This is a genomic window from Falsiruegeria sp. JB4-1 (genome assembly GCF_055693495.1).
The window spans coordinates 2,731,142-2,844,914 of record NZ_JBVFTZ010000001.1; the positions used below are offsets into that span (position 1 = coordinate 2,731,142).

At 57.2% G+C, this 113,773-nt stretch carries 100 protein-coding genes, 3 tRNA genes and 19 pseudogenes (1 of these 122 only partly in view); 54 read left to right on the forward strand and 68 right to left on the reverse strand.

Features of this window, described 5'->3' with window-relative positions; all coding sequences use genetic code 11:
• Positions 1-745: 745 nt before the first annotated feature.
• Positions 746-2,146 (forward strand): hypothetical protein, encoded by a 1,401-nt coding sequence (locus ACZ1HE_RS13915; RefSeq protein WP_472621685.1) that lies wholly within the window; start codon positions 746-748, stop codon positions 2,144-2,146.
• A gap of 250 nt (positions 2,147-2,396) precedes the next feature.
• On the opposite strand, the gene hppD is transcribed toward ACZ1HE_RS13915, so the two are convergent.
• The gene (gene hppD / locus ACZ1HE_RS13920; protein WP_472621687.1) at positions 2,397-3,494 is read right to left on the reverse strand and encodes a 4-hydroxyphenylpyruvate dioxygenase; all 1,098 of its coding nucleotides are present in this window, start codon (positions 3,492-3,494) and stop codon (positions 2,397-2,399) included.
• Positions 3,495-3,635: 141 nt separating this feature from the next.
• On the opposite strand from hppD, the gene ACZ1HE_RS13925 reads away from it, so the two are divergent.
• On the forward strand, positions 3,636-4,091 hold the full coding sequence (locus ACZ1HE_RS13925; protein ID WP_472624483.1) for an Lrp/AsnC family transcriptional regulator: 456 nt from the start codon (positions 3,636-3,638) through the stop codon (positions 4,089-4,091).
• A gap of 46 nt (positions 4,092-4,137) precedes the next feature.
• Positions 4,138-6,018, forward strand: coding sequence for a monovalent cation:proton antiporter-2 (CPA2) family protein (locus ACZ1HE_RS13930; protein ID WP_472621689.1), 1,881 nt, complete (start codon positions 4,138-4,140; stop codon positions 6,016-6,018).
• 4 nt (positions 6,019-6,022) lie between these two features.
• Here ACZ1HE_RS13930 and cobT read toward each other — a convergent pair whose 3' ends face one another.
• On the reverse strand, positions 6,023-7,033 hold the full coding sequence (gene cobT, locus ACZ1HE_RS13935) for a nicotinate-nucleotide--dimethylbenzimidazole phosphoribosyltransferase (RefSeq protein WP_472621691.1): 1,011 nt from the start codon (positions 7,031-7,033) through the stop codon (positions 6,023-6,025).
• A gap of 79 nt (positions 7,034-7,112) precedes the next feature.
• On the opposite strand from cobT, the gene cobS reads away from it, so the two are divergent.
• Positions 7,113-7,877 carry an adenosylcobinamide-GDP ribazoletransferase gene (gene cobS, locus ACZ1HE_RS13940; RefSeq protein ID WP_472621693.1) on the forward strand — a complete coding sequence of 255 codons (765 nt, stop codon included), beginning with the start codon at positions 7,113-7,115 and terminating at the stop codon, positions 7,875-7,877.
• A gap of 239 nt (positions 7,878-8,116) precedes the next feature.
• Here cobS and ACZ1HE_RS13945 read toward each other — a convergent pair.
• The 8 genes and pseudogenes from ACZ1HE_RS13945 to ACZ1HE_RS13980 all read right to left on the reverse strand — a co-directional run bounded on the left by ACZ1HE_RS13945 (position 8,117) and on the right by ACZ1HE_RS13980 (position 15,444).
• Positions 8,117-8,889: pseudogene (locus tag ACZ1HE_RS13945) on the reverse strand (potassium channel family protein).
• Positions 8,890-8,959: 70 nt separating this feature from the next.
• Positions 8,960-9,649, reverse strand: a complete 690-nt coding sequence (locus ACZ1HE_RS13950; protein ID WP_472621695.1) for a glutathione S-transferase family protein — start codon at positions 9,647-9,649, stop codon at positions 8,960-8,962.
• A 73-nt stretch (positions 9,650-9,722) separates the two neighbouring features.
• The gene (gene sigZ, locus ACZ1HE_RS13955; RefSeq protein ID WP_472621697.1) at positions 9,723-10,271 is read right to left on the reverse strand and encodes an RNA polymerase sigma factor SigZ; all 549 of its coding nucleotides are present in this window, start codon (positions 10,269-10,271) and stop codon (positions 9,723-9,725) included.
• Between the two features lie 68 nt (positions 10,272-10,339).
• Positions 10,340-10,854 (reverse strand): annotated as a pseudogene (locus ACZ1HE_RS13960) (CarD family transcriptional regulator).
• Positions 10,855-11,146: 292 nt separating this feature from the next.
• Positions 11,147-11,485, reverse strand: coding sequence for a ferredoxin FdxA (gene fdxA / locus ACZ1HE_RS13965; protein ID WP_472621699.1), 339 nt, complete (start codon positions 11,483-11,485; stop codon positions 11,147-11,149).
• Positions 11,486-11,550: 65 nt separating this feature from the next.
• On the reverse strand, positions 11,551-11,928 hold the full coding sequence (locus ACZ1HE_RS13970) for an RNA-binding S4 domain-containing protein (RefSeq protein WP_472621701.1): 378 nt from the start codon (positions 11,926-11,928) through the stop codon (positions 11,551-11,553).
• Between the two features lie 3 nt (positions 11,929-11,931).
• Positions 11,932-14,795, reverse strand: a pseudogene (locus ACZ1HE_RS13975) (helicase-related protein).
• 40 nt (positions 14,796-14,835) lie between these two features.
• The gene (locus ACZ1HE_RS13980) at positions 14,836-15,444 is read right to left on the reverse strand and encodes a tetratricopeptide repeat protein (protein WP_472621703.1); all 609 of its coding nucleotides are present in this window, start codon (positions 15,442-15,444) and stop codon (positions 14,836-14,838) included.
• Positions 15,445-15,486: 42 nt separating this feature from the next.
• Between ACZ1HE_RS13980 and ACZ1HE_RS13985 the strand changes: the two genes are divergently transcribed.
• The 6 genes and pseudogenes from ACZ1HE_RS13985 to ACZ1HE_RS14010 all read left to right on the forward strand — a co-directional run bounded on the left by ACZ1HE_RS13985 (position 15,487) and on the right by ACZ1HE_RS14010 (position 20,676).
• Positions 15,487-15,777, forward strand: a complete 291-nt coding sequence (locus ACZ1HE_RS13985; RefSeq protein ID WP_108791568.1) for an SCP2 sterol-binding domain-containing protein — start codon at positions 15,487-15,489, stop codon at positions 15,775-15,777.
• 33 nt (positions 15,778-15,810) lie between these two features.
• Positions 15,811-16,743, forward strand: a complete 933-nt coding sequence (locus tag ACZ1HE_RS13990; RefSeq protein WP_472621705.1) for an alpha/beta hydrolase — start codon at positions 15,811-15,813, stop codon at positions 16,741-16,743.
• 62 nt (positions 16,744-16,805) lie between these two features.
• Positions 16,806-18,627, forward strand: a pseudogene (locus ACZ1HE_RS13995) (M3 family oligoendopeptidase).
• A 152-nt stretch (positions 18,628-18,779) separates the two neighbouring features.
• Positions 18,780-19,487: a GNAT family N-acetyltransferase gene (locus ACZ1HE_RS14000; RefSeq protein WP_472621707.1), complete on the forward strand. Its 708-nt coding sequence runs from the start codon at positions 18,780-18,782 to the stop codon at positions 19,485-19,487.
• A 4-nt stretch (positions 19,488-19,491) separates the two neighbouring features.
• Positions 19,492-19,989, forward strand: a complete 498-nt coding sequence (locus ACZ1HE_RS14005; protein WP_472621709.1) for a hypothetical protein — start codon at positions 19,492-19,494, stop codon at positions 19,987-19,989.
• A gap of 60 nt (positions 19,990-20,049) precedes the next feature.
• Positions 20,050-20,676 (forward strand): cation efflux transmembrane domain-containing protein, encoded by a 627-nt coding sequence (locus ACZ1HE_RS14010; protein WP_472621711.1) that lies wholly within the window; start codon positions 20,050-20,052, stop codon positions 20,674-20,676.
• Here ACZ1HE_RS14010 and ACZ1HE_RS14015 read toward each other — a convergent pair.
• Positions 20,669-20,938, reverse strand: a complete 270-nt coding sequence (locus tag ACZ1HE_RS14015) for a DksA/TraR family C4-type zinc finger protein (protein ID WP_461405762.1) — start codon at positions 20,936-20,938, stop codon at positions 20,669-20,671. The genes ACZ1HE_RS14010 and ACZ1HE_RS14015 overlap by 8 nt on opposite strands.
• 129 nt (positions 20,939-21,067) lie before the next feature.
• Between ACZ1HE_RS14015 and ACZ1HE_RS14020 the strand changes: the two genes are divergently transcribed.
• From ACZ1HE_RS14020 to ACZ1HE_RS14030, 3 genes are read left to right on the forward strand one after another with little or no spacing between them, the layout of a single operon-like run.
• On the forward strand, positions 21,068-21,691 hold the full coding sequence (locus ACZ1HE_RS14020; protein WP_472621713.1) for a membrane dipeptidase: 624 nt from the start codon (positions 21,068-21,070) through the stop codon (positions 21,689-21,691).
• Complete coding sequence (locus ACZ1HE_RS14025; protein ID WP_472621715.1) at positions 21,681-22,247, forward strand: dipeptidase; 567 nt, start codon at positions 21,681-21,683, stop codon at positions 22,245-22,247. Before ACZ1HE_RS14020 ends, ACZ1HE_RS14025 begins: the two co-directional genes overlap by 11 nt.
• A 39-nt stretch (positions 22,248-22,286) precedes the next feature.
• Positions 22,287-23,414, forward strand: coding sequence for a THUMP domain-containing class I SAM-dependent RNA methyltransferase (locus ACZ1HE_RS14030; RefSeq protein WP_472621717.1), 1,128 nt, complete (start codon positions 22,287-22,289; stop codon positions 23,412-23,414).
• A 164-nt stretch (positions 23,415-23,578) separates the two neighbouring features.
• Here ACZ1HE_RS14030 and rpoH read toward each other — a convergent pair whose 3' ends face one another.
• Positions 23,579-24,475 carry an RNA polymerase sigma factor RpoH gene (rpoH, locus tag ACZ1HE_RS14035; RefSeq protein WP_472621719.1) on the reverse strand — a complete coding sequence of 299 codons (897 nt, stop codon included), beginning with the start codon at positions 24,473-24,475 and terminating at the stop codon, positions 23,579-23,581.
• Between the two features lie 291 nt (positions 24,476-24,766).
• Between rpoH and ACZ1HE_RS14040 the strand changes: the two genes are divergently transcribed.
• Positions 24,767-25,513, forward strand: a complete 747-nt coding sequence (locus ACZ1HE_RS14040) for a gamma-glutamylcyclotransferase (protein ID WP_472621721.1) — start codon at positions 24,767-24,769, stop codon at positions 25,511-25,513.
• On the opposite strand, the gene ACZ1HE_RS14045 is transcribed toward ACZ1HE_RS14040, so the two are convergent.
• Entirely contained in the window at positions 25,494-26,528 is a 1,035-nt protein-coding gene (locus tag ACZ1HE_RS14045; protein WP_472621723.1) for an RluA family pseudouridine synthase, read from the reverse strand. The genes ACZ1HE_RS14040 and ACZ1HE_RS14045 overlap by 20 nt on opposite strands.
• On the opposite strand from ACZ1HE_RS14045, the gene ACZ1HE_RS14050 reads away from it, so the two are divergent.
• The gene (locus ACZ1HE_RS14050) at positions 26,527-26,832 is read left to right on the forward strand and encodes a DUF6476 family protein (protein ID WP_472621725.1); all 306 of its coding nucleotides are present in this window, start codon (positions 26,527-26,529) and stop codon (positions 26,830-26,832) included. The two genes, ACZ1HE_RS14045 and ACZ1HE_RS14050, sit on opposite strands and share 2 nt — an antisense overlap.
• 415 nt (positions 26,833-27,247) lie before the next feature.
• On the opposite strand, the gene ACZ1HE_RS14055 is transcribed toward ACZ1HE_RS14050, so the two are convergent.
• Both ACZ1HE_RS14055 and ACZ1HE_RS14060 read right to left on the reverse strand, forming a co-directional pair.
• Positions 27,248-27,324 (reverse strand) — tRNA-His (locus tag ACZ1HE_RS14055).
• A 42-nt stretch (positions 27,325-27,366) separates the two neighbouring features.
• Positions 27,367-27,885: a GNAT family N-acetyltransferase gene (locus ACZ1HE_RS14060; protein ID WP_472621727.1), complete on the reverse strand. Its 519-nt coding sequence runs from the start codon at positions 27,883-27,885 to the stop codon at positions 27,367-27,369.
• A gap of 243 nt (positions 27,886-28,128) precedes the next feature.
• Between ACZ1HE_RS14060 and ACZ1HE_RS14065 the strand changes: the two genes are divergently transcribed.
• From ACZ1HE_RS14065 to ACZ1HE_RS14080, 4 genes are all read left to right on the forward strand, one after another.
• The gene (locus ACZ1HE_RS14065) at positions 28,129-28,779 is read left to right on the forward strand and encodes an outer membrane protein (protein WP_472621729.1); all 651 of its coding nucleotides are present in this window, start codon (positions 28,129-28,131) and stop codon (positions 28,777-28,779) included.
• 105 nt (positions 28,780-28,884) lie between these two features.
• Entirely contained in the window at positions 28,885-29,538 is a 654-nt protein-coding gene (locus tag ACZ1HE_RS14070) for a sulfotransferase family 2 domain-containing protein (protein WP_472621731.1), read from the forward strand.
• 197 nt (positions 29,539-29,735) lie between these two features.
• Positions 29,736-30,455 carry a YrbL family protein gene (locus ACZ1HE_RS14075; RefSeq protein ID WP_472621733.1) on the forward strand — a complete coding sequence of 240 codons (720 nt, stop codon included), beginning with the start codon at positions 29,736-29,738 and terminating at the stop codon, positions 30,453-30,455.
• Positions 30,456-30,576: 121 nt separating this feature from the next.
• The gene (locus ACZ1HE_RS14080; RefSeq protein ID WP_461405758.1) at positions 30,577-30,765 is read left to right on the forward strand and encodes a DUF6324 family protein; all 189 of its coding nucleotides are present in this window, start codon (positions 30,577-30,579) and stop codon (positions 30,763-30,765) included.
• Here the strand turns inward: ACZ1HE_RS14080 and ACZ1HE_RS14085 are convergent.
• Positions 30,757-31,206: an MmcB family DNA repair protein gene (locus ACZ1HE_RS14085; RefSeq protein WP_472621735.1), complete on the reverse strand. Its 450-nt coding sequence runs from the start codon at positions 31,204-31,206 to the stop codon at positions 30,757-30,759. The two genes, ACZ1HE_RS14080 and ACZ1HE_RS14085, sit on opposite strands and share 9 nt — an antisense overlap.
• Before the next feature lie 118 nt (positions 31,207-31,324).
• Between ACZ1HE_RS14085 and ACZ1HE_RS14090 the strand changes: the two genes are divergently transcribed.
• Together ACZ1HE_RS14090 and ACZ1HE_RS14095 are read left to right on the forward strand one after the other, a co-directional pair.
• Complete coding sequence (locus tag ACZ1HE_RS14090) at positions 31,325-31,648, forward strand: ArsR/SmtB family transcription factor (protein WP_472621737.1); 324 nt, start codon at positions 31,325-31,327, stop codon at positions 31,646-31,648.
• The gene (locus tag ACZ1HE_RS14095; RefSeq protein WP_472621739.1) at positions 31,641-32,066 is read left to right on the forward strand and encodes an SRPBCC family protein; all 426 of its coding nucleotides are present in this window, start codon (positions 31,641-31,643) and stop codon (positions 32,064-32,066) included. Before ACZ1HE_RS14090 ends, ACZ1HE_RS14095 begins: the two co-directional genes overlap by 8 nt.
• A gap of 221 nt (positions 32,067-32,287) precedes the next feature.
• On the opposite strand, the gene ACZ1HE_RS14100 is transcribed toward ACZ1HE_RS14095, so the two are convergent.
• Complete coding sequence (locus tag ACZ1HE_RS14100; protein ID WP_472621741.1) at positions 32,288-32,593, reverse strand: hypothetical protein; 306 nt, start codon at positions 32,591-32,593, stop codon at positions 32,288-32,290.
• A gap of 103 nt (positions 32,594-32,696) precedes the next feature.
• Here ACZ1HE_RS14100 and ACZ1HE_RS14105 point away from each other — a divergent pair, with 103 nt between their 5' ends.
• A complete protein-coding gene (locus ACZ1HE_RS14105; protein ID WP_472621743.1) occupies positions 32,697-33,473 on the forward strand; it encodes a helix-turn-helix transcriptional regulator in 777 nt (258 codons plus the stop codon).
• 159 nt (positions 33,474-33,632) lie between these two features.
• Here the strand turns inward: ACZ1HE_RS14105 and nusB are convergent, their stop codons facing one another.
• Genes nusB through ribB form a run of 3 tightly spaced genes read right to left on the reverse strand, consistent with a single transcriptional unit; the run spans position 33,633 to position 35,803 of the window.
• On the reverse strand, positions 33,633-34,115 hold the full coding sequence (gene nusB / locus ACZ1HE_RS14110; protein WP_472621745.1) for a transcription antitermination factor NusB: 483 nt from the start codon (positions 34,113-34,115) through the stop codon (positions 33,633-33,635).
• Positions 34,112-34,663 carry a 6,7-dimethyl-8-ribityllumazine synthase gene (locus tag ACZ1HE_RS14115; protein WP_472621747.1) on the reverse strand — a complete coding sequence of 184 codons (552 nt, stop codon included), beginning with the start codon at positions 34,661-34,663 and terminating at the stop codon, positions 34,112-34,114. Before ACZ1HE_RS14115 ends, nusB begins: the two co-directional genes overlap by 4 nt.
• Before the next feature lie 6 nt (positions 34,664-34,669).
• Positions 34,670-35,803 (reverse strand): 3,4-dihydroxy-2-butanone-4-phosphate synthase, encoded by a 1,134-nt coding sequence (gene ribB / locus ACZ1HE_RS14120; RefSeq protein WP_472621749.1) that lies wholly within the window; start codon positions 35,801-35,803, stop codon positions 34,670-34,672.
• Positions 35,804-36,071: 268 nt separating this feature from the next.
• Between ribB and ACZ1HE_RS14125 the strand changes: the two genes are divergently transcribed.
• The 3 genes from ACZ1HE_RS14125 (at position 36,072) to ACZ1HE_RS14135 (ending at position 38,318) form a co-directional block, all read left to right on the forward strand.
• Positions 36,072-36,581 carry a hypothetical protein gene (locus ACZ1HE_RS14125; RefSeq protein WP_472621751.1) on the forward strand — a complete coding sequence of 170 codons (510 nt, stop codon included), beginning with the start codon at positions 36,072-36,074 and terminating at the stop codon, positions 36,579-36,581.
• Positions 36,578-37,156, forward strand: a complete 579-nt coding sequence (locus tag ACZ1HE_RS14130) for a phosphatase PAP2 family protein (RefSeq protein ID WP_472621753.1) — start codon at positions 36,578-36,580, stop codon at positions 37,154-37,156. The genes ACZ1HE_RS14125 and ACZ1HE_RS14130 overlap by 4 nt, the downstream gene beginning before the upstream one ends.
• Before the next feature lie 106 nt (positions 37,157-37,262).
• A complete protein-coding gene (locus tag ACZ1HE_RS14135) occupies positions 37,263-38,318 on the forward strand; it encodes a proline racemase family protein (RefSeq protein ID WP_472621755.1) in 1,056 nt (351 codons plus the stop codon).
• A gap of 270 nt (positions 38,319-38,588) precedes the next feature.
• On the opposite strand, the gene ACZ1HE_RS14140 is transcribed toward ACZ1HE_RS14135, so the two are convergent.
• Entirely contained in the window at positions 38,589-39,176 is a 588-nt protein-coding gene (locus tag ACZ1HE_RS14140; protein WP_472621757.1) for a riboflavin synthase, read from the reverse strand.
• A 160-nt stretch (positions 39,177-39,336) separates the two neighbouring features.
• Between ACZ1HE_RS14140 and ACZ1HE_RS14145 the strand changes: the two are divergent.
• From ACZ1HE_RS14145 to ACZ1HE_RS14155, 3 genes and pseudogenes are all read left to right on the forward strand, one after another.
• A pseudogene (locus ACZ1HE_RS14145) lies at positions 39,337-40,630 on the forward strand (capsule biosynthesis protein).
• A gap of 103 nt (positions 40,631-40,733) precedes the next feature.
• Positions 40,734-41,858 carry a polysaccharide biosynthesis/export family protein gene (locus tag ACZ1HE_RS14150; RefSeq protein ID WP_472624485.1) on the forward strand — a complete coding sequence of 375 codons (1,125 nt, stop codon included), beginning with the start codon at positions 40,734-40,736 and terminating at the stop codon, positions 41,856-41,858.
• A gap of 4 nt (positions 41,859-41,862) precedes the next feature.
• The gene (locus ACZ1HE_RS14155) at positions 41,863-43,866 is read left to right on the forward strand and encodes a capsular polysaccharide biosynthesis protein (RefSeq protein ID WP_472621759.1); all 2,004 of its coding nucleotides are present in this window, start codon (positions 41,863-41,865) and stop codon (positions 43,864-43,866) included.
• Positions 43,867-43,869: 3 nt separating this feature from the next.
• Here the strand turns inward: ACZ1HE_RS14155 and ACZ1HE_RS14160 are convergent, their stop codons facing one another.
• From ACZ1HE_RS14160 to ACZ1HE_RS14235, 16 genes and pseudogenes are all read right to left on the reverse strand, one after another.
• Positions 43,870-44,946 (reverse strand): amidohydrolase, encoded by a 1,077-nt coding sequence (locus tag ACZ1HE_RS14160; protein ID WP_472621761.1) that lies wholly within the window; start codon positions 44,944-44,946, stop codon positions 43,870-43,872.
• 14 nt (positions 44,947-44,960) lie between these two features.
• Complete coding sequence (locus tag ACZ1HE_RS14165; RefSeq protein WP_472621763.1) at positions 44,961-45,590, reverse strand: amidohydrolase family protein; 630 nt, start codon at positions 45,588-45,590, stop codon at positions 44,961-44,963.
• A gap of 70 nt (positions 45,591-45,660) precedes the next feature.
• Positions 45,661-46,737, reverse strand: coding sequence for a bifunctional diaminohydroxyphosphoribosylaminopyrimidine deaminase/5-amino-6-(5-phosphoribosylamino)uracil reductase RibD (gene ribD / locus ACZ1HE_RS14170; RefSeq protein WP_472621765.1), 1,077 nt, complete (start codon positions 46,735-46,737; stop codon positions 45,661-45,663).
• Positions 46,738-46,757: 20 nt separating this feature from the next.
• Entirely contained in the window at positions 46,758-47,228 is a 471-nt protein-coding gene (gene nrdR, locus ACZ1HE_RS14175) for a transcriptional regulator NrdR (protein WP_085796091.1), read from the reverse strand.
• Positions 47,229-47,353: 125 nt separating this feature from the next.
• Positions 47,354-47,766: pseudogene (locus tag ACZ1HE_RS14180) on the reverse strand (secondary thiamine-phosphate synthase enzyme YjbQ).
• A gap of 39 nt (positions 47,767-47,805) precedes the next feature.
• A complete protein-coding gene (locus tag ACZ1HE_RS14185) occupies positions 47,806-48,222 on the reverse strand; it encodes a hypothetical protein (RefSeq protein WP_472621767.1) in 417 nt (138 codons plus the stop codon).
• A 125-nt stretch (positions 48,223-48,347) separates the two neighbouring features.
• On the reverse strand, positions 48,348-48,827 hold the full coding sequence (locus ACZ1HE_RS14190) for a hypothetical protein (RefSeq protein ID WP_472621769.1): 480 nt from the start codon (positions 48,825-48,827) through the stop codon (positions 48,348-48,350).
• Between the two features lie 78 nt (positions 48,828-48,905).
• On the reverse strand, positions 48,906-50,888 hold the full coding sequence (gene rpoD, locus ACZ1HE_RS14195) for an RNA polymerase sigma factor RpoD (protein WP_472621771.1): 1,983 nt from the start codon (positions 50,886-50,888) through the stop codon (positions 48,906-48,908).
• Between the two features lie 112 nt (positions 50,889-51,000).
• Positions 51,001-52,955, reverse strand: a pseudogene (dnaG, locus tag ACZ1HE_RS14200) (DNA primase).
• A 61-nt stretch (positions 52,956-53,016) separates the two neighbouring features.
• Entirely contained in the window at positions 53,017-53,325 is a 309-nt protein-coding gene (locus tag ACZ1HE_RS14205; RefSeq protein WP_472621773.1) for a hypothetical protein, read from the reverse strand.
• A 39-nt stretch (positions 53,326-53,364) separates the two neighbouring features.
• The gene (locus ACZ1HE_RS14210) at positions 53,365-53,910 is read right to left on the reverse strand and encodes a sarcosine oxidase subunit gamma (protein WP_472621775.1); all 546 of its coding nucleotides are present in this window, start codon (positions 53,908-53,910) and stop codon (positions 53,365-53,367) included.
• Entirely contained in the window at positions 53,903-56,836 is a 2,934-nt protein-coding gene (locus ACZ1HE_RS14215) for a sarcosine oxidase subunit alpha family protein (protein ID WP_472621777.1), read from the reverse strand. Before ACZ1HE_RS14215 ends, ACZ1HE_RS14210 begins: the two co-directional genes overlap by 8 nt.
• Complete coding sequence (locus tag ACZ1HE_RS14220) at positions 56,833-57,096, reverse strand: sarcosine oxidase subunit delta (RefSeq protein WP_472621779.1); 264 nt, start codon at positions 57,094-57,096, stop codon at positions 56,833-56,835. Before ACZ1HE_RS14220 ends, ACZ1HE_RS14215 begins: the two co-directional genes overlap by 4 nt.
• Before the next feature lie 59 nt (positions 57,097-57,155).
• Positions 57,156-58,409 (reverse strand): sarcosine oxidase subunit beta family protein, encoded by a 1,254-nt coding sequence (locus tag ACZ1HE_RS14225; protein WP_472621781.1) that lies wholly within the window; start codon positions 58,407-58,409, stop codon positions 57,156-57,158.
• A gap of 141 nt (positions 58,410-58,550) precedes the next feature.
• Positions 58,551-59,450, reverse strand: coding sequence for a hypothetical protein (locus tag ACZ1HE_RS14230; protein ID WP_472621783.1), 900 nt, complete (start codon positions 59,448-59,450; stop codon positions 58,551-58,553).
• A gap of 159 nt (positions 59,451-59,609) precedes the next feature.
• Positions 59,610-61,040 carry a Glu/Leu/Phe/Val family dehydrogenase gene (locus tag ACZ1HE_RS14235; RefSeq protein ID WP_472621785.1) on the reverse strand — a complete coding sequence of 477 codons (1,431 nt, stop codon included), beginning with the start codon at positions 61,038-61,040 and terminating at the stop codon, positions 59,610-59,612.
• A 437-nt stretch (positions 61,041-61,477) separates the two neighbouring features.
• On the opposite strand from ACZ1HE_RS14235, the gene ACZ1HE_RS14240 reads away from it, so the two are divergent.
• From ACZ1HE_RS14240 to ACZ1HE_RS14250, 3 genes are read left to right on the forward strand one after another with little or no spacing between them, the layout of a single operon-like run.
• Complete coding sequence (locus ACZ1HE_RS14240; protein WP_472621787.1) at positions 61,478-63,076, forward strand: Tad domain-containing protein; 1,599 nt, start codon at positions 61,478-61,480, stop codon at positions 63,074-63,076.
• Entirely contained in the window at positions 63,073-63,609 is a 537-nt protein-coding gene (locus tag ACZ1HE_RS14245) for a TadE/TadG family type IV pilus assembly protein (RefSeq protein ID WP_472621789.1), read from the forward strand. The genes ACZ1HE_RS14240 and ACZ1HE_RS14245 overlap by 4 nt, the downstream gene beginning before the upstream one ends.
• 3 nt (positions 63,610-63,612) lie before the next feature.
• Positions 63,613-64,164, forward strand: a complete 552-nt coding sequence (locus tag ACZ1HE_RS14250) for a TadE/TadG family type IV pilus assembly protein (RefSeq protein WP_472621791.1) — start codon at positions 63,613-63,615, stop codon at positions 64,162-64,164.
• 629 nt (positions 64,165-64,793) lie between these two features.
• Here the strand turns inward: ACZ1HE_RS14250 and ACZ1HE_RS14255 are convergent.
• Both ACZ1HE_RS14255 and ACZ1HE_RS14260 read right to left on the reverse strand, forming a co-directional pair.
• Positions 64,794-65,102 carry a hypothetical protein gene (locus ACZ1HE_RS14255; RefSeq protein WP_472621793.1) on the reverse strand — a complete coding sequence of 103 codons (309 nt, stop codon included), beginning with the start codon at positions 65,100-65,102 and terminating at the stop codon, positions 64,794-64,796.
• Entirely contained in the window at positions 65,051-65,263 is a 213-nt protein-coding gene (locus ACZ1HE_RS14260; protein ID WP_472621795.1) for a hypothetical protein, read from the reverse strand. The genes ACZ1HE_RS14255 and ACZ1HE_RS14260 overlap by 52 nt, the downstream gene beginning before the upstream one ends.
• A 98-nt stretch (positions 65,264-65,361) precedes the next feature.
• Between ACZ1HE_RS14260 and ACZ1HE_RS14265 the strand changes: the two genes are divergently transcribed.
• Positions 65,362-66,543, forward strand: a complete 1,182-nt coding sequence (locus ACZ1HE_RS14265; protein ID WP_472621797.1) for a 4Fe-4S double cluster binding domain-containing protein — start codon at positions 65,362-65,364, stop codon at positions 66,541-66,543.
• A gap of 128 nt (positions 66,544-66,671) precedes the next feature.
• Here the strand turns inward: ACZ1HE_RS14265 and ACZ1HE_RS14270 are convergent, their stop codons facing one another.
• The gene (locus tag ACZ1HE_RS14270) at positions 66,672-67,862 is read right to left on the reverse strand and encodes an adenylate/guanylate cyclase domain-containing protein (protein ID WP_472621799.1); all 1,191 of its coding nucleotides are present in this window, start codon (positions 67,860-67,862) and stop codon (positions 66,672-66,674) included.
• A gap of 144 nt (positions 67,863-68,006) precedes the next feature.
• Between ACZ1HE_RS14270 and ACZ1HE_RS14275 the strand changes: the two are divergent.
• A pseudogene (locus tag ACZ1HE_RS14275) lies at positions 68,007-68,919 on the forward strand (pirin family protein).
• A gap of 38 nt (positions 68,920-68,957) precedes the next feature.
• Positions 68,958-69,257, forward strand: a complete 300-nt coding sequence (locus tag ACZ1HE_RS14280) for an antibiotic biosynthesis monooxygenase family protein (protein WP_472621801.1) — start codon at positions 68,958-68,960, stop codon at positions 69,255-69,257.
• Here the strand turns inward: ACZ1HE_RS14280 and ACZ1HE_RS14285 are convergent, their stop codons facing one another.
• Complete coding sequence (locus tag ACZ1HE_RS14285) at positions 69,258-69,845, reverse strand: TetR/AcrR family transcriptional regulator (protein ID WP_472621803.1); 588 nt, start codon at positions 69,843-69,845, stop codon at positions 69,258-69,260.
• 100 nt (positions 69,846-69,945) lie between these two features.
• On the opposite strand from ACZ1HE_RS14285, the gene ACZ1HE_RS14290 reads away from it, so the two are divergent.
• From ACZ1HE_RS14290 to ACZ1HE_RS14315, 6 genes and pseudogenes are all read left to right on the forward strand, one after another.
• Positions 69,946-70,245, forward strand: a complete 300-nt coding sequence (locus ACZ1HE_RS14290) for a hypothetical protein (RefSeq protein WP_472621805.1) — start codon at positions 69,946-69,948, stop codon at positions 70,243-70,245.
• A gap of 87 nt (positions 70,246-70,332) precedes the next feature.
• Positions 70,333-71,618, forward strand: a pseudogene (locus tag ACZ1HE_RS14295) (homoserine dehydrogenase).
• Between the two features lie 77 nt (positions 71,619-71,695).
• Positions 71,696-72,682 carry a class II fructose-bisphosphatase gene (gene glpX, locus ACZ1HE_RS14300; RefSeq protein ID WP_472621807.1) on the forward strand — a complete coding sequence of 329 codons (987 nt, stop codon included), beginning with the start codon at positions 71,696-71,698 and terminating at the stop codon, positions 72,680-72,682.
• A gap of 93 nt (positions 72,683-72,775) precedes the next feature.
• Complete coding sequence (recJ, locus tag ACZ1HE_RS14305; protein WP_472621809.1) at positions 72,776-74,515, forward strand: single-stranded-DNA-specific exonuclease RecJ; 1,740 nt, start codon at positions 72,776-72,778, stop codon at positions 74,513-74,515.
• A gap of 93 nt (positions 74,516-74,608) precedes the next feature.
• Positions 74,609-74,683 (forward strand) — tRNA-Glu (locus ACZ1HE_RS14310).
• Positions 74,684-74,885: 202 nt separating this feature from the next.
• Positions 74,886-74,960, forward strand: a tRNA-Glu gene (locus ACZ1HE_RS14315).
• Positions 74,961-75,020: 60 nt separating this feature from the next.
• On the opposite strand, the gene ACZ1HE_RS14320 is transcribed toward ACZ1HE_RS14315, so the two are convergent.
• The 7 genes and pseudogenes from ACZ1HE_RS14320 to ACZ1HE_RS14350 all read right to left on the reverse strand — a co-directional run bounded on the left by ACZ1HE_RS14320 (position 75,021) and on the right by ACZ1HE_RS14350 (position 81,308).
• Complete coding sequence (locus ACZ1HE_RS14320; RefSeq protein WP_472621811.1) at positions 75,021-75,545, reverse strand: DUF2478 domain-containing protein; 525 nt, start codon at positions 75,543-75,545, stop codon at positions 75,021-75,023.
• An 83-nt stretch (positions 75,546-75,628) separates the two neighbouring features.
• Positions 75,629-76,294, reverse strand: a complete 666-nt coding sequence (locus ACZ1HE_RS14325) for an NnrU family protein (protein ID WP_472621813.1) — start codon at positions 76,292-76,294, stop codon at positions 75,629-75,631.
• A gap of 40 nt (positions 76,295-76,334) precedes the next feature.
• Entirely contained in the window at positions 76,335-76,886 is a 552-nt protein-coding gene (locus ACZ1HE_RS14330) for an EamA family transporter (protein ID WP_472621815.1), read from the reverse strand.
• The gene (locus ACZ1HE_RS14335; protein WP_472621817.1) at positions 76,813-77,229 is read right to left on the reverse strand and encodes a hypothetical protein; all 417 of its coding nucleotides are present in this window, start codon (positions 77,227-77,229) and stop codon (positions 76,813-76,815) included. The genes ACZ1HE_RS14330 and ACZ1HE_RS14335 overlap by 74 nt, the downstream gene beginning before the upstream one ends.
• A 3-nt stretch (positions 77,230-77,232) precedes the next feature.
• Positions 77,233-79,295 (reverse strand): annotated as a pseudogene (locus ACZ1HE_RS14340) (ABC transporter permease).
• The gene (locus ACZ1HE_RS14345) at positions 79,292-80,296 is read right to left on the reverse strand and encodes a quaternary amine ABC transporter ATP-binding protein (RefSeq protein ID WP_472621819.1); all 1,005 of its coding nucleotides are present in this window, start codon (positions 80,294-80,296) and stop codon (positions 79,292-79,294) included. The pseudogene ACZ1HE_RS14340 and the gene ACZ1HE_RS14345 overlap by 4 nt, the downstream one beginning before the upstream one ends.
• Before the next feature lie 59 nt (positions 80,297-80,355).
• A pseudogene (locus ACZ1HE_RS14350) lies at positions 80,356-81,308 on the reverse strand (ABC transporter substrate-binding protein).
• A 238-nt stretch (positions 81,309-81,546) separates the two neighbouring features.
• On the opposite strand from ACZ1HE_RS14350, the gene ACZ1HE_RS14355 reads away from it, so the two are divergent.
• The 4 genes and pseudogenes from ACZ1HE_RS14355 to ACZ1HE_RS14370 all read left to right on the forward strand — a co-directional run bounded on the left by ACZ1HE_RS14355 (position 81,547) and on the right by ACZ1HE_RS14370 (position 84,091).
• Positions 81,547-82,128: a hypothetical protein gene (locus ACZ1HE_RS14355; protein ID WP_472621821.1), complete on the forward strand. Its 582-nt coding sequence runs from the start codon at positions 81,547-81,549 to the stop codon at positions 82,126-82,128.
• 39 nt (positions 82,129-82,167) lie between these two features.
• Positions 82,168-82,593 carry a PaaI family thioesterase gene (locus ACZ1HE_RS14360; RefSeq protein WP_472621823.1) on the forward strand — a complete coding sequence of 142 codons (426 nt, stop codon included), beginning with the start codon at positions 82,168-82,170 and terminating at the stop codon, positions 82,591-82,593.
• A gap of 65 nt (positions 82,594-82,658) precedes the next feature.
• A pseudogene (locus ACZ1HE_RS14365) lies at positions 82,659-83,322 on the forward strand (DNA-3-methyladenine glycosylase I).
• Between the two features lie 88 nt (positions 83,323-83,410).
• Positions 83,411-84,091 (forward strand): annotated as a pseudogene (locus tag ACZ1HE_RS14370) (hypothetical protein).
• On the opposite strand, the gene ACZ1HE_RS14375 reads toward ACZ1HE_RS14370, so the two are convergent.
• Positions 84,092-84,499 carry a c-type cytochrome gene (locus ACZ1HE_RS14375; RefSeq protein WP_472621825.1) on the reverse strand — a complete coding sequence of 136 codons (408 nt, stop codon included), beginning with the start codon at positions 84,497-84,499 and terminating at the stop codon, positions 84,092-84,094.
• Positions 84,500-84,695: 196 nt separating this feature from the next.
• Between ACZ1HE_RS14375 and ACZ1HE_RS14380 the strand changes: the two genes are divergently transcribed.
• Positions 84,696-85,133 carry a DMT family transporter gene (locus ACZ1HE_RS14380; protein ID WP_472621827.1) on the forward strand — a complete coding sequence of 146 codons (438 nt, stop codon included), beginning with the start codon at positions 84,696-84,698 and terminating at the stop codon, positions 85,131-85,133.
• Here ACZ1HE_RS14380 and ACZ1HE_RS14385 read toward each other — a convergent pair.
• On the reverse strand, positions 85,117-85,803 hold the full coding sequence (locus ACZ1HE_RS14385; protein WP_472621829.1) for an ABC transporter ATP-binding protein: 687 nt from the start codon (positions 85,801-85,803) through the stop codon (positions 85,117-85,119). The two genes, ACZ1HE_RS14380 and ACZ1HE_RS14385, sit on opposite strands and share 17 nt — an antisense overlap.
• The gene (locus ACZ1HE_RS14390; protein ID WP_472621831.1) at positions 85,796-87,082 is read right to left on the reverse strand and encodes an ABC transporter permease; all 1,287 of its coding nucleotides are present in this window, start codon (positions 87,080-87,082) and stop codon (positions 85,796-85,798) included. Before ACZ1HE_RS14390 ends, ACZ1HE_RS14385 begins: the two co-directional genes overlap by 8 nt.
• A gap of 338 nt (positions 87,083-87,420) precedes the next feature.
• Here ACZ1HE_RS14390 and ACZ1HE_RS14395 point away from each other — a divergent pair, with 338 nt between their 5' ends.
• Complete coding sequence (locus ACZ1HE_RS14395) at positions 87,421-87,744, forward strand: hypothetical protein (protein WP_472621833.1); 324 nt, start codon at positions 87,421-87,423, stop codon at positions 87,742-87,744.
• A gap of 75 nt (positions 87,745-87,819) precedes the next feature.
• Here the strand turns inward: ACZ1HE_RS14395 and proS are convergent, their stop codons facing one another.
• Positions 87,820-89,178 carry a proline--tRNA ligase gene (gene proS, locus ACZ1HE_RS14400; RefSeq protein ID WP_472621835.1) on the reverse strand — a complete coding sequence of 453 codons (1,359 nt, stop codon included), beginning with the start codon at positions 89,176-89,178 and terminating at the stop codon, positions 87,820-87,822.
• Between the two features lie 160 nt (positions 89,179-89,338).
• Here proS and ACZ1HE_RS14405 point away from each other — a divergent pair, with 160 nt between their 5' ends.
• The 5 genes and pseudogenes from ACZ1HE_RS14405 (at position 89,339) to ACZ1HE_RS14425 (ending at position 95,859) form a co-directional block, all read left to right on the forward strand.
• Entirely contained in the window at positions 89,339-90,496 is a 1,158-nt protein-coding gene (locus ACZ1HE_RS14405) for an isopenicillin N synthase family dioxygenase (RefSeq protein WP_472621837.1), read from the forward strand.
• 70 nt (positions 90,497-90,566) lie between these two features.
• Positions 90,567-92,422, forward strand: a pseudogene (locus ACZ1HE_RS14410) (SLC13 family permease).
• Positions 92,423-92,495: 73 nt separating this feature from the next.
• Positions 92,496-93,563, forward strand: a complete 1,068-nt coding sequence (locus tag ACZ1HE_RS14415; protein ID WP_472621839.1) for an AI-2E family transporter — start codon at positions 92,496-92,498, stop codon at positions 93,561-93,563.
• Positions 93,564-94,236: pseudogene (locus ACZ1HE_RS14420) on the forward strand (P-loop NTPase family protein).
• A 79-nt stretch (positions 94,237-94,315) separates the two neighbouring features.
• Positions 94,316-95,859 (forward strand): annotated as a pseudogene (locus ACZ1HE_RS14425) (Ppx/GppA family phosphatase).
• Between the two features lie 124 nt (positions 95,860-95,983).
• Here the strand turns inward: ACZ1HE_RS14425 and ACZ1HE_RS14430 are convergent.
• The 7 genes and pseudogenes from ACZ1HE_RS14430 to ACZ1HE_RS14460 all read right to left on the reverse strand — a co-directional run bounded on the left by ACZ1HE_RS14430 (position 95,984) and on the right by ACZ1HE_RS14460 (position 102,414).
• On the reverse strand, positions 95,984-96,367 hold the full coding sequence (locus ACZ1HE_RS14430) for a hypothetical protein (protein ID WP_472621841.1): 384 nt from the start codon (positions 96,365-96,367) through the stop codon (positions 95,984-95,986).
• A gap of 37 nt (positions 96,368-96,404) precedes the next feature.
• Positions 96,405-97,409: an endonuclease/exonuclease/phosphatase family protein gene (locus ACZ1HE_RS14435; RefSeq protein ID WP_472621843.1), complete on the reverse strand. Its 1,005-nt coding sequence runs from the start codon at positions 97,407-97,409 to the stop codon at positions 96,405-96,407.
• Between the two features lie 3 nt (positions 97,410-97,412).
• Positions 97,413-98,093 (reverse strand): TerB family tellurite resistance protein, encoded by a 681-nt coding sequence (locus tag ACZ1HE_RS14440; RefSeq protein WP_472621845.1) that lies wholly within the window; start codon positions 98,091-98,093, stop codon positions 97,413-97,415.
• Positions 98,094-98,158: 65 nt separating this feature from the next.
• Positions 98,159-98,640, reverse strand: a pseudogene (locus tag ACZ1HE_RS14445) (GNAT family N-acetyltransferase).
• On the reverse strand, positions 98,637-99,245 hold the full coding sequence (locus tag ACZ1HE_RS14450; RefSeq protein WP_472621847.1) for a VOC family protein: 609 nt from the start codon (positions 99,243-99,245) through the stop codon (positions 98,637-98,639). Before ACZ1HE_RS14450 ends, ACZ1HE_RS14445 begins: the two are co-directional and overlap by 4 nt.
• Positions 99,246-99,389: 144 nt before the next feature.
• Positions 99,390-101,516 (reverse strand): methylmalonyl-CoA mutase, encoded by a 2,127-nt coding sequence (gene scpA / locus ACZ1HE_RS14455; RefSeq protein WP_108787187.1) that lies wholly within the window; start codon positions 101,514-101,516, stop codon positions 99,390-99,392.
• Positions 101,482-102,414, reverse strand: a complete 933-nt coding sequence (locus ACZ1HE_RS14460) for a hypothetical protein (protein WP_472621849.1) — start codon at positions 102,412-102,414, stop codon at positions 101,482-101,484. The genes scpA and ACZ1HE_RS14460 overlap by 35 nt, the downstream gene beginning before the upstream one ends.
• A gap of 170 nt (positions 102,415-102,584) precedes the next feature.
• Between ACZ1HE_RS14460 and ACZ1HE_RS14465 the strand changes: the two genes are divergently transcribed.
• Positions 102,585-103,031 (forward strand): DUF4174 domain-containing protein, encoded by a 447-nt coding sequence (locus tag ACZ1HE_RS14465; protein WP_472621851.1) that lies wholly within the window; start codon positions 102,585-102,587, stop codon positions 103,029-103,031.
• 160 nt (positions 103,032-103,191) lie between these two features.
• Here the strand turns inward: ACZ1HE_RS14465 and ACZ1HE_RS14470 are convergent, their stop codons facing one another.
• From ACZ1HE_RS14470 to ACZ1HE_RS14480, 3 genes are all read right to left on the reverse strand, one after another.
• A complete protein-coding gene (locus ACZ1HE_RS14470; protein ID WP_472621853.1) occupies positions 103,192-104,025 on the reverse strand; it encodes a hypothetical protein in 834 nt (277 codons plus the stop codon).
• A gap of 8 nt (positions 104,026-104,033) precedes the next feature.
• Positions 104,034-106,079, reverse strand: a complete 2,046-nt coding sequence (locus tag ACZ1HE_RS14475; protein WP_472621855.1) for an acetyl-CoA carboxylase biotin carboxylase subunit — start codon at positions 106,077-106,079, stop codon at positions 104,034-104,036.
• 126 nt (positions 106,080-106,205) lie between these two features.
• The gene (locus ACZ1HE_RS14480) at positions 106,206-106,409 is read right to left on the reverse strand and encodes a hypothetical protein (protein WP_472621857.1); all 204 of its coding nucleotides are present in this window, start codon (positions 106,407-106,409) and stop codon (positions 106,206-106,208) included.
• A 679-nt stretch (positions 106,410-107,088) separates the two neighbouring features.
• Between ACZ1HE_RS14480 and ACZ1HE_RS14485 the strand changes: the two genes are divergently transcribed.
• Positions 107,089-108,231, forward strand: a complete 1,143-nt coding sequence (locus tag ACZ1HE_RS14485; RefSeq protein ID WP_472621859.1) for a DcaP family trimeric outer membrane transporter — start codon at positions 107,089-107,091, stop codon at positions 108,229-108,231.
• A gap of 80 nt (positions 108,232-108,311) precedes the next feature.
• Here the strand turns inward: ACZ1HE_RS14485 and ACZ1HE_RS14490 are convergent.
• The 5 genes and pseudogenes from ACZ1HE_RS14490 to ACZ1HE_RS14510 form a co-directional block, all read right to left on the reverse strand.
• Positions 108,312-108,663, reverse strand: a pseudogene (locus ACZ1HE_RS14490) (hypothetical protein).
• Between the two features lie 69 nt (positions 108,664-108,732).
• Positions 108,733-108,870, reverse strand: coding sequence for a hypothetical protein (locus tag ACZ1HE_RS14495; protein WP_472621861.1), 138 nt, complete (start codon positions 108,868-108,870; stop codon positions 108,733-108,735).
• Positions 108,871-109,084: 214 nt separating this feature from the next.
• A complete protein-coding gene (locus ACZ1HE_RS14500) occupies positions 109,085-109,561 on the reverse strand; it encodes a DUF6497 family protein (protein ID WP_472621863.1) in 477 nt (158 codons plus the stop codon).
• Positions 109,558-109,956 (reverse strand): cupin domain-containing protein, encoded by a 399-nt coding sequence (locus ACZ1HE_RS14505; RefSeq protein WP_472621865.1) that lies wholly within the window; start codon positions 109,954-109,956, stop codon positions 109,558-109,560. The genes ACZ1HE_RS14500 and ACZ1HE_RS14505 overlap by 4 nt, the downstream gene beginning before the upstream one ends.
• A gap of 350 nt (positions 109,957-110,306) precedes the next feature.
• A pseudogene (locus ACZ1HE_RS14510) lies at positions 110,307-111,840 on the reverse strand (acyl-CoA carboxylase subunit beta).
• Positions 111,841-112,034: 194 nt separating this feature from the next.
• On the opposite strand from ACZ1HE_RS14510, the gene ACZ1HE_RS14515 reads away from it, so the two are divergent.
• Positions 112,035-113,255, forward strand: a complete 1,221-nt coding sequence (locus tag ACZ1HE_RS14515; RefSeq protein ID WP_472621867.1) for a multidrug effflux MFS transporter — start codon at positions 112,035-112,037, stop codon at positions 113,253-113,255.
• Here ACZ1HE_RS14515 and ACZ1HE_RS14520 read toward each other — a convergent pair.
• Positions 113,250-113,773 carry the 3' portion of a LysR family transcriptional regulator gene (locus ACZ1HE_RS14520; protein ID WP_472621869.1) on the reverse strand. The gene runs 313 nt beyond the window's last position, so the window shows 524 of its 837 coding nt (coding positions 314-837); its start codon lies beyond the right edge, outside the window; it ends in the stop codon at positions 113,250-113,252. The genes ACZ1HE_RS14515 and ACZ1HE_RS14520 overlap by 6 nt on opposite strands.

Here is a 113,773-nt window from a genome sequence, read left to right on the forward strand (position 1 = left end):
GGCTCGTTCGAGGGTGAAACACGCGACGGCATCATTCAAAGCGCGGTGGCTGAAGCGACCCCTTACCAGCTTGCTGATCTGGCATTTGATACCTCTCCAGAAAGTCATCTAACGCATATCGCGGTCGTTGCTCGTGAGACTTTGTCCGAAGCTGAAGAGTTTGCCGCTGGAAACGGCTTCGACCCGGTTAGCTTCGTGGCAATTCCCGGCGAAAACGACTTTTTGGGTGAACCGTTTTTCGGATCTACACGGGCTTACAGCGGATCAACCGGAGCAGACGCCGTCGAACCGGACGGAATTGCAGTGGTTATTATCGGCCCGGCAGAATTCCCCGAAGTCGAAGATGTTTCCGAACCCGTTCCTGATGACCCCGAAGCTGAAGCGTCGACCGCGCCCGATGGGTCACCATCGACAGGCAAGGGCGCCGCGGAGACGGATTCGGCCCCGACCGTCGGTTTTGCCAGCCGACGCGCCAACAAAACACCCGCGACAGACCAATCGACCACCCAAGTGCACGCGGCAGAGCTCGTTGAATCTTCAACACATGAGAGCCCGGCATTCAGCACGTCGCGCGTTGTACCCTTGGCGCCTTCCAAAACACAGGCACGGATTCCACCTGCCCCCAAAGCGGCAGAGCCGACCACAGCCGAACCACCCGCCGTTGCGATTGCTGAGACAGAGCCAGTAGCGGCGTTTACTGCCCCGCGCCTTCCTGGACAAGACAGCGAGATCCGAAAAACAACGGATGACGATATTTGGGGCGCGCGATGCCGCAATCGGCGGCAAACCGCGTTTTCTTGGTCTGCTGCTGACTGTAGCACTAGTTCTGGTTTTGGCCGCCGTCGCAACTTGGGCCAGTTGGACTTCTGGTTTTGGATTGTTTGACCCTGAAACAGACAATGCACCTTCCACTTCGTCTCCACCACAGGTTCCATTGGATCCGGTGCAGCCTTTGGCTCCAGATGATGAGCCACAGGCAGTTCCGGCAGAAAATGCTCCGCAATCACCGGGAACGGTCCAAGACAATACAAACACTGAAGAGCAACTGGCGAACCTGCCACCCGGTGTTTCCGACACCGGACTAACCGGTACGGACAGCGCAATTTTGGACGCACTGCGTGTTGACCCGGAAACCGTCGAAACGATCACCCCGGAAGAGCCTGCTGAATCAACGGGCGCATCGGACGCTCTTTCGCAGATCAGCCCTGAAACCCGTTATGCCGTTACCGGCATCTGGGACAGCGCGCCGGTAGAGCCAACGACGCCTTCGATCATTGATCTGGATGACCTTTACGTAGCATCAATTGATCGCACCGATTTGTCTCAGGATGCGGTCGCATTGCCGTCGCCGATCTCGTTCGATACGGATCTGGGCGTTTCGCTGACCAGTTCCCCCGTCGCACCCGGGTCGAACTTTGCCCTCAATGAGCGGGGCCTTGTAGAGCCAACCGTCGAGGGCACCCTAAACCCAGGGGGTGTTGTGGTTTATCTCGGGCGCCCTGCCCGTGTTCCACCAGCCGTCCCTGTCCGGTTTGAAACCGCCCCTGAAACGGATGAGGCCCAAGAGCGTCTGGCTAGTAAACGCCCACGTTTGCGACCAGGTAACCTGGTTGAACAGGCAGAGCGCAGCCAACTGGGCGGGCGCAGCCGCGAGGAACTGGCTGGCGTCAGACCGAAACTACGACCGTTTACAGAAAAAGAAGAAGCAGAAGAAGATCAAACCCCAACAGCGCTTGCCGTTGTTCAAACGAAACGGCCCAAACTGCGGCCACAAAATATCGCGGCCACTGCAACACGCCGCACGGCCAATCTTGGGTCAGCTGCTAATATCGATCGAAACGGTTCGCGGTCTGAACAGGTTGGAAGCATTGCCCCACGCACCGTCAAGCCCAAGGCTCCTTCACCAGCGTCAGTGGCGCGGCAAGCAACAATGAACAATGCCATAAACCTTCGCAGGGTGAATCTGATTGGCGTCTATGGCACCCCTTCCAATCGCCGCGCGTTGGTGCGCCTGCCCAGCGGGCGTTACAAAAAAGTTAAAGTCGGTGACAGAGTGGACGGCGGGCGTGTCGTTGCGATTGGTGACAGCGAGTTACGCTACCAAAAAGGCGGTCGTAACATGACGCTGAAGATCCCAAGCGGTTGATGGCGTATCCAAACGAACGTTTACTGCTCACCTAGCTCGGAGAACTCCCGCACCCGAGCGATCCACCACCAACCGCCGAGCGTAGCGAGGCACTGGCTCAACGGGAGGAGACGTCCCGACAGGGGCGTCAACGACGGGCGGGAGTTTCCCCGACAAGTTCCCCCTTCATGCACAAAAAAACCGCCACCCGCTGCGAAACAGGTGACGGCCAGTCTGGAAGGGCCGGATCGCCCGACCACATCCGATCCAATTATTCTGCGGCAGTGATCTCGCCGCTTTCGATCTGCTCACGCTCGATCGATTCAAACAGGGCTTTGAAGTTGCCCTCGCCAAAGCCGTCATCCCCCTTGCGCTGGATGAACTCGAAGAAGATCGGCCCAATTACGGTTTTCGAAAAAATTTGCAGCAGGATCTTGGTCTCTCCACCATCGACGACACCTTCACCGTCAATCAGGATCCCGTGTTTCATCATCTGGTCCTTGGGCTCGTCATGGCCTGCAACACGGTCGTAAGACATGTCATAGTAGGCTTCGTTGGGGCCTGGCATGAATTTTAGCCCCTTGTCTGCAATCGCGTCAGTGCTGGCATAGATATCGTCCGATCCTACGGCGATATGCTGAATGCCCTCGCCTTTGTATTTCTTCAGGTACGACACAATCTGACCGGATTCACCGCGATCTTCGTTGATTGGGATACGGATGCGCCCACAAGGTGAGGTCAGCGCGCGGCTCAACAGACCGGTGAACTTGCCCTGAATGTCAAAGAAGCGGATTTCCTTGAAGTTGAACAGATCACCATAAAACCCGAACCACTTGTCCATGTTGCCCTTGAACACATTGTGAGTCAGGTGATCGAGGTAATAAAACCCGTCGCCGCGCGGCTTGGACTGGGTCTCCCAGTCGAATTCCTCGTTATAGGGCGACGTGTCATAGTACTGGTCGATGAAGTAGATCAGTGAACCGCCAATGCCTTTGATCGCAGGCACATCAATGGTCTTGTCGTCGGTGTCATAGGGCTCGGCCCCTTTAGAAACCGCATGCTCGTACGCCTTCTGCGCATCTACAACGCGCCAACCCATGGCCGGGGCACAGGGGCCGTGCTCTTCGACAAAGCGTGCAGCAAAGCTGTTTGGTTCGGCGTTCAGTATGTAAGTGACATCCCCCTGCTGCCACAGTTCGACGTTCTTTGTCTTGTGGCGGCCTGTCAGAGCATACCCCATGCGCGCGAACAGATCGCGCAGTTCTTGAGGTTCGGGATGGGCAAACTCGACAAACTCGAAACCGTCGGTCCCAGCTGGGTTTTCTTCGCTGATCACGGACTTGGGGGCATTGTGCGGGAACGGACCCATGGCGCATCTCCTGGCAAAAATGAGGTGTTGATACCAAAATAACCCATGCACGGCACGGCGTTTGCGCGTATTATACCAAGAATTTACAAAAACATGCGTGCTTCCCGCATTCATGTCAAACAACACAGGAATACTCCGCACGTGCTGGACGAAACCGACAATCGACTGCTGGCAGCCCTGCAGAAGGATGCGCACCTGACCGCGCAACAATTGGGCGAGATGTTGAACCTGTCTCCAAGCCAGGCGGGACGCCGTCGCCAACGGCTCGAGGCCGAAGGATTCATCACCAACTACGCCGCCAAACTGGACCCCGCCCGCCTGGGCCTTCACGTTCAGGGGTTTGTCCAGGTTCACCTCGGCACACATGGACCAGATCAGTCCCAGGCCTTTGCTCGCATGGTGGACACCCGCCCTGAAATTACCAGCGCTTGGACCATGACGGGCGACGCCGATTACCTGCTACACGTGTATTGTGCGGATTTGCCCGCGCTCAACAGCTTGATTCATCAGGTGATCTTGCCGCATCCTGCAGTGGCACGGGTGCAAAGCCAAATAGTCATGGACCAATTGAAACGAGACGCCCCGTTGCCCACTTGAACCGGACCAATTTCCGAAGCAAGTCTAACACAGGATTGACCCACGCATGGAAAGCTTCCTCTACCAAGCCTCGATCTATCTCGCCGCGGCGGTGATTGCGGTACCACTTTCGGCCAGGTTGGGATTGGGATCAGTTTTGGGTTATTTGGCGGCGGGTATCGTCATTGGCCCGGTTTTGGGCCTTGTCGGCGCAGAAACCGAGAATTTACAACACGTTGCCGAGTTCGGCGTGGTCATGATGTTGTTTCTGATCGGTCTGGAACTTGAGCCGCGCGCCCTTTGGGATATGCGAGACAAACTTCTGGGTTTAGGGGGGTTGCAGGTCGGCGTTTCCACCTTGGCGCTGATGGTTGCTGCAATGCTGGCAGGTCATCCTTGGTCAGTATCACTTGCTGTTGGGCTGACGCTGTCTCTGTCGTCTACGGCGATCGTTTTGCAAACTCTTTCTGAAAAGGGTCTTATTCAGACAAACGGTGGGCGAGCAACATTTTCAGTTCTGTTGACGCAGGATATTGCGGTCATCCCAATTCTAGCATTGCTGCCTTTGCTCGCCTTGCCGCAGGTCGCACACATCGAATCCGATGGCTCGATTGAGCGCGCTACAGGTCACGGAGCAGAGGCCGCCCATCACTCGTTGTCATTGGTAGAAGGTCTGCCAGGCTGGGCCGTAACCCTTGTAACCATAGGCGCGGTTGTTTTTGTCATTCTGGCAGGTGTCTACCTGACACGCCCTCTATTCAAGTTTATCCACGCCACCCGCTTGCGTGAGATGTACACCGCATTGGCCTTGATGATCGTGGTGGGAATTTCCTTTCTCATGACGCTGGTTGGGCTCTCGCCCGCATTGGGTGCTTTCCTGGCCGGTGTCGTTCTGGCCAGCTCCGAATTCCGCCACGAACTAGAAAGCGACCTGGAACCGTTCAAAGGCCTGTTTCTTGGGCTGTTCTTCATCACAGTCGGCGCAGGTATCGATTTTGGCTTTTTCTTTCAGGAGCCCTTGGATCTAATCGGGCTGGCATTGCTGGTCATCGCCGCCAAAGGTGCAATTCTCTATGCGGTTGGACGAGCATTCAAACTCAAAGGCCGCGATCATTGGCTGTTTACCCTGGGCCTTGCTCAGGCCGGAGAATTTGGATTCGTCTTGCTGGCGTTTTCGGTTCAGCAAAATGTCATCCCCACGGATCTGTCGCAAAAGCTGTTGCTGATTATCGCTCTGTCGATGCTGATCACGCCCCTGTTGTTCATTGTCTATGACATTCTAAGTCGCAACATGAAGGACAGCACGCCAGAACATGAACCGGACAAGATCGACGAGAAGGGCCCGGTGATCATCGCGGGCATCGGACGCTTTGGACAGATTGTGAACCGCCTTGTTCTGGCTTCAGGGTTCAAAACCATCGTTCTGGATCATGACATCGACACGATCCAGTTGATGCGACGGTTCGGGGTCAAGGGCTTTTTGGGGGACCCCACCCGCCCCGAGCTGCTCAAAGCTGCTGGCGTGGACAAAGCACAGGTGTTGGTCGCCGCCATGGATCAGCGCGATCAGGTGACCAAACTGGTGGCTTATACCCGACGTGTGCGCCCCGACATCCACATCATTGCCCGAGCAGCAGACCGCAATCATGTCTATGAGCTTTATCAGGCCGGTGCAGACGATATTGTACGCGAAACCTTCGACGCCTCGTTGCGAGCCGGGCGTTACGTTCTCGAGAATATCGGTTTGAGCGAATACGAGGCTGCCGCAGCTGAAAAGACGTTTTACCACCATGATCGGGACACTGTCCGCGAATTGGCAGAACTGTGGATACCCGGCACACCGACAGCCGAAAACAAAGCCTATATCGAACGGGCACAGGAACTGGAGAAAGATCTGGAAACCGCACTCCTCGAACTGGCCGAGGAGCACGCCAAGAGATCCGCCTGAGCGGTTAGCCGTCGGAAACTCCCGCTTCAGCAAATGTTGCCATGCCTGAGTGGCAGGCCACTGCGCTTTTGATGATGTTGATCGCCAAGGCGCCTCCAGACGCCTCACCCAGGCGCAGACCCAGTGACAACAGCGGGTCCTTACCCAGGTGCTCCAGCAAGGTTCCATGTGCACCTTCGGCGCTTTGGTGCCCTGCAACAGCGTGATCCAAAGCGCCGCCTGCGATCTTGGCCAGACAGGCCGCTGCCGCGCAACAAATGAACCCGTCCAAAACAACTGGAATGCGCAGCACGCGCGCTGCAGCAATCGCGCCAGCCATTGCCGCTATCTCACGCCCACCCAGCCGTTGCAGCACCTCCAGCCCATCATCCGAGCCGTGCAGCGCCACGCCTTCAGCCACAACGCGGGTCTTGTTGGCAAGACCCGCATCATCCACACCGGTACCGCGCCCGGTCCAGTCACCAGCCTCGCCACCAAAGAGCGCGCAGCTGATGGCTGCTGCCGGGGTGGTGTTGCCTATTCCCATTTCGCCTACTACCAGCAAGTCAGAGTTGGGATCGACCGCATTCCAGCCGGTCTGCAAAGCGGAAAGCAGTTCGTCCACGCTCATCGCGGGACCTTGGGTGAAATCCACGGTTGGATTATCCAAGTCGAGCGCATGGACATCCATCTTGGCACCCGCCGCTTTGGCCAGTTGATTGATCGCTGCCCCTCCGTGTTGGAAGTTCGCAACCATCTGCACGGTCACTTCCGGCGGGAAGGCTGAAACGCCCTGCGCCGTTACCCCATGATTGCCTGCGAACACGATGACCTGAGGCGCCTGGATGCTGGGCCGCGCATCCCCGCGCCAGCCGCCATACCAGATCGCCAGGTCCTCGAGCCGTCCCAAGGCGCCCGGGGGTTTGGTCAATTGACCGTTGCGCTCTTGCGCTCCTGCCGTCGCGACCGCGTCCGGGCCGGGGGCCGCCGCCAATTGCGAGCGAAAAGTCGAGAGGTCGGTGAGTTGGGGCAGCATATAAAGCCTCGTTGCATCTGAGTGGTCACATGTGTTTAACCAATGCACCCCGTGTCACAAGACCCCGAAAGGACAGGACGTGCACAAAAACGACACTTCTGCCTCTTGGGTCTGGGATATTCCTCTTGCTGTGGTCCTACTGACGCGCCTTCCGCTGCCGCGCCTGCCCGAACATGTCTTTGCGCGTCAGGCTGCAAGTGCCTGGGCATTTCCTGTAGTTGGCCTGATCGTTGGCGGGTTGGCGTGCTGTGTTGGCTCAACTCTGCTGTACCTTGGCCTGCCACCGACCGCCGTAGCCGGTGTCATGCTGGCGGTACTGATCATGACCACTGGTGCCATGCATGAAGACGGGCTGGCGGACACAGCAGACGGGCTTTGGGGCGGGTTCACGCGTGAGCGGCGGTTGGAAATCATGAAGGACAGCCACATCGGCACCTACGGCGTGCTGGCATTGATTGTGGTGCAACTGCTGAGGTTTACGGCCCTTACAGGGCTGATCGCCAGCGGCGCGCTTTGGGCGGCTCTCTTTGCGCCGATCTGGTCTCGGGCCTTGATGCCAGTACTGATGACCACCCTGCCCAATGCCCGTGGGTCGGGGTTGAGCCAAAGTGTTGGTGCCCCATCCGCAGTGACAAGCATGATCGGCGTTTTGGTGCCTCTGGTGATTGGTTTACTCGGACTCGGCTGGCTAATACTGATGCCGGCGATCGTCGCAGCAGTGAGTGTCTTTATCCTGGCACTGGTTGCCCGCACGAAGATCGGCGGCCAGACCGGCGATATACTGGGCGCCAGTCAACAAATCGCTGAGGTTTCAGTGCTATTGGCCCTACTTGCCATAGTGTGACTATCCGATCAGTTCTGTTTGCTGAGGCATCACTCCAAAAGCTCTCCCGCTCGTCGTCAATTTTTCTAATGAAAAACCTCCTCCCGTTGGGCCGTGCCTCGCTGCGCTCGGCGGTTGGCGCATTTGATGAAACAGGTGCCCCAAGCGGGACCGCGTCGGGCTTTGCCCGGCGCCCGGCCCAAAGCCGCCAGCGGTGCTGGCGAAGCCAGGATCGCTCGGGTGCGGGAGCGCCCCCGGCCCTAGCTCACACCACCGGTTTCGATGTTGAGCAAACCGCCGCAATGCTTGCAATGCACAGCATCCGGGTCATGACGAAACAGGCCACACTTACGGCATTTGTGACGCACTTTCTGCGGCATGAAGATCGCTTGAGCCAGCCGGACAAACAATGCCACACCGACAACCATGATGAAGACAGAAAAGAGCTTTCCCCCGGCGTTTGAAACGTGATGTCGCCAAACCCGGTCGTCGTCAGTGTCGCCATCGTGAAATACAGCGCGTCGATATAGGGCGTCTGACTTGCCTCTTGATCGATAAAAAACACAAAAACGGCCGTGGACGTCGCAAAAACAAATACCATCAGATTGATCGCCGCGATCACCGCATCCTCATGCGTTCGAAAAAAGTCGCTGTCCCGTCGCAAATCTCGCAGCAGGTGATACGAGTGGATCAAACGAAGTCCACGCAAAATACGCAAAAAGGCAAGGCTCTCGGTCAAATATGGATCAAGGATCAGTGAGAGGATCACCACAATGTCCGCCAGCGTGTAAATCTGCAGGAGAAACTTTTTTCGGTCTCTGGAAATCCAAAGCCGAGCGCTGAAATCCAAAAGAATGATCAACCCTACGAATTGGCTGATTGAGGTCAGCATCGGCCCATGGGTCTTATGCGCTGTTCCGACAAAGAAGACGATCGTGGCGAGATCGAACACGATGAGGCAATAGCGAAACCATCGCGGCACCGTGCCGGAGCCCAAGTACAGCCCACGAACCTGCTTTTTCAATGCCCTCATGCGTCGCTCTCCCCTGCAGATTATCTAAGCGCAAAGGGGGCTTGGGGCGCAAGACGCGCCCCCGATTTTGTTAACAACATGTGCCACACTTCCCTAGCGAGGGTTGGCTTTGGCCAGTCCCAAGATAGGTCTGGTCCGACAAGTAGAAGTCAGTGAAAGCCTGTTCAAAATCCTCGGCCACGGTTTTGGCGGGCAATCCGGTGTGATCCAACGCCTGCTGCCAAGCTTTCACCTTCGGCAACCCACTCAGGAAGTCATGTCCCGTGTGTTTTGTGATAATCCGCGCCCGATCCAGCAAGGGCAGCCAAGCTAGGTCGACGTTCCCGAGAGTTGCGCCGTTAAAGAATGGCCCATCACCCAGTTCCCTCTCGGCTCGGGCAAAAGCCTTGGACAGGTTGGCGCTGCGGTCCACAAATGTATCCTTATCCGCGCTGCGCATCGCCCCACATTGCACTAGGTAATGTTTCGAAGCCTGATAACTCCACGCGCGGTTTCTCGCGCGTGTCACTGCGGTCAGATCAGCCTCTAGTGGCGGCGCGATCTCGTCGATGTATTCCGAAATTGCATCAGATTCGAAGATCGGTTCACCCTGTTCCGTGATCAAAACCGGTACCTGCCCATTGGGCGAGATGTCCAGAAACCACTGCGGTTTGTCGCTGAGCGAGATGTAGTCGACCTTATAAGGGATGTTTCGCGCCTCAAGCATGGCGGTCACACGTTGCACAAAGGGGCAGATCTTGAAGCTTACGATTTTGATCATTGGAGGTGTCCTTATCTTTCCAACTTCGTTCATTCCTGAAGACGAAGCAGATCGAAAAAAGACGACATTTAGATCAACATTTCTTGCAACTGCCTGATTTTAATTCATAATCTGACACCCCACCCCGCGAGTCAAAGCTCAAACGGCAGCAATCTTCGAACAGTGTACGCAGATGTCTGCGCCCTGTTTGCACTTTCGACTTGAGAGTCGAATAGGGGACGGCTCGGGCGGTGGCATAGTCTTTTTGTGACTGACCGTGAAGGTCAACAGCGGTCAGGACTTCGGCATATTCACTGGGCAATGCACGAACCATTGGCGCGATACAATCGGCCAGATCATCCCGCGCCGTGGCCGGATCCGGGTTCTGGTACCACAGGTCGCCAACCTGCAATTCCGCATCTCGCCCAGCCTTGCGATAATAATCAATAACCACATTGCGAGCGATCTGATAAATCCAGGCCCGCAACTTGGTGTCTTCGCGCAATTCGAACAAGTGCCTGTGGGTTCGGATCATGATCTCTTGCAACAGATCCTCGACATCATCCGGGTCGTTGATACGTGCGCGTAGAAAACCACGCAACGCTTGCCCATATTCACGCCAAATCTGATCGAGATCAGACATCATCGCCTCCTCAAACAAAGAGAGCCGCCCCTAAGGTGGGACGGCTCTTTTCGTTGTTCAATACCAAATCAGGCGGCGCGCGACATCAGCACTTCGTCAACCTGCTTTGCGGCCTGAATCTCGTCGCCGCTGCGGCAACAGCTGCCACTTCGCGGGTCAGACGTTCCAGAGCGGCCTCATAAAGCTGACGCTCTGAGTAGCTTTGCTCGCGTTGATCGTCGGTGCGATGCAGGTCGCGCACCACTTCGGCGATGGCGATCAGATCGCCCGAGTTGATTTTCTGTTCGTATTCCTGCGCGCGGCGCGACCACATGGCGCGTTTGACCTTGGCCTTGCCCTTGAGCGTCCTCATCGCCTGATTGATGACATCAGGCGAGCTGAGGCCCCGCATGCCGATTTCGGTTGCTTTGTTGGTGGGCACCCGCAGGGTCATCTTGTCCTTCTCAAAGGACACCACAAACAGTTCAAGCGCGTAGCCAGCGACTTCCTGCTCTTCGATTGAGATGATCTGGCCGACACCATGCGCCGGATAGACCACATAGTCGTTGGGGCGGAAATCGAGCTTTTCGACTTGGTCATACAGGTCTTTCCTTGCTGCGAACGGGACATTGGGCGACAAAAAAACCACAAGCGGGGAATGCGTTTCCCCGACAGGCGGTTAAATGTTCGTAAACTCTATAGCTCCAACACGAGCATCTGAGTGGAGCACATCCCGATCGTTGACATCATTTGAACAGAGAACGTAACACAAAAAACAGGAAACTGGAAGCCGACGGTGGGTCAACTTCCACTTTATTTCTTGTTTTCAGCGCCTTACCTACACTCATTCGACATACAGAATGTCAAAAAGGTGCGAATCGCTTACCCAATTAAGGTTAACCACCTTCACCGGGTGTTTCAGAGAAGTACTTCTCCATCTTGTCCGTCTCTCCGTCGCGTTCTTCGGCTTCGGGAAGCTGGTCCTTCTTCGTGACGATCACAGGCCACAATTCGGCGTATTTGCGGTTCATCTCGACCCATTTGTCCATATCAGGTTCAGTGTCCGGGCGAATGGCGTCGGCGGGGCATTCGGGTTCACACACACCACAGTCGATGCATTCATCGGGATGGATGACCAGCATATTCTCGCCCTCGTAGAAACAATCCACGGGGCAGACCTCGACGCAGTCGGTGTATTTGCAAGCGATGCAATTGTCGGTGACGATGTAGGTCATGTGCAGCTTTCCGGTTTCGTCTGTTGCGGGTCTAGCTAAATCAGAGCGCGCCCATCTTCAAGGGATCATTCGGGGTCGAACGGGTTGGAAAGGTCAAGCGCCCTGCGATCCCGCTTGGATGGACGACCTTTTCCCTCATATTTGGGATTGGCAGGAGGTTTTTCCTGTTTCGGCGTCAAATCCGCATACAGCGTTTGCGCTTCAGGTGCTGGGCCACGGCGCTCGCCAAGTCCTTCGATGCGAACCACGCGCACGATTTTGGCCTGAGGAAAGGTCAGAACGTCGCCGGGGCTCACACCAAAAGACGGTTTGAGTACCCGGTTTCCGTTCACACGCACGTGCCCACCGCTGACCTGTTTGGCCGACAGAGAGCGGGTCTTGAAGAACCGCGCCTGCCAGAGCCATTTATCGATCCGCAGTTTTGCGGCGGGTGTGTCGTTCAAGGCTTACTTGCCCTCTTTCAGCCCCATCAGCGCCGCTGCAAAGGGGTTGTCGGGGTCGATCTGTTTTTCACGGCGCGGGGGACGCGACGAGAAGGTCTTGGCGCCTTGCGGCTTGCCACCCTTCTTACCCGGGTTACCGCGGCCACCGTCCTGCGGCTTGCCACGGGGTTTGCCTTTGCCCTGACCACGACCTTCGCCACGGCCTTGTGCGTTTTGACCATCCCGGCGCGGACCACGCCCACCCTGACGGGCACGGCCACCCCAAGTGAAGGTGTAGAACACTTCGACCTCAGGTTCTGCGGGGTCCGCAGGTGTCTCAGTGGCGGGAGCCTCGGCTACCGCCTCGGCGATCTCGGCGGCCTCGGCTGGCGCCTCGGCGGTTGCGACTTCTACCTCGGTCTCGGGTGCAGCTTCCGTAGGTGCCTCTACCTCTGCTGGTACTTCAGCACTTTGATCCTCAGTCGGAGCGGGGTCCGCAGGTACCTTGACCTTGGGTCGTTCACCCTTTTCGGCCTTGTAACCCAGACCACCCATGAGATCAGCAAACTGATCCAGCGTCATGCCGGTGATCGAAAGCATGTCGGCCTTGGCCTCGAACCCTCCCCGGCTGTCCTCGGACCGCAGCATATCAGCCAGGCGTTCCAGCATATCGATGCGGATCGCCCGTTCACCTGCATTGCGGTATCCGCACATTGTGTCATAGCCCTGCGGCGCATCCGCGACCGTCGGCACAGTGACCAGACCTGGCGGGGGCGATTCGGGAAATTCTTGCAGACCTTGGGTCAACGACCACAGAACCAGACGCAGGCGCGTCGGCGCCGAGCTTCAACAGCAAAGGCATGAAGATGGTGAACTGACCGAAGCGGATGCCGTGCTTGCGCAACCCGCCACGGGCGTCCTGATCCAGTTCCTTGACGTCCTGCGCCACATCTGCACGTGGCAGAACGCCAAGCGCCTCGACCATGCGGAAAGCAAATCCACGGGCCAGGCCATTCAACTCTTCGTCGCGCGACAGGTTCAGCAGCGGCTCAAACAGCGCGGCAACCTTGCGGTCGATGAAATGCTGCAGACGGCGCTGCACCTTCTGTTCCACGTCCGGGCCTGCGGCCTCGTCTACAAACACCTCGACCATGGGCTTGAGCGGCTCCGCACCGGCAACCAGTTTGCCGACAGCGTGCTCGCCCCACATGAGGCCACCCTGTTCGGTAAAATCAATCTCGGTATCGGGCGCGTTATAAAAGCGATCCGCCCGCAGATGGAATTGCGGGGCAAGCGCCTGGAGCGATGCGGATTTCAACGCCTTCGCTTCGGCACCTTGTGCGCTTTTGTCCGGGGAAAACCGGAACCCTTCCAAACGACCGACAAATTCGCCTTCGACGGTCACTTCACCCTTGTCATTCACTTCGGCCAAAAGGGCCTCCTTCTGTTTGAGCTAAGCGCAGCAATACGGAGGTGCGCCGATCCACAAATCTCTGGGTCAGACGCTCGTGCAGAGCGTCAGATACACGGTCTTCTACAGCGCGGGTTTCGTCGCGCCAATGGTTTTCGTCACGCACCCATCCGTTCCGCTGCGCAACATATGTCCAGGTGCGAATATACGCCAGTCGTTTCGACAGCGCATCAATATCACCATGCGTCTTGTCAATTCGGCGGATTTGCCGCGCCATGAAGTCGTCGGGGATATGCCCGCGCTCGTGCAGATGGCCAAAAATAACCTCGAGCAGGCTGGCATGCTCTGCGTGGCTGATGCCGCGAAAGTCGGGGATCTGACAGACATCCCACAAAAGCCGCACACTGTCGCCGCTGCTGGCGCGCGCGGTGACTTCGGCCACCTGGCTCAGCGATTTTAGCGCCTGTAGGTCATCCGCTTCGCGTGCTTTGAGCAGATTTTCACCCTTGGGGCTCTCCTCAAGCGATCGGATCAACGCCTCGATCGAGCCGAACTGTAGCGCCGCATTGCGCCAATTGAGTTTTTTGAGCGGTGTGAATCGGTGATCCATAATCGCCTGCGCCATGCCATCATCCAGCGGGCGCGCCTCGCCTGTCACACCAAAGGTGCCGTCCGACATCCCCCGCCCGGCCCGCCCTGCGATCTGGGCCAGCTCATTGGGGGCCAAGGGACGCATGCGACGGCCGTCGAACTTGGACAGCGCGGAAAAGGCCACGTGATCGACGTCCAAGTTCAGGCCCATGCCAATGGCATCGGTGGCGACCAGATAATCGACCTCGCCATTCTGGTAGAGGTCAACTTGCGCATTCCGGGTGCGCGGGCTGAGCGCGCCCATGACCACAGCCGCCCCACCCTTTTGGCGGCGCAGCAGTTCGGCAATGGCGTACACATTGTCGACGGAAAACCCGACGATGGCACTGCGCGCGGGCATGCGGCTTATTTTCTTGGAACCTGAATAGACCAGCTGTGACATCCGTTCGCGCTGAACAAACTGCGCCTCGGGCACCAGCTCGCGAATGGGCCCGCGCATGGTGTCCGAGCCCATGAACAGCGTCTCGTTTGTGCCGCGCGCACGCAGCAATCGGTCGGTAAAGACATGACCTCGCTCAGGATCGGCGCAAAGCTGGATTTCATCGATGGCCAGAAAATCGGTACCCATGCCTTCGGGCATCGCCTCGACCGTGCAGACCCAATACTGCGTTCGGGGTGGAACGATTCGCTCTTCACCAGTGACCAGTGCCACGACGGACGGCCCGCGAATGGCGACGATCTTGTCATAGACCTCGCGCGCGAGCAGGCGCAGCGGCAGACCGATGATGCCGGTGCGATAGCCCAGCATACGTTCGATCGCATAGTGTGTTTTGCCAGTGTTGGTCGGGCCCAAGACAGCCACGATCCGGGATGACCCGCTCACCATTTGCCCCCTGCCCGACTGCTTCGGGCTTTAGTTTGCCGTCTCAGATGGACTTACCCTTAACGTGGGCCGCCAACCGTGAGACGGCTTTGGATACGTCTTCGTGATGCGGATGTATAGACTGCGCCCGAACATAGGCGTCATAGGCCAATTCGGGCTGATTGATCTGCTCTAGAATATGCCCAAGCCCCAGCATTGCGGTGTAATTGTTGGGGTTCAGCATCAGCGCGCGTTCCAGATCAGTGATCGCAGGGCCAAAGAGGTTGGCATTGTAAAAAGCAGACGCACGCAAATGCCAGCCTTCGGCAAAATCAGGCGCATGATCCGTCAGCGCAGTGAAGTGTTCGATGGCCACGCGATAGTTTTCAGCCTCCATTGCCTCGCGTCCGCGTTTCAGCAGCAGATCAGCCGAGGCAGAGCCTGATTTCGACCACAGCGCCTGCAACTGTCGTTCCAACCGTTTCGCTTCGGTCGGGTCGGCCTGAAGTAACGCTGCCAGTAGCTCGGATTCGTCGTTCAAATCCGCTTCTTGTGCCCATGCCGCAGCGGAAAACATCACGAATGTGACGGTTGCCGCAACGATAGCTTTGAGATTGATGCTTGCAATGCCCATAACAATCATCAGTGTAGCGTGGCGTGCGTGGATGTCCATTCACAGCGCCGTTGTCACAACGATGTTAAATGGAGAGAAACCATGAGCGAACTTCTTGACCAGGCTCTGGCCGGATTGAACGAAAAACTGGGCGGCGGCGGCTTTGACGGGTCGGCCAAATTTGCCATCGCGGATGTGGGCGCAATTGTCCTGGACAGCGACGGCGCGCGCATCAGCGATGATGAGGCGGACGTGACCATGACTGCAGACGCGGACACATTCACTCAGATCTTCTCGGGTGAGCTGAACCCCACTGGTGCGTTCATGTCCGGCAAGCTGACCATCGACGGTGACATGGGCATCGCGATGAAACTGGCCTCGGTGCTAGCCTGATGAGTTTGACGCCTAGCCCCGTTCTTTGATGATGTGGTAAGCGGACCTGCCGGTGGCGCCGCCTGGTGGGTGCACACCTCGGACGATGTGCGCATTCGCGTGGCTGTCTGGCGCACCGAGGGAAGTGCAAAGGGAACCGTTTTGATGTTCCCCGGACGTACCGAATACATAGAAAAATATGGTGAAACAGCGAGCCAGCTGGTGTCGCGCGGCTATACCGTTCTGTCGGTGGACTGGCGTGGTCAGGGATTGGCCGATCGCCTGCTGGATGACCCGCGTGTGGGTCACGTGGGCCACTTCACCGACTACCAGAAAGACATCGCCGCTGTTTTGCGGGTGGCGCGAGAGCAAGAGCTGCCCAAGCCCTGGCACGTCATCGGCCATTCCATGGGCGGCGCGATCACCCTACGCGCGGTGATGGAGGGGATGCCGGTGCAAACCTGCGCCTTTACCGGGCCAATGTGGGGCATCTATTTCTCGCCACTTATGAAGCCGCTGAGCAAGATGACCATGGCGCTGGCGCCCTTGTTCGGGGCCGCGCACAAGAACCCGCCCAGCACGTCGCTGGGCAGCTATGTTCTAGAACAGGAATTCGACGGCAACACTCTGACCCGTGACCCTGCTATGTATCAGATGATGCGTGATCAGTTGAACGCCCACCCCGAGTTGTCATTGGGGGCGCCCTCGATCCATTGGCTCAAGGAATCTGTGACCGAATGCGCCAATCTGGCCGAGCGCGCCTCGCCCGATCTGCCGTGCCTGACCTATCTGGGCACGCATGAGCAGATCGTTGACCGCGACGCCATCCGCGCCCGCATGCCGAACTGGCCACGCGGCCATCTGGTCGAAGTACCCGATGGCGAGCATGAGGTGCTGATGGAGGCACCCGACGTGCGCGGCCCGGTGTTTGACCAGCTTGATCACCTCTTTACCACGGGCGATGCCCGCGCGGCGGCCAAAGCGTAACTTGTGGTCGCCCCACCCCCGCCTTAGATACGGGGGTAAGACAGATTTTCATGAGGTCCCACATGCTCCACCTTCCTTTTCCCGTGCGCGATGCCAATGCTGGCGGCGGATCCGATCCCTTGGGCAACCTGCCCGAATGGGACCTGAGCGATCTTTACACCGGTGATGACGCGCCCGAACTGAAGCGGGATCTGGAGTGGCTGGAAAAAGCCTGTGCCGAGTTTGCCGCCGACTATGAGGGCAAGCTGGCTGATCTGGACGCTGCAGGTCTGCTGGACTGTGTGCTGCGCAACGAAAAGATCAACGCCATCGCCGGGCGCATCATGTCCTATGCGGGCCTGCGCTATTACCAGCTGACCACAGATGCCGAACGCGCCAAGTTCATGTCGGATGCGCAAGAAGCGATCACCAACTACACCACACCACTGGTGTTCTTCACGCTGGAACTGAACCGCATCGACGATGATGTTCTGGCGGCGCATTTTGCAGAAAATGCCGATCTCGCTCGCTATGAACCCGTCTTCCGTCGCATTCGTGCAATGAAACCCTATCAGCTGAGCGACGAGTTGGAACGCTTCATGCACGATCTGGGTATGGTCGGCGACGCGTGGGAGCGGCTCTTTGACGAGACCATCGCAGGCCTCACCTTTGACGTCGACGGTGAAGAGCTGAACATCGAAGGCACGTTGAACCTGTTGACCGAACAGGATCGCTCCAAACGCGAGGCCGCCTCGCGCGAATTGGCCCGCGTCTTTGCTGACAACATCAAGACCTTTGCCCGCGTCCACAACACGCAAGCGAAGGAAAAGGAAATCATCGACCGCTGGCGCGGCATGCCCAGCCCGCAGACCGGCCGTCACCTGTCCAACGACGTGGAACCCGAGGTGGTCGAGGCGCTGCGCGAGGCCGTCGTGGCCGCCTACCCCAAGCTATCGCACCGCTATTATGAGCTGAAACGCAAGTGGCTGGGTCTGGACGTGATGCAGGTCTGGGACCGCAACGCGCCCCTGCCGATGGAAGACACCCGCACCGTTGCCTGGCCCGAGGCCGAAAAGATGGTAATGGACGCCTATTCCGCCTTTGACCCGCGCATGGGGGATCTGGCCGCACCCTTCTTCTCCAAAGGTTGGATCGACGCCGAGGTGAAACCCGGAAAAGCGCCCGGCGCTTTTGCCCACCCTACCGTGACAGACGTGCACCCCTATGTGATGCTGAACTACCTGGGCAAACCGCGTGATGTAATGACCCTGGCGCACGAGCTGGGTCACGGCGTGCATCAGGTGCTGGCTGCCGAACAGGGAGAGATGCTGTCGTCGACCCCACTGACACTGGCCGAGACCGCGTCTGTCTTTGGCGAGATGCTGACCTTCCGCAAGATGCTGGACAAAGCCGAGACCAAGGAACAACGCAAGGTGCTGCTGGCCTAGCAAGGTCGAGGACATGATCAACACGGTCGTCCGCCAGATCGCCTTTTATGACTTCGAATGCAAACTGCACGCTGCACGGGCTGAGGGCGAGCTGACCCCGGATGACATCAATGCCCTGTGGATGAGCGTACAAGCCGAGAGCCTTGGCCCGGCGTTTGAGTTCATGGAAGGGTATGAAACCTTCTGGGCCTACATCCCGCACTTCGTCCACTCGCCATTTTACGTCTATGCCTATGCCTTTGGCGACGGCCTCGTAAATGCGCTCTATTCGGTCTATGCCGACGGCAAGGAAGGCTTCGAAGATCTCTACTTCGACATGCTCCGCGCCGGTGGATCGAAACACCACAAAGAGCTGCTCGCCCCCTTTGGCCTCGACGCCAGCGACCCCACCTTCTGGGACAAGGGCCTGTCGATGATCTCGGGCTTCATCGACGAGCTAGAGGCCATGGAGGACTAACCTCTCGCCAAGTTACAGCACTTAGTTCGCGCCTAATCTTTTACTTGGGCGCGAACCAGTTCACGGGCCCTTGAGAACCCAAAATGACTGGCGTTTCTAAGGCATCTGCCTAAGAGTGTGCCAAATCCATTTTCGGTCCAATTCCTATGTCCATGCCCGCCCTCTCTCTCAGCCCAATCACCGACGCCAACCAGGCAAAGTTCCTGTCCGTCTCGGTTTCCTCTGAACAGATCAAATTCTCAGGCACCGTAGCCGAGGCCTATGGCTCGGCCGAAGAAGGCATCGACTTTCATGGCATCTGGCTGGGCGATCAGCCGGTTGGGTTCTTCAAGATCGACCGCCTTTACTACACGCGCTATCCCTTTGTTGCCAAAGGCGATCTGGGTCTGCGCGCCTTCATGATTGATGCGGGCAGACAGGGTCAGGGACTGGCAACGCGCGCGGTTGAGGCGCTCAAGGCGTACATCCCTCAGCAATATTCCGAGGCAAAAGCCGTGGTCCTGACTGTCAACATGGCAAACCCGGCTGCGATCCGCTGCTATCTAAAAGGCGGGTTCGCGGACACCGGAGAGACCTGGCCACATGGCGAAGCCGGTCCGCAGCATATCATGCGACTGGATTTGGCGACCGAGCCCGCCAAGCCCACCCTGCGAGAACGATTCAAGCCCTTCTTCGCATGGGTCCGCCGCAATGTGCCAAGGGGTATGCGCCTGTTTCTGGGCATCCTGCTGATCATCGGCGGTATCTTCGGCTTTCTGCCCATTCTCGGCTTCTGGATGGTCCCCTTGGGCGTGATGGTGGCTGCCATGGACGTTCGCCTTTACCGCCGTTGGCGCAGCCGCAGGAACAATCGGAAATAGTGCAATGTATCGCATGAAACCCGGCGTCAAAAAGAACCCTGAGCGTCGATGGGTGCTGCCGGATCGGGTGTTCTTTGGCAACGGCGCTTGCCACATTTTGGCCGGTGTCTACCTGTGCGAGCCACCCTTACCCGGATTTTATGCCGAGCGGATCATTCCCGGTGACGACTTTGCCGGGAACCACATCTATGTCACCGACGGCACCGTGGCCTTTGACTATCACGGGTACACCATCCGCAATCGGTTGCTGCGCTATTACACGAACAACTGGGCGGGAGAATATGCCCAAGGCTGGCATTGCAGGTTGGAGTCGGTGGACTTTGACCTGCTGAACACTCAGGCCCTCAACGCCCGCAAAATGCTTGGCCCGGATCAATACCTGTTCGATCCGATCCTCAGGGCACAGCGCTACTTGCGGAATATCGACCATTCTGCGGCCCGCAACAAAGCTTTGCAGCGGGCAAAAAATAAATCTCTGCCGAACCTACAAATTCACTCTTGAACCTACAGCGGCTAGAGCAATTACCTTGTGTGTCGAACCAAGGATCAAAGGAGTCGGCATATGGCCGGATGCTGTAACAACGACGCCAAGTTCGACGGGCTGTCGTCAGATTATAAACGCAGGCTTTGGATTGTGATCGCCATCAACGCCATCATGTTCGCAGTCGAGATGGGTGCGGGTCACATGGCACGATCGCAGGCCTTGCAAGCGGATGCGCTCGACTTTCTGGGCGACGCGCTGACCTATGGTCTCTCGCTCGCCGTCATCGGCGCATCTGTCCGGGTCCGGACCAATGCAGCGTTGTTCAAGGCCGTCAGCCTGCTGGTCATGGCGATTTGGGTGATGGGCTCGACCCTGTATCGCGTGTTCTATGTGGGTGTCCCAGAGGCACAAATCATGGGAGTGATCGGATTCATGGCGCTGGTTGCGAACCTGGCCAGCGTCGCGCTTTTGGTGCGTTACAAAGACGGGGACGCAAACGTCCGCTCGGTCTGGCTGTGTTCCCGCAATGACGCGATTGGCAACGTCGCCGTCATGGCGGCTGCCGCAGGGGTCTGGGGCACTACGTCAGGTTGGCCCGATCTGATCGTTGCTGGCATCATGGGCGGGCTATTCCTGACGTCAGCCACCCAGATTTTCCGTCAAGCCGTGGACGAGCGTCGCGCCCTTGTCCAACCGGTCACTTGAGTTGACTGTCTTTCGATCCGCGCCGGTTGATCCCGGCGCGTGCCTGAAACGCCCCGTCGCGGTCCTGCTGACAGTCGATGCATAGCTTTACCCCCGGCAGCGCCAAGCGGCGTTTTTCTGGGATCGGCTCTTCACACTCGGCACAGTGGGTCAGGCTCTCGCCCTGAGGCCCCCGGCGCTGCTTCATCCGCGCCAACTCGTCCGAGATCGAGGCCTCGATCTGTTCACTCACCGCCCCGTCGCGGGCCCATCCTCCGGCCATGTGACGCTCTCCTCTACGCTCTGTTCTGCGAGTATTCCACACAGACGCAAGCGACGCAAAGTCAGCCTTTGCTGCGTGACCAACCCACCCTAACCTGACGCCACAACGCATCGGTGAGGGAGAGACTACATGCGCAGAGTTTTGAAATGGTTGGGCGGGATCGTCGCTTTGGCCATCATCGCCGGGGCCATCGTCTTCTTCGGTTTCCTGCCCGCCTATGTTGAAGACACCAGCAACAATGTGATTGAACACGACGCCCACTCGGTCTCGGAAGAGGCCGCCGCACTGCACAAGACGCTAATCGTGGGCGACCTGCACGCCGATCCATTGCTGTGGAGCCGGGACTTGAACGAACGCGGCACGCGCGGCCAAGTGGACGTGCCCCGGCTGATCGACGGCAATGTAGCTTTGCAGGTGTTTACGGCTGTGACCAAATCCCCGCTTAGCCAAAACTATGACAACAACTCAGCAGAGGCCTTTGACAACATTACCCTATTAGCGATTGGTCAACTTTGGCCACTGCGCACTTGGGGGAGCTTGTTTGAACGTGCGCTCTATCAGGCGGAAAAACTGCACGAGTTCGAGGCCAAGTCAGGTGGCCGCCTGAAGATCATCAAGACCAAGGCCGATCTGGAAGCCGTTCTGACAGCCAAGGCAGACGGTCAGGACATTGTCGGCGGCATCTTGGGCATCGAGGGTGCACATCCGCTAGAAGGGGATCTGTCCAAGATCGACCCGATCTTTGACGCCTAGCCATCGAGTTTTTGGCCTGCACCACTTCTTTGACAACGAATTAGGTGGCTCGCTGCATGGGCAAGGCAACCAGGGTCTAAGCGATTTTGGCCGCGCCGTTGTCGAAGAATTAGAAGGTCTTCCCGTCGTGGTCGATCTGGCCCATTCCAGCCCTCAGGTCGCGTTGGAGGTGATGGAAATGACGGACATGCCGTTGATTGTCAGTCACACGGGCTTGCACGGCTTTTGTCCGGTAAAACGCAACTACCCGGATGAACTGATGAAGGCGATCGCCGCAACCGGCGGAGTGATTGGCATGGGCTATTGGGCCGACGTGTCCTGTGGCGACATCACTCCGCGCGGCATCGCCAAGATGATCAAGGCCGCTGTAGACACGGTGGGTGAGGATCATGTCTCACTTGGGTCGGACTATGATGGGTCGGTCGAAACCGCGTTTGACACCTCAGAGTTGGCCGCCCTCACATCAGGCCTGATGGCCGAAGGACTCAGCGAGGCGCAAATTCGCAAGGTCATGGGTGAAAATATGGTGCGCGTGTTTCGCGAGCGACTTCAATAAGGGGTCGAACTCATGGCGCCTTGCAGATAGAGAGGCGCCATGAACACCTCTATCCACTCTGGCGCGAAATTCGAAATCTTTGCGGTCGTCGCCCCCGGCCTGGAGCTTGCCCTGCGCGACGAGGCGCTGGAACGCGGCTTTCGCAAGGCCAAGGCCACAACTGGCGGCGTGCGATTTCGCGGCAATTGGGCCGATGTCTGGCGCGCCAATCTGGAGCTGCGCGGAGCGGCCAAGATTTTGGCCCGTATCGGTCAGTTTCGGGTGACCCACCTGGCACAGCTCGACAAGCTGGCGCGCGAGTTTGAGTGGAACCGCGTTTTACGTACCGATGTGCCGGTGAAGGTTGAGGTCACCTGCAAACGCTCAAAAATCTACCACGAGGGGGCAGCCGCCGAACGTATTGAACGCGCAATCGTCGAGGAACTGGGCGCACAGATTGATCCCGATGCACAGGTGATTGTGAAAGCTCGGATCGAGGACGACACCTGCACGCTCAGCGTGGATACTTCGGGTGAACTGCTACACAAACGCGGCTACAAGGTGGCGGTCGGCAAAGCACCCATGCGCGAGAATATGGCCGCGCTGTTCCTGCGCCAATGTGGTTATGACGGACAAGAACCGGTGCTCGACCCGATGTGCGGTTCGGGAACATTTGTAATCGAAGCTGCCGAAATGGCGCTTGGCCTGCAAGCCGGTCGATCCCGCAGTTTTGCCTTCGAACGCATGGTAACATTTGATACAGATGCATTTGACCTCTTGAAGATCACTTCAGAACAAACTGACATTGCTTGGAAATTCCATGGCTCAGACAGAAACGCTGGGGCCGTTGAGATGAGCACGACCAACGCCGAGCGCGCTGGCATCTCGCACATCTCCAAGTTCCGTCACTGCGGCGTCAGCGAGATTGAGCGCCCCGACGGACCGCCAGGATTGGTCATCATCAATCCACCTTACGGCGGCCGTATCGGCGACAAGAAATCCCTCTTCGCTCTCTACGATGCACTTGGTCGCACGCTTAAGCAACGCTTCAAGGGCTGGCGCGTGGGCATCGTCACCAATGAGGCAAGCCTGGCCAAAGCCACCGGACTTCCCTTCAAACCGACAATGGCCCCGGTTGCGCATGGCGGGATCAAGGTCACGCTCTACCAAACCGACCCCATAGCATAGTTCGGCCATAGTAGAGCGCCAACCGCCGAGCGAAGCGAGGCCCCGCCCAACCAGAGAAGGGCATCTTTGATGCACGTAGGATGGGCGGGAGCATCCCGCTCCTCCAAACGCAACAAGCCCCGATCATGTGACCGGGGCTTGCGCACGAGGGGCGTCTAGAAAGGTCAGCTGGTGCCCAGCATCCCCTTTTCACGCGCCAGTTCGCGCATCTTCTTTTGCAGCTTTTCAAACGCGCGCACTTCGATCTGTCGAATGCGCTCGCGGCTGACGTTGTACTGCGTGCTCAGATCCTCAAGCGTCACGGTCTGTTCGGCCAGACGGCGTTGGGTCAGGATGTCCTTTTCCCGATCGTTCAGCACATCTAGTGCCTGCGCCAGCAATTCACGTCGCGCTTCCATTTCGTCGCGCGCTTCATAATCGCCGGCCTGATCGGCGTCTTCATCCTCCAGCCAGTCCTGCCATTGCATGGTCCCCTCGCCCTCGGAGCCGACGGTCGCGTTCAACGACGCGTCGCCACCCGACATGCGGCGGTTCATGCTGATGACCTCATCCTCGGTCACACCCAGATCATTGGCGATCTGTTTGACGTTCTCAGGGCGCAGGTCGCCTTCTTCCAATGCGCCAATACGGGCCTTGGCCTTGCGCAGGTTGAAAAACAGCTTCTTCTGCGCCGAAGTCGTACCCAGTTTCACCATCGACCACGAGCGCAGGACATATTCCTGGATCGAGGCACGAATCCACCACATCGCATAGGTCGCAAGGCGGAATCCCTTTTCAGGGTCAAACTTTTTGACTGCCTGCATCAGGCCAACATTGGCCTCGGAAATCACCTCGGCCTGCGGCAAACCATAGCCGCGATAGCCCATGGCGATCTTGGCCGCCAAACGCAGGTGCGAGGTGACCATTTTATGCGCAGCTTCAGTGTCTTGCTTTTCAACCCACCGTTTGGCGAGCATGTATTCTTCTTCCGGTTCCAGCAGCGGGAACTTGCGGATTTCCTGCATATAGCGGTTCAGACCACCCTCAGGCGTCGGTGCGGGGAGATTTGCGTAATTTGCCATGTATGATGTCCCTCCCTTAAATGTTTAAGGACTTAACATAGGATATGGGTCATGTATGTTTCCCTTTCAAGAGCCAGTCCTACACTTTCCAGATTAAGCTTTGATTAAGGAAACCTTACCATGTGTGGCCCACACGTGCGCCTCATATTCTCATGATGATTTGTTACAACTGATATCATTCCTATCCCGATGTAAATGGGGGGACCTGAGTGTGGCATCCGGATATCACTTGTTCAGGTTGATTGAGGCACACCTCTAGTCTGACGCGTAGAAAGCGGGCTAGATCACGTCATGCCCTTTCCTGATCACGTTTTCCGTCACACCCCGGCCCTGCAGGGTCGGATCACGTCACCAGACCAATCCGAAATGCGCTTCGGGATGGAGCGTTTTGCCGAACTGGACGCCCAAGCCCTCGCCGAGGGTTGGCCGCCCGGTTGGCGGATGGACCATGACGCCCGTGAAGCCAATCGGCAGGCGGTACTGAACGGGCGCTTTGACCACGATCTTTGGGTCTTTGCCTATGGCTCGCTGATCTGGGATCCAGCAGTTCAGGTCGAGGAGTACCGGTTTGGCATGCTGGATGGCTGGCATCGCAGCTTTTGCATGCGCCTTGAGGGCGGGCGCGGCACACCGGACTGCCCCGGTCTAATGGCTGCATTGGACGAGGGTGGCATGTGTCAGGGGGTCGTGATCCGCATCGCCGCAGATCTTGTCGCTCAGGAAAGCGAATTCATGTGGCGGCGCGAGATGTTCGGTGGCGCATATCGCCCGATTTTCCAGCCCGTGGAAACACCGCAAGGCTGTGTCGACGCACTGGTGTTTGTGATGGATCGCGACAACCATCGTTACACGCCGGACCTCAGCGAGGACGTCTCTGCCCGCATGATTGCCGAAGCCAGCGGCACGATTGGTCCAAACTTTGACTATCTGGACGCAATGGTTCGCCATCTGGACGAACTGGGTATTCCCGACAACACCATGCACCGGCTCCACAGTCGCGCGCAGGCGTTGCAAAAGGCTAACTCACCCGCAGCCTGAGCGCCTCGATCAGATCGGCCATGTCCCGAGGCAGCGCCGCCTCAAACCGCATGTCCTGCCCCGAGACCGGGTGCACAAAGCCAAGAACGGCCGCATGCAGCGCTTGGCGGGGAAAACGGCGCACGGCGTCTTGCGCTTGCAAGGGCAGTGCCTTGGCTGACAACTTGCGTTTGCCGCCATAGGTCGGATCGCCGATCAACCCGTGGCCTGCATGTGCCATGTGCACGCGGATCTGATGCGTCCGCCCGGTTTCCAGCCAGCATTCCACCAAGGCCGCCACATGCGGCTTGCCAAAGGGTTCCACGATGCGGACCCGGGTCACCGCATGACGCCCGCCCTGAAACAGAACAGCTTGCCGCTGACGGTCAGTCTTGTGGCGCGCAAGATTTGTGGTCAGCTTCATAATGTTGCCGGGCTCAAAGCTCACGCCCTTGACCCCGCGCAGGCGCGGGTCATTGGCATCCGGCACACCATAACACAGGGCGCGGTAATACCGCTCGACCGTATGCTTTTCGAACTGTGCAGCCAGCCCCTGATGCGCGACATCTGATTTAGCAACGACCAGCAAGCCACTGGTTTCTTTGTCAATTCTATGTACGATCCCGGGGCGTTTGACCCCACCCACACCAGAAAGGTTGTCGCCGCAATGGTGCAGCAAAGCGTTCACCAAAGTGCCAGAAGGCGAACCCGGCGCCGGGTGTACAACCATGCTTGCAGGTTTGTTGATGACGATCAGGTCATCGTCTTCGAACACAACATCCAGCGGTATGTTTTCGGGACCGATATGGCTGTCTTCAGCCTCTTCCAGGGTGATGACTACAACCGCCTCGGCCACCACCTTCGCCCTGGCATCCGTGACCACTGCGCCGTTGATCATGACCTGCCCGGCCTCAATCAGCCGCGCCAGGCGGGTGCGCGACAGGGTGGCTTCGGCTGGAACATCCCGCGAAAGCGCCTTATCAAGGCGGGGCGGCGGTGCGTCCGCGATGACGAATTCAATCTGGCGGGTGCCCATGACGATCCCTTCTGACGAGCCTGTGGAACCGCAGGAAACCCCGCAACTTAAATGGTTGCGGCGGATGGTCATGGCGCTGACCGCGGTGATGATTGGCGGGGTTGTATTGACTTTCGCCCTGATTGTCATCCGCTTGTCTGACCGCACGCCCACATTGCCGGAAGAGGTTGAGTTGCCTGACGGGGCATCGGCCCTGGCCGTGACGATCGGACCCAACTGGTATGCCGTGGTGACCGATGACAACCGCATCCTGATTTTCGACAAGACCACCGGCTCGCTGAAGCAGACCGTGGCGGTAGATTGAAGCCGGTCGAATGGCCGCTATCCTTTAGTATAGGTCGAATATACCTCTGCACGCATTGCGACCACGAAACCATCGGCTAGAGTAAGGGTAAGAGGCTTATCCATCACTCACGGCCTCACGTGGGTTCGTCAGGCCCCCCGGTTCTGACGGACCCACGGTCCCTCCGCTCTCTTGCCTCGTCACAAAGTCATGGATCGCCGTTTGGATCAGCCACTGGTTGGGATGAACAGCCGCTCGGTGTGAGTTCAAGTTTTTGGGGGGTACGACGGTCACTGGAACAGTGAACCTTGCAGGGATGACGTCTCAATGCATCGACACGATCCAACGCGAGGTTCATGCTCCATACCCCTGTAACTGAAACAGAAATTCAGGCGAACACTGGTCCGTGGGGTCAATAAATCATGAAGTTGAGGGATGGTACCACCTCCCCGGCTCGAACGGGGGACCTCCTGATCCACAATCAGGCGCTCTAACCTACTGAGCTAAGGCGGCACTGGGGGCGATTTATATAACCCGCTGAGGGATTGCAAGAGGTTAAAGATCAATCCGCCAGCTTTGTTCGACCAAATCTACCCCAAAAGATCGAACCGGTTTGCTGTCCACCAATTGCCACCCGAACTTGGCGTACAAAGCACAAGCCGCGCGGTGGCTTTCGTGGGTCCATAGCACCATTTCAGTATAGCCAGCTTCACGGGCAAAATCCATGCAAGCCTGCAGCAGCCGTTTTCCCAGCCCCTTGCCCCGCGCTTGCGGCGTCAGCAAAAACAGCCGCAGCTTTGCCGTTTCAGATCCGTTAGATACGCAGAAAATACTGCCGAGTCTTTGGCCCTGCTGTTCGGCGATCCAACCCCGTTCACGTGCAGGATCATGATCAGCAACAAAACCCGCAAGAATCTGGCCCACCAACTCGCCAAAGCTCGCATCAAAACCTTCGGCACTGGCGTAGAGAGTGCCGTGTTGTTCAACCAGCCAAGTCACGTCGCTCTCATGGAACTTGCGCAAGGCAATTTCGGCAGAAACTTGATCATCCAAACTATCAGATGTTCCAGTCACAATTCAAAAACTCCGTCATTCCGAACTAGTGTACTGCAATATCCTCGACCTGGGGAACTTTCGTATCGCTTCACGTCTGTTTTTGTCACTGGCTGAATAGAGTGACTAGGCGTTTTCTATACATGCTCACTCGACGCACTTCGACTTTCGTCTTTGACCAAAAAATCACACCAGAATTCACGAATGAGAATAAACGCATCACTCTGGTTGCTAAGGTAACCTTTGCAGACTTACGGTTTTAGAATGAACCGTTTTTGCAAACTCGTACCGATAGTAACGTATGTCGCCGCAGTGATCGGCTGGTCACAAAGTGTTTCAGCCGAAACCTTAGGTGGCGTAACCTCGTTTGAAGGAGCATACGCCGGTTTCAGTATTGGCGTTGCTACCGCCGATGGAACCACGGAGTACCCGCTTTTGGCTGGCGGAACTCGTTATGCGCCATTCGATCCGGGAACAGGTCAAGGCTATGGCACTTTTGCGGGATACAACTTTCAGCGTTATAACCTCATCTACGGCGTTGAGCTGCACTACATCAATATGGTTAGCGTGGCAGACAGTAACCCCGCGGCACAGGAAGCGCGTGAGGTAATCGAATTGGTCGATCTGCGCGGGCGCGTTGGCTACGTCAAGGGCGACCTGATGCTCTATGGCGCCTTGGGATACAGCTGGGCCAAGTTTCGTGTTCACCCAGGAAGTGGTTTTGCCCCAAGAGAAAACCAAACGAATCTGACCGGTTTCAACGTCGGTGTTGGTTTGGAGTATGCGTTGAACGACAATTGGTTGATCGGTGGGGAGTACATATACCGAGACTTAAATGGACGGTTCTCTGAGGCCACCCAAGACACAAACCTTGATGTGAGCAACGTATCGCTCAGACTCGTTTACAAGTTTTGATGGTCTATCTCACAGGCAACCTGAGCCGCAGCAAGACATGTTCACGACCATGCAGCATCCAATCTGTGAGTGTCACAATAGGTAATCATTAGCGAGAGGACTGCTTTGGCAATCTATCACTCCCATAAGGCGATTTTTCTTCACATTCCCAAGAATGGTGGCACCACCGTGACCACCTTGTTAAAAAGAAACTGGTTCTTTGGTCGAAAAGTCAATGAAGCCGACGAAAGAGAAGTGGGCGGCGAAACCATCGTTGAACTGATGGACATGCTCGGACCACAAGCTGACGACTACTTCAAGTTTAGTTTCGTGAGAAACCCATGGGACCGATTTGTTTCCGCTTATCATTACGTTTGTCAACGTCGCTCGGACATGGACATCGTGACCTCCCACCGGTCGTTTTCGGAATTTGTTTCAGCATTTGCGGAAGAACCATCCAAATACCTCCAAATCAGGTACTTTCGAGAACAGTGGCCATATCTTTTGGACGCTAAAGGCGACTGTCCACTCGATTTCCTTGGGCGTTTCGAGAACTTTGACAATGACCTCGATACGGCTTTGAAGCGAATTGGAATTCGAAGACTCGTGGTCCGTCATCGGAAAAAAACCAAGCGAGATGACTATCGCACTTACTACGATGACGTTTCACGTTCGTTGATCGCCGACGTCTACACCCGCGATATTGAACAATTTGGCTATGAGTTCGACGCTGGTACAATTCGTAAGAAGAACCTGGCAGTTCGAAAGCTCAATTCGTGAATTTTGAGAGGCCAAGCAGACAGATCGAATTTCAGGTGGATGAAAAAAATACACCCCACAGCAACGCATTAGGCAATTCCGTTCATCATTTGAACAATTTGCTTTTGGGGAGTTTGATCTAGTTGTGAGACACGGAGGAGAAAATTTGTCCATGTCCAATGAAACAGAGATCCCGTTGAAAAGGACGGCCACGTCTTATGATTGATCTCACAGGGCATAAAGTGCTTCGAGAAAGTCAGAATCATAGGATCTATGACCATCCTCATTTTGAGGGAATGCTGCTTAAAGTAAGGATTGATTGCCCCAAGAAGCGGCTGATCGCACGCCCTTCGCAATACAGGTTCGGGAACCTGAGGCAATGGCATCGCGAAGCAAACGAATACCTGTCCGCGCTCAACCGTGGTTGTCCAGAAATAGAACGGCTTGCCGGATTCTTTGGATTTGCGCAGACGACCGAAGGGCCTGCACTTATAGCAGAGAAATTCTCTGGACCTGACGGTCAGCTGGCTCACAACCTCAGCGAAGAAATCGCAGCTTTGTCACCAGACGACCCAAGACGAAACATCATCAAACAAGAAATCATCGAACTCGTGGATGATCTGGAGAGAGGCCGAATTATTGTCGGCGATTTAAGCCCTGACAATATTGTTCGCGCGAAGGAACGGGACAACAAACTTGTTATCGTTGACGGTGTTGGCGAGCGGCTTTTGATCCCCCTCAACATTATCAGCCGTCATGCATTCAAGGCCTCACTAAAGCGACGCAGACGCCTCATGCAAGGCGCCACTCACCCACCTCCCCCAAAAACGAACTTGCTTACGCAGGTACGACATCACGCCCTACGGTGGTTAGGCCATGATCGTTTCGAAAAAAAGATGTCGCGGATCACTGACAATCTTTGGGTCAAGCAACCCTAAACCATAAACACGCAATCTGAATCGCGTCCCGCTTCGGGCAGCGGCGGTCAATTTCTTTCTAGTGCGCTTGATCTTGTAACGGCTGCACGATAGCAAAAACCGTTATCAACGGAGATCAGTTATGGGTATCAACACCGAACGCGACATCGAAGCCAACATGCAGATCGGCCCCACCGACGCGGGAATGGTGCGCATTTTCATCGAATCGCAGGGTATCGAGGTGCCGATGGATTTCGACCCCGAAGAGGCCGAAGAGATCGCCGAAGAGATCCGTGCCGCCGCTCAGGCCGCCCGCACTGTCTCAGGGTAACATCTCGGGTGGAAGTCCGGGATCGCGCAGGGCATGCAATCTGCGGGCCGCGTGGGTCGCGAATTTCTGTACCATCACCTTGCGCCGCGCAGGTGCAAGTTTTTGCTCGTCTGGCATGCGAATGATTTCGGCCCCATAGGAATCAGCGATGATCAGTCCCGACTCGGGCGGCAAAAGCTCGGTTGGAAAGTCGAGATCAACCGCCCAAAAGTAGCGGTCGCACCATTCCAGATAGCCCTGCCACTTGTGATCAGACTGAAAATCGACACGACTGGATTTACATTCGATCACCCAGAGTTCGCCCTTTGGGCCAAGGCCCAGAACGTCCACCCGCAGACCACGGGTTGGTACAAATTCTTCAACAGAAACAAAGTTGTGACTGCGCAGGTGCCGGGCGACACCGCGCGCTAGTTTCTGTCCGGGTTGCATGTCCAAATCCATGCCCGAAATAGTGAACAATACGTGAACAAAATTCAAGCCTGATTTACAAGGCTTGACGTAATACCAAATAGTATCACAATAATGATACCCATTGGTATCCCTTTTATGGTGACATGAGATGACCCAAAACCCGCACCTTGCCTTTCGCGCCCTGGCCGATCCAACCCGCCGCGAGATCATGCGCCTGCTCAGTGATCAGGACATGACCATCGCTCAAGTTTCAGGCCAATTCGACATGACCCGTGCTGCTGTCAAAAAGCACCTGACCATGCTGTCAGATGGCGGGCTGATCACGGTCGAGGTTCGAGGCCGAGAGCGCCTCAACCGGCTGAACCCTGCGGGGTTGGCGCCCGTGTTTGACTGGCTCAGTTACTTTGATCGGTTCTGGGATGCCCGCCTGACTGATTTGAAAACTGCCATTGAAGGAGAAAGAGATGACTGACGCCGTCCTGAGAAAGACCATTTATCTGCGTGCCGAGCGGGAAACCGTCTGGGCCTATCTGACACAACCCGACCACCTGGCGGAATGGTTTCACCGCCCCGAGCGCGCCCTGGAACAGGGGTCAAGGCTTGAAATGTTTGGGACCGAAAGCGGCGACCTGTTGATTTGGGGTAAGGTCACGGCGGCCCGCGCGCCTGAGTACTTGGAATATTCTTTTACCGTCAAACCCATGGGCGACGCGGTAAGCACCGTGAAATGGACATTGACGCAAGTCGCCGACGGCACGCAGCTGTCGTTGGAGCACGAGGGTTTGCCGCAAGGCGCCGAAGCGTTTGGTCTTATCCTTGCGCTCGACAAAGGCTGGGACGATCACATTGCCCGGATGCGTGGCGCGATCCACGAACTTGTTGACGCCTGAACCCTTGTAAGAACCTGCCAAGCCGCCTAGTTAGGGCTGTGGCGGGTTCTGCCCTACTCGTGATATGCAGCATTCCGGTGGCCTTAAGCAATTCCGAGGGAGCTGGCTCTGTCCGGACCGTGGTCCGGTTACCTGGCGCCCACCTGTATATACAGGTCCTCGGGAATCAAAGCACCACGGTTGACTGGTGGTCCCGCCACATCCCCCAAAATATCAATGACTTAGCCGCGCGAATTGGCCCGTGCGACAACCTTTACAGGGGTGAAATCAGCCGCGATCGGGGTACCCCCACGGCGGTTGTCGTCCTTGTCGGCCAAGTTCATTACGGCCAGGGCAAACTGTACACCCGCAAAGACGATCCCATTCATGAACCACAGCATGAAAATCGCCAAGACCGCGACATTCGATCCGCTGATCAAATCCCAAAGGTTGGAAATGTTGAACCACAACAATGCGCCCACAAAGATGGCAGACAGACCAAAACCAGTACACACATTCGTAATATAGAGGCGGATCAGCTTGGGCATGAGTATTTTCCTTTTATCTTTTCGTATTTTAGCGCAGATTTGATCGATAGACACTGCGGCCAGTTGTGCACTCAATACCGCAGCCCAACAGACCGGAGACCGAATGAAGCCCATCAGCGAATTTGCTCTTGAGTTGCTGGACGAGTTGTCGCAGCTATTTTCCGATCAGGAGCGTTGGGATTTCGTCGTTTCAAGCCTGCAAAATATGGGCTTCAATGCGATGAACATGGGCTGTTTCTCACCTACTACTGGCGTCCTGAAGTGGTCGCGCAGTTCCATGACAGCGGAATGGCTAGAAGAGTACTCGTTGGGAAATTACGCCGACGAAGACCCACTTCTGGCCCAAGTTGCAAACGGCATCGACTCGATCTACGTCAAAACCGAAGAACGGGCAGTTACAGCCAACAGCGAGAAGTCCATAGGACTTTACAACGGTCTCAGAGCGTCAGGATATGTGCATCTGTTTAGCCTGGTGGTCCCCTGCCCTGGAGATGAAGCCAAGATCGTTGTGCTCAGCTCGGATCGACCTGATGCCGAACAGATCATGACCGATCAGGCGCGCGAGATGCGCATTCTTGCAACGGTAATTGCCACCAACCTTGGCCCCGAGACTAAGGAAGATGAGGGCAGTGTGGTAGATCTTGGCCCGATTCTGGCGAGCACACGTCCGCTAAGCAAACGCGAGCAGCAGGTGATGGCTCTGCTTAGTGAAGGTTTGCGAAACGACCAGATCAGCGACCTGTTGGGGATCAAGGAAATCACGGTCCGCACGCATATCAAATCCGCACGCGACAAGCTGGGAGCGCCAACGCGAGAGGCTGCGTTGGTCCGCGCCGTGCAAATGGGTCTCATTGCACCGGAACACTATCGGAAACGATAGGTTTTTCTCCTGATCCTACAGAGATACTGTTGTTATGCACTTGAGAATCCCGTGAGTGAGTGGTGGGTCCTTGTAGTGCTTCATTTTAGTCAACGGTTCTGATGCAGGTGCCGCGATTCCCAGGCACCTGCGTCAATTTCTTGGATTTTCAGCAGAAAATCAGAACGCTTCCGGCTTGGCTTCGCGCGCCATATGGTCCAGCACGGCGTTGACGAAATTCGCCTCACGCCCTTCGGGGAAAAAGGCCTGCGCAATATCGACAAACTCGACAATTACCACTTTGGGTGGCGTGTCACCTTGGGTCAGTTCGGAACCAGCGGCCCGGAACAACCCTCGCAGGGTCGGGTCAATGCGGGCGATCGGCCATTTCGCCACCAGCGCGCGGTCGGTCATCTGGTCAATCAGGGCCTGATTGTTCACCGCATCATGTACCAGCTTGCGAAAAAGTGCGCTGTCGCCTTCTTGCATCTCGACATCTTCGTAGACGGCCCCAAAACGGTGATCCAGAAATTCGACCACGATCTGCTCGGTGGTTTGTCCGGTCTGCTCCATCTGATAGAGCGCCTGCACTGCATAGAGCCGGGCGGCGGACTTCATCTTGCGTTTCTGGTTGCCCGAAAGGGGCGCGCCTGCGTTTGTCATGCGGTCGTGGATCCGTTGCTATCGCCAGCCATAAGGATGGACTCAGAGGGCGGCTTGAACCCGACGCCCTCTTTCGAGGCGCCCCACTTACGGCGCAGCGCGATAAGATGCAAGGCCGCAGCGGCTGCCCCGCCCCCTTTGTTCTGGTCCGCCGGATCAGCGCGCACTTCGGCTTGCGGGCGATTCTCAACAGTCAGGATGCCGTTGCCGATGCACAGCCCCTGTAGCCCCAACAGCTGAATCGCACGACTCGAGTCATTACACACGGTATCGTAATGCGTAGTCTCTCCGCGGATGACGCAACCAAGAGCGACGTATCCGTCAAAGTTGCTCTGACGATCGGCGATACCAATGGCAGTGGGGATCTCCAATGCTCCGGGCACCTGAACGACCTCATGCGTGCCGCCAGCGGCCTCAATCTCGGCCACGGCGCCGGCGACCATATTATCGGCTATGTCCTTGTAATAAGGCGAAACGACGATCAGAATCTTGACAGGTTTGTCAAATTCAGCGCGGGGCATGACATAGTGCTGCTCGTGACCAGCCATCGGCGATTATTCCTTGTCCAACCGGCTTGTGCCGGTGATTTCCAGTCCATATGCATCCAGTCCCACAACATTGGGCGCGGGTGAATTGGTCATCAGTTCCAGGTTGCTCAACCCCAGAGACGACAAGATTTGCGCGCCCAAACCATACTGCCGCAATACCTTTGTCGATACTTCTTGCCCGACGCCGCCTTCGGTTTTGACAGCATGGTCAACATCTCGGAGCAACACAACGACACCACGACCCTCTTCGGCAATGCGGTTCATGGCTGATCCCAGTTTACTGGCGCGCTTAGCACCACCAATGGCCAGCACATCGCGCATGGCGTTCAGCACATGCATTCGCACCAGAACAGGTTTCTCGCCTGAAATATCGCCCTTGATCATGGCGATATGTTCGTCCCCGTGGGTTTCGTCCCGGTAAATACGCATGGTCCAGTCGCCGCCAAATTCGCTGTTCACGACCTCTTCGTCGATGACGCGAACCAAATTGTCGTTGCGGCGGCGGTAAGCGATCAGGTCGCTAATGGTGCCGATCTTCAACCCGTGTTTCTGCGCAAAAGCCACCAACTCGGGCAAGCGCGACATGGTCCCATCTTCGTTCATGATTTCACATATCACGCCCGAGGGGTTCAGACCTGCCAAGCGGCTGACGTCCACGGCTGCCTCGGTATGCCCTGCACGCACCAAAACACCACCATCACGAGCCCGCAGAGGGAAGACGTGACCCGGCGTCGCAATATCGGCACCCGTTTTGCCCGCGTCGATGGCCACAGCCACGGTGCGGGCGCGATCATGTGCCGAGATACCAGTGCTCACGCCTTCGCGAGCTTCGATCGAAATGGTAAAGGCGGTTTCATGACGTGACGAATTGTTGGTCGACATCAGTTCCAGCCCAAGCGCGTCAATGCGCTCTTCGGTCAGGGTCAGGCAGATCAGCCCACGCCCATGAGTGGCCATGAAATTGACGGCTTCGGGCGTCGCCATCTGCGCGGGAATGACAAGATCGCCCTCGTTTTCACGGTCTTCATGGTCAATCAGAATAAACATCCGGCCGTTGCGGGCTTCGTTGATGATCTCGTCAATCGGCGAGATAGCGTCGCTCCAGGTGGTTTCGACGGGTCCGGGTGTTTCAAAGCTCATTTCACGGCCTTTCGAGGAGAACTGTTTGACTGGCCAGATACCGCAACAAAAAGGAAATTGCGAGTCGATAGCGATCATGACGGCCCTGATACAACGCATCGTCACAACGTTAGCCTACAAACAAATATTACAGCCAGGAACCGGAGTATACCTGAACTCTCTGTTCTACGGCTTCCCCGAAAAAGCCAGATTTGGGTCAAAGCCTAGCCAAACTCAGCCCGCAGTGTGCTGCGAAAGGGCAGAAATTCCAAAGGGCACAGGTGTATCCATGAGCATGCAGGTCGAAGTCTCTTCGCGGCGGTCGGTACTTGAATTGGCAATCTGGCGAAACCGGCTAATCCTGACCATCGTCACCCTGCATCTGCTGGGTGCGCTTGCCGTCAGCACCTATGCCGGGGTGTCGTTTTGGTCTGAAACGACGACAATCCTGGTAAATGTATTGATCAAATTGGTTGTGCTGGTTGCTGCCAACATTCTTATTTGGCGGTTTGCTTACGCCATCTTCTACGCAAGGCCGAAAAAGCCGATCCAATGGCTCGTATCTGACTTACGGTCTTTTGTTCTGTCTGCCGACAAAATGACCGACAGTCTGGTTTGTTTTCTGGCGGTGGCTGTCATGGCGACGTCCTTCAGTTTCCTCAAAGACATGATCCCGGTTATCAACCCATTCTCTTGGGACATCCAATTTGCCCAATTGGATCGGGTCATTCACGGTGGAACAGACCCTGGCGCTTGCTTTGGCCGGTCTTTGGAACGCCCTACGCAACGATGGTCATGAGCCTTGCCTACAGCCTGTGGTTCTTTTTGATCTACGCCTGCGTCTTTGTCGCCGCCTTTGACCGTAGAACGCCCGAGCGTGGGATGGTGTATCTTGTCGCCTTTGCGCTGACCTGGATCATTGGCGGCAACGTACTCGCGACCTTGCTGTCTTCCGTCGGCCCCGTCTATTACGAGGCTTTTGGATTTGGAACCGAGTTTGCCGAGCAAATGCAACGGCTACATGAGCTTGACCAAATCGTGCCGATTTCAGCGTTGGAATGGCAGCACCTGTTGCTTCAAAATTACCACCATGCCGAAGGCGTGCGCGGGATTTCAGCCATGCCCAGCATGCATGTTGGGACAACGATGGTGATGATGCTGTTCGCGTTCAGCTATGCCCGCTGGCTTGGGTGGATCATGGCGGCCTATTTGCTTGTGATCCTGGTCAGTTCCGTGCATCTGGGCTGGCACTACGCTGTCGACGGGTATTTTGCCATCGGCCTCGCCCTGCTGATGTGGCAGGTGGCAAAGAAGCTTACGCAGCGGTTTTCACCCGCAGACGATGACGTAGAGATTTTTGATCGGACTCCCTAGCATCAGTTCCCGATAAGGTTTTGCGTTCGGCAGCCAAAACTGCGGCATTCACTCTGGACGCAGGTGCAACTCCCCGGCTAGCCTTCGTTGTCCAAAGGGGAAACAGATGCGCCTTTCTCGTCTTGTCACTGCCGTCGAAGCCCATGCCGAAGGTGAACCAGGGCGGGTTATCACGGGCGGCATCCCGCATATCCCTGGTAACACCGTATTTGAGAAAATGCAGTGGATGCAGGAGCAGGCAGACGACATTCGCCTGATGATGCTGCGCGAACCGCGTGGGCACCCGGCGCTTTGCTGCAACGTTTTGGTACCACCTTGTGACCCGCGCGCCGATGCCGGTTTCATTATCATGGAGCAGACCGAATATCCGCCCATGTCCGGATCGAACACGATCTGCGTCGTTACGGTATTGCTGGAAACCGGCATTCTGCCGATGGTCGAGCCTGTGACCGAGCTGACGTTGGAATCCCCTGCGGGTCTACTGCAGGTCAAAGCAACTTGTCAGGACGGCAAGGTGACACGGGTCGAATTCCGCAATGTCCCCGCCTTTGCCGTGCATCTGGACACAACAATCGAAGTTCCCGGTTTGGGCCAAGTCGTGGTCGATGTGGCATGGGGTGGGATGTTCTTTGTCTTAGCCCAAGCTGGTCAGTTCGACCTGGAACTAAAACCCGAAAACGGTGCCCGCATTGTGAAGCTGTCCGAGGCGGTGCGAACCGCTTGTGCGGAACAACTTCCAGTGGTCCACCCGGAAAATTCTGCGATCACCGGGCCGACAATCACCAATCTCTATGCAGATCCGGTTGATCCAGCAACAGACGGGTTGGGGGCGATCACCGTCTCGACTGGCAATTTCAACCCTGACAAGCCAGAAGCATTGACCGGCATCCTGGATCGTTCACCCTGTGGCACGGGCACATGTGCGAAAATGGCAGTGCTGCACGCCAAAGGGCTGCTGGATGTGGGACAAGCCTATGTTAATGCAGGCCCGATGGGGACAACTTTCACAGGCCGGATTGTGGATACCACAACCGTCGGGAGCTACTCGGCAATTGTCCCGACATTGTCGGGACAAGGTTGGATTTATGGCACGGCCAACTGGGTCCGCGATCCGTCTGATCCCTTTCAAAACGGCTATACAATCGGTGATATCTGGGGCTGAGACGAGCCCGTCCGGGGATGCTCCCGCGCCCAAGCAGACCCGACTGCGTCAGTTCCACTATCGGCCTTGGACCGGGCCTCGCTCCGCTAGGCGGTTTCAGCTGCCGCGATTGCTTCGGCTAATTCGCGACTTCGATCCAAGCTCAGGTCGGCCTGACCCCACCGCCCGCCGCAGCGCGCAGCGCGGCGGCCCGGCCCAACGGGAGGAATTTTTCGTCAGAAAAATTGACGACGGGCGGGAGCCCTCCTGCCACCTTCTGGCGTCAATTTATTACGACATCTCGTTCAACCGCGCCACGTAGCGCGCCAGCGTATCGATCTCGAGATTGATGCGATCTCCGACGGACACGTCACCCCAGGTCGTCACCTCTTTGGTGTGAGGGATGAAGTTGATACCAAAATCACAACCATCTACTTCATTCACCGTCAGAGACGTTCCGTTCAAGGCAACAGACCCTTTGGGAGCAATAAACCGCGCCAGGGTCTCTGGTGCGCGCAGGGTCACGCGGGTGCTGTCGCCCTCGTCCACCATCGCCACCACCTCCGCCACACCGTCCACATGACCGGACACGATGTGGCCACCCAACTCGTCCCCTACCTTTAGGGCACGCTCCAGGTTCACTCGACGTCCTACGGCCCAGACATCCAGGTTGGTCTTGTCCACCGTCTCGGCGCTCACCTGCACGTCATACCAGTCATCACCAAGCGCAATGACGGTCAGGCAAACACCGTCGCTTGCAATCGAGGCGCCAATGTCGATGCCATTTGTGTCAAAGCTCGTGCGAATGCGGGCTCGCAAATCGCCTTGCTGTTCCAGTTCGGTCACGGTTCCAACGTCTGTGATGATCCCGGTAAACATTTCATTTGCCCCTGCATGCCTAATTCAGAACCTGACGTAACGGTCTGTTTCGTCTCCGACAAGCCCTCGCTCCTTGCCCTGACGCAACGCAAAAGTCATAGTTTTGCCCGAAATATGGGCTACAGAGTAGTAAAGGCCCTCCCGACCCAAAGGACGACAGATGCCGGAAGCGGAAAAAACTCAACGCGTGTTCCTGTTTCTGCAGGGTCCCCATGGACCCTTCTTTAACGCGCTTGGGCGGATGCTTCGCGCTGCCGGGGGTGAAGTCTGGCGCGTGGGTTTCAACGCAGGCGACCGTGCCTTCTGGTTCCACCCGGACAGCTACATTCCTTTTCGGGGCACGCAGGAAGAATGGCCGGACACTTTCACACACCTATTGGAAACACGCGGCGTAACCGACATTGTTTTGTATGGTGACACGCGCCCCATCCATTCTGCGGCTGTGAAAATTGCAAAGACACGCGGACTGACGGTGCATGTCTTTGAAGAAGGCTACATGCGCCCCTATTGGGTGACCTACGAACGCGGTGGTTCCAATGGAAACTCGCGCCTGATGGACATGTCGATATCCGAGATGCAGACGGCGCTGGAGTTGTCAGACATGGAAGCCCCCTACCCCCGTCTCATTGGGGGGATACCCGACATCACGTCTTCTATGGTGCGCTCTATCACTGGTTCGTGATGTTCCGAAACGGCGACTATCGCAATTTCAAACCTCATCGCGATTTGACGGTAACCAAAGAATTCCGCCTCTACCTGAAACGTCTCCTCTTGATGCCTGCTCATTGGGCAGAACGCGGACTTGCCACGCTGCGGGTACGCAATGGCGGCTTTCCCTATCATTTGGCTCTTTTGCAACTGGAACACGACAGCTCATTCCAGATGCATTCGCCATTTTCCACCATGACAGAATTTCTGACGGAAATGTTCGAAGGTTTCGCCGCAGGTGCGCCAAGGCATCACCACTTGGTCGTAAAAGCCCATCCGCTGGAGGATGGCCGCGTTCCAATCAAGCGCGAGGTACGACGTTTGGCCAAACAACACGGGCTGGTGGGCCGCGTCCACTATGTGCGCGGCGGTAAATTGGCCCGCCTGCTGAATGACGCACGCACAGCCGTAACAGTGAATTCAACCGCTGTAGCCAGCAAGTGCTCTGGCGCGGAATTCCGCTCAAGGTTTTTGGCCGCGCGGTCTATGCCAAGCCTGAATTCGTCTCGGATCAGCCATTGCACGAGTTCTTTGCCGCTGCCAGTCGCCCGGATAATCGGGCCTACAAAGACTATCGGCGTTACCTTCTTGAATCCAGCCAGGTTCCGGGCGGGTATTATTCTCTGAAAGGACGTCGCCAGTTGCTGCGTCAGGTTGTCGACATGATGCTGTCAGACGATGACCCCTATGATGCGCTCAAATCAGGGACAGCGGCACCAAGGCAACAGTTGCGCCTGGTGAACTGATCGGCGCGAGACCTGGCACTGGATTTTTATGCTGGATTCCGATAGGTTGAGAAAAAACCTGAGGCAGAATAAAATAGGTCGAGGAGACCGAGCAGTGAAATCCATGTCCGTCCGTTGGGCGAAGCCCGTTGCCGTGTTGGCCGCGATTGGAATCGTGGCCTCATGTTCGTTGCCCAAAGTGGGCCCGAACAAACGTGAAATTTATGCCGGGTCAGTCCAGCAGGAAGGTGACGCCTTTGTAGTCTCGGTCAACGATCGTGTGACCCGCGCGACAGCAGTTGTTCCCGCACTTGGATTCTCCAGCGGTTTCCAGAACGCTTCACAACTGACGTCGGACACCATCCGCCCCGGAGACGTTCTGGGCCTGACCGTTTGGGAAAACGTCGATGATGGCCTGTTGGCTGGCGAAGCGACGAACTCGACTGTTCTGGAAGAGGTTCAGGTCGACAGCGCCGGTTTTATCTTTGTTCCCTATGCAGGCCGCATTCGTGCCTCGGGTAATACACCCGAGCAACTGCGCGAAATGATCACGACAAAACTTGAAGATCAGACACCAGACCCTCAAGTTCAGGTGCGCCGACTTGCCGACGATGGCTCGACCGTATCACTGGCCGGTGCAGTTGGGGCACAGGGTGTCTATCCCATTGAGCGTCCGACGCGCACATTGGCCACGATGCTGTCCCAGGCTGGTGGCGTGACAATCACCCCGGAAATCGCTCAGGTAACGGTTATTCGAGGCAATCAAAAAGGTCAGATCTGGTTCCAAGATCTGTTCGACAACCCGCAACTCGATATTGCCCTCCGCGGAGGTGACCGTATCTTAGTCGAAGAAGACACCCGCACGTTTACTGCTTTGGGTGCCACAAACTCGCAGGCGCGGGTTCCCTTTGAAACACAAGACCTTTCCGCGCTGGAGGCAATCGCCCAGGTCGGAGGTTTGATTTCGCTGACATCTGATCCAACGGGCGTATTCGTGTTCCGTAACGAACCGTCTGAAATTGCAGGCCAGGTGCTTGGGCGCGAGGATCTCGAAGGGGCGCAACGTATGGTTTACGTGCTGAATTTAACCCAGCCCAATGGACTGTTTATTGCCCGCGATTTCGTGATCCGTGACGAGGACACGTTGTATGTGACCGAAGCACCCTATGCTCAATGGACCAAAACGATCTCGCTCATTGCAGGTGGTTTGACGCCGCTGGCAAACGTGGCCACGATCACCGGCGGCTAACCTTATGATCCCAGATCACCCTGAAACAGCCGAGAGCCCTCGCTCTCGGCTGTTTGTTTACAACGGGGGTTTTCTGACGCAAAAACGGCTGCGGCGTATCTTGACGCTTGCAGGATACGACATCAGCCTTGGACTTCCTGGACCGGATGATCTTGTTGGGTTGTGGGGCGACAGCCCGACGGCACACAGGGGACGCACAGTTTCTGAAAAACGGGATGCGCCTATTCTGCGGGTCGAGGATGCATTCCTACGCTCGCTCTTCCCCGGTAGAAGCGGCGAACCGCCCCTTGGTCTGATGCTAGACCGCTCAGGGCTGCATTTCGACCCGACCACCCCATCGGACCTGGAGCAGATCCTGACAACGCATCCGTTGGACGACACGGCCCTTCTGAACCGCGCACGGGATGCGATCGAACGGCTAAAGGAAAGCCATTTAAGCAAGTATTCGGCGTTTCATCCTGACGCAGCAGTCCCGGATCCGGGGTACGTTCTGGTGGTTGACCAGACACGCGATGATGCCTCGGTTCGGGCCAGTAACGGCTCTGACGCTCTTTTCCGCGAGATGCTGGTGTTTGCGCAAGAAGAACACCCCGGCGCCCGTGTGATAATCAAGGCCCACCCCGAAACAACCGCCGGACATCGCCCCGGCTACTACTCTTCCGCCGATGCCACAAACCGCGTCAGCCTGCTTAGTGATCCGGTTAGTCCGTGGACCCTGCTCGAAGGCGCGGTCGGCGTCTATACCCTGTCCTCGCAACTGGGGTTCGAAGCAATCCTGGCCGGGCACAAACCCCGCGTTTTTGGGCAACCGTTCTATGCGGGTTGGGGCCTGACGGCGGACGAGTTCCCAGTACCACGGCGCACTCGAAAACTAACGCGTGCGCAACTGTTTACAGCAGCGATGATCCTGGCACCTACATGGTATGACCCTTACCAGGACCGGCTGTGCGACCTCGAAGATGTACTTGCCACACTAGAATCCAAAACCCGTGCGTGGCGGCAGGACAGTCAGGGTTGGGTTGCGAGCGGGATGCGACTTTGGAAACGCAAACCTTTGCAGAAGTTCTTTGGTCAGCAGAAGCAAATGCGCTTTGACGATGCACCTGACGACCTGTCGGAACGGCGCCACATGGTCTGGGCCGGAACAGCGACCAAAACTCACGAGAGTGCCGTTAGAATAGAAGACGGGTTTCTACGCTCTCGTGGATTGGGTGCTGAACTGGTTCCCGCCCTGTCGCTGGTAACCGATGATCTTGGAATTTACTATGACCCGACCCGACCTTCTCGGCTGGAGGCACTGATTGCATCTCGTGGCAATCTACGGCTGGATCAGACAATTCGCGTGGATCGGTTGATCAACGAACTGAACGGCAAAGGGTTGAGCAAGTACAACCTTGGTGGTGCTATCCCTGCCCTTCCAAAAGGACATCGCATTCTGGTGCCCGGCCAGGTTGAAGATGACGCCTCGATCCGCACCGGTGCGGGCGCTGTGAAAACCAACCTTGCTCTACTGCAGCAAACGCGCAAAGCGAACCCGGATGCCGTGATCATCTATAAGCCTCATCCCGATGTCGAAGCAGGATTGCGAACCGGTCAGATCGATCCCATGGAGTATGCAAATGTGGTCGCCGTAGATGCTGACCCAACCGCCTTGCTGGAACATGTAGACGAAGTTTGGACGATGACGTCGCTATTGGGATTCGAGGCGCTGTTACGAGGCGTAAAAGTTACCGCATTGGGTGCACCGTTTTACGCGGGATGGGGGCTGACCCGCGATCTAGGCCCTGTTCCTGCCCGTCGCGCAGCCCAACCATCCCTGCAAGGGCTGGTGCACGCAGCGTTGATCGACTACCCGCGCTATTATGACCCCGTCACCAATCAACCTTGCCCTGTCGAGGTGATTGTCGACCGGCTCACGTCAGGAACTGTTCCGCATCCCGGACTGGCCAATCGCTTGCTCTCGAAATTGCAGGGCGTCTTTGCCACCTATGCGCATGTCTGGCGGTAGGACTTAATCCGCCTTTTCATAAGTCAACTGCCCGCCCATGATCGTGTAAGTGACCGCGACATCGGAAATTCGCTCTGGTTCAACTTCATAGAGGTCCTGCTCCAACACAACGATGTCCGCTTTCTTGCCCACTTCCAAACTACCGACTTGATCTTGCATACCCATGCTCCGCGCGGCGTTGATGGTATGAGCTTCCAACGCAAGCTGAAGCGGCAACTTGGCTTCTTCGCCACCCAATGGCGCCACGTCCCGACGCGCGCGCAGTTGCCGCGTTGCCCCGGTTTCAATTGCAACCAACGGGCGATACTCCGAGACATACCCTGAGACCGGCCAATCCGAACCGAAAGAGAATACTCCGCCTGCGTCGGCAACCCGGTTGACCGGGAACATCGCTTGCACTCGCTCTGCGCCCAGGCGACTGGTGGAAACGGTCTGCAAAAGAGGGTCAAAGCTCATCCAAGCGCCGGAACTGTCATATATTACTCCCAGCTCGGCAAAGCGTGCGTAGTCGTCGGGATGGATCAACGTTCCATGGGTGATCTTGTGGGCCCGCTCACGTTGCGGGTTGGCAGCAATGGCGGCTTCGATCGCATCCAACAGTGTTCGCACTGCGAGATCACCGAAACAGTGGCAGGTAACGTTTATTCCGGCCGCATCCGCGCGGATCACCGCATCTTTGACGATATCAACCGGAATGATCGGATCAGGAACAAGATCGGGCTTGTCGGTATAGGGATCTACATAAAGCGCGTTCCACTTGTCGTCCCCACCGTCCATGTTAATCTTGAGGTATTGCGCCTGTACCAGTTCAGAGTTGAACTGCTCTTGCAGCTCGATGGTTCCGGGAAGCGGATCGATGCTGCCGTCGTTCCAATAATACGAACCGATGAAGCGTACAGGCAATTCACCTTTTGCCTCAAAATCGGCCATCATCTGAAAGCCTTCTTGCTGGCTCATTCCCTGAATGCCGTGATCATGGACCGAAGTGATACCTGCGGCCGCAAAGCGCTGTAACCATTGGCCAACCCCCTCGGACAAAAACTCTGGCGTCACATCGATGAGCGACGTTAGAACTTGCATCTGCGCCGGGATCTCTACGATCCACCCGGTGGGGTTGCCATCAGCATCACGTTCAAAAAAGAAAACCCCGGCACCGTTTCGGGCGTATCTTTGTCAATGCCTGCAAGCTCCAGAGCCTTTGAGTTGACCCAAGCCGCATGCCCGTCAATGGCCCACAGATAGACCGGCCGTTCGCTTTCGATCTCGTCCAGCATGGCGGCTGTCGGATTGCCATCGGTCCAAGGGTTAAAGCGGATGCCGTAACCGAGGATGATGTCGTCCTTGTTACTCTCGACTTCACTACGTATGCGGGCGAACAACTCGTCCTTGTCATCGGTTTGCAGATCGACGCCTAGCATGATCAAGCCACCCGCAGCCGCATGAATGTGACCATCGACAAAGCCGGGCAGTACCATGCGCCCTTCAAGATCGATCACTTCCGTGCCAATCCCAATCACATTCTTCAAACCATCCGCTTCGCCCACATAGACAATCTTGTCCCCTTCGATGCCAACGGCGCTGACGATCCTGTTTTCGCTGTCCATCGTATGCACACGGCCGTTGATCAGCGCGTAGTCAGCCGTTGGGTTAAGCCTGTTGGATTGTGCGTAAGATGTGATCGGTAGCGCGGCCAGAACCACAGCCGCCACAATGGATCGTTTCATGAATACCCTCCCCGAATTTCCTAAGGGATCGTATTCGAATACTCAGATTTTCCTAGCTTATTCTATCGCTCTAACGCAACGCGCGTGTCCAACGGTGCAGGATGTCCGGGCCAATGGCCCGCGTTTCGGCCAGTTGAAACCGTGGCGCTTGAGCCAGCCGGTCCAATCCCATGGCCCCCAGTGATGGCAGCCCTTCGGCCCCGATGGCCAGCCCAGCAGAAAAACCAATCAACTCGTCCACCAAATCATCCGCCAACAGCGACGCAGCCAGAGCCGAGCCGCCTTCACAGAACACACGCGTCAAACCTTCGCTGCCCAGTTGTTGCAACAGATCTCTGGCGTCGATCTGTACCCCATGGAGCGCGCAGGGGATCAGCTTTGCACCCAATCCTTCCCACGCCTTGATCCGTTCGATGTCGGCTCCCGGACCGTGGCACAGCCAGACCGGCACCTCTTTAGCGGTACGGGCCAGTTGGCTCATCAAGGGCAGGTCCAGATGGCGCGAGACGACAACGCGCACGGGCTGGTGCTCGACGCCCATGTCCCGCACAGTCAACGAAGGATCATCTGTTCGCGCCGTACCGGCACCCACCAGAACCGCGTCGTGTCGGGCGCGCATCGCATGTACCGCGCGCCGCGCATGAGGTCCGGTGATCCATTTGCTCTCGCCGGTAGCAGTGGCGATGCGGCCATCAAAACTGCTGGCCAGTTTCAACGTCACCAATGGTCGCCCCTGTTCAGTCCGCAGCAGGAACCCCGCGTGATCGCGTGTCGCGTCGTTGCTGAGAACACCGGTCGTCACCTCGATCCCCGCCGCTCGCAGCATATCGAACCCCTGCCCCGACACACGTGGGTCGCTGTCCTGCAAAGCACAAACAACACGAGCCACACCGGCGTCGATCAGCGCTTGTGAACAGGGTGGCGTCTTACCGTGGTGCGAACACGGTTCCAAGGAAACATAGGCCGTGGCACCGCGCGCGGCCTCGCCCGCCTGCGCAAGTGCTATGGGCTCCGCATGGGGCCGCCCGCCAGGTTGCGTCCAGCCGCGACCAACGATGCGCCCATCCTTGACGATGACACATCCCACAGCCGGATTGGGCCAGCACGAACCCTGACCGCGCCGCCCCAGTGATAGGGCGAGCGCCATGTACCTATTGTCCAACGGATTTACTCTTCGCTAGGGGGAACCGGCGGGCGTAGTTCATGAACAAACTCCTCGAAATCATCCGCCGCCTGGAAGTTTTTGTATACACTTGCAAATCGCACGTATGCGACCGTGTCGATGCGGGCCAGAGCTTCCATGACAATTTCACCGATCTGTTTCGATGGAATGTCAGTTTCCCCCATGCTCTCGAGCCGCCGTACGATACCGGAAATCATCTGATCAATGCGCTCAGGCTCGATCGGTCGTTTCTGCATCGAAATGCGGATGGACCTTTCCAGCTTATCCCGGTCAAAATCTTCGCGCTTGCCGTTGGTCTTGATCACCACCAGATCGCGCAGCTGAACCCGCTCGTAGGTTGTGAACCGTCCACCACAGGCCGGACAAAACCGACGTCGCCGGATCGAAACGTGATCCTCGGCTGGGCGTGAGTCCTTGACCTGTGTATCTATATTTCCGCAAAACGGGCAGCGCATCCGCCTTCTCCCTCGTTCGTTTCCGCCTCTGATTGTGAGCGCTTCGGCCCACTTATCCACAACTATAGGGCAGCCTCTACAGTTTGGGTAGAGGGGATTTTAAACCGCTAGATGGTGGGGCAATTTCAGCTCAGATGTGCAGCGATTTTACGGGAATGCGGCGCGTTTCGGTGTTCGAACAAATAAATCCCCTGCCACGTGCCCAGAACGGGCACCCCATTCGATACCGGGATCGATAAAGAGACAGGCATTATGGCCGCCTTGATATGGGCAGGCATATCATCGGGCCCTTCATACGTATGCTGGAGGTATGACATCGCTGGATCGGTGGTCGGCGGAACCAATCGATGGAAAAACGCTGCCAAGTCAGTCTGCACCTCAGGATCCGCGTTTTCCTGAATGAGTAAAGAACAAGAAGTATGGCGCACAAAGAGTGTCAGCAATCCATCCTGCTTGCTGCGCCGCGTCCATTCCAAAACGAGGGGGTGATCTCATAAAGCCCCTGCCCTTGCGTTGATATCATGAACTCTGTCTGCATGAGGCGACTGTGACGAAGCACAGGCGCCTCTGCAAGTCGTCAGAAACGAATTGGCACCGGTTCACAAAAGCCGTTTGCCTGAGACACGGACATGCTGTCGCCAACCGAAAAACCTGTTGTGAAAAAACCACCCTCGATCGGTGTTACTCCTGCAGCCTGCGGATCCAGCGTGAACTGTACAGCGGTACGTCGGCCTGTGGTTTCGCTGGGCCCACGTCCACGCACGACATAAATTCGACTTTTCCAACTTGCGCCCACCCCACGCTGCGCATAGTCGGCCGCGGCACACCAGATGTCGTTGGTTCGGCCCGCAGTGCGAGGAACGACTTCGAATACCGCAGAGTTAAGGGGCAATACCCGCGCACCGTTGCGCGAAGAGAAGAACGAATTGGCCGAACTGGGCAGCGCCAGAGCAAAGGTTGCAACGATGGCCGATACTGTAACTACGTGTTTCATGGGTCTGATTTCCATAAGTTCTATTTCTACTCCACAGTCTAGTGCGTCTAAGCACAGTCGGACAGCGCATGTCACGGCGTTGTCATGGCTTGTGCACCTTCGACTGGCAAGTCCAGACGGGCAGCTCAATTCCAGCTTTGCGTTTCGTGAGAGTAGACCTGACCCGCCCGTTCCTTGGCTTCAAACAGTGGCAGACCATAGCCTGACGTATTGACCGACCCGGGATCGCAACTCAGATATGCCAGTTCGCGGTCGCCCTGCATCACAGTAATTCCGCCACTCACCTCACCGTCAGGAGTGCGTTCAATCCCATAATGAACGACATATCCAATGTCTTGATTTCGAAAAGTGAATGATTCCCAGATGGTTGACCCAACTCCGGGCCAAGGCTGCATGTCGACGCTACCCACGGGATGCACCAGCGACAACTCAGGCGAACGCCCTACAGAACCATAGGCGTAACTGGCCCTGTCATCCAGCAAACACGTCGTCAATTGTTTGGTTCCACCCTTTACAGTGCACGATACCAGAGTTTGGGCACCGTCAGGGCATTGCGCCATCGCCGTGTTGCCCAGAAAGATCAAAAGTACTGCTAACCGAAACATCCAACAAAAACTCCAAAACGGAAAAGAGCGCCCTCCGGGGCGCTCTTGGGCTTAACACATTTTTCCGGCAATAGCGCGTTACTGATCCAGGAACGACCGCAGTTTTCGCGAGCGGCTGGGGTGCTTGAGCTTACGCAGCGCCTTGGCCTCGATCTGACGGATCCGTTCACGGGTCACGCTGAACTGCTGGCCAACCTCTTCCAGCGTATGGTCGGTGTTCATGCCGATGCCAAAGCGCATCCGCAAAACCCGTTCCTCACGCGGGGTGAGCGAGGCCAGAACCCGGGTCGTAGTTTCCTTGAGGTTTTCCTGAATGGCACTGTCCAAAGGCAGCACAGCATTCTTGTCCTCGATGAAATCGCCCAGTTGGCTGTCTTCTTCGTCGCCGATCGGTGTTTCCAGAGAGATCGGCTCTTTGGCGATCTTCATCACCTTGCGAACCTTCTCCAGCGGCATCTGTAGCTTTTCGGCCAGCTCTTCCGGCGTCGGCTCGCGACCGATCTCGTGCAGCATTTGGCGACCGGTTCGAACCAGCTTGTTGATCGTCTCGATCATGTGGACCGGAATACGGATGGTGCGCGCCTGATCCGCGATCGAGCGTGTGATCGCCTGACGGATCCACCACGTCGCATAGGTCGAGAACTTGTACCCGCGGCGATATTCAAATTTATCGACCGCCTTCATCAGGCCGATGTTACCTTCCTGAATAAGATCAAGGAATTGCAGGCCGCGGTTGGTGTATTTTTTGGCGATCGAAATAACCAGGCGCAAGTTGGCCTCGACCATTTCTTTCTTGGCTTGACGGGCCTCTTTTTCACCCTTCTGGACCTGCTGCACGATGCGGCGGAATTCACTGATGTCCAGACCAACATATTGACCGACCTGAGCCATATCGTTGCGCAGTTCTTCGACCTTGGAGGTCGAGCGTTCGATGAACATCTGCCAGCCGCGACCCGGCTTTTCGGCCATGTCTGACAGCCAGTTCGGATCCAGTTCACGACCGCGATATGCCTCGATGAACTCGCGACGGTTGATGCGAGCCTGATCAGCCAGTTTCACCATCGAGCTGTCCAGCGACATGATCCGGCGGTTGATGCCATACAACTGGTCAATCAGCGCTTCGATACGGTTGTTGTGCAGGTGCAGGCCGTTCACCAGCTCCACGATCTCGGATCGCAGCGCCTGATAGACGTCCTCGTCCTTGGAGCTGAACGAGCCATCTTCGTTCAACGTCGCCGAAATCCGGCTGTCCTGCATTTCCGAAAGTTGCGCATAGTCAGACGAGATGCGTTCCAGCGTGGTCAGCACCTGATCCTTGAGCGCGGCCTCCATCGCGGCAAGCGACATGTTGGCCTGTTCGTCTTCGTCGTCGTCGTCGTCCTTGGCAATCGGATTGCCGTCTGCGTCCAACTCGGGACCTTCGTCTTTGGCTGGCTTGGCCGCCTGAACGGCCGAGGTATCAACGACGGGCTCTTCTTCGTCGTCATCCATCTGACCCGAGAACGTGGTCTCCAGATCGATGACGTCGCGCAGAAGAATATCTTCGCTCAGAAGTTCGTCGTGCCAGATTGTAATCGCCTGAAAGGTCAGCGGGCTCTCACACAGCCCCGCGATCATCGTATTGCGACCAGCCTCGATCCGCTTGGCGATAGCGATCTCGCCTTCGCGGCTCAGCAGTTCAACGCTGCCCATCTCGCGCAGGTACATGCGAACCGGGTCGTCGGTGCGGTCCAGCTTTTCCGCCGTACCGGTCGACAGGGTAACTTCGCGGTTGCTGTCCGTCGTCACCAGCTCGGTCGCGCCCTTTTGCTCTTCGTCTTCGGCTTCTTCATCTTCGATGATGTTAATGCCCATTTCGGACAGCATCGACATCACATCCTCGATCTGTTCCGAGCTCACCTGATCGGGCGGCAGAACCTGATTGAGCTGATCGTATGTGATGTATCCCTTCTCGCGGGCCTCGGCGATCATCTTCTTGACCGCGGCCTGGCTCATGTCGAGCGAGATTTCCTGTTCCTGGTCGTCGGGCTTGCGGTCGTCGTTGGTGTCTTTGGCGGCCATTAAGTGCTCCTGCAGGGGCTGGGTGATTCGGATAGATCGAATCATTAGCGCGATGAAATGATTCGGCCACCCGTTTACCTGTTTTTTTCTACCTATTCTTTACCAAAACGCACTACCTGCGCTTCTTCTCGAAATTGATTCCCGCCGTGATTGCGGCAAAGGCGTCACGCTCTTCCCGATTGATTCGCGCTCCGTTGTCCCCAACGTCATAGATCGCCTTGTCCTCATTCTCGCTTCGGGTCGCCTTGTTACGGGCTTCGGCAGCCTGGCCCAGACGCCAGGTGATCGCCTCATCCGTCTGCCCGGCCATCTCTTCTTCGGCCTCGGCAATTTCGGCGCTCAGCCCCCGGTATGCGGTCAATTTTGCGAGTTCTTCGTTGAGCGTCAGCTCAGCCAGTTCGACATCGCCGGGATTGCGGACACAGGGGCTGATTGCGACATGGCGAAGGGAGCGCAGGTTTTCAAGGGCATCGGGCCCCAAAGCGTCAAAAATCCGGTCCGTCAGTTGGTCGGGCGCGTCGATGGCATAGCGCAGGATCACATCACGCAAGATGGCATAATCGGGATCGCGGCATTCCATGTCCTCGATCTGAACCTCAAACTGCACGACCACCTCAGGAGTTGCTATGGCCGTGGCCAAGATGACGGCCTCGCGCATATGTACCTGAGCGTTGTCCCCCCCGAAGCCAATAGGGATTGGCGCGTACCCGGCAAGGCTGACAGGCGCTCGGGCTTCCATTTTCCACGCGGTTGCCAGCTGCTCTTGCCGCCTTGCTTGCGGTTCGGGCGGAACAGATCCCAACGCAGGTCCTTAATCTCTTGTCCATAGTGCGAGCGAATCGAGGGGTCGCGGATCTGTTTGATCTTTTCACGCAAGGTCTTGTCCAGCGCAGCTTTACGCTCGGGGCTGTCGAACACCTTACCTTCGGTCTCGCGCTGCCACAGCAGCCGCACCATAGGGATCGCAGCATCCAGCACAGCCTGTACCGCGGCGGGGCCTTCGGCCTTGATCAGGTCGTCCGGGTCCTTGCCTTCGGGCATCAGCGCAAAACGAACCGATTTCCCCGCCTCTAACAGCGGCAGGGCCAGATCAATCACCCGCATCGCGGCACGAAGACCGGCTTTGTCGCCATCCAGAGCAATAATCGGCTCGTCCGAGATGCGCCACAAAAGTTGTAGCTGGTTTTCCGTAATTGCCGTGCCCAGAGGCGCGACCGAAGCACCAAAACCGCCCTCGGCCAGGGCAATGACGTCCATATACCCTTCGGCCACGATCAGCGGTTGCCCCTGCCCCGCCGCCTGCCGGGCAGGTCCGTGGTTGTAGAGGTTGCGGCCCTTGTCAAAGAGCTCGGTCTCGGGAGAGTTCAGGTATTTGGCATTGTCATTTGGGTCCATCGCGCGGCCACCAAAGGCCACACAGCGCCCGCGCGCATCGCGGATCGGGAACATGATACGGTTGCGGAAGGTGTCATAGGGTTTCTTGCCTTTGTTCGACGGCTTGGCCAATCCCGCGCCAAGAATCAAATCTTCGGCCACGCTTTTGCCGCGCAGGTGATCCCACAAGCCCTGCCAACCATCAGGGGCAAAACCGATCTCCCACCGTTCCAGCGCCGGACCATTCAGGCCACGCCGCGTGATGTAGTCGCGCGCCGCCGCTCCGCCACCAGTGTTGAGTTGCAAGCGAAAGAACTGCACAGCCTGTTCCATCACCTCGGCCAGTTGGCTCCGGCGATCCTGCTTTTCTTGTGCTTTGGGATCGCGGGCGGGTAATGTCATCCCGACCTCGCGCGCCAGGATCTCGACCGCCTCAATAAAGGAAACATTTTCGGTTTCCTGCACGAACTTGATCGCGTCACCCTTGGCGTGACAGCCAAAGCAGTAATAGAACCCCTTACGATCATCTACATGAAAAGACGCCGTTTTTTCATGATGGAAGGGGCACGGGGACCACATGTCACCCTTACCCTGGTTGGACTTACGCGGATCCCACGTCACCTTGCGCCCAACCACTTGGGTCAGGCTGACGCGAGAGCGCAGCTCATCCATGAATCCGGGAGTCAGTGACATATCGGTACTGTGTCAGAGATGGGCCCCGCCGCCAAGAGCGGCACAGCCATCAGTCTTCAGTTTACTGTTTCAGGCAGAGTTCCAGCCACGCCTCGCCCAGGTTTTCCTTGCGCAGAACCGATTTTTTCTGCTCGTAAACCCAAGGTGCGATCAAAGGGATCGCGGCATTGTAATTCTCGGGCCATGTAGGGTTGGTGGCAGCGACCACCTTGGCCACATCCCGTTCCTTGACCCGGTCCAAACGCGCATTCTGAATGGCCGCGACCACTTGTGCCTGATAAGTGCAGCTTTGCTCTTTAGTGTCAGCAGCAACAACGGGTGTCGCCAACAGGGCGGCAGCCAAAGAAGCAGCGGTTGCAAGACGGATCATCAATGGTCTCTCCCGGAATCAGTTCTGTTACCGTGCAGGTTAACCCCGCGCGGCCACAGCTTCCATGGCCGTTTTCAGATCGTGTACCAGAGTGTGCGCCATCGAACGGAACGCCATGATCTGAAACGTCCCCTCATCCAAGCGTGCCAGCGAAACCGTCAGGTGCATCAGTTGCGTGCGAACCGCAGTGCCAGCCGGGAAATGCGCCAAGCGCACATCCAATGGCACAAGTCGCGCCAAAACATCTTCGGCCGTATCGCCCGATAGGGTGACAACTGCCCAAGCGTCGGACTGATCCGTCAAAGCCGCGTGTTTAGCCAACCCCGCATCCACCGCGGGGCCAACCAGCATCGCCTGTGCATGCCCGAACCAAACGGCTTGCGTATCGCCATCCCGGATCAGGCCATTGGCCTGCGGGTATTCGACCCCATGCGCTGCCTTCATCGCCTTGGACAGCTTGTTCAACTGTCCATTGTAAGGCGCGACAGAGGTCAGATGCCCTGGTTCAAGCTCGACTACTTTCGCGGTGCCAATCGTCAGCGGCAATAGACCCGCACAGGGCGAAAGAGCTGTAAGATTATCCACGGACCCGTTCCCCCTGTTGGTCAAAAAACACCGGATCGACCACCTCGCAGAGCGTTTCGACTCCGCGCAACCCATCGACCATCTTCACAACCTCTCCATGACGCTCGCGCCCATCGGCCAGGAACCCAAGCGCCAGCATGTGACCCATCGTGGGTGAATGACATACGGATGTCAGATAGCCCTGGTCATTGGTTCGGATCGGTTCGTCGCCCTTTTTGTACAGATGCGCGCCCGCCAGAACCTGCCCGTCTTTCTCGACCGGCTTCAAACCCACCAGAACCTCACGCCCCGGCTCTTCAAGCCCCGGTCGCTGTGTCATCGTCTTGCCGATGCAGTCCTTCTTGGCTGAAACCATCCGCCCCATGCCAATGTCATAGGCCGTGGTCCGTCCGTGGATTTCCGAGTGGGTGATGAACCCCTTTTCAATTCGCAGCACGTTGAGCGCCTCCATCCCGTAGACGCCACCGCCCACCTCTTCTGCTTTTTTGGCCAGCAGGCGGAACAGGCTGTCGCCATAACGGGCCGGTACAGCAACCTCATAGGCGTGTTCACCCGAAAACGAGATGCGGAACAGACGCGCATCAATGCCTAAAACCTTGACCGGACCACAGGCCATGAAGGGCCAGTCTTCGTCCGTCAGCGGTTTGTCCAGCAGCGTATCCAGCAACGCGCGCGACTTTGGCCCTGCAACCGCAAACTGCGCCCATTGTTCCGTGACAGAGGTGAACTGTACATCCAAATCGCGGGCCAGCGCCTGATTGACGAACTCCAGGTGCTTCATCACTTCACCTGCACCTGCGGTGGTGGTGGTCATCACATAGTGGTTCTCCCCCAGCCGCGCGGTGGTGCCATCATCCATGACAAACCCATCCTCGCGCAGCATCAGACCATAGCGCGTGCGCCCGACCTTCAGCGTCGAGAACATGTTGGTGTAGACGAAGTCCAGGAACTGACCGGCATCCTTGCCCTGAACGTCGATCTTGCCCAAGGTCGAGACGTCAGCAATCCCAACCGCGTTGCGGACATAACCAACCTCACGGTTACAGCTTTCAAGCCAAGTGGGTTCGCCCGCCTTGGGGAAATAGCTGGGACGGTACCACAGCCCCGCCTCGATCAGCGGTGCGCCCCGTTCGACGGTCGCCTTGTGCGAGGTGGTAAAGCGTTCGGCAGCAAAGCTCTTGCCGGTGCCCCCTGCCCCAAAGGCCGCAATGGCCACCGGCGAATACGGTGGGCGGAACGTCGTCGTGCCGGTCTCAGGGATCCCACGGCCGGTGGCATCGGCCAGAATGGCCAGTGCCGCCACGTTCGAGTTCTTGCCCTGATCGGTCGCCATCCCTTGCGTGGTGTAGCGTTTCATATGCTCGACCGAGCGGAAGTTCTCAACCGCGGCCTGTTTCACATCCTTGACCGTGACGTCGTTCTGGAAATCGAGCCAGGCGCGGCCTTTGCCCGGAACCGCCCACAATGGCGCGATCTCATACGCTTCATCCTCGGCCTGCGGCTGTGCCACGTCCGGCGCTTGGTATCCCAGATCGGCCAGCGCACGGGCGGCGACCTCAGCCCCTTCACGCAAACACGCCGCGGTGGAAAAGGCCCCATTGCAAGCGCCCGCCGCTTCCAGCCCCGGGATCGCGCCAGGCGTCGGCACAAAGCTCTCGATCTCGCGTTTCCAGGTCGGGCGCCCGTTCATGTGGCAGGTCATATGCACGGTCGGGTTCCAGCCGCCAGTCATCGCCAGACAGTCGGCGTGCAGGTTCTGCTCGCCACTGGCGCTGCGGATGGTGATCGATTCCAGCGCCTTGCGCCCAGCGCTGTTTGAAACCTGCGCGCCGCGATAAACAGGGTAGTCATCGGACGTCGGCCCATCATGACGACTGTCGATAACACCGGCCACATGAACGCCTGCATTCAGCAGGTCACGTGCCGTGCGGTGGATGTCATTGGTGTTGCCAAAAACGGCCACTCGCTGCCCCGGAGCTACGCCCCAACGGTTCAGATAAGCCCGCACCGCGCCTGCGGTCATGATGCCGGGACGGTCATTGTTGCGGAACGCCACGGGACGCTCCAGAGCGCCTGCGGCCAGAACCGCGCGTTTCGACGCAATCCGCCAGAACGTCTCGATCGGCGCGCCTGCCGGGCGGCTGCCCAGATGGTGGCGCACACGTTCCAACGCGCCAAATGTGCCGCCGTCATAGGCCCCGGTCACGGTCGTACGCGTCATCAGGCGCACGTTGTCCATCGCGCCCAGCTCGGCCAAAACCTCGTCAGCCCAGACATGGCCGGGTTTACCGTCGATCTCATGCGTCTCGGCCAGCAGACGCCCGCCCATGCGGCTGTCTTCTTCGGCCAGGATCACATCAGCCCCGGCGCGACCAGCCACCAAGGCGGCCATCAAGCCAGCAGGACCGGACCCGATCACCAGCAGGTCGCAGAAGGCATAGGCCTTGTCATAGACATCTGCGTTGTCTTCACCCGACAGCGCGCCCAGACCGGCAGCGCGACGAATGATCGGCTCATAAAGCTTTTCCCAGAACGCGCGCGGCCACATGAAGGTCTTGTAATAGAAGCCCGCACCCAGGAACGGCGCCGCCAGATCGGTGATCGCCATCGGATCAAACTGCAGTGACAGCCCACGGTTCTGACTGCGCGCCTGCAGGCCGTCGTAAAGCTCCTGCATCGTGGCGCGCACATTGGGGTCTTGCCGCCCATCCTGCCCGACGGTCACCAGCGCATTTGGTTCTTCACTGCCCGCCGTCAAGATGCCGCGCGGGCGGTGATATTTGAACGAACGACCCACTAGCCGAACCTCATTGGCGAGCAGCGCCGAGGCGAGTGTATCACCCTCCAGCCCAGTGTAGTTCACCCCGTCGAACGAAAATGTCACCGGCTTGCTGTGATCCAGCAGACCCCTGTTTGCGACCCTCATGACTTCACCTCCGACACCAATCGCGTCGCGATGATTTCGTGGGTCACCGTGTTGCGCGTCACTTCGATCCAGGCACCGCAGCCGCCCTCGTGCTGCCACAAGTCGCGGGTTTCACCGGCCGGATTCTCACGCAGGTAAACGTAATTGTCCCAGGCCTCTTCGCCCGCATCCGGCGCTGGCCGGTCGAGCGCCAATGCGTGCCCCTTGTAGTAGAATTCGCGACGATCCCGCTCGCCGCAGATCGGACAGGTGATCCTCATACCTTAACCCCCTGCTTCTTCTCGTTACAAATACGGAAATCCGACATCTGCCTCATCCCCTAGTGCAGGTTGTGTTGAGAGCCGCGGCCCTCTTCGTCGATGATGCCCCGCCCGGTGCGGAAACGATCCAGCTGATAGCCTGTGGCGTTCTCATGATAGCGATCTGTCGCGATCAGATGGGCAAAGACGTTGCCCGAGCCCGGTACTGCCTTGAACCCGCCGTAGTTCCAGCCGCAGTTCAGGTAGAGCCCGTCGATATGGGTCCGGTCGATGATGGGTGATCCGTCTGGGGACATATCCATGATCCCGCCCCAACTGCGCAGCATCTTGGCCTTGCCGATCATCGGCATCAGAGCCATGCCCGCCTCCATCACGTGTTCCGCTGTCGGCAAGTTGCCCCGCGCCGCATATGAGGCGTAGTAATCCAGATCGCCGCCAAAGACCAAACCGCCCTTGTCCGATTGGCTGATATAGAAATGCCCCATGCCAAAGGTGACCACGTTGTCGATCACCGGCTTCAATCCTTCGGTCACAAAGGCTTGCAGGATGTGGCTTTCGATCGGCAGGTTCATACCCGCCATCGCTGCTACCTGACTGGAGCGGCCCGCAACCACCATCGCCACCTTCTTGGCCCGGATAGGCCCGCGCGAGGTTTGTACGCCTTTGACCTTGCCGCCATCAATGTCGATTCCGGTCACTTCGCAGTTCTGCAGCAGATCCACACCGCGCTGATCCGCCCCACGGGCAAAGCCCCAGGCCACAGCATCGTGGCGCGCCGTGCCACCGCGCGGGTGATACAGTCCGCCATAGATCGGAAAACGACCATTGTCGAAATCCAGGTAAGGCAACATCTTGCGTAACTCGTCCCGACCCAGAAGGATCGCATCGTCGCCCTGGCTGAGCATCATGTTGCCCTGCCGCGCCCGCGCATCGCGCTGCCCATCGGAATGGAACAAATTGATGATCCCGCGCTGCGAATGCATCACGTTGTAGTTCAGGTCTTCTTCCAACCCTTCCCACAGTTTCAGCGAATGGGAATAAAACTCGGAATTGCCCTGCAGGAAGTAGTTGGCCCGCACGATGGTCGTGTTCCGACCAATGTTGCCGCCACCGATATAGCCTTTTTCCAGCACCGCGATGTTGGTCAACCCATGTTCCTTGGCCAGGTAAAAGGCCGTCGCCAGACCGTGACCGCCGCCACCGATGATGACGATGTCATATTCCGCCTTGGGTTCGGGATCGCGCCAATGGGGTTTCCAGCCCTTGTTGCCGGTCAACCCTTCCTTGAGAACGCGAAGGCCTGAAAAACGCATGATCTGCTTCCTCCTGTCGGGCCGGAATGCGCCCGTCGGAACAGATGTAGCAACCCGCCCCTAGATCACCATATCGCTTTTCGACAAAAACATGTCAGACTCCGACCGGATTTGTCGCAAAGACGTCCAGCTATGGTCGGTTCAGAACCGGATGCGTGCAGCAAATCCCACAATCGGTGCGGTGTCGTAGTCTTGACGGCTGATCTCGGTACCTGCGGCGGAATCCAGCGTAAGACGGCCATCGAACTCTGCTCCGACAAAGGCACTCACCCGAACACCCGGGTTCGGCTCGTAATCCACGGATACCGCCACGGGAATGCTGCGATCCTCGCCCACACCACCGGGGGCAAGGCCTGTGTTGTCCAACCGAAACCGCACGCGTTCAGACCGTGCTCCAAGAGAGAAGCTCAGGGCATCCGAATATTGATAGCTCAAGATCACACCCGGCCCTTGCGTCGCGCCCAACCCCGTTCCGGTACTCACGTTCCAGCGTGGTGCGATGTCCCAATCGACCAGAAGTGCTGGAAAGACCTCGGTCCCGTCGGTACCCAACTCCGAGAAGGCGCCAAATGCAGGTCCGATCCGCAGGTTCGGGTTTACTTGCCATGTGATGCCCGCAAAGACACCATACGTGCGCCCATCGGACGACGCTGCGCCGTCCTCGTAGTCCCAGCGAACCTGAGGTGAGAAGAAAACTGTTGCATTTTGCCCTACGGAAAACCGCACAGGCGCCGAGATCCGCACATCGCGTATACGGTTCCAGGGCTGATTACCGGCCAAGCTGAAGTCATAGGAAAACTGACCGTAGCTCAAGAAAAGGCCCGCTGATGCACCGCTTTCGAAACGATAAAGCGCGCCTGTACGCAGGAACGCCCGCTCCGAGCTGAATTCGCCGCCGCCGCTTAGGCCTGCGTTGCCCTGATAAACCGCCAGCCCATCAAATTGTGCTGCCCATCCCGTGCGTTGTTGGGCTCCTGCTTCGGCCCCAGTCAGCAGAATGGCACTGCCAAATACGGCGAGAGAACACATTTTCGGGGTCATACGGTGCTCCTTTGATTGTCTCACATGGGGACAATAGAGCACTCCCGCCATTCTCCCACCCTCACGGGCTCAATTCGTTGAAAAACTGTGTTTTTTTAACGCGGGTCGTAAAAGGGCGGCGCGCAAATTCGCGCGCCGCCCAATTTCTTATCAAAGAGCCTACAGGCCCTTTGCGCGATAGCTGGCCGCAACCTTGTTGATCGACACCAGATAGGCCGCGGTCCGCAGATCCTCGACATCGGCGCGATCGTGCCAGATCTCACGCATCGACTGATAGGCAATCCGCATGGTGTCATCCAAGCCCGAGCGGACAAGCTCCAGTTCATCAGCGCCGCGCAGATACTTTTGCTTGAACTCAGGTGTCATTGACCAGGCATCCCCAAGATAGCGATCCAAGCGCTCCAGCTCATCAATCACCAACTGGTGGCGTGCCTCTTCCTGACGACGCTGCATCCGCCCAAACCGGATGTGGCTGAGGTTCTTGACCCACTCGAAGTAGGACACCGTCACACCGCCAGCGTTGGCATACATATCGGGAATAATCACGGTGCCCCTCTTACGCAGGATCTCATCCGCTCCGGCCGTCACCGGGCCATTCGCGGCTTCGATAATCAAGGGTGCCTTGATGTTGGCCGCGTTGCCCAGGTTGATAACGCCTTCAAGCGCCGCCGGAATCAGGATGTCACAGTCCTCTTCCAGTACTGCGCCACCGTCAGCTGTATGGGTCGCGTCAGGGTAGCCCGTCACACCACCATGTTTGACGATCCAGTTGCGTACACCTTCGACGTCCAGGCCATCGACGTTGTACAGCGCCCCGTCCCGTTCGATGATGCCGACGACCTTGGAGCCGTCCTCTTCCTGCAGGAACTTCGCAGCATGATAACCCACATTACCAAGGCCCTGAACGATCACGCGCTTGCCATCAAGCGAACCGCTGAGCCCGGCCTTGGCCACGTCGCGCGGATCACGGAAGAACTCGCGCAGCGCATATTGGACACCCCGGCCCGTCGCTTCGACCCGCCCCGAGATACCGCCCGCGTTCAACGGCTTACCGGTGACACAGGCGCGCGCGTTGATGTCGGTGGTGTTCATGCGCGCGTATTGGTCCGCAATCCAGGCCATCTCACGCTCGCCGGTGCCCATGTCTGGGGCGGGAACGTTCTGAGACGGGTGGATCAGGTCACGCTTGGCCAACTCATAGGCAAAGCGGCGGGTGATCTGCTCCAGCTCATGTTCGTCGTATTGACGCGGGTCGATGCACAGACCGCCCTTAGAGCCACCAAAAGGTGCTTCGACCAAGGCACATTTGTAGGTCATTAGCGCGGCCAGTGCTTCGACCTCGTCCTGATTGACGGACGGAGCATAGCGGATACCACCCTTTACCGGTTCCATATGTTCCGAGTGCACTGAGCGATAGCCGACAAAGGTCTGGATCTGTCCGCGCAATCGTACACCAAACCTGACCGTATAGGTCGCGTTGCACACCCGGATTTTTTCTTCCAATCCCGGCGGCAAGTCCATCAGGGCAACCGCTCTGTTGAACATCAGGTCTACGCTCTCACGAAAACTGGGCTCATTTGTACGGGTCATACTCACAATACTTCCTCCATGACCTTTTGCGACTCGCTCTGGGATGAGTTGTCGCAGCGACAGTATGACCGTTCAATTAAGAAGTGCGACATTTTTAATCACTTGCAAAACAAGCCCGTGCGGTTAAGGGACGAATCATACCTGAGTAGCTGTAAATGCCGAATTGTCCTCGCCTCAGAAACAACCCCAGCTCAAACGAGTACAGTGTCTCCAATTCCTACGCAATTTCCATTGTTTAGAGCGTATTGCGCCACATTTTGACCATCATCTCACGGCAAAACCCCTGTGTGGAAGTTTGTCTTCAGGGTGCAGTCAAACGCTGAAGGAAGAGGTGAGTCATGTTTCAAAACGCCAAATTCAGGATCAGTTCAAATCGAGCATCGCGGCGGTTTGTGACACATCGACTCAAGCGCTTTGCATCTGACGAAAGCGGTGTGATGACGATCTTCGTACTGTTTCTGTTCTTTATCATGCTCGCTATTGGCGGCATGGGCGTTGACCTGATGCGCTACGAAAGAGACCGGGCAAATCTGCAATATACAATGGACCGCGCAGTTTTGGCTGCGGCCGACCTTGACCAGACACTCGATCCCGAAACCGTCGTGAGGGAATACCTGCAGAAAGCGGACTTGCTGCAATACCTGACCAACGTAAACGTCACCGAAGGATTGGGTTTTAGAACTGTTGAGGCAACAGCCAACTCAGAGTTTCCCACTCAGTTCATGCACTTGTCGGGTGTCGACACGCTAAACGCTCCGGCTGCCAGTACCGCGGAAGAGAGCATCGGTGGGGTGGAGATTTCTTTGGTTCTGGACGTCTCGGGATCGATGAATTCAAACAGCAGGCTTCCTAACCTGAAAGTCGCCGCGCATGATTTTGTGGATCAGATGGTAGACAACACCGAAGACGGTAAACTTTCGATCTCGATCATCCCGTACGCAACTCAGGTGTCTGTTTCAGACAATATGATGGATGAATTCCAGGTTGTGGGTGAAAACGCACAGTCGAACTGCATCAATTTCCCGGCTAGCGACTTTTCGACCACGCAGCTGGACCCGTCCACGTCGCGCCCTCGAACACTGCACTTTGATACCTTCACAAGCGCAAGTTCGTCCCGCAGTGATGGACGCCCATATGGTGACCTAGTCAAGTTTCCAGTCTGCGAAGCGGACAATGGACGAGAGATTCTGCCCCTTCAGAAAGACCGCACCGTACTGAAGAATTTCATTACCGCGTTGTCTGCTCGCGGGAACACTTCGATCGATGTTGGGATGAAATGGGGCACCGCCTTGCTGGACAGCAGCATGAATGGCGTTGTGACTGAACTTATCGATGCCGGTGATATTCCTACAGACTTCTCGGCGCGCCCCCACAACTTCTCGGATGGTGAAACCTTGAAAGTCATCGTTTTGATGACGGATGGTCAGAACACAAGTCAATATTACCTCAACGACCAGTATCGCCAGGGAGATTCAAACATCTGGTGGAATGCTGAGGAGGAAGAGTATTCCGTCTATCGCCCCGCGACAAACCGCTATTTCTGGCCACATGACGGAACATGGCAAGACCATCCATATGGAAATGGTACAACAGTCGAGACAACCTGCACTGGCACGATCTATTATGGCAACTGCTACTACGGCAGCTGGCAGAACGAGACCGTTGAAGAACCTGGATCGTCCGAACGCCTTACCTATCCCGAACTGTGGGAGCAGACATCCCTGCAATACAACCTGAGTAAACATTACTATCCTTGGATGAACGACGATCAAGCCCGCAGCGAATGGTACTATGGCGTGCGGAATTACGTTGGTTCCAGCACGAAGGATACCCGCACTCAGGCAGTTTGTGACGCTGCAAAGGATCAAAACGTGATTGTCTATACAATCGGGTTCGAAGCCCCAAGCCGTGGTTTGGCAGTACTCAAGGAATGTGCCAGCTCGGACAGTCATTTCTATGATGTCGATGGGTTGGAAATTACGGATGCATTTGCGTCGATTGCATCCTCGATCCGCAAACTGAGGCTGACACAATGATTGGTCAAATCTTTAAAAGATGCCGTCGGTTCAAGGATGACGAAAAGGGCAACGCAACCATCGAGTTTGCATTGCTCTTTCCCCTCCTCATGGTGGCGCTTCTATCTGGCGTAGAACTGGCGTTTGTCACGCTCAAACACGCGATGCTCGAACGGGCGGTCGACTTGACGGTGCGTGACATCCGACTGGGAACAGGCGTCAACTTTCAGCATGACGATCTCAAGGAGATTATTTGCGAACGTTCCACATTCATCACCGATTGCGGCACGAATATGCGCCTCGAGATGGTTCAGGTGGACCCGCGTGACAGCATCAATATTGATGGCGAACCGGATTGCACTGACCGAACCGAGGATGTCAGACCTGTCCGCACATTCGTGAATGGTGCAAGCAACGAACTGATGGTTCTGCGCGCCTGCGCCAAGATCGAACCTTTGTTTCCCACTTCAGGGTTGGGCAAAAAGCTGGGCGACAATGCAGAAGGCCAATACGCGCTGGTTGCAACAACCGTATTCGTGCAGGAGCCACAGTGAGCCATGACCAGTAAATTTCTTAAAAACTTCTTAGAGCGTTTTTCCCGCGACGAAAAAGGCGCTGTTTCCGTCGAATTCGTATTGATGTTTCCCATGTTGTTCTGGGTCATCATGGCTTGCTACACCTTCTTTGACGGCTACCGTCAGAGCTCGGCCAACCTGAAAGCAGCCTTTACGATCAGCGATTTAGTCTCGCGTGAGACGGCTGGAATTGATGAAACATACATAGATTCAATGCAGCGATTGCTGGATATCATGACGCGGAACAGAACTGAAACACGTGTTCGAATTTCGGTCATTCGTTTCGACGAGGAAGACGACCGTTATTATGTCGACTGGTCCAGGGTGCGCGGCTTCAATTCCGAGCTGACCAACGCCACTGTCGGCAGCATCGCGGAACGTTTGCCGACCATGCCGGACGAAGAGCGCGTGATCCTGATCGAGACCAGCAATACTTATGTCCCGCCATTCAGGGTCGGTATCGACGATATCGAGATGAACAACTTTGTATTTACCCGACCGCGCTTTACCAACCAGGTGGCTTGGGCGTCCTGACGCGAGCCACTACGAGGGGCGTGGGAGCTGTTTACTCACCGTTCTTTGATCGGCCTTCTCGAAGTTGAATTGACGGCCTCGCCACTGGCGGGGCTAGAACCATGCCGCTTTTTCGCTCAGTAACGAAAACAGAGGCACATGGTCTCAAGGATTTATTCGCCACAAGTTCTCTGCTGAAATTGAAGGTAAACAAGTGGAATCGTTCAAATACCGAACTCTGCTTCGCCAACCTTGGCGGTTTATTACTGATCTACTTGTTCCAGATGACGACTGGAGACTAGTCGTTCGACTTGGCATCTTAGGTCAACATTTTTTCAACAAGGGTGAACAGAGCCGAACGATGGCAAAGGCGCTCGCCAATTAGCCTAGCGAGATCAACAAAGGCAACTAATTTGCGTAAATGCGGCCATATATGGAAGTTTAGGGCTTCTAGGAAAACCGCCGTGCACTTTACTGCAGCATACCGATAGATTGGGCAGGCACTCTGCCGACATGCAGCTCCGCCACAAACGCCTTGCTTGTGGCACTAGGGTCCGTTCTTGGCACAAAGACCAAAATCGTCTGACGTTCCACAAGGATCGGTTACCCCATTTGGCACAACACCTATATCCCCGGCTGTATCAGACGAGTTAGCCCCGTTGCGCGATCATTGCTGAAATCATCTCGGCCATAAACTTGCTCTGCGATCCTGGCGTCACACCGCCAATTCCGATGCGGCGGCCCATGCGCCACCAGAGGCCCGGCTGCCATACGCGCGGCGCGGACTGGCTGGTGCGCAACAAAAAGCCATTGGACGGTTTGAACGCAAAAGTTCCCCGATCAAGGGCTTCGATGTCTTCGACCCGCGCGATCACTTGCCCATCGGTCGAGCGCAGCTCGGTTTCGGTCAATTCGAGACGCTCTTGTGTGGCACGCCACATCTTGAGCGCCAGCCACATGGCCGCCCCCCAACAACAATCAGAAAAGCCTGCCAATGCAGTTCGGGACCACCCAACAGAGCGACATAGAATGACATCAGCGACACAACGGCGAGCATGATCACCCCCATCCATCTGCGCGGGGCCGAGGCCTCGACCACGGCCAATACGTCTTCGTTCATCTGCCCCTCCACTGCTCTGCGGTTGTGGGCATAACGCATTCAACGCCCGGGCAACAGGGCCATTGCCCTACCCACTAACCGCAGATAGCGTCCCACACATGAGCTATCCATCAAACCGGGATACCCCGCAGAAAGCCAATGACGCCGCCGCAGGCATCGATGTGACCGACGATTTCGAGCGGTTCACACAGCGCAACGACGTCTTCACCCGCGCCATGTGGGACGATCGTGTCAAGTCCAAGCACACGGCCAAATTCTTTGCCTCTTACCGAATGGAGGCCACACCCCGGCGCGGTGACGGGTTTTCGCAAAAGGATTTTGCCCTGCGCAACGCCGCTTGGCTGATTTCAGATGTGGTGACCAACCGCTTTGCCGATCAGGGACGACGCGAAGGGTTTCAAGCCCCGATCAGCAACGACACGCCTGTGGCCCCCATGCAAGCCGAAATCGACGATCCCACCAAAATGAGCGCTGAGGTCAAACGTATCGCCAAGTTTTTTGGCGCTGATTTGTGCGGCGTGACCGATCTGGACGAGCGCTGGCTTTATACCTCGCGCGTCGACACCCGCGATCTGACCGAAGCACCGCTGGACCTGCCCGAGGGGCTCAACTCGGTCATCGTGTTGGGGCACGAGATGGACAAGGAGCTGGTCGCCACCTACCCTTCGGCTCTGGCCGGTGCTGCGACAGGGCGCGAATACAGCCACGAGGCGTCGGTGGTAATGCAACTGGCAGCCTATATCCGCAACCTGGGGTTTGAGGCCGTTCCGTCGATGAACGACACCGGTCTGGTCATTCCTTACGCGGTCAAGGCGGGCCTGGGAGAATATGCCCGCAACCAGATGGTAATCACACCCGAGTTCGGGCCGCGCCTGCGGTTCTCCAAGATTTTCACCAACCTGCCGCTGACCCATGACACGCCCGAACCCAAAGGGGTGAAGGCGTTCTGCGACATCTGTACCAAATGCGCCGACGCCTGTCCGGTCAAGGCGCTGCCTTATGGCCCGCCCACGACAGACACGGCCAATGTCTCGGCCATCAAGGGGGTGCGTAAATGGACATCGGATGCAGAAAAGTGCTTTTCCTTCTGGGCCAAGCTTGCGTCCGATTGTGCCATCTGCATGCGCGTCTGCCCTTTCAATCGCGACTATTCCAAACGGCGTCATCGGTTGTGGTTGAAGCTGGCGCTGTCACCGTGGCGCAAACTGGCACTGCGCCTGGCGAAAGATCATGGGCAGCGTTCGAAACCAGCGGAGTGGTGGGGTGCTCACGAGGGGTAAACATCTGGACCAGATCCGGATGTGCTCCCGCCTTCGCAGCATGCCCTGACGGGCTCTTGCTCAGTTGGGCCGGGCGCCTCACCTGCGGCTCGGCGCGGCATCGCAGAACGCAAGCGTCATGTATTGGTTCAGTACAAAGGGCCAACCGCGTAGACATCCTGCGCCGTCTGCAACCCTTTCAGTTTCTGTTGCCCCAAGGAACGCCCCTGAACGCCAGAGTGGTCAACAAAAGCCTCGGACACCAGAAGCGGCTGGTTCAGCGTCCCGCACAGTCCCGCCACGCGGGCCGCCACATTCACATCGCGCCCTATCACCGTGTAATCGAGCCGCATGCCCGAGCCGACGTTGCCGTAAGCGACTTCACCGAAGTGTAAGGCGATACCTACCTCGAAGGCGGGCGTCGTCTGAGCCTCCCCAACCCGAGCCAACCCTTCGCGGGATGCCTTTAGCGCAGCGGTACAGGCGGCCACGCCGTCCTGTTCGGCGCGAAAGATCGCCAGGATGCCGTCGCCCATGAACTTGAGCACTTCGCCGCCCGCCGCTTCGACCGGGGGCACCAGGCAATCGTAGTAGGTGTTCAATAGCCCGGTCGCCGCCTCGGCCGACATGTCGGCGGTCAGTTCGGTAAACCGGCGCATGTCGGCAAACAGGATGGCCGAGCGGATGTGCATGACCTCACCCCGGTGCACATCACCCGACAGAATACGACGATGCGGCTCATCGCCAACATACATGCGCATCACCTCGTGCATGGCGCGGTTCGTGGTCAGGATCTCTTGGCAGGCGGCCAGTGCCGGGAAAACCGCGCGCAGAAAGGTAAAATCCTGTGCCGAGAACCCAGCGGGATCACTGGTCGCAAAGCTGAAGGTGCTGGACATGCCGCTGCGCATGAACACCGGTGCCATGATGTAATGGGTGTGCCCCGCCTCTTTCAGCTCTGGCACGATATCATAGCGATCATCCGGCGTGTCTGGCAGCCACATCACCACCCACTCTCCGCTGTTGTGTGCATCAGCTGCGGGGGATTTCGAATACCCCTCGCCGCTTTCCGCTGAATAGGGAAACAAGTAGCTGCGCGCGCCCGAGCCGCGCTCCCAGAACCGTGCGCTGGCCACGGCCTCGGCATGCAGCAGCGGCACGATGGAACTGGCGCGATCCAGCGGCACACCCGCACGCCGGATGCGGTCGCACATCTCGCACAACACGTCATCGGCATCTGTGGTTTTCAAAGCATCGCCCAGCATGTAATTCATCAGCTCAAGCGCGGCGATCATCATGCCCTGGGGCAAGGTCGCCAATTGGTCGGTGGAGTGGGTCATATCCTGATCCTACGCCTGCGCACCGGACTGCGACAATAGCAAGACTTTCGTTCACAAATGCACAGCGCCCGTGCCTCCTGTCAGATTGAGCCGCCTCGTCGCGCGCCCTACATTTCAAACCACATCGCATTCAAAGGCTGACACATGACCATCAGACCCATCCTTGAAACACGTCCTGCCACTCCGACGATGGAGGGCGCAGGCGTCAAACTGCATCGGGCCTTCGGGTTTCAGGACCCGTCAGAGCTCGACCCGTTTCTGCTTTTTGACGATTTCCGCAACGAGCACCCGCAGGATTACATGCGCGGTTTTCCCTGGCACCCACATCGCGGGATCGAAACGATAACATATGTCTTATCCGGCACCGTTGAACATGCGGACTCACTGGGCAACACCGGCACGCTTGGCGCAGGCGACGTGCAGTGGATGACTGCCGGGTCGGGCATACTGCATCAGGAGATGCCCGAAGGCAATGCATCCGGTCAAATGCACGGGTTCCAGCTTTGGGGCAACCTGCCCGCCAGCCAAAAGATGACCGCGCCGCGATATCAGGATGTCGAGGCCAAGGAGATCCCCGAAGTCATCGACGATGACGGCACCCGCGTGCGAGTAATCGTGGGAGAGTTTTGGGGCAAGGCCTAGCCCTGTGGATGGCATTGCAGCCGATCCGCAGTATCTGGACATTCACGTGCCTGCAGGGATCAAGAAGACGTTTCGGATCGACACCTATCGCCGCGCATTTGCTTATGTGTTCGAAGGGGCCGCTGCATTTGCTGATGCCTCGCAGCCCACAGGCGTACTGCTTGAAAAAGAAGTGGCCGGACAAGAATTGAACATCCGCGACATGTCAGGCGACCGCACCCTGATCCGGTTCGGAACCGGGGACGAGGTGACCGTCCAGGCAGGGGCCGAGGGCGTGCGGTTCCTGCTGATCTCGGGCGCCCCGATAGAAGAACCTGTCGCTTGGCACGGGCCCATCGTGATGAACACTCAGGCCGAGCTCCAGCAGGCCATGCGGGATCTGCGCAACGGCACCTTCATCAAGGCCGCTCATTAATCATGTGCTATGATGGCCTTCTTTGAACGGAGGCCATCATGATCGTTCGAATTTTCCGCGCCGTCATCCACGATGACAGAATTGACCATTTTCGCACATTCATGCTCGACACAGCCATGCCGCCGATGCGCCGTCAGCCGGGAATGGTGTCAATTACCCCCTGCTTGCCGCGCCCGGAAACCCCTAACGAGTTTTGTCTTGTAATGGTGTGGGACTCCGTCGAAGCATTGGCTGCCTTCGCCGGGGATGACTGGCGACAGCCACATGTTCACCCCGATGAGGAGGGGATCGTGAAAGAACGCTTTCTGCATCACTATGAGTTGGCTGAAACTGCCTGATCAGGACGCAACTGCCTTGCGAACCATATCCCAATAGATCTTTTCCACCTCGGGCAACGACAAGCGCCCTCCAGACCGGAACCAGGTGTTGACCCCAGTCAGCATGGCAATCACGGCGAGTGTGGCGATCTTGGGATCGGGTACATCAAAAACCCCGTCCTCAATCCCCTGTCGCAATATCTCTTCGAGCATGTTTTCATACCGCCCTCGCAATTCTTCGATCGCCTCGAAATTCTCGGATGTGAGATTTCGCAACTCCATATAGGCGATAAAGACCGCGTCCGGACGTTCGGAATGAAAGCGGATGTGAAACCGGGTAAAGGCCTCGAGTCGAGCCATCGCCGTAACTGGTTGGGGTTCGACCTCGATCGCATCCAACAGCTCTGTCAGATGACTTTGCATCAGCTGAAACAGCAACGTCTGCTTATCCGGGATGTAGTTGTAGAGCGCACCGGCCTGCACGCCAACTTCTCCCGCGATCTGCCGCATAGATACTGCCGCGTATCCGTGTCGGGAAAACAGTCGCTGCGCCGTGTCCAATATGCGCGGCCCTGTGATATCGGAATGAGAACCTTGTGTGCGTGCCATGCATTACACGCTATATGAACGATCGTTCAGAAAAAACCCCTGCTTGCGCCTTTTCCGCTGAACAGGCATCAAAGGTCAACGATTGTGGGAAACGAAACACATGAACCTGCGCTTTGCTCTTTGCCTGATAGTTACTGCATCCGCATGCACACAGGTGCCGGAACTCAACGAGCGTGTTACGCCACGATTGCGAAATGCCGACTATCCGGCTCTTGTTCCGCTCGAGCCGACGTTGGGGCCTCCGGTCGCACCCGAGGAAGAAGCCGAGAAAGTCACCGAGCAACTGGCTGCCCGCCGCGACAATCTGCAACGGCGGGCCCAGTTGTTGCAAAAACCGGTTGTTACCGAGAATGATCGCGACCGTTTGGACGAATCTATCCCTCGACCCGCATCTGATTGATTGCACCCATGCGCTGAACCCGCTAAGGCACGAACCGACCTCAGGCCGAAATTTTGGCTGGTTTCATAGCATGGAAGGACCCTCACGATGACACGAACACTGCGGCTTGGAATTGCAGGTTTGGGAACCGTGGGCGTGGGGGTCGTCAAGATCATCCGCCGTCAGGCCGCGCTGCTTGAGGCCCGCACCGGTACCAAGATCGAAATCTCGGCCGTTTCAGCCCGCGACGCGGATAAGGACCGGGGTGTGAGCCTGTCTGGTTACGCCTGGGAGTCGGATCCCGTGGCTTTGGCCAAGCGCGATGATGTAGATGTGTTTGTCGAACTGATGGGCGGCTCTGAAGGCGCGGCCAAGGATGCGACCGAAACGGCACTGGCCGCAGGCAAGGATGTCGTGACGGCAAACAAAGCCTTGCTGGCAATCCACGGTCAGGCGCTCGCCGATCAGGCCGAAGCTGCAGACCGCGTAATCCGGTACGAGGCTGCCGTTGCCGGTGGCATCCCGGTGATCAAATCGCTGACCGAAGGGCTGGCGGGGAACGAGGTTACCCGCGTCATGGGCGTCATGAACGGCACCTGCAACTACATCCTGACCAACATGGAGGCCAAGGGCCTGGGCTATAACGCACTCTTTGATGAATGTGCCGAGCTTGGTTACCTTGAGGCCGACCCGAACCTTGACGTGGGCGGCATCGACGCAGCGCACAAACTGGCGATCCTGAGCTCGATCGCATTTGGCACCAAGCCGAACTTTGACGGGATCGAGATTGAAGGCATCCAGCGCATCACGCTGGAGGACATTCACCAGGCCGCCGACATGGGCTATCGCATCAAACTTTTGGGCGTGGCACAGCGCACCGCACGCGGGCTGGAGCAGCGAATGCAACCCTGCCTTGTGCCTGCGACCTCACCCTTGGCCAGCTTGAGGGCGGCACCAACATGGTGGTGATCGAGGGCGACGCAGTTGAACAGATCGTTCTGCGTGGTCCCGGCGCTGGCGAAGGCCCCACTGCCAGCGCAGTGCTGGGCGACATCTGTGACCTGGCGCGCGGACTGCGTATCCCTACATTTGGCCAGCCTGCCGCAATGCTGCAGAACGCCAAGCCCGCGCAAACTGGCCTGCCTGCGCCCTACTACTTGCGTATGGCTCTTTTGGACAAACCGGGGGCCTTGGCCAAGGTCGCGTCGATCCTCGGCGATGCGGGTGTATCTATCGATCGGATGCGCCAATACGGCCATACCGATGCCACAGCACCGATCCTGATCGTGACCCACAAGACCACACGCGCCGCTCTGGACGCGGCATTGATGGCCCTTGGCGCAACAGATGTTGTCGCAATGGAACCGGTCGCACTGCGGATCGAAGAGCTTTGAGCCCTGCCTCTTGCAGGAATTAACATGTCCGGGGTATGCCGGTAAAAATAGTCTGAGATGACCAAAGGATAACAAACATGAGCGCTTCGGCACCCAATATCGCATTTGACGACCGCATGCTTTCGCTGGGCCCGGCCCGCGTCGCGGAACAGGCTGCACTGGCCTCGGCATCGCTGGTTGGACGTGGCGACGAAAAGGCGGCTGATCAAGCTGCCGTCAACGCCATGCGCGAGCAGCTCAACAAGCTGGACATCGCCGGCGTCGTTGTGATCGGCGAAGGCGAGCGCGACGAGGCGCCGATGCTCTACATCGGCGAAGAAGTTGGCACCGGTAACGGCCCCGGCGTCGACATCGCACTGGACCCGCTGGAGGGTACGACGCTTACCGCAAAGGACATGCCGAATGCTCTGACCGTGATCGCCATGGGCCCGCGCGGCTCTATGCTGCACGCGCCCGACACCTATATGGACAAGCTGGCCATCGGTCCGGGCTATGAGGCTGGTGTGGTCACCTTGGACATGAGCCCCCGCGAACGTGTTGAGGCCCTAGCAAAGGCAAAAGGCTGCGCTCCCGCCGACATCACCGTCTGCATCCTGGAGCGCCCACGCCACGAGGCGATGATTGCAGAGGTGCGTGAAACCGGTGCTGCCATCCGCCTAATCACCGACGGTGACGTAGCGGGTGTCATGCACTGCGCCGAAAGCGAAATCACCGGTATCGACATGTACATGGGGTCCGGTGGTGCGCCCGAGGGCGTTCTGGCAGCGGCAGCGCTGAAGTGCATGGGCGGTCAGATCTTTGGCCGCCTGCTGTTCCGCAACGATGACGAGCGCGGCCGCGCCTCCAAGGCCGGCATCACCGATTTTGACCGCATCTATTCTCGCGACGAGATGGTGACAGCCGACGTGATCTTTGCCGCTACCGGCGTGACTGGTGGTTCGCTGCTGCCCCCGATCAAGCGCCAGCCGGGCTGGGTTGAAACCACCACGCTGCTGATGCGGTCAAAAACTGGTTCTGTGCGCCGCATGAGCTATCGCACTCCGCTGTCGTCACACGAGGCATAAGCGGCTTGCGCCGCTGCCTGCGGCACGAGTACTTATGAAAAGATGAAGGGCCGGGTCCGTGAATGGGCCCGGCCTTGCCATATGGGGGATCGGATGAACTATCTGGGTGTTTCTGCGTCACTGACGGGTCGGCAGTGGGTCGGACCGTCGATCGAGGTTGAGCGCGCCGCCGAGATGATGGCGCAGTCGAGCGATCTGCCCGCCTCGGTCTGTCAGGTGCTGGCGCGGCGTGGGGTGCCCGCGATGGAGGCAAAGGGATTTCTGGCCCCCACCCTAAAAGAGCTGCTGCCAGACCCCAGATCCATGAAAGACATGGAGGTCGCCGCCACCCGGTTTCTGACGGCAGTACGCGAGCACCAGAAGATCGCTGTTTTTGCGGATTATGACGTTGATGGCGGCAGCTCGGCTGCGTTGCTCATCGTCTGGTTGCGCGAGATGGGGCTGCAGTCCACGCTTTATGTGCCGGATCGCATCGACGAAGGGTACGGCCCGAATGTCCCTGCCATGCAGTCGCTGGCACGGGATCACGACCTGATCATCTGCGTCGATTGCGGCACTCTCAGTCATGAACCGATTGCAGCAGCCAAGGGCGCGGATGTGATCGTGCTTGATCACCACCTTGGCGGAGAAACGCTGCCGGAGTGCGTGGCTGTCGTGAACCCCAACCGGCAGGACGAAAGCGGCGATCTGGGCTATTTCTGTGCCGCAGGTGTCGTGTTTCTGATGCTGGTCGAAGCAGGCCGCCAGATGCGCGAAGCCGGTGCCAAAGGCCCAAACCTGATGGCAATGCTTGATCTGGTGGCACTGGCCACGGTGGCCGATGTGGCCCCCCTGATCGAAGCCAACCGGGCACTGGTACGTCAGGGACTGAAGGTTATGGCCCAACGGCAACGACCGGGACTGGTGGCTTTGGCGGACGTCTCGCGCATGGATGCCCAGCCTTCGACCTACCATCTCGGCTTCTTGTTAGGCCCCCGCGTCAACGCAGGCGGTCGCATCGGCAAGGCGGATCTGGGCGCGCGTCTGCTAAGCACAGATCTGATGATCGAGGCTGAGGCGATGGCCGAACGTCTCGACGATTTGAACCGCGAACGCCGCGACATCGAAAATGCGGTGCGTGCGGCTGCGATGGATCAAGCCGAACAGCGTGGGCTGGAGGCACCTTTGGTTTGGGCCGCTGGCGAAGGCTGGCATCCGGGCGTTGTGGGCATCGTCAGCTCGCGCCTGAAAGAAGCCGCGAATAGACCCGCCGTGGTCATCGGGTTCGACGGTGACGAGGGCAAAGGCTCGGGCAGATCGGTGTCGGGCGTGGACCTTGGCGCGTCGATCCAACGGCTGGCGGCCGAGGGGCTGTTGGTCAAAGGGGGCGGCCACAAGATGGCGGCGGGCCTGACCGTAATGCGCGACAAATTGGAACCGGCGATGGAGCGGCTCAGAGAATTGCTGGCAAAACAGGGCGCTGGTGAAGGCGGGCCTGCTGACCTGAAACTAGACGGCATGTTGATGCCGGGCGCGGTAACCGTTGACTTGATCGAGCAAATTGAACAGGCGGGCCCTTTTGGGGCTGGTGCCCCTGCTCCGCGCTATGCTTTGCCCGATCTCAGCATTCGCTTTGCCAAACGTGTGGGCGAGTCACACCTGAAACTGTCGCTGTCAGACGGCCTGTCGGGTGGCATCGACGCGATCGCCTTTGGCGCGTTTGACACGCCTCTTGGGGATCGTTTGTTAAATCACGGTGGTGCGCGTTTTCACTTTGCCGGACGGCTAGAGATCAACACCTGGGGCGGGCGGCAATCCGCACAACTGCGCCTGGATGACGCCGCACCAGCGTGAGACCTGAGGGAAGCCAAAGAATTTTCCACAAACCGCATTTTTGGACTTGCGGACCCCGACAGGGGAAACTAAATACGCGCTCACGCTAAGAGCGTCCCGTTCGTCTATCGGTTAGGACGCCAGGTTTTCAACCTGGAAAGAGGGGTTCGATTCCCCTACGGGATGCCATTTTCTCCCTAGATGGCACCATAGATCGCACAGCAGATTATTTCTTGCTGAGTATTCGTAAACATCCCTAAAACCTTAAAATTAAACCAAAACATAGGGATCTACTGGCCGGGACCGTGGATTGAAAAAATCCACACGTTCATGGAAAAAGGCCCTTGCGCAGCAGCCTCGCCTTAATTAGATACCGCTTCACGCCAAGAGCGTCCCGTTCGTCTATCGGTTAGGACGCCAGGTTTTCAACCTGGAAAGAGGGGTTCGATTCCCCTACGGGATGCCATTTTCCCACCTAGAACCAAGCACTTGCACCCACGGCCAGATGTTTGCCGTCTCTTTGGCCTTAGGCTGCTTGAGTTTTCTCGGGAGCGACCCTGTCCAACCACTCGACCATCGCTGTCAGATCTGCTGGCAGCTTTTCGGCCACGCCTTCTGAAAAGGCAATGAAACGTTCTTCGTTCAAACCGTTCACCCCGACCAGAACAGGCACTTCTCGTGACAGTGCGTCGGCAATAATTGTGCGGAACCCTCGCCCGTCGGCTTCGTGTTTGCCAAATTTGTTGACGATCAACAGCACGGGCTCTTCCTCAAGCGCTGCGCTTACCAAGCCTACCGACTGTTCCAGCGCTGCAGGATCCAATCGGCACCCACGCGAGCCTGCCCCAAGTGATTGGGAAATACGAATGACCTCGCCGTTGCCCGACAATACCCTAAGGTCCATATCGCATTTTTCGTTGTCTGCGCATTCAGTGTTCGTTTGTACAACGCCGGCCAACGAAACACCCTGTGATTCAAGCAGTTCCGCAAACGCGCTCAGCAGGCGATCGGTTTCGCCTCTCTGTGTGGTGGTCACATAAGCCAGATGCATCGTTCGACGTCCTTGGTTCGCAAATCTTGAATTGAAATAGCATGTCGTTGTGCCCACGACCACCACAGATGGTTCACAGACGGCTAGACCGGAAAGGGAGACAGTCCGATGACACCCTCATGGACCAATAGCAAAAACCCATAAAGTCCCACCGCCAACATCCAATCCAGAGGATGGATAGAGGGCAACCTACGCAAATCACACACTCCGGTTTGCGCTGCTGCTTGTTGCCAAGCTTTGCCCATCTCCCGTTTCTTGCGTCGATCAAGAAGTCGCATGCCAAAGATAGCAAAGCCTCCCATCATGCCAAACAGGATGACATGAGCCAGATCACCGTTGACCAATAAGTGCGCGACCGCCCAAAGCGCAGCAGCCAGCAGGATCGGATGGCGCGATACGGCCAACACCCCGGGCTGTTTGGGATCAAACGTTCGTTGCCCCATACCCCCAAATGACAAGGGATTGTTGGCCCGCAAACCTGCTACGGCCAAGGCGCAGACAATTGGCATCACCACAAACGGAACCCATCGCAACATTGGTTCAGGCGGGATGATCCCGACGTGCGGCGCGCGCGCGGCTGCACCAAACAGCCAGACCAGAACAGCGATCGACAGGGCACTATAGCTGATCAAATATCCGCGCAATCCCAGCCCAGAGATCAACCAGGGCCGAACAGGCGGGCGCACAGGAATAGCATGGCTTAGAAAAAACGCCGTCAATGCTGCACCAAACTCGAACCAACCATCCATCTGTGTCTTGTCCGTTTTTCCGCAGACCTAGATTTTCGGCTTAGGCCTGTCCTTGACCCGGATCAATTGGGCGCCGCAGCAGCGACGGCAAAATTTCACTCAGCGCGCCCAGAACGATCAAAGCTGCCCCGGCCACGCGCAAGGGGCCAAAAGGTTCGTCCAGCAAGATGGCACTGGAGATCACGCCCGCAAGGATTTCGGCCGTTAGCAGAAAGGTCAGCGTTGCCGGGCTGAGCACCTGTGCGCTCCATAGGGTCAGCGCCAGAATCGGCACGACATAGAGCAGCCCCAGCCCCAACCCTCCCGCAATCAACGCCCCCTGCCCGCTGGCTGGCCAGTCTCCTTCGATCGTCATGAAAAACAAAGCAATCAAGGCGGCGGTCAATGCCGAAACAGCGCTCAACGGAATGGGCCGAGCGCTGCCAGGATTAATGAAGATCAGCGTTGCGCCCACCGACCAGGCGATACCAGACATCACTGCCAGCCCGTCGCCGACCGTAACGCCAGTGGTCGCGATGTCACCACCCAAAACAAGGAACGCCCCCGACAACGCCGCAACCAGAGCCAGAGTCGACGTCCAGCGCCAAGGCATATTCAAAAACCGCCACTCGATCAGTTTTGACCACGCTCAGCGCCAGATAAAAGAGCAAGATCACCCGAACCACGTCCCCATAATTCAGGGCCACTGAGTAGGTGCCGATGGCGACTCCAACACAGGCAGCACCCAGCACCGCCTTGGGGCCAAGGAAAAACGGCTCGCGCCGGATCACCATCCACAGCAGACAAGCCGCAAAGGCGCCGGTATTCATTGCCGCCCCACCCGTAGCACCGGTTAGGCCCAGTGCATCGAACCAGCGAATGGGAATCCACCACAGGCCCCAAAGAGCGGCGGCAAGGAAAGCCAGGAAAACCGGCCTAAGCCCCGCCGCTGCCATGATCTATAGCCCCAACGCCTTGCGCCGCTCTTCGGCGAAGCCCTGCACCAGACGGTCGGCCACAAGAGCCAGGATCGCCATCGCCGCACCGGCCGAGATCCCAAGACCGATGTCCGCCTTGCCAAGCGCCAGATAGATCGACTGACCCAGGCCGGTGGTCCCGATCAGCGCCGCAATGACCAGCATCGCGAATGCGTAAAGGATCGTCTGGTTCAGCCCCAGCAGGATCGTCGGCGCCGCATAGGGTGCCTTGATGTCGCGCATGATCTGGAACTGTGTTGCCCCACTTGCAATGGCGGCTTCCATCATCTCTTCGGGCGTGTTGACCAGCCCGTGCCGCGTGTAGCGGATCATCGGCACGATGGCATAGGCGCAGATCGCCAGAAAAGCCGAGAATTCGCCAATCTGGAACACCATCAACACTGGAATCAGGAATACAAACAACGGGATCGTCTGCAACATGTCGCAGATCGGACGCACGATTTTCCACGCCAATGGGCTCACCGCGCTTAGCAGGCCAACCAGACCGCCGACGATGGCGCAGGCAAAGACTGCTGCGCCGCTGAGGTACAGCGACAGAAGCGCCCGGTCCCAGAGGCCTGAGATCAGTATCGTCGACAGCAAGCCCGCGGCCATGATCGCCAGACGCGGGCCGCCTGCGACCCAGCCGAGAGCGGCGGCACCGGTCAGGACAAAAGGCCACGGCAAGTTCGAGATGCCAGTTTCCAGCATGCCAAAGCCGATCAGAACCATCAGCCCCCCGTCACATTCCCCCGCCACGCCAGCACCGCACCGATCGCGGCACCAGCCAGGAACAGCCCAAGGCTCATGTTCGTGGTCCAGGCAAACCCCCAGGTGAACGGCAGAACCGCCTGATCCAACCCGATCCGCAGTGGCAGCAACACATAGAACATCGCGTTGTTCTTGAACGCATCCAGTGCCGCACCGTTCGAGCGCGTGAACTCGGTCAAACCATTGTCCAACGCATCAGATACCGGGTCGAGCAATGTCAGGTCAGACGGAACCGGCAGGCGCGTCCAGAAAGCCACGGTGAAGATCACTGCAAAGCCGAGCAGCCCCCACACAACGCGGGTGTCATACCGCTTGCGCTCGGTCGCCAAAGCACCGCTCATCCTGTCGATGACCATGGCAAAGACCACAATCACCATGCCCGCAATCAGCGCCTCGCCGAACTGTGCCTTGCGCATGGTCAACAGTACTTCCCAGCCGATGTCGTTAAAACCGCCGATCACAGCCGCGATGATCACCATCGACAGCGCCGCCATCAAACATTGGTTCACACCCACCATGATCTGGGTCGAGGCTGAGGGGATCTCGACCTGAAACAGCTGCTGCAGACGGGTGCCACCTGCCATCACAGCGGCTTCTTTCACTTCGGATTCCACGCGCTCCAACCCCAGCAGCACATTGCGCGCCATCGGTGGGGCGGCATAGATGGCCGAGGCGATCAGACCCACCACCGGACCAAAGCCAAAGAGCAGCAAGAGCGGTGTGAGGTAGGCAAAGGTCGGTACAGTTTGCATAATATCCAGAACAGCTTGGAGGCCGTTCTTGATTTTAGGGAATTCGTTGGCCAGCACCCCGATCGCGCCGCCCACGATCAACGCCAGCGGCACAGATACGGCGACCAATGCCAGTGTGTTCATGCTCTCGGACCAGTAGCCGGATGCCAAAACAAAACTCAAACCCAGAAACCCGAGCGCAGCCATCGGCAATCCGCCCAGATACCAGCCCACGGCCGTAACAATGCCGATCACCAGCGGCCAGGGTGTACCGTTCAGCACAAAGTTTGCCCAGTCCATCGGATACGCCATCAGCGCAGAAAACCCGCGCGCGACCGGTTTCATCGTGGTCAACACCGCGGTCAGGATCGAGCCCACCCAATCAGTCGCGGGCAAAACCCAAGCCACCGGCCATGTCACAAGCCACGGTGCAACCGGCTCCAACGCCAAGCAAATGACACCCACAAGCAAGGTGATCAGCGCCGCCTGCGAGCCAACGGTCAACCGCGTGCGGGTGACGGGCACATCTGTCAGCGCGGTCATGCCTCTTCTACCTGAAGGGCAGCCGCCAGATCGGCGGGGTTCACCATCCCAACAAGATTGCCCTCTTTGTCACGAACCGGCACGGGCTCATAGAGCTCCATGCAATGCGCAAGGGCGGCGTCCAGTGTCATGTCGGTGCGCAGGCCGGGATCGTCCGGCCCGACACCATCGGTGCCCTGGCTCATAACCGAGGCAACGCGGGCATGCTGGCCCTTGGCCACATCCTTGGAAAACTCGCGTACGTAGTCGTCGACCGGGTTCAACACGATGTCGGTTGGTGTGCCGATCTGCACGATCTTGCCGTCGCGCATAATCGCAATACGATCAGCAAGTTTCAGGGCTTCGTTGATGTCATGAGTGATGAATACGATGGTCGTCTTCAGCTTGGCCTGAATCTCCAGGAACTCGTCCTGCAACTGCCGCCGGATCAGCGGATCAAGGGCCGAGAACGGTTCGTCGAGGAACCAGACCTCACAGTCGGCCACCAGCGAGCGGGCGATGCCGACGCGCTGCCGCTGTCCACCAGACAGCTCACGCGGATAGCGTTCTTCGCGCCCCTCAAGGCCAACCAATTCAATAACTTCGGCAGCTTTCTTAAGCCGCTCCTTGCGGGATACACCCTGCACGCGCAGGGGATAGGCCACATTGTCCAGCACGGTCATATGCGGGAACAGACCGAAATGCTGGAACACCATGCCCAACTTTTTGCGCCGCAACTCGATCAGCCGCTGCTTGCTGGCTGTCATGATGTCTTCGCCGTGGATGCGGATTTGTCCGCCGGTGCCATCCAGCAGCTGCGAGATGCAGCGGATCAGGGTCGACTTGCCCGAGCCCGACAGGCCCATGATGACAAAAAGTTCACCCTCTTTAACGTCGAAATTGGCGTCTTGCACCGCCGGAACATACCCGGCATCGCGCAAAATCTTGGCGGCGGCGTCTGCGTCATTCCCTGACCGAGCCAAAGCGTCGGTCAGGGCCTTTTCAGCGCCCGGGCCAAACACCTGCCAGAGATCCTGGCAGGCGATGGCCGCACGTGTTTGCGTCGGTCACGTGGTGTGGCTCACTTGGTTGCGGCGTCGACAACCGGACGCCAGGTGCCTTCGTTTTCCGCCATCCATGCAGCGACAACATCTTCGACCGAACCGCCATCAACGTCGATGGCACCCATCATCGGCTGCTGGTCAGCAACATCGAGAGTGTAGTTCGACAGGATCTCGAACGCGGCTAAGCCACTTGTCTTCCATACCGGACCAGGACGCCTTGAAGATGCGGGTCGGGGCAAAGTCGCAGTCATTGACGGCATTGGGGTTCGGGCCCCACGACGCGTCGGTAAAGCATGCGTCTTCGCCTGCGGGCAGTTCAACGAACTGCACATCATAGGCCGACATCGCCCAATGCGGCTGCCAGAAGGTGATCAGCAACGGTGACTTGCGCTCGGTCGAGGCGCGCAGTTCTGCGATCAGAGCACCCTCGGACCCAGCCGGAACCGCTTTGAAAGGCAACTCAAGACCAGTCATACGGTCCGCACCTGGTGTGCCCCAATCAGCGGGATAATCAACCAGGCGACCCGCAGGCAGGGTTTCGGCTGTTGCAAAGTTCTGTGCACATTCCTTCAGTGCTTCCCAAGCTAGGCAGGCCGGGGCACATTTCGGCAACGTGCGACGGGTAAGCAATACCCTCTTTCGCATCCAGGCCCAGATCGCCCAATTCGGTCACACCGCCTGCATCAACGTGTTTTGCGTATTCCTCGGACACGTTCGACGACCAGATTTCCAGAGCCGCGTGCAGTTCACCGTCGGTCATGGCCTGATACATGTTCATGTAACCGGCGGTGACATATTCGACGTTGTAGCCAGCTGCTTTGAGCATTTCACCGGCCACATGCGTAGTCACGTGCTGACCTGTCCATTCGTTGACCGCCAGTTTGATTGGCTCGTCCGCGGCGCCCAAGTCTGCTGCATTCACTGTTCCCGCCAAAGCAGTCAGTGCGATCCCAAGACCTACAGATTTCATTCAGATTTCTCCCTGGTTTTGTGTTTTCTACCGTCAGTATCTGGTAAATCCCGAAAGGTGTCACCCGACTATCTGACGGATTTTTATTGATTGATGAGTCAATCAGAAACGATTTTGCCGCGTTTGTCGACCCCTTCGACGCCGGGTCACAGTTATCAGACAGCAGCCAGCACCGCTTGGCACTTTGCGGCAAGCCGAATAGTCTCGTGCTTGGGTGAACATGAAAGGAGGGACAAAAATGACGCGAGCATCATTCAAAACAATGCTGGCAGGGCTTGCTTTGGGGGTTGGCCTGGGGTCTTCGGCATTGAGTGAACCGATAGACTGGAAAACTGTAAGAGGTTGGGACATATCGTTTTATCCCAACAGCGAAGGGTGTCAGGCCTTTGCATTGTTCGAAGAAGATACCGCCTTTTTCATAGGCTTTGACAATACCGAGAACCAGTTGTCTCTGGACGTGACACTGCTTGATCAGAAATGGCAGTCCATCGAAGCGGGCAAGGAATATGCAATCGAAGTCAAGTTCGGAGATGAAAGTCCCTGGACAATGGATATGGACGGATTGCGGACAAATGACTTTCCGGGACTGAGTATCATGATCGACGCCGAGTCGGATCAAGCAAAGCTCTTTATCGAAGAGTTTCAGCGCGAAAGCTCGATGAGATGGACATTCAAATCAAACGTGTTGGGGCGTTATACTTTGCGAGGCTCACGTGCAGCCTTCAACGAGGTGATCACCTGCCAACGTTCGTATCTGAAGGCACAATCGTCGCAATCTGACCCCTTTGCCGGAACACTGTCAGACCCATTTGCAGACTAGAATTCATCCCCATCATTGTTTCAAAGAAAGTGCACCAGCATGACACCCGAGTCCGCCCAAACCATTTTGGACGCCAATTTTGCCGAATGGGTAAAGGCCTTGAACCTTACCATCCAAACCATTGACGAAAACCACGCTTTGGTCCGAATGCCCTTGGCCGAACACCTCGCTCGTGTCGGTGGAATCGTGTCAGGGCAAGCTCTTGCCGCATTGGCGGATACATCTATGGTCTTGTCGGTTGTGGCCCATACGGGTGAGTTCAAACCCTATGCGACCACAGATCTACACACCCAGTTCTTACGTCCCGGTGTAGGCACAGCAATCTTGTGCCACGCAGAGGTTGTGCGGGCTGGTCGGGCGTTAATCTTTGCGCGATGCGATATGACAGAAGAAGACAGCGGCAAGAAAGTCGCCACTGCCACTGCTACTTTTTTGCCCCTTAGGTTGCGCCGAAGAGGGTTTTGATATCATTGCCTTGCAAGCAATGGAACAAACTGGCAACATTCAGGCGCATTGTGAGAGTGAACGACATGCATCATTTCGATGAGATATATGGTCTTGCCGCTGGCCGCCACGGTGGCGACGCAGCGCTTGAGGCCAAATTGAGTAAACCCAAAAGTGTTGCAGAGTTGGCAGACATACCCGAAGACCGTTGGCTTGCCACCATTACCAAATGCGTATTTCAGGCAGGCTTCAACTGGAAAGTCATCGAGTCGAAATGGTCGGGTTTCGAAGACGCTTTCGACGGTTTCGATGTTGGCCGATGTGCTTTTATGGATGACGAAAAGTCTCGATGCTCTTCTGACAGACACACGGATTGTCCGAAACGGCACCAAGATCGCCGCTGTTCGCGACAATGCGGCCTTTCTGCTGGAACTGCGCGATGACGGGGGCGCTGGCAAGGTTTTGGGCGGTTGGCCATCTTCGGATTATGTCGATCTGTTGGATATGCTGAAAAAGCGCGCGTCAAGACTTGGGGGCACCACCGCGCAATTTGCAAGGCGATTTGCGGGACGGGACAGTTTCATTTTGTCACAAGACGTTGTTGCTCGCCTGATCGCCGAGGGCGTTGTCGACAAGCCGCCAACGTCGAAAAAGGCCATGCGCGCGACCCAGGATGCTTTCAACACTTGGATGGATCAATCTGGACGCTCTCTGACTGAGATCGGCCAGGTGCTCGCCATGAGTTTGTAGCGGCGAAACTGTTCAACGCGCGAAAAAATAACGAAATTGTTGCTGTTGCCCACTATCCGAGATGCGTTCACCGGGCTAGGTTTGCGTCATGTTCCTGCGTGCGATCTTGCTCTTTCTGGTGTTGGTGTCTTGCGGGCGTCCCCTTACACAGACTGAAATGTCCTTTGTGACCAAGATCCACGGAAACGACCTGAATCTTGATCGCGTGCGGCTGGTCAAGGGAGCACCGGTTGGCAGCGTCACGTTCAAGCGAAAACCACGCCCCAGACTCACTTGCCGAGAACGTATTCTCCCCCAGTGAAGGAGGAGATCGTGACGACAAAGCCCGCTGCCGTCGCGCTGTTCAACCGAGTCTCATTTCACGAAGAACTGGTATGTCGAAAACTACCTGCCAGCCTACCCCGACCGGCTTTACCTGGTCGAAGCCATGTTGCTGGCCCACGAGCTGACACATGTCTGGCAGTGGCAGAACCGTGCCAGAACCGGATATCACCCCTTAAAGGCTGCTACTGAACATACAAATTCGGAAGATCCCTACTTGTTCGACCTTGACCACTCTCCGGATTTCCTGAGCTACGGGTTCGAACAACAAGGCGCAATCGTCGAGGAGTACGTTTGTTGCCGTGCTCTTGCGCCCAAGGCCGCCCGAACACAGCGGCTACACGAAATGCTAAAAGACGCTTTCCCCGTCTCTGACCTTCCGCAAACTAGAGAGACAGACGTGTACTTGCCGTGGAAAAAGGCAGAAACCAAAGGGATCTGCGACTGATTAACCCGGGACCTGAATGCTCTCTAAAAACACCAGCAGAGCTGCAAGATTTCGTGGGGTTGGGGTTAAAACACCGTCAATTTCAACAGGGACCTCCGCGCCGGACAAGATTGCGCCGAACTCTGGCATTGCTCCGGGGTTTGCATGCCCCTTTTGTCCGTACCCATCGATCTTTGATAATACCTCTGCGCTTGGGAATGTCCCGCTATTGTGCGCAGTCAGTCGAGTCAGATCCGGCGCAATGGCCAATGCCGAAATCTCGCCCCCTTGCGCATTGTAGTCGTGGCACGCAGCACAGTTTTCGATGAATAGCCGCTCCCCCTCTTTTGCCGTGGGCATAGCCCCTGGGCCAGCACACCCAGCCAGCACCCCGACAACGTAGAAAATCGCACAACTGCTCGCTCTCATGCCTGTTTTCCCCTTTGCTTGATCGATTTATGCCGACGTTTGAATCCATGCAGATCAAACCGATTCTACCCGCGTGCTAACTCAATCATCAAACGTCGCATGCGCAACGATTTGTTCAAGCAGAATCCTTGTGCATCGCGGAATCTGTCGCAATGATCCAGATCAATTCAAAACCGATTGGAACGAGGCAAACCGAATGACCCACTATGCCATTATCATGCTAGCTGCCGGCGTGGGTATTCCAGTATTGGCCGCCCTGAATGCCGCACTGGGCCAGTACATTGCGTCCCCGACCACCGCAGGTGTCGTCCTGTTTGCAATCGCTTTTGGGGGATCAGCCATAGTGATGCTTGTCTTTCCGGGAACAGCAGCATTGGCTAAGTTGGGTGAGGCACCAAAGCACCTGTTCCTGGCCGGGCTCCTTGTCGCCTTCTATGTCCTGTCAATCACTCATGTCGCTCCGCATTTTGGTGTGGGCAACGCTGTGTTCTTTGTTCTATTGGGGCAGTTGATCAGTGCCGCCGTCATCGACCACTTCGGCCTCTTCGGAGCACAACTGTCACCGCTTACTTGGGTGCGGGCCTCGGGCATTGCGATCATGGCCCTTGGGGTCTGGGTCACACAACTGGCGTAAGCACACCGTTGTCCAACCTCAGAACACGGTCCATTCGCGCAGCGAGTTCCATGTTATGCGTGGCAATCAAGGCAGAAAGGCCCGTCCCCGACACCAGATCTACCAGGGTTGAAAACACCTGGTCCGAGGTGGCCGGATCCAGGTTTCCCGTAGGCTCATCGGCCAGCAAAACCCGGGGGTTGTTTGCCAAGGCCCGACAAAAGGCCACGCGTTGCTGTTCTCCGCCGGACATGGCTGCCGGACGGTGATCTGCCCGCTCTGCCACACCAACGCGATCCAAAAGCTCGATCCCGCGCGCCGCTGCTTCCTTGTCGGACATACCATTGGCCAATTGCGGCAGAGTAATATTTTCCAACGCTGTGAATTCTGGCAGCAAGTGGTGGAACTGGTAAACAAAACCAACGTCCCTGCGCCGCGTTGCAGTACGGCGGCGGTCGCTTTTGCCGGTCAAATCCTGACCCCCGATTTCAACCGTTCCAGCATCCGGCGTGTCCAGCAAACCGGCGATGTGCAACAAAGTGGATTTGCCTGCGCCCGAAGGTGCAACCAGCGCCACGATCTCGCCCGCCCTAAGTTCCAGATCCGCGCCACGCAAAACCTGTACCTCGCCGGGCGTTCCAGCCAAGTAGGTCTTACGCAGACCAGACAAGCGCAAGGTCAAATCACTCATAACGCAAAGCCTCAACCGGGTTCAGCCGCGCTGCGCGGCGGGCCGGGAAATAGGTTATGAACCAACTCAACCCCATGCTAAGCGCGACTGATGCCAGGACATCCGACGCTGTGATAATGGCTGAAGGGAAAATAAATCCGTTGGCCTCCAGATCTCGTACTCCACTGCCCGACAGCCAATCGACAAAAGTGTAAACGCTGTCAATGTTGAGCGCGAAGACCACCCCCAAAATCACCCCGAACACGGTACCGGCTGTGCCGACAGAGGCACCGCAAATGAAAAACACCCGCAATACTGCTCCTTGTGTCAGGCCAATGGTCCGCAAAATACCAATGTCGCGGCCCTTGTTTTTTACCAACATGATCAGCCCCGACACGATATTCAGCGCAGCAATCAGCACCAGAATCGCCAGCACGATGAAAATGGCGTTGTCCTGCATCTTGAGCGCCCTGATCATACCTCCGGCCCGGTCACGCCACGTGTAGAGATAAGCGCGGTCGCCCGCAGCATCCAGCACAGGAAGGATCAGGGTTTCGGCGCGCAATGGATCGCTGAGGCGCAAATCGATTTGATCAACGGCACCTTCGCGGTTGAAAAAGCTCTGCGCTTCGTCAAGTGGCATGTACAGGCGGCTTTGATCCACGAAGCCCTGACCAGACGTAAAGATGTAAACGACCTCGTAAGCCGAAACGCGAACCGATCGCCCCATAGGCGTGCGTGCACCGTCAGGTGAAACCAGCTTTAGCCGGTCGCCGACGCCAATCCCCAACTGACGCGCCAGCGCCCCGCCGATGGCGACGCCTTCATCGAACCGGTCAAGATCACCCCATCTGTCCTCGGCCTCGGCGATCATCGGATAGTCACGTAGATCGTCCAAGGTAATGCCATAGACATCGACCGGCGTATTGCGACCTTGATAACTGCCCATGACCTGGGCACGGACCAGCGGCGCCACGTCCTCGATCCCGGGCATAGCCGTCAGTCGCATAGACAGATCATCATAGTCGCGGATCAAGTGATCCTTGGGAATCTCAGCCTGCAAATCCCGACGGTAATGCACATCCATATGGGCGTTCGCACCCAGCATCGTCTGCACGATGTCGGAGCGCAGCCCCTCTCGCACCGCAAGTGTCGCCACCAATGCAAAAACCGCAAGCGTGATCCCGATCAGGCTGATCCAGGTCATCACGCTTACGCCTCCTTCGGCGCGACGCGCACGCAGATAACGCCACGCAATCTTCCATTCGAAAGGTGCAAATGGGGCTGGGGTGGTCGCCATTTCGGCTCCTGCTCATGTTGTTGGCGCGGAGAGTGCTGTTTGTGGCCAGCAGGGTCAAGTCAATCCCGTTTCATCCGGCAGGTCTCGGCGAAATTCACGCGCTAACGGCGTTTCCAATCCGGCAACATCGAGGCAATTTCCCCACACATTGACGCCAAATCACCCAAGTTTTTAACCAAAGTTAACAAAAACTACCGGCAAGTTTTGAAACAGTTGAAACGATCTGCCAGCGTTACGTCACCCGGGGGCATCATCAAAAAGGGATGCTCATGGAACAGACTAGAAACGAAGCTTTTAGAAACGTGCATCAATTGCGCGGAACAAATGACGATAAACACATGGCAAACGGACCTGCTAAATTTGACTGCGAAACCGCAAGCCTGCTCAGGGCCATCCTTTTGCCGCTGTTTGCCAGGGCTGATAGCTGGACGGACCTGATCGACCGACTGGAAGCCAAAGGCTATCACCCGATGTTTCGCGACGGTCAACTTTGCCTGACTAAGCAATCCGACGGGGTCCGCATCTGCGGTCTGCGCTTTTTGGGCCTGGAAATGCAAACACTGGTGCAGCGATTTGGGCGTCCGTGTGTTTTGCCTTTTTCAGCGTCGTCTGCTGATGGTGAGATTTTGCGTCACCCGCCTGAGCGGGGAACGCTTCACTGATTTCGCACGCTGAGTTCTCAATCCGACAAGTCGCGGTCTCTCAAGTCCTCGGTTTTATCGAATCCGAGCCGAAAATCAGGCAAGGGCCGAACTGACGCGGTGTGGCGCGTAAATCTCGACCACCTTATTGACCGCCTCTTCCGGAGTCATCTCGACGCTTTCGCCGGTCTTTCGACTGGTCAACTCTACGACACCGTTTTTCAGGCCACGCGGACCTACGGTGATCCGCCACGGCAGACCAATCAGGTCCATGGTCGCAAACTTGCCGCCTGCGCGTTCCTTGCGGTCGTCATAGAGCGGTTCCAGACCCACGGCAGTCAGCGCCGCCTCAATCTGTTCACAGGCCGCATCCGCAGCTTCGTCGCCCTGTTTCAGGTTCACGATACCACAATGGAAAGGCGCAACACCCTCGGGCCAGATAATGCCGTTTTCATCATGGCTCGCCTCAATAATCGCACCCAGCAGGCGTGAAACGCCGATGCCGTGGCTACCCATGTGAACCGGCGTCTGTTTGCCATCTGGTCCCTGCACCACTGCGTTGAGCGGCTCAGAGTATTTGGTACCAAAATAGAAGATCTGCCCCACCTCGATTCCACGCGCCACTCGGCGGCGTTCCTCGGGGATCTGATTGAACAGGGCCTCATCGTGAGTTTCATCCGTGCGAGCATAGCGTGACGTGAATTCTTCGAGAACGGACTGGCATTGCTCAACGCTGTCATAGTCGATCTCGCGATCGCCAAAGGTCAGATCGGTGACGGCGCTGTCATAGAACACCTCGGACTCGCCGGTTTCCGCCAGCACCAGGAATTCGTGGGTATAGTCGCCCCCGATAGGTCCACCATCGGCGCGCATCGGAATCGCCTGCAATCCCATCCGCTCGTAGGTGCGCAGGTAGCTCACCAGATGACGGTTGTAGGCGTGCAGCGCGTCCTCTTTGGTGAGGTCAAAGTTGTAGCCGTCCTTCATGTAGAATTCGCGGCCCCGCATCACGCCAAAGCGCGGGCGGATTTCATCGCGGAATTTCCACTGGATCTGATACATGGTCAGCGGCAGGTCCTTGTAGCTGCTGACATTGGCGCGAAAGATGTCGGTGATCAGCTCTTCGGCAGTTGGCGTGAACAGCATATCGCGGTCGTGCCGGTCCTTGATGCGCAGCATCTCCTCGCCATAGGCGTCATAGCGCCCGCTTTCTCGCCACAAGTCCGCCGATTGCATGGTCGGCATCAGCATCGGGATGTGACCTGCGCGTATCTGCTCTTCGTGGACGATGTTTTCCAGCTTGCGCAGCACCTTGAAGCCCAAGGGCAGCCAGGAATAGATCCCGGCCGCAGATTGCTTGATCATGCCGGCCCGCAGCATCATGCGGTGGCTGACGATCTGGGCCTCGCTCGGGGTTTCCTTGAGCACAGGCAGAAAATAGCGGGACAAGCGCATTGCGGTCTCTCTGATGATTGGCGTTTTCGCTGATCTAAGCTATCGCCGCGTCTGGGGCAATCGGCCATTGTGGTTTTCGCGACTTCCAAGTGTCGGAAATTGAGTTGATCAAGAGCGGTTCAGGGCTGACGCTGTTTTAACCCGCCAGACGGAGCACGATATGCAAAGCATTCCCACGATCGACATTTCCCCACTGAAAAACCCAACCGACCCGGGTCGAAGCAAAGTGATCGCTCAAATCCACGACGCCTGCACCGACATCGGGTTTCTGTCGATCACGGGCACCGGCATTTCGCAACAAACCGTGGACAACGTGCGCGCCTGCGTTCGTGAGGTTTTTGACATCCCCGAAACCCGCAAATGGGAACAGGCGATCACCCGCGAAAACTATCGCGGTTATATTCCATTTGGCTTTTTTACGCCCAATGACGGTTCCGGATCGGCCGACAAATACGAGGGGTTCAAGCTGCATCATGAGGTAAAAGCCGACGACCCAATTGTAGCAGAGTGTCCGCTCTACGGCCCGAACCTCTGGCCTGCCGAAGTGCCATCCGCGCAGCGTGTTCTTTTGGATTACTGGAGGCAACTTGACTCTGTCGCTCTGTTGTTGCTTGGCGCATTGGCCGAAGCCCTGGAGCTTTCGCCAGAGCTTTTTACAACAGCATTTGACACGCCCATGACCAACATGACCCTGTTGCACTATCCGCCCCAAGCGCCTGATGAGCCGGGGTTCGGCATCCATCCGCACAAGGACACGGACGCACTGACCATCATCGCCCCCGATCCGGTCGGCGGGCTCGAGGTACAGACTCGTGATGGCGGTTGGATCACCCCCGACTGCCCGCCGGGCGGTTTTGTCGTCAACATCGGTGATATGCTGGAACTTTGGTCGGGTGGTCGGTGGGTCTCAACGCCGCATCGGGTGGTCAACCACTCCGGCAACGAGCGTTATTCTTTCCCATATTTTGCCGTACCACGCCACGATACGACTGTTGCACCGCTGGTATCCCCCTCTCCGGTTTCGACCGGCCATCTGTACATTGTGGTCACTGGTCCGCCGAGGTCTGGCGAACAAACTGGCCTGATGAGATTGCATCTGACGATACACCCGAACTGGGCACTCTTCACAGCTGACGGCGAATTTCTGACATGTCTCAAGTCAGACAAACGCCAGAAAAACCAACTGAAAAGACAATGGCCTTGGCTTGCTATGCCAAGTTCCTTTTGCGATCTGTGTTTCAATAGCTCAGGGCACGAGTTGGACCACTTACTCAAACTGGACCTAAAGAAACATCATGACACTATGGCCAGATGTTGAGTAAGCTTCGTTTAATACCAACTACTAATAAAACGGAGGCGAAGTGGAACAACTTGCCTTTACCTACGAAATGGGCGTGGTCGCCGCGCTCTTGGCATTTACGGTTTTTCTCTTTGTTTCTGAACTCATACGAATAGATCTGAGTGCTATTTTGGTGCTGGTCATCATTGGGATGCTCAGCTACCTGCCCGGCTTGAGCAATCTGGCAGACGTGAACAACCTTTTCGATGGGTTTGCGTCAAACGCAGTTATTTCTATCATCGCGGTGATGATCGTCGGCGCTGGTTTGGACAAAACCGGTATCATGAACAAGGTCGCCGCCGTAATCTTGAGGTACGGTGGGCGAACAGAGGGGCGCATCGTACCGATTATTTCAGGTACTGTGGGCGTCATATCGTCCTTTATGCAAAACGTCGGCGCCGCTGCACTCTTTCTGCCTGTGGTCAGCCGGATTTCATCGCGTTCTGGTATCCCCCTGTCGCGCCTTTTGATGCCTATGGGGTTTTGCGCCATTTTGGGTGGCACCATGACAATGGTGGGCTCGTCCCCGCTCATTCTGCTTAACGATCTGATCATTACTGCGAATGAAGGCCTTCCCGAGGGACAGAAGATGGAGCCTTTTGGCTTGTTCTCTGTCACACCTATCGGAGCAGTTTTGATCTTCACCGGAATTTTGTATTTCCTGCTTCTGGGTCGTTGGGTTCTGCCCGCCGTCCCCGCTCGCGTCGACGGAACCAGCGCGCAAGGCACCCAAACTTATCTCAAACGGGTTTACGGCTTGAAAGCAGAAGTCTTTGAAGTTGACGTGCCCGCCGATAGCCCGCTGGTCGGGCAGATCCTCGCGGATATCAACCTGGAAAACAATCTGTACATCATCTCGACATTCTATCGCGGCAAGGTGTCGATGGTTCAAATCCTGACCGCCGAGATCGCCGCCCCCTGTCGCTTGGCTATCATTGGGAAATCCAAGGTGGTGCATCGCTTTGCGCGAAAGTATGGGCTGCACATCCGCCCGGAATTGGATGTCTTTTCCGAAGAGTTCGCTCCCACCAATGCCGGCATCGCCGAATTGGTCATACCGCCAGACAGCAAATTGGTTGGAAAATGCCCCCGCGAACTGTTGCTGCGCAAAACATATGGTTTGAGCCTTTTGGCCATCCACCGCGGTGAAGACACGCTCAGTCATGTGGAAACTGAAGATCACGAACCAACTGCCATCGGTCTGGTGGAGTTTCAAACGGGTGACATGCTGGTGTCCCACACCCGGTGGGACAACCTAACCCGGATCAAACAAGATCCAGACTTTATCGTGGTCACGTCCGACTTTCCGCAAGAGGAACTGCGGCCCCAAAAGGTCGGCTGGGCCGTTTTTTCTTTGCCGTTGCCCTGTCATTGATCCTGTTCACCGACATCCGGCTATCGCTGTGCCTTTTGGTGGGTGCCGTTGGCATGATGCTGTCACGCGTGCTGAGCATTGACGAGGCTTACCGTGCGGTTGGCTGGAATACGGTCTTTCTTTTGGCGAGCCTTATACCTTTGGGCCAGGCTGTGCAGAATACCGGAACAGCTGCTTGGATTGCTCAACAGATCATGTTCATTCTGGACGGCTGGCCGATCTGGTCTTTGCAAGCTGGCGTCGCCATCCTTGCGACGGTCTTTTCACTGGTTATGTCAAACGTCGGCGCAACCGTATTGTTGGTGCCACTGGCGGTGTCCATCGCTGTTGCCTCAGGAGCAAACCCGGCCGTTTTTGCATTGACCGTTGCGATCTCGACGTCGAACAGCTTCATTATTCCAACGCATCAGGTAAATGCTTTGATCATGGGCCCCGCCGGATACAAGGTCATGGACTTTGTCCGTTCAGGCGGCATCATGACTTTGTTGTTCCTCGTGGTATCGCTGACAATGCTCAACGTAGTGTTCTGATCCAACGGCGCTCTTGCAACCCGCGTCGCCTTGGGCGATGTACAGTTCAAGGTTCACGGGTTGCGGAGCGGTTATGTCCCTGACAGTCAAAGAGCAACTGAGGTTTTGGGGTGTCGTCACCCTCGTTTTTGTCCTGATCCTGTGGCTTCTCGGCGATGTGTTGCTACCCTTCGTGATTGGGGGGGCAATCGCCTATTTCATCGACCCCATCGCTGACCGTTTGGAAAATATGGGACTGTCGCGGATGGCGGCAACCGGTCTGATAACGGTAGCATCCGTTTTGCTGTTCGTGATCATGACGCTGATGGTGGTGCCTGCGCTGATAACTCAGCTGATTGACCTCATCGAGATCTTGCCGCAGTTGTTTCGTGACCTCAAAGCATTTGTAGACCAAAAATTTCCGTCCCTTCAGGATCGGGAATCGAGCGTGCATCAAGTACTCGCGACCATCGGTGAAACGCTTAAGACCCGCAGTGGCGATTTCCTCCAATCCCTGTTGGGTTCGGTAGGGTCTGCCGTCAACGTCGTTGTGTTGCTGGTAATCGTTCCAGTGGTTGCCGTGTATCTACTGCTGGACTGGGATCGTATGATCGCGCGGATTGACGAGCTGTTGCCACGCGACCACGTCGGCGTCATTCGCGTTCTGGCAACGGACATCGACAAGGTTCTGGCCTCTTTTGTGCGCGGCATGGGAACGGTATGCCTGATTCTGGGAACATATTATGCCGTCGCTCTGATCCTTGTTGGACTACAGTTTGGTCTTGTCGTGGGCTTCATAGCCGGCCTCGTGACGTTCATTCCTTATCTCGGTGCTCTTATCGGCGGAGCCCTGGCAATTGGCCTCGCACTGTTTCAGTTTTGGGGTGATTGGGTTTCTGTGGGAATCGTGGCCGCGATATTCGCCTTTGGCCAGGTGATCGAAGGGAACGTTCTTACGCCAAAGCTGGTAGGAAGCTCGGTTGGTTTGCACCCTGTCTGGTTGTTGCTGGCTCTGTCTGTTTTCGGCGCATTGTTCGGCTTCGTTGGCATGTTGATCGCCGTTCCAGTTGCCGCCGCTCTGGGTGTGGTGGCCCGTTTTGCCACGGCCCAATACATGGACAGCCGCCTGTACCGGGGAGTTTCGGGACAGGACACCGAATAAATGGCCCAACAGCTCAGTTTCGACTTGCCCGCCAAAACGGCCCTGGGGCGAGAAGATTTCTTTGTCTCTCCAGCCAATGCGCTGGCAGTTGCAATGATCTCGGCGTCAAGTTGGCCAGGGAATAAACTGGTGCTTACTGGCCCCGCGGGATCGGGCAAGACACACCTTGCTCATGTGTGGGCTGAGCGAAACGGGTGGCCACATCATCAAGGCAATAGATTTGCGACATGACGACGTGCCCACCTTGGCCCAAGGGCCGGTGGCGGTCGAAAATGTCCCAGAAATTGCCGACGATCCGGACAAGCAGAAAACCTTGTTTCACTTGCACAATCTGGTTCTGGCCGAGGGCCATGCCCTTTTGATGACCGGTCGCTTGGCACCCAAGTTCTGGGAATTACCGCTGGCGGATCTTCAAAGCCGCGTACAGGGCGCCCACCATGTGGCCTTGGATCCACCAGACGATGCGCTGTTGTGTGCCGTTCTGGCCAAATTGTTCATCGACCGGCAGCTCAATCCGAAACCGGATGTGATTTCCTATCTGGTCAAGCACATCGACCGTCAATTCGACACGGCAGCGCAAGTGGTTGAACGTCTGGATCGGGTGGCCCTTTCCGAGCGGCGGGTCATTTCACGGGCGTTTGCCGCCCGGCTCTTGAATGAAAACAACTTCTGAACCCTAGCAGGATCGCCCGATGACAATTGACGCAGACATGCAGATTTCGCACTGTGACATCGACCGATCCGGGGATGAAATGGACCAGATTATCGATGATTCCGCGCCCGAATGGGGTGCTTTTGGGCGACCCTTGTTTGATGACCCAAGTGTGCGTCACTTGTCCCGGGTTGGCGTGGTCGACGTTGGGTCGAACTCTGTCCGCATGGTCGTATTTGATGGTGCTGCTCGATCGCCCGCCTATTTCTACAACGAAAAAATCATGTGTGCCCTTGGCGCAGGGCTGTCCGAAACAGGTCGCTTGAACCCCGAAGGACGCGATCGAGCCTTGGCAGCGTTGCATCGTTTTCAGCACCTCGCCAAAGGATTGGAACTGCCCCCCTTCACGTGGTGGCAACCGCAGCCGTACGCGACGCCAGTGACGGACATGATTTTTGCGAACAGGTGTTAAAGGAAACAGGCCTGCAGATTCGTGTTATCGATGGCGAGGAAGAAGCCCGCCTTTCCGCCCAAGGGGTTCTGTTGGGATGGCCAGGTGCCTATGGTTTGATTTGCGACATCGGTGGCTCTTCGATGGAACTGGCGGAAATTTCCGACAACTCGGTTGGTCGGCGCGTTACCTCTTCATTGGGTCCGCTGAAACTTCGCGATATCAAAGGTGGTCGCAAAGGTCGTCAGGCGCATATCAAAGAAGTCATGGAGAGCCTGCGAGACCAACTTGGCCCGCAGCGGGATCGACTGTTCCTGGTTGGCGGCAGTTGGCGTGCAATTGCACGGATCGACATGCTAAGACGCGGGTACCCTCTGAAGGTTTTGCATGAATACCGCATGACTGCGCATGATGTTCGCGAAACCGTCAAATTTATCGTAGAGGGCAACGCCGACAAAATCCGCAGTGCTGCGGGCGTGTCCGCGTCACGAATGGCGCTGGTTCTATACGCGGCGGACGTCCTGGTCCGGCTTTTGCGTACCTTCAAACCCAAAGACATTGCGATTTCAAGCTACGGCATTCGCGAAGGTCTGCTGTATGAGCAGATGCCCCATCGGCTGCGCAAGCGCGACCCCTTGATCGAAAGCGCCTATTTTGCCGAGTCGAAGGACGCCCGTCTTCCTGGATTTGGCAAGCAATTGTTCAATTTCGTGATGCCTTTGTTCAAATCCGCACCGCAATCACGCGTCCGTTTGGTCAAGGCTTCCTGTCTTCTCCACGACGTCAGTTGGCGAGCCCATCCCGACTATCGCGCCGAGGTATGTTTTGACAACGCAACCCGAGCAAACCTGGGTGGATTGAAACATTCGGAGCGCGTGTTTTTGGGGCTGGCCCTGCAGCACCGTTATCGCAACAAGCGCGAAGGCAACCGGTTCGAACCTCTCTACGAGTTGTTGGACGAAAAGGACCAGAAGCAGGCCGAGATTTTGGGTAAGGCCATGCGGTTCGGTGCAATGCTGTGGATGCAGAAAGATGCCGAATTGGGCAAACTCAGGTGGTATCCCAAGAAAAAGCGACTTGAGTTTCTCCTGCCCCGTTCTTCACGCGCGCTTTATGGCGAAGTCGGCGAAGCCCGTCTCAAATCGCTCGCGCAGTCTTTGGAAGCTGAATTGGTGGTCAAACTCCGCACCTAAAGCGTCCGCCCTTACATTTGAGACACGAATACCCTGCCATGCATCCGATTTTCTCGGGGCGTTCGGAGGCGCTCTTGGTTTCAGACGAAGTCGGGACGCCCGTGCGCGGTAGCCCCCGTTCTAGTCAGATGTCCGTTTGCTCTGGTGTGCTATCCGGATCAGAGGTTTCCGGCTCAAGCTCCTCGGGTAGCTTTTTGCGAATGATGATGTCCCCATTCGGCAGCATTTCTGGCACGTGATAGGCGCTCCAATCCTGAACCTCGTCCACCAGATCGGCCAATGCTGGTCCCATTTGTTCAAGAAAACTCAACATCGAAGGGCCAAACTGTTCTGCCATTTCCAGCATACTCTCAAGCGCTGGTTCCATCTCTTGACGCAGGCCTTTGAAAAACAACTCAGCCCCCTGTTCCATCAGGGATTTGTCATTCCCGATGCCATCCGTATCCTGAGCGGTCACCGGTGCAGCAAGGAGCAATCCAACCGTCGAAAGTGCAATGATCTGTCTCATGACAATTACATAGACACCCAAGGACAGGTTTCAAAGGTTACAAATCAACATCCAAAGACACCGGAAAATGATCCGAGGCAGTACGCAAAGCATTCTGCAGCTCTGGCATGCGTTGGCATTCGGTGCAGTGATCAGGATGCCAGATCCTCCACACGGGGTTCCGATCCCGGATACCTGAACTGACAAGAACATAGTCCAGAAGCGCACTTAGCGAAGTGCCGTTATCAGGGTTTTCAAAATGCGCTGTGACCTTGTTCTGCCCACTCTCTGTTGCATAGGGATGCGGGTCATAAAGGCCTGCGTCTAATAGAATTTCCACCGACGAGCGGCCAAACAGATGTTCGAATTCGTCCAAACCTGGCCCATCATTCAGATCCCCAAGAAGGACCACCTCTTCGCCTTCACCCAGATGTGCCTCAACCCGCTGTCGAAGCCAGATCGCCTGAGCCAATTGTTTACGGCGGTTGGCAATAGACCGGCGTATGATTTCGTCGCGGGTTCTGGCCCCATGAGGAGCTTTGGATTTCAGGTGGACGCCAATCAGACGAAACCGAAACCCGGCCTCTGTCCGCACCAACAATTCAAGTGGCGGTTTTGAAAACCGCACAAGATCCTCGGTTGCGTCGATGTCCAGATCAATGCGAAACGTTCCATCAAACCGCGGGGCATGGCGGCTACCGCTCTTGCCAGTCTCATTCCCCACGGGATCGTGGCGAAGGTCCAGTTTTGTTGGATCATAGAGCACCGCAATCTCTTGCTGCGTGTCGTTGGCAAATCCCATGACTGCCGTGTTGGTTCGCAGATCAAATGTCTTCGCGAACCGATGAAGAGACCGCAATGTGCTTTGGTGGCGCCCTGTATTGGGGGCTTCGACGATCAGAATCAAATCCGCATCAATTGCCGTAAAAACCTTGGCCAGCGCTTCGGTCTGCTGTGCTCGGGTCACGTCATGGCGCCCAGACCAGCCATCATCCGCAATCAGCCGATCTTCCTTGTCGAAAAGATTGGCGAACCATTCCACGTTGTAAGTCGCCAGCCGCATGCTTCAGACCCGCGCGCCGTTGATCTCGTCCCATGCGCGGTTGATATCGATCATGCGTTTTTCCGCCAGTCTGATCGCTTCCTCGGGAACTCCGCGCGCGATCATGGCGTCAGGGTGAGTTTCACGCACAAGCTTTCGCCAGACCTTGCGTATCTCGGTCAGCGGCATGTCCGGCTCGACCCCCAAAACAACATAGGGGTCATTTGGAGCATCCGGCACAAAACGCGCTCTGAGCCCCATGAACTGAGCCTCACTCAGGCCAAAGATCCCGGCCACATCGCCCAGGAACTCATTCTCGTTGGGGTGGTAGAACCCATCCGCCATGGCGATGTGAAACAACCCCTCCATCAGGTCATTCAGGGTCTGACGATCCTCGGCAAACATCGTCTTGATCTGCTGGGCGTAGTCACGATAGCCCGCCACATCCGTGCGCGCCATGTTGAACACGCGCGCCGCGCCCGCCTCGTCATCGCGCGCGATTTGGAAAACCTCGCGGAAAGCTGTGACCTCGTCGCGGGTGACCTGCCCGTCGGCTTTGGCCATCTTGGCCCCAAGCGCGATCACGGCGATGGCAAAGGCCACCGAGCGTTCGGGCGGTGAACGCAGCTTTTCAAACACTTGGCTAAGGCTTTCGCCCTGAGCTAGCGCACTAAGCGCGTCGGTGATGCGGGACCATAAAGACATGGAGTTACCCTATCGTGGAGAAAACCCTTTGTCAGGTGCGTCTTAGTGGCACCTGGATCAAGACCCTAGGTCAGAATTTTCTGCATCAAGATCAAATCAAGATACCTATCCCACTTCCACCCAACCTGCGGCATACGCCCCACCTCGTGAAACCCAATGGCCGTGTGAAAGGCCACACCATTGGGGTTGCTGCTGCTCACCCCTGCGACAAATACATGCACGCCGTCATCCCGCGCCACCTGTTCCAGTGCGGCCATCAAGGCGCGTCCCACGCCTGCCCCCTGGCCCGTGGGGCCAACTGGATCGAATGCTCTTTGGTCTTTGCATATCCCGGTCCGCCCCGAAATGCACCGTAGGTCGCAAAACCCGCAACGTGCCCGTCCATTTCTGCGACCAAGAAGCAAGGCCCGCGCGCCGAAATGGTGTCTGCAATCTCGGCCACATCTTTTTCGATGGTGGTAAAGGTGATCGTGGTGTCGCGGATGATGGCGTTGGTGATCTCGGCGATTGCCCCTGCATCCCCGTCCTGCGCCTGCCGGATGATCATGCCAGAACCCTTGGGCCAGACGGCGTGGTGAACTCGGCCCTCAGGCCAGGTGCTCCGGCCTCGACCACAATCCGCGTGTCACGGATCAGGACCTCGACAAGCTCGCCAAGCTCCCGGGCCTCAGGATGCGACAAGATCAAACGATCCAGAGAGCACCCCGAAGGCGCCATAGAGCCTGCCGGCGGTGTTCCCAACCACTGCAGCACAGCCGGGCACAGGTTGTCGAAGGGCAGAATTCCGTCCCGCGGCACCGTCATGAGCCATTGCAGATCGCCGCGCTGCATCTCGACCACCCGTTGCGCGTGGTCCGGCAGTTGCGCCTGCTCGGCCATCAGGTCATCGGCGCGCAAAATCCAGTTGGTCAGGCGTGCAGGTCCCTCAAACCGGTCAAGATCGAACCACCGTGGTTGGTCCTGAGGGTCAACAGACGGATCAACAGCAATCGCCTCAAGATACAGACCACCCTCCAGCCCGATCAGCCGGTTGTGGGTTCCATATCGCGGATGCTGCCCACCAGGCCCCATCGACACGCCAAGCGCCTTTTCGACATGAGCCACAGCCTCGTCCAACGTTGCGCCCGCAACAGCAAGATGATCCAACTTCATTCTCGGGTCCTCCTACCCGGACTTAGCCATGAAAAAAACAGCGCGCCAAGGCCCGCTGCTTCTTCTTGTTTCAAAATACGGTCGGGGGTGAATGCTCATGCTGAAAGCTTGAGCAGAGGGGGCAGACAGCCCCCTCCCCAACGATTAGCTGCGCGCTTCGCCGATCAGCTTCAGAATGTCCTGTGCTGCTTCGGGGATGTTGGTGCCCGGACCAAAGATTGCCTTGACCCCGTTGTCATAAAGGAACTGGTAGTCCTGCTGCGGGATCACACCGCCACAGATCACGATGATATCCCCGGCGCCCGCCTTCTTCAGTTCTTCGACCAGTTGCGGGGCCAATGTCTTGTGACCTGCCGCCTGAGACGAAATGCCGATGACGTGCACGTCGTTGTCGACCGCATCCTGCGCCGCCTCGGCGGGCGTTTGGAACAGCGGCCCCACATCGACGTCAAAGCCGATGTCGGCAAAGGCCGTCGCAATCACCTTGGCGCCGCGGTCATGCCCGTCCTGGCCCATCTTGACCACCAGCAGACGCGGGCGGCGGCCTTCGGCCTCGGCGAACTCGTCGATGCTTTTCTGGATCGCGGCAAAGCCTTCGTCGCCTTCATAGGCCGCGCCATAGACACCTGCCAGCGTTTTGACTTCGGCGCGGTGACGACCGAATTCTTTTTCCATTGCCATGCTGATCTCTCCCACAGAGGCCCGGTGGCGGGCGGCTTCGACCGCGGCTTCCAAAACGTTGCCGCCCTCTTTGGCGCGGCGGGTCAGTTCGTCCAACGCGCCCTGACAGGCGGCTTCGTCGCGCTCGGCACGCATCTTTTGCAAACGCGCGATCTGGCTGTCGCGCACCGCCATGTTGTCGACGTCCAGAATGTCGATCGGGTCTTCTTTTTCCTTGCGGTATTTGTTGACGCCAACAACCACCTCTTCGCCGCGGTCGATCATCGCTTGACGGCGCGCCGCCGATTCCTCGATCCGCAGTTTGGGCATGCCGGATTCGACGGCCTTGGTCATGCCGCCCATCTCCTCGACCTCTTCCATCAGCGCCCAGGCCTTGTCGACCAGCTCGGCCGTGAGGCTTTCGATGTAGTAAGAGCCCGCCAGCGGATCGACCACATTGGTCACACCGGTTTCTTCCTGCAGCACCAGCTGAGTATTCCGCGCAATACGGGCCGAGAAATCGGTGGGCAGTGCAATCGCCTCATCCAGAGCGTTGGTGTGCAGGGACTGCGTGCCGCCCAGAACTGCCGACATCGCCTCATACGCGGTGCGGATGACGTTGTTGTAGGGGTCTTGTTCCTGCAACGACACGCCCGAGGTCTGGCAATGGGTGCGCAGCATTTTCGAGCGCTCAGACTTGGCGCCAAACTCTGTCATTACACGGTGCCACAGAGTCCGCGCGGCTCGCAGTTTCGCGATCTCCATGAAGAAGTTCATGCCAATGGCAAAGAAGAACGACAGGCGGCCCGCGAACTTGTCCACGTCCATGCCTGCGTTGATCGCTGCGCGCACATATTCGCGGCCATCCGCGATGGTATAGGCCAGCTCTTGTACCAGGTTCGCCCCGGCCTCTTGCATGTGGTAGCCCGAGATCGAAATCGAGTTGAATTTCGGCATCTCGTTCGAGGTGTATTCGATGATGTCCGAGATGATCCGCATCGAGGGTTCAGGCGGATAGATATAGGTGTTGCGGACCATGAACTCTTTCAGAATGTCGTTCTGAATGGTGCCCGCCAGCAGGCTCTTGTCGTGGCCCTGTTCTTCGCCTGCAACGATAAAGCTGGCCAGGATCGGGATCACAGCGCCGTTCATTGTCATCGAAACCGAGACCTTGTCGAGCGGGATGCCGTCAAACAGAACCTTCATGTCCTCAACTGAGTCAATGGCGACACCCGCCTTGCCGACGTCGCCGACCACTCGGGGATGGTCGCTGTCATAGCCACGGTGGGTCGCCAGGTCGAAGGCGACCGAGACGCCCTGCTGACCGGCGGCTAGGTTGCGGCGGTAAAAGGCGTTCGATTCCTCGGCGGTCGAGAAACCCGCGTATTGGCGGATGGTCCAGGGGCGGCCTGCGTACATGGTCGCCTTGACGCCCCGGGTGAACGGACCCACGCCGGGCAAGGTGCCCATATGTGGCAGGTCCGCGGTGTCTTCTTCGGTATAGAGCGGCTTGACGTCGATGCCTTCCAGCGTCGTCCAGGTCAAATCGTCAACCGGGCGGCCGCGCAGCTCTTTTTCAGCCAGCGCCCGCCATTCGTCGGTCTTGGTCATTGCGTCTTCCTCTTGTTCTATTCGTTTTTGGTAGGGTTTGCCCCACCGGTTTTTTGTCAGGGTCATAAACCAGCCAGGCCGTTCCATCGGCCCCAGAGGTCAACCACATCAAATCGTCTGCATAGCCCTCGCGCAGTGCGGCAGTCTGGCGCTCGGTGAATGGCAGCCAGCGGCCACTGCCCTTGGGCAGCTTGCGTGAGATATTGCGCGGCAGGTCGCGCCGCAATTGTGGCAAGCGAGGAGTTGCGTTCAACCTTACATCGCCGCGAGCAGCCGGCACTGCGCAGCCCAGAACCGACCGCAGCTGCGCATCTGGCCGTCCCTGGAAGCTTTCAAACGGCAGCACCCACAAGCGCGCACCGGGCACAGCGCAACTGACGTCCGTGATCACATCCCGCCATGTGCGCAGCCCATAGGCCATCCGGTCCAGCGCTTCGGCATCCGGGACGCCGCGCCCACGGGTCAGCCCGTAACCAAGCGCCGACGCCCAATAGAGATCAAGCCCGCGAATGTTGAGCATAATATCAGTGATCCGCCCATCGAAGGCTTCAGCATAGCGGGCCATTCGTTCACCCGCGCCCAAATACAGCGCCTTGTCGCGCAGATTCTGCCGGACGGAGCCCAGCATGTTCTCCTCGCTAACCACCAGACGCTTGGCCCCGCGGGCCGCACAGCTGTCGAGGTTGATCTGCACTCGGCCACCCCCACGTTTCTGACGGTTCTTGCGCAGAGACGGCATCTTGTCCGGTACAATGCCGTTGAAAAGCCCGTTGCGCGTCCGATACGGCCCCCAGAATACGGTCCCCTCCTGCCGAAGGCGTTCGGCGTTTTCGCGTAGATAGGCCTGAAAGGTGGTGGTCGCGCAACGATGTGCGCCGATGTGTAGAATAACGTCCATAAGCTCGCCTTTGTCCAAAGCCGCGCGCGGCGACCGGTTCCGGGGTATTCAATGACAGTCATGCCCAACCCCTGACGAAGCGATTAACGTTAAACTTTTTGGTGATACCATGCAGATCAGTGGTCGCAATCATCCCACAAGGGTTTATATTCAACCCAACAGGAGACCCAATGACCCGCACATTAGCCCTTGTTTTATCGATGTTATTTCCGGTCACATCGCTGGCCGCAGACGCCACACAACCTGGCGAGCCCATCTTTGTGCAGCCAGCAGGTGACAGCGATTTAAGTGAATTTTTATGGACAAACCGGCCCATTGTCGTCTTTGCCGACACCGACGCGGACCCAAGGTTCCAGCAACAGATCGACATCCTGATGAAGGGCGAAGCCGAGATGCTGGAGCGCGATGTCGTGGTCCTGACCGACACCGACCCGGGCGCACGTTCGGCGCTGCGGACCAAACTGCGGCCTCGTGGTTTCCAGCTGGTGCTTATTGGCAAGGACGGCGGTGTCAAACTGCGCAAGCCCTTCCCGTGGAGCGTGCGCGAACTGAGCCGGTCAATCGACAAATTCCCGCTGCGCGAGCGGGAAATCCGCGAGCGGCGTGGGTTGAATTGATTGATTGTTAAGCTTCGCGCCCCTATATTGGAGGTCGAAGGTACGATATGATCACCCTCGTACCGCATCAGGAGAGGACGCTGATTATGACTTATCAGCCCAAACAGCCCGAAAAGACACCCGGCGGCCCTGGTGGCGGCGGGGATTTTTGATCCTGCCATCATAGTACCAAATCCTGATTGAACCCCGATCTAGGAAGTTCTTCTGGATTCTCGACACCAATCCGCAGATTGATCGCAGCCAAGGCCCGCAGCCCCCAATATAGGGTCGCGCGGCGTTGTTGCGTCAATTCGCGATGCAGGTTGACCCGACGTCGCGCGTTCAGCTTGCCGTAGCTGTCGCGATGGGTGTCTTCAACAATAGCGGTCAATTCAGAATAAGCCGCATAGAACCGCAAGACAGGTTCCAGCGCCTCTGCCGCGATAACATGAAGCTGCCCGGAAACGGCATCATACACCGTTGCCGGACTTTCCGTCGCTGAGAACGGAAAATAGGCAGATGCGGCGTCATCGCCGCCCAGAACGATCTTTTGCTGAACAGACACCGCATTTTGTGAGATCGGGTGTTTGTCGAGCTTTTCGACAACCGTGAAAATCTCGCTCCGCAACGCAAGCAAAAGGTCCAGCTCTTGCCCCTTGCGGTCGCGTTGCTTGCGTTCTTCGTGAAAAATGAAACTTGCCAGCCAACCGCCCGCGATCATCAATCCGGCGAACCCGGCCTGACGCAAACGCACATCCAAACTGTCGCTGAACAAAAGCAGGGAAATTGGCAGGAGCATAACCAGCAGAATGGGCAACAGCACCACACCACCGCGCTTGAGCATATCAAGCAGCTCATGCTCCTGACGGCGTTTATAGAACAACACAACTACGACCAAAGCCAAAGATACGACACAGATCACCGCCAAAGGATCAAGCTTGGTTGCGGAACCCGCAACCAAGCTTAACCCCAGCCAGACGGCCAGAAACGTGCTTATCCAGGCAATCGCAGCCATCGCAGTGTTTATTCGAACTCCATGATCACATCATCAACCGCGAGGCTATCGCCCGCGCTTGCGTTGATCTTGGACACGACACCCTTCTTCTCGGCGCGCAGGATGTTTTCCATCTTCATCGCCTCGACGGTGCAAAGCGCCTGACCTTCTTGCACTTCGTCGCCCACCTCGACGTCGACCTTTACGATCAAGCCAGGCATCGGGCAGAGCAGCAGTTTCGATGTATCTGGTGCCACCTTTTCCGGCATCAGCGCGGCCAGTTCCGCCTGGCGCGGAGTGCGCACGTGTACGGTCATATCCGCCCCGCGCGAGCGCAAGCGGAAGCCACCCGAGACTTTGCCAACCTTCAACACCAGCGGGCTGCCATCGACATCCAGCTTTGCCAGCTGATCGCCCGGCGTCCAGTCCGAGGCGACGCGGTGCGAACTGCCATCCGCAAACCTCACGGTGGAGCCCTGCTGATCCGCAGCGATGCTTACCTCAAATCTTTCGCCTTGCAGCGAAACGTCCCACTCGGTGCCCACCTTGCGCTCGTGGTTGTCCATCCGGCCCGACACGCGGGTGCGGCGGATTTCGGCAACACGGTGCATGGCCGCCGCCGAAGCCGCGATGCGGCGCAGGTCTGCCTCGGGCAGTTCAACGCCCTGGAACCCTTCGGGGTACTGCTCTTCGATAAAGGCTGTGGTCATGTTGCCGTCTATGAAGATCTGGTGGTCCATCACCGCCGAGACAAACGGCAGGTTGTGGCCGATGCCTTCGACTTCAAAGCTGTCCAGAGCCACGCGCATCGCCTCGATTGCGGAAGCACGATCCGGGCCCCAGGTGCAAAGCTTAGCGATCATAGGGTCGTAATACATGCTGATCTCGCCGCCTTCATAGACGCCGGTATCGTTCCGTACGGCCGTTTCACCCTCAGGCGCATCGCCATGCCAGGTACCATTGGCAGCCATCGGACCGGCGGCAACCTCGGACGGGGGACGATAGCGGGTCAGACGACCAATCGACGGCAGGAAGCCGCGATAGGGGTCTTCGGCATAAAGACGGTTTTCGATAGCCCAACCAGTCAGGGTCACGTCTTCCTGCTTGATGCTCAGTTCCTCGCCACCGGCGACGCGGATCATCTGTTCGACCAGATCGACACCAGTGATCAGCTCGGTCACGGGGTGTTCCACCTGCAGGCGGGTGTTCATTTCCAGGAAGTAGAAATTCTTGTCGCCATCGACGATGAATTCCACTGTCCCGGCAGAGGCATAGCCTACCGCCTTGGCCAATGCGACCGACTGTTCGCCCATGGCCTTGCGGGTGGCCTCGTCCAGGAACGGCGAAGGCGCTTCTTCCACAACCTTCTGGTTCCGGCGCTGGATCGAACACTCACGCTCACCCAGATAGATGCCGTTTCCGTGGCTGTCGCACAGAACCTGAATTTCAATGTGACGCGGCTGCGTCACGAACTTTTCGATAAAGATCCGGTCGTCGCCAAACGAATTCGCGGCCTCGTTCTTGGACGATTGAAAGCCCTCGCGCGCCTCATCATCGTTCCAGGCGATCCGCATGCCTTTGCCGCCGCCGCCAGCCGAGGCCTTGATCATCACCGGATAGCCGATCTCGTTCGAGATCTTGACCGCCTCATCGGCATCCTCGATCAGCCCCATGTAACCCGGAACGGTCGAAACGCCTGCCTCTTGGGCGATCTTCTTCGAGGTGATCTTGTCACCCATCTTTTCAATCGCACCCTTGGGGGGGCCGACAAAAGCAACACCAGCATCTGCTAGGGCTTCGGCAAAGTTCGCGTTTTCCGACAGGAAGCCATAGCCGGGATGAACCGCCTGTGCGCCACTCTGTTTGATCGCGTCCATCACTTTGTCGATGACAATATAGGACTGGTTCGCGGGCGGAGGGCCGATGTGGATGGCCTCGTCCGCCATTTCCACATGCAGCGCCTGCTTGTCCGCATCCGAATAGATGGCGACGGTGGAAATGCCCATCTTGCGCGCGGTCTTGATGACGCGGCAGGCAATCTCACCCCGGTTGGCGATCAGGATTTTGTTGAACATGCGATGTCCTTTGTCTTGGGTGTTTGAGAACGCAAAACGCCGCCCCGGACCGAATGGCCCAAAGCGGCGTTTCGCGCGTGTTTGATCAGACCGCAGGCGATCTGGATGTGACGTGCAGCTGAGGTGTCAGTTGCAGGTGTTTTGTGTTTTGCAATAAATGACGTTGGTTGCGGCGCCAGCTGCCGCTCCGATGACCGGGTTGCCGTCGACCGCAAGGGCGCCCAGGAACCCTGCCCCACCGCCATAGAGCGCCTGTTCCGTCGGGTTGTCCCCACAGGCCGCCAAACCGGCGCACAGTGCCATGGCCATACAAATCTTTTTTGCTCGCATCCTGCCCATCCTTCTTTTTGTAGAGGTGTTTGCGCGCCCAGATGAGGGGCATTGCCCCCTGCCCGCAAGACCGCAAACCGATCAGTCGGAACATGCGCAAAACCCTGCCGAACAAGGGGTTTGAGATAGGCAGAAAAAGGGGCGGGCAGATACGAATGCTCGCAACTGACCCGCCCTTGAGAAGGGGTACGGAATAGATGGTGTGTAGATGGCGCAGGCATTGAAGTGCCACCCACAAGCGCCACGCTGCCCCAATGGCCGGGACACGCCAAGCCTATTGCTGGACATACGGTCTGATGGGCCGCTTTCTGCCGAATTCGGACAGAGCCTTGCAGAATCATGCCGATGCCAATGGAACGCTCACCTGCGGAGTAACCAGGGTCGAGCACTACCCACGTCGGTCGGTCCTCCCCCCATTTGTAACAACTCGGTGACCAGTATTTGCGGCCTCCGGCGCCTTCGGAATCGGAAAGCGTACAGATCGGTACACCCAACACGAAAACGTATGGAGCAAATTCAAGGACATGCTGACCAGCAAAACATTTCCGTGATCCGCAGTGCGCGAATTCTCAAATTTCGCTGAAAAAATAACAGCTTCTGCTCTCTTCGATGTCATTTCACCCCTTCCAATCTGCGTGAAAGGGGTTGTCTGCACCACTCGCAATGGAGGAGAAACCCAATGCAACAATCTCACGCGCATCGACTGGGCTTGGCTGCCGTCGTCGGCCTGGTCACAACCGGGCTTGCACAGGCAGACGATGCCAGGACCAAAGCACAAATCGAGGCATTGAACGCCCGTGTTCAAGCACTGGAGAGTGAAAAAGCCTTCCTCACCGGCGGTGACTTCCGTCTGGGCGGTACCACCGTTGATCTTTATGGCTATGTCAAAGCTGACGCTTACTACGACTTTGACTTTGTTCAGGGTGATACGGCGTTCGTAAACAATATTGGCGAACCCGCAAACGCAACGGATGGTGACTTCGGGGCAACCGTGAGGCAATCCCGACTGGGTTTTCGTACAACGACCCAATCCGATTTCGGTGCCATCGGTGGGCAGTTGGAATTTGATCTGTTCGGCTCGAATGGTACCGCGGAATTGCGTGTTCGACATGCCAATGTGACACTGGGCGACAACTGGTTGATCGGTCAGTATTGGACCAACTTCATGCCGTTGAACCAATACCCGACGACGGTTGAATTCAACGGGCCTGTCGGTATTGCCTTTGCCCGGGTTCCGCAGCTGCGGTACTCCAAGGCCTTTGGTCAGACGACGTTCAGCGCATCGATCGAAGAAAATGTTGCTGCTTCGAATGACCCGGTTGTTACCGCCGCCCTGTCGCATGACACGGACCTGTTCAGCGCCAGGATTGCTGGCCTCTATGGATCGGTTCAGGCCGGTGGCATTGATGTCGACCAGACAGGTATCACCCTGTCGGGATCTGTCCGGCCCTGGGCTGGCGGCCTGTTCCAAGCCACTTACGTGCAGGGCGAGGCCCTTGGCCCGCTTCTCGTTGGTGTTGGCAGCGCCGTTTCCGGCGGGCAAGCCAACGACGTTGAAGGATACACCTTGGAGTTTCGGCAATCGGTTGGTGAAAAGTGGAACTTTGGCATCGCCTACGGGCGCGAGGATTATGACCTTCCGACCTCGACCGGCACTCTGTCCTTTACCGAGCTTGAAACCATTCACGTCAACGCATTCTACAACGCCACTGACAATCTGACCTTCAGTGGCGAATACATCTTTGGTGAGCGCAACAACGCGGCCAACGGAGCGACCTTTGACGGCGACCGCGTTCAACTGGCTGTTCAGTTGAATTTCTGACGACGATCCACGGTCTCGCCCTAAAACCGGCGGGACCGTGATGACATTCGGCCAAAGTGTATGTCGCACGCTTGACCCCATCAGCTCTTCCCGAAAGCATCCGGAAAAGACACGCGGGCTACGTCTTCGTCGATCACCAACAGCGCATCATAACTTTCGGGATCGAACGGATCTTCGGCCGGGATGACCTCGCGGCCGAACAACCAGCTCAGACGACCCGCATCCAAATTGCCCCGCTCAAACGGCTGACCCCCAAATTGCTCCCACAGCGCTTGCATGAACCCGGCGTCCGCGCGGCGGTCAGCAGGCTTGCGATCGCGAAACCGCTCACGGTGCGTAATCGCGGTGACGCCCTTGGGGTTGGGACGGCGAATGGTGAACTGAAAGTCGGTGCCCGGAAGGCGGCACTGGGAATCCGCGATGTTTCAGCATGGCGCTACTCCCGGGATGGAACGCGCCTGCAGAGTGGGGACCGGCCCAAGGGCCGATCCCTCGACCAGCTTACTTGAGCTTGCCGGTGTAGGTCGGCTCGGTCGAGATGGGCTCGACGATGACGAACTCTTCTTCTTGCGAAGTGTCACATGCCGCGACTGCGCCAACAAAGGCGACCATTGCAAGGAATTTGATGCTTTTGGACATCCTGCTCTCCTGGTTAGGTTTTCGAAACCAGCAAAGGACTTCTCCTCTACCTGCCTCAGTTCCGAGGTTACAGTCCCCGAATGGGAACCGCGCCCGACCATAGTAGAAAACATGTCGGAAATACATCCGAACCACGGCAAGTCTGTGTGATGTGACTCCAAAGCCTCAAATCCTCTCATGAGTGAAGTTCGCCCCGCAACATGTTGTGGTTTCATCAGAACTCCTCCCAAATGCAGCGTGCGTTTTCCAGGCGATATGCCTCGAAAAACTGCGTTACACCAGGTGTACTTTCGCCAAACGCCACAGCCTGATCCGACATAGAGATGACGACACGAGCCGGAGCCAAATCGCGCTGTGTCACATACGGGACGGCAAGCATTTCGCACAGATGATCCATGTCGATGGCCGACACGTCATAACCGACCTGCCCGACGGTCTGGCCGATCTTGGGGGCAACAAAGCGAAACCGCAGCCACAGCTCGCCGGGGTTTTCGTCTAGCAGAACATTATCCAGATAAACCGGCTGGCCCGACGGGACGGGCAGCGAGGCTTCGGCAACAACATGGGTGGACACCAGAGACAGAACCGCAAATGCGCAGCCCCAGCCTCGCCAAGGGCGAGCTCCTCCTGCCGGGGCTGCGTGCGCACAGCAATCCGCGTGCGCGGTTCTATTTCTGCGTGCGCGGATCATGGAGCAGATTCGTCCTTGGTGTCAAACTGAGATGGTGACGTGATCTCAATTAGTTCCATGTCGTCGGAATGACGGACCTCGCGATGCTTGATGCCGGGGGGTTGCAGGACACACGACCCCTCGCGCAGCACCTGCTCACCCTGCCCTTCGTACTCAAAAACAACCCAGCCCTTGGTTACATAGACCATCTGAAAGTCCAGCTCGTGACTGTGCCACGCGCCGGGGCTTTCCATGCCCGGCACGGCCCGAATGACATGCGCGCCGAACTTGCCTTGCGTCGCCGCGTCGATGCCCAGATCACGGTACTCGAAAAACGCACGCAGCCCCTGCCCCACGAACTTACCGTCATCGGCGTGGCAGATGGTGAAGGCTTGGTTTTTCCAAAGTCGGGTCATGAGGCCCACCTTTTGTTGCGTCTGGAATGAGCGACCCACCGGCTTCGATGGTTCGGGTCTTCTAAAAGTTGCTCGATCTTGTCTTTCGTGTCAGGGGGCGAATTTTGAAGCAGCCGCCCACCAGCTTCTATTCTCAGAGCGTTGTCGGTTCGGCTCACACGAACCACCGGAGAGAACCCGCGAAGAGACCGAAGACAACGCCACATGTCCTGCCGCACTTGGTGCGCGATGCGCAGGGGGTCTCCGTCGGGCAAAAGCGTGCTGGCACAGACATCAAACCTTGGCGGCAAGCCCCGACTAAGGGTCAACTCGTCACCAGATCGCAGAATGTGCCAGCGCGCCGTCATCACTTACAACGGAATGTTGTCGTGCTTCTTCCACGGGTTCTTCAGCTGCTTGTTGCGCAGGCTGGCGAACGCACGCGACACGCGGCGGCGGGTCGAATGGGGCATGATCACCTCGTCGATGAAGCCGCGTTCTGCCGCCACAAACGGGTTGGCAAAGCGGGCCTCGTAATCCGCAGCATGCGCCGCGATCTTGTCGGCATCGCCCAGATCAGCGCGGTGGATGATCTCGGTCGCGCCCTTGGCACCCATCACGGCGATCTCAGCCGTGGGCCAGGCATAGTTGAAATCGCCACGCAGATGCTTGGACGCCATCACGTCATAGGCACCGCCGTATGCTTTGCGGGTGATCACAGTCACTTTTGGAACAGTTGCTTCGCCATAGGCAAACAGCAGCTTGGCACCGTGCTTGATAACGCCGCCGTATTCCTGAGAGGTGCCCGGCAAGAAGCCCGGAACATCGACCAGCGTCATGATCGGGATCTCGAAACAATCACAGAAACGCACGAACCGTGCGGCCTTGCGCGAGCTGTCGATGTCCAGGCAGCCCGCCAGAACCATCGGCTGGTTCGCAACGACACCCACGGTCTGACCTTCCAGACGGATGAAACCGGTGATGATGTTTTTGGCGTAATCTTCCTGGATCTCGTAGAAATCACCCTCGTCCGCCACTTTGGTGATGAGTTCTTTCATGTCGTAAGGCGTGTTCGGATTCTCGGGCACGATTGTGTCCAGCGAGTTCTCGATCCGGCCCGGCTCGTCAAAGAAGGGGCGAACTGGTGGCTTTTCGCGGTTGTTGAGCGGCAGGAAGTCGACGAGGCGACGCACCTCGGCCAGAGCCTCGACATCGTTTTCGAGACGCGCCATCAGCCACGGAGGATTTCTTGGTGTGGGTCGATGCACCACCCAGTTCTTCGGCAGTGACGACCTCATTGGTGACGGTTTTCACAACGTCAGGACCAGTCACGAACATGTAGGACGTGTCTTTGACCATGAAAATGAAATCGGTCATCGCTGGCGAATAGACTGCTCCACCGGCGCAGGGCCCCATGATCACGCTGATCTGCGGCACCACGCCACTGGCCATGATGTTGCGCTGGAACACTTCGGCGTAGCCTGCAAGCGAATCCACACCTTCCTGAATGCGCGCCCCGCCAGAGTCATTCAGGCCGATGATCGGCGCGCCATTCTGGATCGCCATGTCCTGAATTTTGCAAATCTTCTGTGCGTGGGTTTCCGACAGCGAGCCGCCAAAGACGGTGAAGTCCTGGCTGAACACATAGACCATACGACCGTTGATCGTGCCCCAACCGGTGATAACGCCATCACCCGCATGCTTTTGGTTTTCCATGCCAAACTCGACACAGCGATGTGCGACGAACATGTCGAACTCTTCAAAGCTGTCCTCATCCAGAAGCAGCTCGATCCGCTCGCGTGCGGTCAGTTTACCCCGCGCATGCTGTGCATCAATGCGTCGTTGTCCGCCACCCAGACGCGCCTCAACGCGGCGATCTTCGAGTTCGGTCAGGATATCTTTCATGGCGGTTGTCCTCGCGATGGTCCTATGTGCAATTTTGCGGGACCATATAGAGAGCGACGGGTGAACCAAAGGATAAATCCGCAAATTTGCAAATATCGCGAAATCAAAGTTGTGCTAAATGCAAATTTGTTAATTGCCATGTCAACGCGACGTCCCCCGTGGACCTTTGTGCCCGACGGGCATAAACGCGAAGTATGCAACCCACGTCTCAAGCCAAGACTCCGTCGAGTTCGGGGCGCACACCGCCCACCATCACCACGCTGATCCTGCTCTCAGGACTGTCGGCGCTTGGCATGAACATTTTCCTGCCCAGCCTGCCCAACATGACAGAGCACTTTCAGACGGATTACCGTCTGATGCAGCTATCAGTGGCTTTGTATCTGGCGGTCAATGCGGCGCTTCAGATTGTGATTGGCCCCATCGCGGACAAGGCCGGACGACGACCTGTCATCCTTTGGGGACTTGCGCTGTTTCTACTGGCAACGCTCGGCACGATCTTTGCGCCCACGGCCGAGATTTTCCTATTCTTCCGCATGTGCCAGGCCGTGGTGGCCGTGGGCATCGTGCTCAGCCGCGCCGCAGTGCGGGACATGTACGAACAGGACAAAGCTGCATCCATGCTGGGTTACGTCACCATGGGTATGGCCGTCGTTCCCATGATTGGCCCAGCGATTGGTGGCTTGCTGGATGAAAGCTTTGGCTGGCAGGCAAATTTCTGGCTGTTGTTCCTGTTGGGCGCACTGTGCATCGTCCTGATCTATGTGGATTTTGGCGAGACGGCCCTGAAAAGCGGCAAGACGCTGGTCGCACAGTTCCGTGAATACCCCGAGCTGCTCACCTCGCCACGCTTTTGGGGTTACTCGCTGGCCTCAGGCTTCTGCTCAGGCGCCTTCTTTGCTTACCTAGGCGGCGCTCCTTTTGTAGGCACCGAAGTGTTCGGAATGAACCCAGCCGAAATGGGTTTATACTTTGGCGCACCTGCGATTGGTTATTTCTTCGGCAACTTCATCAGCGGTCGATATTCCATGCGTTTCGGGGTGAATCGGATGGTGATGTGGGGCTGTTGGCTGAACGCCTTGGGCGTAGCGTTGTCTTTGATGGTGATGATGAGTGGGCTTGGTTCAGCGCTGACCTTTTTTGGCTTCATGACCTTTGTTGGATTAGGCAACGGCATGGCCATCCCAAACGCCACAGCAGGCGCGCTCTCCGTGCGCGTGCATTTGGCTGGAACGGCCTCGGGCCTGAACGGCGCCATCATGCTGGGCGGTGGCGCTGCATTGAGCGCTCTCGCCGGGTTCCTGCTAACACCAGAAACCGGGGCCCTGCCCCTGTTGTGGCTGATGCTGATTACCAGCGTTTTGGGCGTTCTCGCGATCCAGGTCGTGATCTGGCGGGAACGTCAGCTGGGACTATGAACTGAGACCATCAAAAACGTGTTCCAGCCAAGCAACCACAAGGCGCACACGCTCCAGATCCCTCAGCTCTTTTCGGACCATCAGCCAGACTTCGCGTTTTGGCAACGCGCCATGTTCAAATGGCACTTCGACCAACCTCTGGTCGCTCCGCCCCACGATCCGCGGCAGCAGCGATCTGCCGGAGCCCGCACAAACCATCTGAAACAACGTTTCGGCATCATTGACGGACACCGGACACGCGCCTTCAGCAGCAGCCGCTTTTTCGATGGACTGCGCGTGTGAGAGGTAATGCATACGCGGCTCATATCCGATCCAATCGCAGTCTGAGGCTGCGCCCCTTGCAGCGTAGGCTGCGTAATCCAGCTGCCCCAACCTGCGGACCAGAACGCTTTGCCCGCCCTCGGTAGGTCTGGCCAACCGTAGCGCTACGTCCGCCTCGCCACGCAGCAGGCTTAAGTCACGCGCCTCCGAGATCAGCTCCAACTGCAAGCCCTGTGATGTTGCCTTCAAATCGGGCA

Coding starts and splice junctions, on each gene's coding strand:
- ACZ1HE_RS13915 (WP_472621685.1), top strand. CDS start 746: ATGACGATATTTGGGGCGCGCGATGCCGCAATCGGCGGCAAACCGCGT.
- hppD (WP_472621687.1), bottom strand. CDS start 3,494: ATGGGTCCGTTCCCGCACAATGCCCCCAAGTCCGTGATCAGCGAAGAA.
- ACZ1HE_RS13930 (WP_472621689.1), top strand. CDS start 4,138: ATGGAAAGCTTCCTCTACCAAGCCTCGATCTATCTCGCCGCGGCGGTG.
- cobT (WP_472621691.1), bottom strand. CDS start 7,033: ATGCTGCCCCAACTCACCGACCTCTCGACTTTTCGCTCGCAATTGGCG.
- ACZ1HE_RS13950 (WP_472621695.1), bottom strand. CDS start 9,649: ATGATCAAAATCGTAAGCTTCAAGATCTGCCCCTTTGTGCAACGTGTG.
- sigZ (WP_472621697.1), bottom strand. CDS start 10,271: ATGTCTGATCTCGATCAGATTTGGCGTGAATATGGGCAAGCGTTGCGT.
- fdxA (WP_472621699.1), bottom strand. CDS start 11,485: ATGACCTACATCGTCACCGACAATTGCATCGCTTGCAAATACACCGAC.
- ACZ1HE_RS13980 (WP_472621703.1), bottom strand. CDS start 15,444: ATGGACATCCACGCACGCCACGCTACACTGATGATTGTTATGGGCATT.
- ACZ1HE_RS13985 (WP_108791568.1), top strand. CDS start 15,487: ATGAGCGAACTTCTTGACCAGGCTCTGGCCGGATTGAACGAAAAACTG.
- ACZ1HE_RS14000 (WP_472621707.1), top strand. CDS start 18,780: ATGCCCGCCCTCTCTCTCAGCCCAATCACCGACGCCAACCAGGCAAAG.
- ACZ1HE_RS14005 (WP_472621709.1), top strand. CDS start 19,492: ATGTATCGCATGAAACCCGGCGTCAAAAAGAACCCTGAGCGTCGATGG.
- ACZ1HE_RS14010 (WP_472621711.1), top strand. CDS start 20,050: ATGGCCGGATGCTGTAACAACGACGCCAAGTTCGACGGGCTGTCGTCA.
- ACZ1HE_RS14015 (WP_461405762.1), bottom strand. CDS start 20,938: ATGGCCGGAGGATGGGCCCGCGACGGGGCGGTGAGTGAACAGATCGAG.
- ACZ1HE_RS14020 (WP_472621713.1), top strand. CDS start 21,068: ATGCGCAGAGTTTTGAAATGGTTGGGCGGGATCGTCGCTTTGGCCATC.
- ACZ1HE_RS14030 (WP_472621717.1), top strand. CDS start 22,287: ATGAACACCTCTATCCACTCTGGCGCGAAATTCGAAATCTTTGCGGTC.
- rpoH (WP_472621719.1), bottom strand. CDS start 24,475: ATGGCAAATTACGCAAATCTCCCCGCACCGACGCCTGAGGGTGGTCTG.
- ACZ1HE_RS14040 (WP_472621721.1), top strand. CDS start 24,767: ATGCCCTTTCCTGATCACGTTTTCCGTCACACCCCGGCCCTGCAGGGT.
- ACZ1HE_RS14050 (WP_472621725.1), top strand. CDS start 26,527: ATGACGATCCCTTCTGACGAGCCTGTGGAACCGCAGGAAACCCCGCAA.
- ACZ1HE_RS14045 (WP_472621723.1), bottom strand. CDS start 26,528: ATGGGCACCCGCCAGATTGAATTCGTCATCGCGGACGCACCGCCGCCC.
- ACZ1HE_RS14065 (WP_472621729.1), top strand. CDS start 28,129: ATGAACCGTTTTTGCAAACTCGTACCGATAGTAACGTATGTCGCCGCA.
- ACZ1HE_RS14075 (WP_472621733.1), top strand. CDS start 29,736: ATGATTGATCTCACAGGGCATAAAGTGCTTCGAGAAAGTCAGAATCAT.
- ACZ1HE_RS14080 (WP_461405758.1), top strand. CDS start 30,577: ATGGGTATCAACACCGAACGCGACATCGAAGCCAACATGCAGATCGGC.
- ACZ1HE_RS14085 (WP_472621735.1), bottom strand. CDS start 31,206: ATGGATTTGGACATGCAACCCGGACAGAAACTAGCGCGCGGTGTCGCC.
- ACZ1HE_RS14090 (WP_472621737.1), top strand. CDS start 31,325: ATGACCCAAAACCCGCACCTTGCCTTTCGCGCCCTGGCCGATCCAACC.
- ACZ1HE_RS14095 (WP_472621739.1), top strand. CDS start 31,641: ATGACTGACGCCGTCCTGAGAAAGACCATTTATCTGCGTGCCGAGCGG.
- ACZ1HE_RS14100 (WP_472621741.1), bottom strand. CDS start 32,593: ATGCCCAAGCTGATCCGCCTCTATATTACGAATGTGTGTACTGGTTTT.
- ACZ1HE_RS14105 (WP_472621743.1), top strand. CDS start 32,697: ATGAAGCCCATCAGCGAATTTGCTCTTGAGTTGCTGGACGAGTTGTCG.
- nusB (WP_472621745.1), bottom strand. CDS start 34,115: ATGACAAACGCAGGCGCGCCCCTTTCGGGCAACCAGAAACGCAAGATG.
- ACZ1HE_RS14115 (WP_472621747.1), bottom strand. CDS start 34,663: ATGGCTGGTCACGAGCAGCACTATGTCATGCCCCGCGCTGAATTTGAC.
- ribB (WP_472621749.1), bottom strand. CDS start 35,803: ATGAGCTTTGAAACACCCGGACCCGTCGAAACCACCTGGAGCGACGCT.
- ACZ1HE_RS14125 (WP_472621751.1), top strand. CDS start 36,072: ATGAGCATGCAGGTCGAAGTCTCTTCGCGGCGGTCGGTACTTGAATTG.
- ACZ1HE_RS14130 (WP_472621753.1), top strand. CDS start 36,578: ATGAGCCTTGCCTACAGCCTGTGGTTCTTTTTGATCTACGCCTGCGTC.
- ACZ1HE_RS14135 (WP_472621755.1), top strand. CDS start 37,263: ATGCGCCTTTCTCGTCTTGTCACTGCCGTCGAAGCCCATGCCGAAGGT.
- ACZ1HE_RS14140 (WP_472621757.1), bottom strand. CDS start 39,176: ATGTTTACCGGGATCATCACAGACGTTGGAACCGTGACCGAACTGGAA.
- ACZ1HE_RS14150 (WP_472624485.1), top strand. CDS start 40,734: ATGTCCGTCCGTTGGGCGAAGCCCGTTGCCGTGTTGGCCGCGATTGGA.
- ACZ1HE_RS14155 (WP_472621759.1), top strand. CDS start 41,863: ATGATCCCAGATCACCCTGAAACAGCCGAGAGCCCTCGCTCTCGGCTG.
- ACZ1HE_RS14160 (WP_472621761.1), bottom strand. CDS start 44,946: ATGCAAGTTCTAACGTCGCTCATCGATGTGACGCCAGAGTTTTTGTCC.
- ACZ1HE_RS14165 (WP_472621763.1), bottom strand. CDS start 45,590: ATGAAACGATCCATTGTGGCGGCTGTGGTTCTGGCCGCGCTACCGATC.
- ribD (WP_472621765.1), bottom strand. CDS start 46,737: ATGGCGCTCGCCCTATCACTGGGGCGGCGCGGTCAGGGTTCGTGCTGG.
- nrdR (WP_085796091.1), bottom strand. CDS start 47,228: ATGCGCTGCCCGTTTTGCGGAAATATAGATACACAGGTCAAGGACTCA.
- ACZ1HE_RS14185 (WP_472621767.1), bottom strand. CDS start 48,222: ATGAAACACGTAGTTACAGTATCGGCCATCGTTGCAACCTTTGCTCTG.
- ACZ1HE_RS14190 (WP_472621769.1), bottom strand. CDS start 48,827: ATGTTTCGGTTAGCAGTACTTTTGATCTTTCTGGGCAACACGGCGATG.
- rpoD (WP_472621771.1), bottom strand. CDS start 50,888: ATGGCCGCCAAAGACACCAACGACGACCGCAAGCCCGACGACCAGGAA.
- ACZ1HE_RS14205 (WP_472621773.1), bottom strand. CDS start 53,325: ATGATCCGTCTTGCAACCGCTGCTTCTTTGGCTGCCGCCCTGTTGGCG.
- ACZ1HE_RS14215 (WP_472621777.1), bottom strand. CDS start 56,836: ATGAGGGTCGCAAACAGGGGTCTGCTGGATCACAGCAAGCCGGTGACA.
- ACZ1HE_RS14220 (WP_472621779.1), bottom strand. CDS start 57,096: ATGAGGATCACCTGTCCGATCTGCGGCGAGCGGGATCGTCGCGAATTC.
- ACZ1HE_RS14225 (WP_472621781.1), bottom strand. CDS start 58,409: ATGCGTTTTTCAGGCCTTCGCGTTCTCAAGGAAGGGTTGACCGGCAAC.
- ACZ1HE_RS14230 (WP_472621783.1), bottom strand. CDS start 59,450: ATGACCCCGAAAATGTGTTCTCTCGCCGTATTTGGCAGTGCCATTCTG.
- ACZ1HE_RS14235 (WP_472621785.1), bottom strand. CDS start 61,040: ATGACCCGTACAAATGAGCCCAGTTTTCGTGAGAGCGTAGACCTGATG.
- ACZ1HE_RS14240 (WP_472621787.1), top strand. CDS start 61,478: ATGACGATCTTCGTACTGTTTCTGTTCTTTATCATGCTCGCTATTGGC.
- ACZ1HE_RS14245 (WP_472621789.1), top strand. CDS start 63,073: ATGATTGGTCAAATCTTTAAAAGATGCCGTCGGTTCAAGGATGACGAA.
- ACZ1HE_RS14250 (WP_472621791.1), top strand. CDS start 63,613: ATGACCAGTAAATTTCTTAAAAACTTCTTAGAGCGTTTTTCCCGCGAC.
- ACZ1HE_RS14255 (WP_472621793.1), bottom strand. CDS start 65,102: ATGTGGCTGGCGCTCAAGATGTGGCGTGCCACACAAGAGCGTCTCGAA.
- ACZ1HE_RS14260 (WP_472621795.1), bottom strand. CDS start 65,263: ATGAACGAAGACGTATTGGCCGTGGTCGAGGCCTCGGCCCCGCGCAGA.
- ACZ1HE_RS14265 (WP_472621797.1), top strand. CDS start 65,362: ATGAGCTATCCATCAAACCGGGATACCCCGCAGAAAGCCAATGACGCC.
- ACZ1HE_RS14270 (WP_472621799.1), bottom strand. CDS start 67,862: ATGACCCACTCCACCGACCAATTGGCGACCTTGCCCCAGGGCATGATG.
- ACZ1HE_RS14280 (WP_472621801.1), top strand. CDS start 68,958: ATGATCGTTCGAATTTTCCGCGCCGTCATCCACGATGACAGAATTGAC.
- ACZ1HE_RS14285 (WP_472621803.1), bottom strand. CDS start 69,845: ATGGCACGCACACAAGGTTCTCATTCCGATATCACAGGGCCGCGCATA.
- ACZ1HE_RS14290 (WP_472621805.1), top strand. CDS start 69,946: ATGAACCTGCGCTTTGCTCTTTGCCTGATAGTTACTGCATCCGCATGC.
- glpX (WP_472621807.1), top strand. CDS start 71,696: ATGAGCGCTTCGGCACCCAATATCGCATTTGACGACCGCATGCTTTCG.
- recJ (WP_472621809.1), top strand. CDS start 72,776: ATGAACTATCTGGGTGTTTCTGCGTCACTGACGGGTCGGCAGTGGGTC.
- ACZ1HE_RS14320 (WP_472621811.1), bottom strand. CDS start 75,545: ATGCATCTGGCTTATGTGACCACCACACAGAGAGGCGAAACCGATCGC.
- ACZ1HE_RS14325 (WP_472621813.1), bottom strand. CDS start 76,294: ATGGATGGTTGGTTCGAGTTTGGTGCAGCATTGACGGCGTTTTTTCTA.
- ACZ1HE_RS14330 (WP_472621815.1), bottom strand. CDS start 76,886: ATGCCTTGGCGCTGGACGTCGACTCTGGCTCTGGTTGCGGCGTTGTCG.
- ACZ1HE_RS14335 (WP_472621817.1), bottom strand. CDS start 77,229: ATGGCAGCGGCGGGGCTTAGGCCGGTTTTCCTGGCTTTCCTTGCCGCC.
- ACZ1HE_RS14355 (WP_472621821.1), top strand. CDS start 81,547: ATGACGCGAGCATCATTCAAAACAATGCTGGCAGGGCTTGCTTTGGGG.
- ACZ1HE_RS14360 (WP_472621823.1), top strand. CDS start 82,168: ATGACACCCGAGTCCGCCCAAACCATTTTGGACGCCAATTTTGCCGAA.
- ACZ1HE_RS14375 (WP_472621825.1), bottom strand. CDS start 84,499: ATGAGAGCGAGCAGTTGTGCGATTTTCTACGTTGTCGGGGTGCTGGCT.
- ACZ1HE_RS14380 (WP_472621827.1), top strand. CDS start 84,696: ATGACCCACTATGCCATTATCATGCTAGCTGCCGGCGTGGGTATTCCA.
- ACZ1HE_RS14385 (WP_472621829.1), bottom strand. CDS start 85,803: ATGAGTGATTTGACCTTGCGCTTGTCTGGTCTGCGTAAGACCTACTTG.
- ACZ1HE_RS14390 (WP_472621831.1), bottom strand. CDS start 87,082: ATGGCGACCACCCCAGCCCCATTTGCACCTTTCGAATGGAAGATTGCG.
- ACZ1HE_RS14395 (WP_472621833.1), top strand. CDS start 87,421: ATGGCAAACGGACCTGCTAAATTTGACTGCGAAACCGCAAGCCTGCTC.
- proS (WP_472621835.1), bottom strand. CDS start 89,178: ATGCGCTTGTCCCGCTATTTTCTGCCTGTGCTCAAGGAAACCCCGAGC.
- ACZ1HE_RS14405 (WP_472621837.1), top strand. CDS start 89,339: ATGCAAAGCATTCCCACGATCGACATTTCCCCACTGAAAAACCCAACC.
- ACZ1HE_RS14415 (WP_472621839.1), top strand. CDS start 92,496: ATGTCCCTGACAGTCAAAGAGCAACTGAGGTTTTGGGGTGTCGTCACC.
- ACZ1HE_RS14430 (WP_472621841.1), bottom strand. CDS start 96,367: ATGAGACAGATCATTGCACTTTCGACGGTTGGATTGCTCCTTGCTGCA.
- ACZ1HE_RS14435 (WP_472621843.1), bottom strand. CDS start 97,409: ATGCGGCTGGCGACTTACAACGTGGAATGGTTCGCCAATCTTTTCGAC.
- ACZ1HE_RS14440 (WP_472621845.1), bottom strand. CDS start 98,093: ATGTCTTTATGGTCCCGCATCACCGACGCGCTTAGTGCGCTAGCTCAG.
- ACZ1HE_RS14450 (WP_472621847.1), bottom strand. CDS start 99,245: ATGAAGTTGGATCATCTTGCTGTTGCGGGCGCAACGTTGGACGAGGCT.
- scpA (WP_108787187.1), bottom strand. CDS start 101,516: ATGACCAAGACCGACGAATGGCGGGCGCTGGCTGAAAAAGAGCTGCGC.
- ACZ1HE_RS14460 (WP_472621849.1), bottom strand. CDS start 102,414: ATGGACGTTATTCTACACATCGGCGCACATCGTTGCGCGACCACCACC.
- ACZ1HE_RS14465 (WP_472621851.1), top strand. CDS start 102,585: ATGACCCGCACATTAGCCCTTGTTTTATCGATGTTATTTCCGGTCACA.
- ACZ1HE_RS14470 (WP_472621853.1), bottom strand. CDS start 104,025: ATGGCTGCGATTGCCTGGATAAGCACGTTTCTGGCCGTCTGGCTGGGG.
- ACZ1HE_RS14475 (WP_472621855.1), bottom strand. CDS start 106,079: ATGTTCAACAAAATCCTGATCGCCAACCGGGGTGAGATTGCCTGCCGC.
- ACZ1HE_RS14480 (WP_472621857.1), bottom strand. CDS start 106,409: ATGCGAGCAAAAAAGATTTGTATGGCCATGGCACTGTGCGCCGGTTTG.
- ACZ1HE_RS14485 (WP_472621859.1), top strand. CDS start 107,089: ATGCAACAATCTCACGCGCATCGACTGGGCTTGGCTGCCGTCGTCGGC.
- ACZ1HE_RS14495 (WP_472621861.1), bottom strand. CDS start 108,870: ATGTCCAAAAGCATCAAATTCCTTGCAATGGTCGCCTTTGTTGGCGCA.
- ACZ1HE_RS14500 (WP_472621863.1), bottom strand. CDS start 109,561: ATGATCCGCGCACGCAGAAATAGAACCGCGCACGCGGATTGCTGTGCG.
- ACZ1HE_RS14505 (WP_472621865.1), bottom strand. CDS start 109,956: ATGACCCGACTTTGGAAAAACCAAGCCTTCACCATCTGCCACGCCGAT.
- ACZ1HE_RS14515 (WP_472621867.1), top strand. CDS start 112,035: ATGCAACCCACGTCTCAAGCCAAGACTCCGTCGAGTTCGGGGCGCACA.